This is a genomic window from Pedobacter sp. FW305-3-2-15-E-R2A2, from assembly GCF_038446955.1.
Taxonomy (GTDB): domain Bacteria; phylum Bacteroidota; class Bacteroidia; order Sphingobacteriales; family Sphingobacteriaceae; genus Pedobacter.
The window spans coordinates 6,862,134-6,977,476 of the sequence record NZ_CP151803.1 but is presented as its reverse complement, the minus strand read 5'-3'; the positions used below and the strand labels follow the sequence as shown (position 1 = coordinate 6,977,476).

103 protein-coding genes (2 of these 103 cut by a window edge) are annotated in these 115,343 nt (G+C 40.2%); 49 read left to right on the top strand and 54 right to left on the bottom strand.

From position 1 onward, the window contains the following. From nagA to AAFF35_RS28395, 4 genes are all read left to right on the top strand, one after another. On the top strand, positions 1 to 601 hold the 3' portion of the coding sequence (gene nagA, locus AAFF35_RS28410) for an N-acetylglucosamine-6-phosphate deacetylase (protein WP_342329830.1). The gene continues 506 nt to the left of window position 1, outside the view; the window shows 601 of its 1,107 coding nt (coding positions 507-1,107); its start codon lies off the left edge, out of view; its stop codon occupies positions 599 to 601. Positions 602 to 639: 38 nt separating this feature from the next. After that, positions 640 to 1,347 (top strand): UMP kinase, encoded by a 708-nt coding sequence (gene pyrH, locus AAFF35_RS28405; RefSeq protein WP_073231857.1) that lies wholly within the window; start codon positions 640 to 642, stop codon positions 1,345 to 1,347. A gap of 39 nt (positions 1,348 to 1,386) precedes the next feature. After that, positions 1,387 to 1,950 (top strand): ribosome recycling factor, encoded by a 564-nt coding sequence (gene frr / locus AAFF35_RS28400; protein ID WP_124582033.1) that lies wholly within the window; start codon positions 1,387 to 1,389, stop codon positions 1,948 to 1,950. Positions 1,951 to 2,036: 86 nt separating this feature from the next. Beyond that, a complete protein-coding gene (locus tag AAFF35_RS28395; RefSeq protein WP_342329829.1) occupies positions 2,037 to 3,785 on the top strand; it encodes an ABC transporter ATP-binding protein in 1,749 nt (582 codons plus the stop codon). Between the two features lie 310 nt (positions 3,786 to 4,095). Here the strand turns inward: AAFF35_RS28395 and AAFF35_RS28390 are convergent, their stop codons facing one another. From AAFF35_RS28390 to AAFF35_RS28360, 7 genes are all read right to left on the bottom strand, one after another. Continuing rightward, entirely contained in the window at positions 4,096 to 5,370 is a 1,275-nt protein-coding gene (locus AAFF35_RS28390; protein WP_342329828.1) for an MFS transporter, read from the bottom strand. Positions 5,371 to 5,425: 55 nt separating this feature from the next. Further along, on the bottom strand, positions 5,426 to 6,067 hold the full coding sequence (locus tag AAFF35_RS28385; protein WP_342329827.1) for an alpha/beta hydrolase: 642 nt from the start codon (positions 6,065 to 6,067) through the stop codon (positions 5,426 to 5,428). A 40-nt stretch (positions 6,068 to 6,107) separates the two neighbouring features. After that, positions 6,108 to 6,740, bottom strand: a complete 633-nt coding sequence (locus AAFF35_RS28380; protein WP_342329826.1) for a thiamine phosphate synthase — start codon at positions 6,738 to 6,740, stop codon at positions 6,108 to 6,110. 5 nt (positions 6,741 to 6,745) lie between these two features. After that, positions 6,746 to 9,193: a TonB-dependent receptor gene (locus tag AAFF35_RS28375; RefSeq protein ID WP_342329825.1), complete on the bottom strand. Its 2,448-nt coding sequence runs from the start codon at positions 9,191 to 9,193 to the stop codon at positions 6,746 to 6,748. Between the two features lie 241 nt (positions 9,194 to 9,434). Then, complete coding sequence (locus tag AAFF35_RS28370) at positions 9,435 to 9,965, bottom strand: ATP-binding protein (protein ID WP_342329824.1); 531 nt, start codon at positions 9,963 to 9,965, stop codon at positions 9,435 to 9,437. Further along, a complete protein-coding gene (gene pnuC, locus AAFF35_RS28365) occupies positions 9,949 to 10,566 on the bottom strand; it encodes a nicotinamide riboside transporter PnuC (RefSeq protein WP_342329823.1) in 618 nt (205 codons plus the stop codon). Before pnuC ends, AAFF35_RS28370 begins: the two co-directional genes overlap by 17 nt. A gap of 171 nt (positions 10,567 to 10,737) precedes the next feature. Then, positions 10,738 to 11,262, bottom strand: a complete 525-nt coding sequence (locus AAFF35_RS28360) for a hypothetical protein (protein WP_342329822.1) — start codon at positions 11,260 to 11,262, stop codon at positions 10,738 to 10,740. 265 nt (positions 11,263 to 11,527) lie between these two features. On the opposite strand from AAFF35_RS28360, the gene AAFF35_RS28355 reads away from it, so the two are divergent. Together AAFF35_RS28355 and carB are read left to right on the top strand one after the other, a co-directional pair. After that, positions 11,528 to 11,845 carry a carboxypeptidase-like regulatory domain-containing protein gene (locus AAFF35_RS28355; RefSeq protein WP_342329821.1) on the top strand — a complete coding sequence of 106 codons (318 nt, stop codon included), beginning with the start codon at positions 11,528 to 11,530 and terminating at the stop codon, positions 11,843 to 11,845. A gap of 233 nt (positions 11,846 to 12,078) precedes the next feature. Next, positions 12,079 to 14,895: a carbamoyl-phosphate synthase large subunit gene (gene carB / locus AAFF35_RS28350; RefSeq protein ID WP_342329820.1), complete on the top strand. Its 2,817-nt coding sequence runs from the start codon at positions 12,079 to 12,081 to the stop codon at positions 14,893 to 14,895. Positions 14,896 to 14,972: 77 nt separating this feature from the next. Here carB and AAFF35_RS28345 read toward each other — a convergent pair whose 3' ends face one another. The 7 genes from AAFF35_RS28345 to AAFF35_RS28315 form a co-directional block, all read right to left on the bottom strand. Next, complete coding sequence (locus AAFF35_RS28345) at positions 14,973 to 15,920, bottom strand: DUF3137 domain-containing protein (protein WP_342329819.1); 948 nt, start codon at positions 15,918 to 15,920, stop codon at positions 14,973 to 14,975. Between the two features lie 8 nt (positions 15,921 to 15,928). Continuing rightward, positions 15,929 to 16,486: a LemA family protein gene (locus tag AAFF35_RS28340; protein ID WP_342329818.1), complete on the bottom strand. Its 558-nt coding sequence runs from the start codon at positions 16,484 to 16,486 to the stop codon at positions 15,929 to 15,931. Positions 16,487 to 16,540: 54 nt separating this feature from the next. Beyond that, the gene (locus tag AAFF35_RS28335) at positions 16,541 to 17,041 is read right to left on the bottom strand and encodes a DUF4920 domain-containing protein (protein ID WP_342329817.1); all 501 of its coding nucleotides are present in this window, start codon (positions 17,039 to 17,041) and stop codon (positions 16,541 to 16,543) included. 399 nt (positions 17,042 to 17,440) lie between these two features. After that, complete coding sequence (gene radA, locus AAFF35_RS28330; protein ID WP_342329816.1) at positions 17,441 to 18,817, bottom strand: DNA repair protein RadA; 1,377 nt, start codon at positions 18,815 to 18,817, stop codon at positions 17,441 to 17,443. Between the two features lie 115 nt (positions 18,818 to 18,932). Then, positions 18,933 to 20,483, bottom strand: a complete 1,551-nt coding sequence (locus AAFF35_RS28325; protein WP_074613092.1) for an Rne/Rng family ribonuclease — start codon at positions 20,481 to 20,483, stop codon at positions 18,933 to 18,935. A gap of 248 nt (positions 20,484 to 20,731) precedes the next feature. Then, positions 20,732 to 21,604: a tetratricopeptide repeat protein gene (locus AAFF35_RS28320; protein ID WP_342329815.1), complete on the bottom strand. Its 873-nt coding sequence runs from the start codon at positions 21,602 to 21,604 to the stop codon at positions 20,732 to 20,734. Between the two features lie 8 nt (positions 21,605 to 21,612). Beyond that, a complete protein-coding gene (locus AAFF35_RS28315) occupies positions 21,613 to 21,915 on the bottom strand; it encodes an HU family DNA-binding protein (protein WP_008240139.1) in 303 nt (100 codons plus the stop codon). 172 nt (positions 21,916 to 22,087) lie between these two features. Here AAFF35_RS28315 and mutY point away from each other — a divergent pair, with 172 nt between their 5' ends. The 3 genes from mutY to AAFF35_RS28300 are packed head-to-tail and all read left to right on the top strand — an operon-like array spanning position 22,088 to position 24,071. Then, entirely contained in the window at positions 22,088 to 23,140 is a 1,053-nt protein-coding gene (gene mutY, locus AAFF35_RS28310; RefSeq protein WP_342329814.1) for an A/G-specific adenine glycosylase, read from the top strand. An 11-nt stretch (positions 23,141 to 23,151) separates the two neighbouring features. Beyond that, on the top strand, positions 23,152 to 23,580 hold the full coding sequence (locus tag AAFF35_RS28305; protein WP_069379262.1) for a single-stranded DNA-binding protein: 429 nt from the start codon (positions 23,152 to 23,154) through the stop codon (positions 23,578 to 23,580). 2 nt (positions 23,581 to 23,582) lie between these two features. Next, positions 23,583 to 24,071, top strand: a complete 489-nt coding sequence (locus tag AAFF35_RS28300) for a DinB family protein (RefSeq protein WP_342329813.1) — start codon at positions 23,583 to 23,585, stop codon at positions 24,069 to 24,071. Positions 24,072 to 24,150: 79 nt separating this feature from the next. On the opposite strand, the gene glmS is transcribed toward AAFF35_RS28300, so the two are convergent. The 3 genes from glmS to AAFF35_RS28285 all read right to left on the bottom strand — a co-directional run bounded on the left by glmS (position 24,151) and on the right by AAFF35_RS28285 (position 28,420). Beyond that, positions 24,151 to 25,989 carry a glutamine--fructose-6-phosphate transaminase (isomerizing) gene (gene glmS, locus AAFF35_RS28295; protein WP_342329812.1) on the bottom strand — a complete coding sequence of 613 codons (1,839 nt, stop codon included), beginning with the start codon at positions 25,987 to 25,989 and terminating at the stop codon, positions 24,151 to 24,153. Between the two features lie 74 nt (positions 25,990 to 26,063). After that, positions 26,064 to 27,572, bottom strand: a complete 1,509-nt coding sequence (locus AAFF35_RS28290) for a DUF4270 domain-containing protein (RefSeq protein ID WP_342329811.1) — start codon at positions 27,570 to 27,572, stop codon at positions 26,064 to 26,066. A gap of 23 nt (positions 27,573 to 27,595) precedes the next feature. Continuing rightward, positions 27,596 to 28,420 carry a glycogen/starch synthase gene (locus AAFF35_RS28285; protein ID WP_233602977.1) on the bottom strand — a complete coding sequence of 275 codons (825 nt, stop codon included), beginning with the start codon at positions 28,418 to 28,420 and terminating at the stop codon, positions 27,596 to 27,598. A gap of 208 nt (positions 28,421 to 28,628) precedes the next feature. Between AAFF35_RS28285 and panC the strand changes: the two genes are divergently transcribed. The 3 genes from panC (at position 28,629) to AAFF35_RS28270 (ending at position 31,047) form a co-directional block, all read left to right on the top strand. Then, the gene (gene panC, locus AAFF35_RS28280; protein ID WP_342329810.1) at positions 28,629 to 29,414 is read left to right on the top strand and encodes a pantoate--beta-alanine ligase; all 786 of its coding nucleotides are present in this window, start codon (positions 28,629 to 28,631) and stop codon (positions 29,412 to 29,414) included. A 44-nt stretch (positions 29,415 to 29,458) separates the two neighbouring features. Next, positions 29,459 to 29,809, top strand: a complete 351-nt coding sequence (panD, locus tag AAFF35_RS28275; RefSeq protein ID WP_073231878.1) for an aspartate 1-decarboxylase — start codon at positions 29,459 to 29,461, stop codon at positions 29,807 to 29,809. 98 nt (positions 29,810 to 29,907) lie between these two features. After that, positions 29,908 to 31,047, top strand: a complete 1,140-nt coding sequence (locus AAFF35_RS28270) for an acyl-CoA dehydrogenase (protein ID WP_342329809.1) — start codon at positions 29,908 to 29,910, stop codon at positions 31,045 to 31,047. A gap of 202 nt (positions 31,048 to 31,249) precedes the next feature. Here the strand turns inward: AAFF35_RS28270 and AAFF35_RS28265 are convergent, their stop codons facing one another. After that, positions 31,250 to 31,597: a phage holin family protein gene (locus AAFF35_RS28265; protein WP_073231880.1), complete on the bottom strand. Its 348-nt coding sequence runs from the start codon at positions 31,595 to 31,597 to the stop codon at positions 31,250 to 31,252. An 18-nt stretch (positions 31,598 to 31,615) separates the two neighbouring features. Here AAFF35_RS28265 and AAFF35_RS28260 point away from each other — a divergent pair, with 18 nt between their 5' ends. The 5 genes from AAFF35_RS28260 to AAFF35_RS28240 all read left to right on the top strand — a co-directional run bounded on the left by AAFF35_RS28260 (position 31,616) and on the right by AAFF35_RS28240 (position 38,177). Further along, positions 31,616 to 32,050 (top strand): hypothetical protein, encoded by a 435-nt coding sequence (locus tag AAFF35_RS28260; RefSeq protein WP_342329808.1) that lies wholly within the window; start codon positions 31,616 to 31,618, stop codon positions 32,048 to 32,050. 193 nt (positions 32,051 to 32,243) lie between these two features. Continuing rightward, entirely contained in the window at positions 32,244 to 32,708 is a 465-nt protein-coding gene (rimP, locus tag AAFF35_RS28255) for a ribosome assembly cofactor RimP (RefSeq protein WP_342329807.1), read from the top strand. Between the two features lie 2 nt (positions 32,709 to 32,710). Further along, entirely contained in the window at positions 32,711 to 33,946 is a 1,236-nt protein-coding gene (gene nusA / locus AAFF35_RS28250; protein ID WP_074611552.1) for a transcription termination factor NusA, read from the top strand. Positions 33,947 to 34,062: 116 nt separating this feature from the next. Beyond that, positions 34,063 to 37,137 carry a translation initiation factor IF-2 gene (infB, locus tag AAFF35_RS28245; RefSeq protein WP_342329805.1) on the top strand — a complete coding sequence of 1,025 codons (3,075 nt, stop codon included), beginning with the start codon at positions 34,063 to 34,065 and terminating at the stop codon, positions 37,135 to 37,137. A 161-nt stretch (positions 37,138 to 37,298) separates the two neighbouring features. Continuing rightward, positions 37,299 to 38,177 (top strand): glycosyltransferase, encoded by an 879-nt coding sequence (locus AAFF35_RS28240; RefSeq protein WP_342329804.1) that lies wholly within the window; start codon positions 37,299 to 37,301, stop codon positions 38,175 to 38,177. Between the two features lie 80 nt (positions 38,178 to 38,257). Here AAFF35_RS28240 and AAFF35_RS28235 read toward each other — a convergent pair whose 3' ends face one another. Continuing rightward, positions 38,258 to 39,166 (bottom strand): glycosyltransferase, encoded by a 909-nt coding sequence (locus tag AAFF35_RS28235; protein WP_342329803.1) that lies wholly within the window; start codon positions 39,164 to 39,166, stop codon positions 38,258 to 38,260. Positions 39,167 to 39,291: 125 nt separating this feature from the next. Between AAFF35_RS28235 and AAFF35_RS28230 the strand changes: the two genes are divergently transcribed. Next, positions 39,292 to 40,287: a glycosyltransferase gene (locus AAFF35_RS28230; RefSeq protein WP_342329802.1), complete on the top strand. Its 996-nt coding sequence runs from the start codon at positions 39,292 to 39,294 to the stop codon at positions 40,285 to 40,287. Here the strand turns inward: AAFF35_RS28230 and AAFF35_RS28225 are convergent. Further along, positions 40,284 to 41,114: a nucleotide-diphospho-sugar transferase gene (locus AAFF35_RS28225; protein ID WP_342329800.1), complete on the bottom strand. Its 831-nt coding sequence runs from the start codon at positions 41,112 to 41,114 to the stop codon at positions 40,284 to 40,286. The two genes, AAFF35_RS28230 and AAFF35_RS28225, sit on opposite strands and share 4 nt — an antisense overlap. A 307-nt stretch (positions 41,115 to 41,421) precedes the next feature. On the opposite strand from AAFF35_RS28225, the gene AAFF35_RS28220 reads away from it, so the two are divergent. Next, positions 41,422 to 42,519, top strand: coding sequence for a glycosyltransferase family 1 protein (locus AAFF35_RS28220; RefSeq protein ID WP_342329799.1), 1,098 nt, complete (start codon positions 41,422 to 41,424; stop codon positions 42,517 to 42,519). On the opposite strand, the gene AAFF35_RS28215 is transcribed toward AAFF35_RS28220, so the two are convergent. Genes AAFF35_RS28215 through AAFF35_RS28200 form a run of 4 tightly spaced genes read right to left on the bottom strand, consistent with a single transcriptional unit; the run spans position 42,512 to position 46,663 of the window. Then, positions 42,512 to 43,165: a glycosyltransferase gene (locus AAFF35_RS28215; protein WP_342329798.1), complete on the bottom strand. Its 654-nt coding sequence runs from the start codon at positions 43,163 to 43,165 to the stop codon at positions 42,512 to 42,514. The genes AAFF35_RS28220 and AAFF35_RS28215 overlap by 8 nt on opposite strands. A 58-nt stretch (positions 43,166 to 43,223) precedes the next feature. Beyond that, positions 43,224 to 44,030 (bottom strand): glycosyltransferase family 2 protein, encoded by an 807-nt coding sequence (locus tag AAFF35_RS28210; protein WP_342329797.1) that lies wholly within the window; start codon positions 44,028 to 44,030, stop codon positions 43,224 to 43,226. A 10-nt stretch (positions 44,031 to 44,040) separates the two neighbouring features. Next, positions 44,041 to 44,829, bottom strand: a complete 789-nt coding sequence (locus AAFF35_RS28205) for a glycosyltransferase family 2 protein (protein WP_342329796.1) — start codon at positions 44,827 to 44,829, stop codon at positions 44,041 to 44,043. A gap of 10 nt (positions 44,830 to 44,839) precedes the next feature. Beyond that, complete coding sequence (locus AAFF35_RS28200; protein ID WP_342329795.1) at positions 44,840 to 46,663, bottom strand: ABC transporter ATP-binding protein; 1,824 nt, start codon at positions 46,661 to 46,663, stop codon at positions 44,840 to 44,842. A 332-nt stretch (positions 46,664 to 46,995) separates the two neighbouring features. On the opposite strand from AAFF35_RS28200, the gene meaB reads away from it, so the two are divergent. Next, positions 46,996 to 47,898 carry a methylmalonyl Co-A mutase-associated GTPase MeaB gene (gene meaB / locus AAFF35_RS28195; RefSeq protein WP_342329794.1) on the top strand — a complete coding sequence of 301 codons (903 nt, stop codon included), beginning with the start codon at positions 46,996 to 46,998 and terminating at the stop codon, positions 47,896 to 47,898. Here meaB and AAFF35_RS28190 read toward each other — a convergent pair. Next, entirely contained in the window at positions 47,895 to 48,650 is a 756-nt protein-coding gene (locus AAFF35_RS28190) for a glycosyltransferase (RefSeq protein WP_342329793.1), read from the bottom strand. The two genes, meaB and AAFF35_RS28190, sit on opposite strands and share 4 nt — an antisense overlap. 370 nt (positions 48,651 to 49,020) lie before the next feature. Between AAFF35_RS28190 and AAFF35_RS28185 the strand changes: the two genes are divergently transcribed. From AAFF35_RS28185 to recG, 5 genes are all read left to right on the top strand, one after another. Beyond that, complete coding sequence (locus AAFF35_RS28185) at positions 49,021 to 50,349, top strand: OmpA family protein (protein WP_342329792.1); 1,329 nt, start codon at positions 49,021 to 49,023, stop codon at positions 50,347 to 50,349. 77 nt (positions 50,350 to 50,426) lie between these two features. Continuing rightward, positions 50,427 to 50,567 carry a DUF6728 family protein gene (locus AAFF35_RS28180; protein WP_342329791.1) on the top strand — a complete coding sequence of 47 codons (141 nt, stop codon included), beginning with the start codon at positions 50,427 to 50,429 and terminating at the stop codon, positions 50,565 to 50,567. A 59-nt stretch (positions 50,568 to 50,626) separates the two neighbouring features. Beyond that, on the top strand, positions 50,627 to 51,013 hold the full coding sequence (locus tag AAFF35_RS28175; RefSeq protein WP_074611561.1) for a RidA family protein: 387 nt from the start codon (positions 50,627 to 50,629) through the stop codon (positions 51,011 to 51,013). A gap of 3 nt (positions 51,014 to 51,016) precedes the next feature. Next, positions 51,017 to 51,928 carry an EamA family transporter gene (locus AAFF35_RS28170; protein WP_342329790.1) on the top strand — a complete coding sequence of 304 codons (912 nt, stop codon included), beginning with the start codon at positions 51,017 to 51,019 and terminating at the stop codon, positions 51,926 to 51,928. A gap of 4 nt (positions 51,929 to 51,932) precedes the next feature. Then, entirely contained in the window at positions 51,933 to 54,038 is a 2,106-nt protein-coding gene (gene recG, locus AAFF35_RS28165; protein WP_342329789.1) for an ATP-dependent DNA helicase RecG, read from the top strand. A 6-nt stretch (positions 54,039 to 54,044) separates the two neighbouring features. Here the strand turns inward: recG and AAFF35_RS28160 are convergent, their stop codons facing one another. Continuing rightward, the gene (locus AAFF35_RS28160; RefSeq protein ID WP_342329787.1) at positions 54,045 to 55,262 is read right to left on the bottom strand and encodes a serine hydrolase domain-containing protein; all 1,218 of its coding nucleotides are present in this window, start codon (positions 55,260 to 55,262) and stop codon (positions 54,045 to 54,047) included. A gap of 280 nt (positions 55,263 to 55,542) precedes the next feature. Between AAFF35_RS28160 and fumC the strand changes: the two genes are divergently transcribed. The 5 genes from fumC (at position 55,543) to AAFF35_RS28135 (ending at position 59,312) form a co-directional block, all read left to right on the top strand. Next, complete coding sequence (gene fumC / locus AAFF35_RS28155) at positions 55,543 to 56,940, top strand: class II fumarate hydratase (protein ID WP_342329786.1); 1,398 nt, start codon at positions 55,543 to 55,545, stop codon at positions 56,938 to 56,940. A gap of 19 nt (positions 56,941 to 56,959) precedes the next feature. Then, complete coding sequence (locus AAFF35_RS28150; RefSeq protein ID WP_342329784.1) at positions 56,960 to 57,454, top strand: fumarate hydratase; 495 nt, start codon at positions 56,960 to 56,962, stop codon at positions 57,452 to 57,454. Positions 57,455 to 57,474: 20 nt separating this feature from the next. Continuing rightward, positions 57,475 to 58,281 (top strand): S1/P1 nuclease, encoded by an 807-nt coding sequence (locus tag AAFF35_RS28145; RefSeq protein WP_342329782.1) that lies wholly within the window; start codon positions 57,475 to 57,477, stop codon positions 58,279 to 58,281. A 5-nt stretch (positions 58,282 to 58,286) separates the two neighbouring features. Further along, entirely contained in the window at positions 58,287 to 58,733 is a 447-nt protein-coding gene (locus AAFF35_RS28140; RefSeq protein WP_342329781.1) for a low molecular weight protein-tyrosine-phosphatase, read from the top strand. Positions 58,734 to 58,826: 93 nt separating this feature from the next. After that, positions 58,827 to 59,312, top strand: a complete 486-nt coding sequence (locus AAFF35_RS28135; protein WP_342329780.1) for a DUF1543 domain-containing protein — start codon at positions 58,827 to 58,829, stop codon at positions 59,310 to 59,312. A 364-nt stretch (positions 59,313 to 59,676) separates the two neighbouring features. Here the strand turns inward: AAFF35_RS28135 and cphA are convergent, their stop codons facing one another. Further along, positions 59,677 to 62,292, bottom strand: coding sequence for a cyanophycin synthetase (cphA, locus tag AAFF35_RS28130; protein WP_342329779.1), 2,616 nt, complete (start codon positions 62,290 to 62,292; stop codon positions 59,677 to 59,679). Between the two features lie 271 nt (positions 62,293 to 62,563). Between cphA and AAFF35_RS28125 the strand changes: the two genes are divergently transcribed. From AAFF35_RS28125 to AAFF35_RS28110, 4 genes are all read left to right on the top strand, one after another. Next, positions 62,564 to 63,439, top strand: a complete 876-nt coding sequence (locus AAFF35_RS28125; protein WP_342329778.1) for a cyanophycinase — start codon at positions 62,564 to 62,566, stop codon at positions 63,437 to 63,439. A gap of 4 nt (positions 63,440 to 63,443) precedes the next feature. Next, positions 63,444 to 64,286 carry an isoaspartyl peptidase/L-asparaginase gene (locus AAFF35_RS28120; protein ID WP_342329777.1) on the top strand — a complete coding sequence of 281 codons (843 nt, stop codon included), beginning with the start codon at positions 63,444 to 63,446 and terminating at the stop codon, positions 64,284 to 64,286. A gap of 20 nt (positions 64,287 to 64,306) precedes the next feature. Continuing rightward, positions 64,307 to 64,990, top strand: coding sequence for a hypothetical protein (locus tag AAFF35_RS28115; protein ID WP_342329775.1), 684 nt, complete (start codon positions 64,307 to 64,309; stop codon positions 64,988 to 64,990). A 173-nt stretch (positions 64,991 to 65,163) separates the two neighbouring features. Further along, the gene (locus tag AAFF35_RS28110; protein ID WP_342329774.1) at positions 65,164 to 67,335 is read left to right on the top strand and encodes a carboxy terminal-processing peptidase; all 2,172 of its coding nucleotides are present in this window, start codon (positions 65,164 to 65,166) and stop codon (positions 67,333 to 67,335) included. 85 nt (positions 67,336 to 67,420) lie between these two features. Here the strand turns inward: AAFF35_RS28110 and AAFF35_RS28105 are convergent, their stop codons facing one another. Beyond that, positions 67,421 to 68,359 carry an SPFH domain-containing protein gene (locus AAFF35_RS28105; RefSeq protein ID WP_074611575.1) on the bottom strand — a complete coding sequence of 313 codons (939 nt, stop codon included), beginning with the start codon at positions 68,357 to 68,359 and terminating at the stop codon, positions 67,421 to 67,423. A 154-nt stretch (positions 68,360 to 68,513) separates the two neighbouring features. Between AAFF35_RS28105 and AAFF35_RS28100 the strand changes: the two genes are divergently transcribed. Beyond that, positions 68,514 to 68,699, top strand: a complete 186-nt coding sequence (locus tag AAFF35_RS28100) for a hypothetical protein (protein ID WP_342329773.1) — start codon at positions 68,514 to 68,516, stop codon at positions 68,697 to 68,699. Here AAFF35_RS28100 and AAFF35_RS28095 read toward each other — a convergent pair. Then, positions 68,696 to 69,817: a CapA family protein gene (locus tag AAFF35_RS28095; protein ID WP_342329772.1), complete on the bottom strand. Its 1,122-nt coding sequence runs from the start codon at positions 69,815 to 69,817 to the stop codon at positions 68,696 to 68,698. The genes AAFF35_RS28100 and AAFF35_RS28095 overlap by 4 nt on opposite strands. Positions 69,818 to 69,898: 81 nt before the next feature. Beyond that, positions 69,899 to 70,453 carry an NlpC/P60 family protein gene (locus tag AAFF35_RS28090; RefSeq protein ID WP_073231909.1) on the bottom strand — a complete coding sequence of 185 codons (555 nt, stop codon included), beginning with the start codon at positions 70,451 to 70,453 and terminating at the stop codon, positions 69,899 to 69,901. A 228-nt stretch (positions 70,454 to 70,681) separates the two neighbouring features. Between AAFF35_RS28090 and pdhA the strand changes: the two genes are divergently transcribed. The 3 genes from pdhA (at position 70,682) to hisS (ending at position 74,828) form a co-directional block, all read left to right on the top strand. Further along, a complete protein-coding gene (pdhA, locus tag AAFF35_RS28085) occupies positions 70,682 to 71,677 on the top strand; it encodes a pyruvate dehydrogenase (acetyl-transferring) E1 component subunit alpha (protein WP_124581924.1) in 996 nt (331 codons plus the stop codon). Positions 71,678 to 71,707: 30 nt separating this feature from the next. Next, entirely contained in the window at positions 71,708 to 73,369 is a 1,662-nt protein-coding gene (locus AAFF35_RS28080; RefSeq protein WP_342329771.1) for a 2-oxo acid dehydrogenase subunit E2, read from the top strand. A gap of 73 nt (positions 73,370 to 73,442) precedes the next feature. Then, positions 73,443 to 74,828, top strand: a complete 1,386-nt coding sequence (gene hisS, locus AAFF35_RS28075) for a histidine--tRNA ligase (RefSeq protein WP_342329770.1) — start codon at positions 73,443 to 73,445, stop codon at positions 74,826 to 74,828. Positions 74,829 to 74,836: 8 nt separating this feature from the next. Here the strand turns inward: hisS and AAFF35_RS28070 are convergent, their stop codons facing one another. From AAFF35_RS28070 to hutU, 6 genes are all read right to left on the bottom strand, one after another. After that, on the bottom strand, positions 74,837 to 75,304 hold the full coding sequence (locus AAFF35_RS28070; protein ID WP_342329769.1) for a nuclear transport factor 2 family protein: 468 nt from the start codon (positions 75,302 to 75,304) through the stop codon (positions 74,837 to 74,839). A 56-nt stretch (positions 75,305 to 75,360) separates the two neighbouring features. Next, on the bottom strand, positions 75,361 to 75,753 hold the full coding sequence (locus AAFF35_RS28065) for a response regulator transcription factor (RefSeq protein ID WP_342329767.1): 393 nt from the start codon (positions 75,751 to 75,753) through the stop codon (positions 75,361 to 75,363). A gap of 223 nt (positions 75,754 to 75,976) precedes the next feature. Continuing rightward, positions 75,977 to 77,416 (bottom strand): SDR family oxidoreductase, encoded by a 1,440-nt coding sequence (locus AAFF35_RS28060; protein WP_342329766.1) that lies wholly within the window; start codon positions 77,414 to 77,416, stop codon positions 75,977 to 75,979. Then, the gene (locus tag AAFF35_RS28055) at positions 77,413 to 78,714 is read right to left on the bottom strand and encodes an AarF/ABC1/UbiB kinase family protein (protein ID WP_342329765.1); all 1,302 of its coding nucleotides are present in this window, start codon (positions 78,712 to 78,714) and stop codon (positions 77,413 to 77,415) included. The genes AAFF35_RS28060 and AAFF35_RS28055 overlap by 4 nt, the downstream gene beginning before the upstream one ends. A gap of 4 nt (positions 78,715 to 78,718) precedes the next feature. Beyond that, entirely contained in the window at positions 78,719 to 79,372 is a 654-nt protein-coding gene (locus AAFF35_RS28050) for a TetR family transcriptional regulator C-terminal domain-containing protein (protein ID WP_342329764.1), read from the bottom strand. A 112-nt stretch (positions 79,373 to 79,484) separates the two neighbouring features. Beyond that, entirely contained in the window at positions 79,485 to 81,149 is a 1,665-nt protein-coding gene (hutU, locus tag AAFF35_RS28045) for a urocanate hydratase (RefSeq protein ID WP_342329763.1), read from the bottom strand. A gap of 66 nt (positions 81,150 to 81,215) precedes the next feature. On the opposite strand from hutU, the gene AAFF35_RS28040 reads away from it, so the two are divergent. Both AAFF35_RS28040 and AAFF35_RS28035 read left to right on the top strand, forming a co-directional pair. Then, positions 81,216 to 81,551: a hypothetical protein gene (locus AAFF35_RS28040; protein ID WP_342329762.1), complete on the top strand. Its 336-nt coding sequence runs from the start codon at positions 81,216 to 81,218 to the stop codon at positions 81,549 to 81,551. Between the two features lie 148 nt (positions 81,552 to 81,699). Then, on the top strand, positions 81,700 to 84,000 hold the full coding sequence (locus AAFF35_RS28035; protein WP_342329761.1) for a TonB-dependent receptor: 2,301 nt from the start codon (positions 81,700 to 81,702) through the stop codon (positions 83,998 to 84,000). Positions 84,001 to 84,097: 97 nt separating this feature from the next. On the opposite strand, the gene hutH is transcribed toward AAFF35_RS28035, so the two are convergent. Next, positions 84,098 to 85,585: a histidine ammonia-lyase gene (hutH, locus tag AAFF35_RS28030; protein WP_342329760.1), complete on the bottom strand. Its 1,488-nt coding sequence runs from the start codon at positions 85,583 to 85,585 to the stop codon at positions 84,098 to 84,100. A gap of 86 nt (positions 85,586 to 85,671) precedes the next feature. On the opposite strand from hutH, the gene AAFF35_RS28025 reads away from it, so the two are divergent. Beyond that, positions 85,672 to 86,661: an alpha/beta hydrolase gene (locus AAFF35_RS28025; RefSeq protein WP_342329759.1), complete on the top strand. Its 990-nt coding sequence runs from the start codon at positions 85,672 to 85,674 to the stop codon at positions 86,659 to 86,661. Here the strand turns inward: AAFF35_RS28025 and AAFF35_RS28020 are convergent. Next, the gene (locus tag AAFF35_RS28020; RefSeq protein WP_342329758.1) at positions 86,656 to 87,435 is read right to left on the bottom strand and encodes a M90 family metallopeptidase; all 780 of its coding nucleotides are present in this window, start codon (positions 87,433 to 87,435) and stop codon (positions 86,656 to 86,658) included. The two genes, AAFF35_RS28025 and AAFF35_RS28020, sit on opposite strands and share 6 nt — an antisense overlap. Continuing rightward, complete coding sequence (locus AAFF35_RS28015) at positions 87,435 to 88,448, bottom strand: Gfo/Idh/MocA family oxidoreductase (protein ID WP_342329757.1); 1,014 nt, start codon at positions 88,446 to 88,448, stop codon at positions 87,435 to 87,437. The genes AAFF35_RS28020 and AAFF35_RS28015 overlap by 1 nt, the downstream gene beginning before the upstream one ends. Positions 88,449 to 88,555: 107 nt before the next feature. On the opposite strand from AAFF35_RS28015, the gene AAFF35_RS28010 reads away from it, so the two are divergent. Next, complete coding sequence (locus AAFF35_RS28010; protein ID WP_073231922.1) at positions 88,556 to 88,900, top strand: hypothetical protein; 345 nt, start codon at positions 88,556 to 88,558, stop codon at positions 88,898 to 88,900. A gap of 94 nt (positions 88,901 to 88,994) precedes the next feature. On the opposite strand, the gene AAFF35_RS28005 is transcribed toward AAFF35_RS28010, so the two are convergent. The 7 genes from AAFF35_RS28005 to AAFF35_RS27975 all read right to left on the bottom strand — a co-directional run bounded on the left by AAFF35_RS28005 (position 88,995) and on the right by AAFF35_RS27975 (position 97,412). After that, positions 88,995 to 89,675, bottom strand: coding sequence for an OmpA family protein (locus AAFF35_RS28005; RefSeq protein ID WP_342333385.1), 681 nt, complete (start codon positions 89,673 to 89,675; stop codon positions 88,995 to 88,997). Positions 89,676 to 89,858: 183 nt separating this feature from the next. Beyond that, entirely contained in the window at positions 89,859 to 90,557 is a 699-nt protein-coding gene (locus AAFF35_RS28000) for an ABC transporter ATP-binding protein (RefSeq protein WP_342329756.1), read from the bottom strand. Continuing rightward, positions 90,554 to 92,032, bottom strand: a complete 1,479-nt coding sequence (locus tag AAFF35_RS27995) for a DUF5687 family protein (protein WP_342329755.1) — start codon at positions 92,030 to 92,032, stop codon at positions 90,554 to 90,556. The genes AAFF35_RS28000 and AAFF35_RS27995 overlap by 4 nt, the downstream gene beginning before the upstream one ends. 1 nt (position 92,033) lies before the next feature. Beyond that, positions 92,034 to 93,314: a replication-associated recombination protein A gene (locus AAFF35_RS27990; protein WP_342329754.1), complete on the bottom strand. Its 1,281-nt coding sequence runs from the start codon at positions 93,312 to 93,314 to the stop codon at positions 92,034 to 92,036. A 60-nt stretch (positions 93,315 to 93,374) separates the two neighbouring features. Further along, positions 93,375 to 94,625, bottom strand: a complete 1,251-nt coding sequence (locus AAFF35_RS27985) for a DEAD/DEAH box helicase (RefSeq protein WP_342329753.1) — start codon at positions 94,623 to 94,625, stop codon at positions 93,375 to 93,377. Positions 94,626 to 94,738: 113 nt separating this feature from the next. Then, positions 94,739 to 95,515: a DUF4197 domain-containing protein gene (locus AAFF35_RS27980; RefSeq protein ID WP_342329752.1), complete on the bottom strand. Its 777-nt coding sequence runs from the start codon at positions 95,513 to 95,515 to the stop codon at positions 94,739 to 94,741. Next, the gene (locus tag AAFF35_RS27975; protein WP_342329751.1) at positions 95,502 to 97,412 is read right to left on the bottom strand and encodes a von Willebrand factor type A domain-containing protein; all 1,911 of its coding nucleotides are present in this window, start codon (positions 97,410 to 97,412) and stop codon (positions 95,502 to 95,504) included. Before AAFF35_RS27975 ends, AAFF35_RS27980 begins: the two co-directional genes overlap by 14 nt. Before the next feature lie 98 nt (positions 97,413 to 97,510). Here AAFF35_RS27975 and AAFF35_RS27970 point away from each other — a divergent pair, with 98 nt between their 5' ends. Both AAFF35_RS27970 and AAFF35_RS27965 read left to right on the top strand, forming a co-directional pair. Beyond that, positions 97,511 to 98,089: a sigma-70 family RNA polymerase sigma factor gene (locus AAFF35_RS27970; RefSeq protein WP_342333384.1), complete on the top strand. Its 579-nt coding sequence runs from the start codon at positions 97,511 to 97,513 to the stop codon at positions 98,087 to 98,089. Next, on the top strand, positions 98,082 to 99,461 hold the full coding sequence (locus tag AAFF35_RS27965; protein WP_342329750.1) for a carboxypeptidase-like regulatory domain-containing protein: 1,380 nt from the start codon (positions 98,082 to 98,084) through the stop codon (positions 99,459 to 99,461). Before AAFF35_RS27970 ends, AAFF35_RS27965 begins: the two co-directional genes overlap by 8 nt. A 72-nt stretch (positions 99,462 to 99,533) precedes the next feature. On the opposite strand, the gene AAFF35_RS27960 is transcribed toward AAFF35_RS27965, so the two are convergent. From AAFF35_RS27960 to AAFF35_RS27935, 6 genes are all read right to left on the bottom strand, one after another. Next, positions 99,534 to 100,544, bottom strand: coding sequence for an inorganic phosphate transporter (locus AAFF35_RS27960; RefSeq protein WP_342329749.1), 1,011 nt, complete (start codon positions 100,542 to 100,544; stop codon positions 99,534 to 99,536). A gap of 11 nt (positions 100,545 to 100,555) precedes the next feature. Then, a complete protein-coding gene (locus AAFF35_RS27955; RefSeq protein ID WP_069379321.1) occupies positions 100,556 to 101,197 on the bottom strand; it encodes a DUF47 family protein in 642 nt (213 codons plus the stop codon). 145 nt (positions 101,198 to 101,342) lie between these two features. Then, the gene (locus AAFF35_RS27950; protein WP_342329748.1) at positions 101,343 to 102,368 is read right to left on the bottom strand and encodes an ATP-binding protein; all 1,026 of its coding nucleotides are present in this window, start codon (positions 102,366 to 102,368) and stop codon (positions 101,343 to 101,345) included. Positions 102,369 to 102,402: 34 nt separating this feature from the next. Next, the gene (locus AAFF35_RS27945; protein WP_342329747.1) at positions 102,403 to 103,050 is read right to left on the bottom strand and encodes an HD domain-containing protein; all 648 of its coding nucleotides are present in this window, start codon (positions 103,048 to 103,050) and stop codon (positions 102,403 to 102,405) included. A gap of 62 nt (positions 103,051 to 103,112) precedes the next feature. Then, on the bottom strand, positions 103,113 to 103,376 hold the full coding sequence (locus AAFF35_RS27940; protein ID WP_342329746.1) for a helix-turn-helix transcriptional regulator: 264 nt from the start codon (positions 103,374 to 103,376) through the stop codon (positions 103,113 to 103,115). A 91-nt stretch (positions 103,377 to 103,467) separates the two neighbouring features. Then, on the bottom strand, positions 103,468 to 104,658 hold the full coding sequence (locus AAFF35_RS27935) for a class I SAM-dependent RNA methyltransferase (protein ID WP_342329745.1): 1,191 nt from the start codon (positions 104,656 to 104,658) through the stop codon (positions 103,468 to 103,470). Positions 104,659 to 104,730: 72 nt separating this feature from the next. On the opposite strand from AAFF35_RS27935, the gene AAFF35_RS27930 reads away from it, so the two are divergent. The 3 genes from AAFF35_RS27930 to AAFF35_RS27920 all read left to right on the top strand — a co-directional run bounded on the left by AAFF35_RS27930 (position 104,731) and on the right by AAFF35_RS27920 (position 108,191). Then, on the top strand, positions 104,731 to 105,096 hold the full coding sequence (locus tag AAFF35_RS27930) for a DUF3127 domain-containing protein (protein WP_073231935.1): 366 nt from the start codon (positions 104,731 to 104,733) through the stop codon (positions 105,094 to 105,096). 555 nt (positions 105,097 to 105,651) lie between these two features. After that, positions 105,652 to 107,496 (top strand): HAMP domain-containing sensor histidine kinase, encoded by a 1,845-nt coding sequence (locus AAFF35_RS27925; RefSeq protein WP_342329744.1) that lies wholly within the window; start codon positions 105,652 to 105,654, stop codon positions 107,494 to 107,496. Beyond that, on the top strand, positions 107,496 to 108,191 hold the full coding sequence (locus AAFF35_RS27920; RefSeq protein WP_342329743.1) for a response regulator transcription factor: 696 nt from the start codon (positions 107,496 to 107,498) through the stop codon (positions 108,189 to 108,191). The genes AAFF35_RS27925 and AAFF35_RS27920 overlap by 1 nt, the downstream gene beginning before the upstream one ends. Here the strand turns inward: AAFF35_RS27920 and AAFF35_RS27915 are convergent. Both AAFF35_RS27915 and AAFF35_RS27910 read right to left on the bottom strand, forming a co-directional pair. Continuing rightward, complete coding sequence (locus tag AAFF35_RS27915) at positions 108,188 to 108,961, bottom strand: GLPGLI family protein (RefSeq protein WP_342329742.1); 774 nt, start codon at positions 108,959 to 108,961, stop codon at positions 108,188 to 108,190. The genes AAFF35_RS27920 and AAFF35_RS27915 overlap by 4 nt on opposite strands. A gap of 5 nt (positions 108,962 to 108,966) precedes the next feature. Then, on the bottom strand, positions 108,967 to 111,762 hold the full coding sequence (locus tag AAFF35_RS27910) for an outer membrane beta-barrel family protein (protein ID WP_342329741.1): 2,796 nt from the start codon (positions 111,760 to 111,762) through the stop codon (positions 108,967 to 108,969). Between the two features lie 241 nt (positions 111,763 to 112,003). Here AAFF35_RS27910 and AAFF35_RS27905 point away from each other — a divergent pair, with 241 nt between their 5' ends. Next, positions 112,004 to 113,524: an arylsulfatase gene (locus tag AAFF35_RS27905; RefSeq protein ID WP_342329740.1), complete on the top strand. Its 1,521-nt coding sequence runs from the start codon at positions 112,004 to 112,006 to the stop codon at positions 113,522 to 113,524. Between the two features lie 250 nt (positions 113,525 to 113,774). Next, positions 113,775 to 115,343, top strand: the 5' portion of a protein-coding gene (locus tag AAFF35_RS27900; protein ID WP_342329739.1) for a helix-turn-helix domain-containing protein. The gene runs 711 nt beyond the window's last position; only the first 1,569 of its 2,280 coding nucleotides appear in the window; it begins with the start codon at positions 113,775 to 113,777; its stop codon lies beyond the right edge, outside the window.

The window sequence follows — 115,343 nt, the reverse complement described above, 5'->3', positions numbered from 1 at the left end:
AGAGCTTCAGGATGAAGAGGTAATCCGTTATTTATTAGACCAGGGGATTATATTGTCACTCGGACATAGTGATGCCGATTTTACAGAGGCGACGGCCGCTTATGATGGCGGATTTAAAACAACAACTCATTTGTTCAATGCAATGCCTTCTATTCATCACAGGGCGCCTAATTTACCCGTAGCCGTATTTAGTCATCCGACAGCCATGGCAAGCATCATAGCCGATGGAACACATGTCAATTTTGAAATGGTAAAAATGACTTATAAAGTGATGAAAGATCGCTTGTTTTTAATTACTGATGCAGTGACGGAATGTAACATTGGTCCATATCAGCATCAGCTAAAAGGAAATAAATTTGTTACCCCGGACGGAACACTCTCCGGTTCTAATATTACGCTGTTACAGGCGGTTCAGAACTGTGTTCAGCATTGCGATATCAGCTTGTCACAGGCTTTAAGGCTTGCCTCAGAAAATCCGGCAAGGTTGATGGGATTGTCAGATAAAAAGGGCACTTTAAATGTCGGTAGTGATGCTGATCTGCTGTTTTTATCCCCGGAACTAAAGCTGAATAAAGTTTTTGTAAAGGGTTTACACATTTGAGCCCTGATTAATTAAAACAAATAGTTATTTTTGGAGTCATGAAGTATAAACGGATCCTGCTAAAATTAAGTGGCGAATCGCTAATGGGCGAGAAACAATATGGTATTGATAATGAGCGCGTAAGGCAATATGCTGAAGACATTAAAGCTGTACATAGCGAAGGCCTTGAAATAGCAATAGTTATTGGAGGTGGTAATATTTTTAGAGGCTTGAGTGCTGAGAAGTCTGGCATGGACCGTGCACAAGCTGATTATATGGGAATGTTGGCTACAGTAATCAACAGCATGGCATTGCAGGATGCACTGGAGAAAGTGGGCTTGAAAACCCGTTTATTGACAGCCATTAAAATGGAACAGATCTGTGAACCATTTATTCGCAGAAGAGCAGTGCGTCACCTGGAAAAAGGCCGTGTGGTTATTTTTGGTGCCGGTACTGGAAACCCGTATTTCACGACTGATTCTGCTGCCGCTTTAAGGGCAATTGAAATTAAAGCAGATGTAGTATTGAAAGGTACCCGCGTGGATGGAATTTATACGGCTGATCCCGAAAAAGATCCAACAGCAACAAAATACAACAAAATTTCTTTCAAAGAAGTTTACGATAAAGGATTAAACGTAATGGATATGACAGCCTTCACTTTATGTGAGGAAAATGAGCTTCCTATCATCGTTTTTGATATGAACAAAACGGGTAATTTCATGAAAATTGCTAAAGGGGAAGAGATTGGTACCCTTGTTAAAGGCTGATTCTAATAAATTTTATATTTTTGGTTAAATTTTACAAACATGAATGACCTCATAAAGAAACAATTACAAGATGCTCAGGCAAACATGGACAAAGCAATTGACCATTGTGAAGCTGAATTGACAAAAATCCGCGCAGGAAAAGCTTCTGCCGGGATGTTAGATGGCATCTTTGTAGATTATTATGGTAGTGCTACTGCTTTATCTCAGGTAGCAAGTATCAATACACCAGATGCACGTACTTTACTCGTTCAGCCTTGGGAAAAAAACATGTTGGTGCCTATAGAACGCGCAATCATGGAAGCTAATATCGGAATCAATCCACAGAACGATGGAATTGTGATCCGTTTGGTAGTTCCTCCTTTGACAGAAGAACGTAGAAAGGAGCTGGTTAAAAGAGTAAAAGAGGAAGCAGAACGTGGTAAAATAACTGTTCGTAACATCCGTAAAGATGCCAACGAAAAGATTAAAAAATTAAAAGGCGAAAGCGTTTCCGACGATGAGATCAAAACCGGAGAAGCAGAAGTTCAGAAAATAACAGATGCCTATATCATCAAGGTAGATAAGCATGCAGAGGCAAAAGAAAAAGATGTAATGACGGTTTAAGGCCTGATTTATAATTTACTTGTAATTTAAAGGGAATGAGCGTAATGCTTCATTCCCTTTATTTATTTTTGGCTAGATTTAATTAAATGAAATTACTACTTCAATATCTGCAACAACATAAATGGGTTGTTGCATTAGCACTATTACTAGCAGCTATAAACATTGGTTTTTCCTTATTAGACCCCTACATTACCGGAAGGATCGTGGATGAGTTTATACAAAAGAAAGATATATTAGATAGAAGTGCATTCGTTTGGGGTGTACTAGGACTGATCGGTCTTAGCGTTGGTGCAGCCATGGTTTCCCGAATTGCCAAAAACTTTCAGGATTATTTTACAAGTATTATTGTTCAAAAGGTTGGAGCGAAGATGTATGCTGATGGATTAAAACATTCGCTGGAATTGCCTTATCAGGTCTTTGAAGATCAAAGAAGCGGAGAGACCCTTGGTATTTTGCAAAAAGTACGCTTAGATTCGGAGAAATTTATCACCTCTTTTATCAGTATTCTTTTTGTAAGCTTGATTGGGATGGTTTTTGTAATTGTTTATTCGGTTACAGTGAGTTATAAGGTTACTCTGGTCTATTTTTCCGCCATTCCGATTATCAGTTTTGTGAGCTGGTATCTGAGCAAAAAGATAAAAACAATTCAAAAGACCATTGTTGCAGAAACAACAGCATTGGCAGGTTCTACGACAGAATCGTTAAGAAATATAGAGTTGGTGAAAAGTTTGGGCCTCGCCAATCAGGAAATTGAAAGGTTAAATAAAACCACATATAAAATTTTAGGACTGGAGTTAAGAAAGGTAAAGTATGTGAGAAGCATGAGTTTTGTGCAGGGAACAACGGTTAATTTTGTTAGGAGTACCATGGTCGTGGTTTTATTAATCTTAATTTTTGAGAATACGATCTCCGCAGGTCAGTACTTCTCTTTTCTGTTTTATTCTTTCTTCCTTTTCGGTCCTTTACAGGAATTGGGCAATGTCATCTTATCCTGGCGCGAGGCAGAAGTCTCTTTGGGTAATTTTAAAAAGATCCTAAGTACGCCTATTGATCAGAAACCGTTGAATCCGATAGGGCTGGATAAAATTACCAAACTGGCATTTGCTGATGTAAACTTCAGGCACCTAACCGGTAGGCATAACGCTTTAAATGACATTAACTTTCACACGCATAATGGCGAAACTATTGCTTTTGTCGGGCCCTCGGGTTCTGGCAAAACGACCCTGGTTAAACTGTTGGTCGGTCTTTATCAGCCAATGGAAGGAGATGTGTTGTATAATGACATTTCAAGTAAAGACATTGACCTGGACCTGCTTCGGGAAAAGATCGGCTTTGTGACTCAGGATACGCAATTGTTTTCAGGAACGATCAGAGAGAACTTACAGTTTGTAAGGCCTGATGCAACAGATGACGAGTGTTTAAGGGTAATGAAACAGGCGGCATGTAATAACCTATTGGCAAGGGCAGATAAAGGGCTGGATACCGTAATTGGAGAAGGTGGTGTAAAAGTCTCAGGAGGAGAAAAGCAAAGGCTCTCTATTGCAAGGGCATTGCTCCGGAGACCGGATATTCTTGTCTTTGATGAGGCAACTTCTTCTCTCGATTCTTTGACTGAAGAAGACATTACAGCCACTATTCGTGATATTTCGGTACAGACGAACCACATCACTATATTAATCGCACACAGGCTTTCTACGATTCGTCATGCCGATCGCATTTATGTGCTAGAGAAAGGACATATCATCGAACAAGGAAAACATGAAGATCTATTGGCTGAAAATGGCCTATACTATGCCATGTGGAGACAGCAGGTAGGAGAACGTAAAGATAATTAAAGCTCTCAGTCGGGGAAGGGATAAGAAAAAAGCGATGAAGGGGATGATTGTTAATTTGAGCTTATCTCTGTTGATGCAGTCTTGCTATTCACATACCAAAAAGATAGAGCAAATACCGGCAGCTAGAATAGTTGAGGCAGCGAACCCCTTTGATCTTGCAGATTTAACTTTTAAAGACGACATCAATGACCTTTTAAAACTGAACGGGGTGTCGTTTTCCTGATTCAAATGAGCCGAACAGATATTAAGGATGACCTTTATACGGGGCTTACTGTCTTGAATAAAAAAGATGTGCAAGCTGGCGACTTGATCAGGTTTGTTGGTCGTTGATTTCCTGTAAGGTTAGCTTCATTAAGCCTTTTGTTTTGAGGTAGGTAATCCCTGCAACGAGAATAGTCATACTTCCACCAAAAACAACGGCAGGTACTGTTCTCATCAGCTTTGCTGTAAGTCCGGATTCAAAGGCACCAATCTCGTTAGAAGAGCCGATAAACATGCTGTTTACTGCAGATACTCTACCCCGCATTTCATCAGGTGTGAGTAATTGCATAATGGTGGAACGAATGATGACACTGATGCTGTCAAAAGCCCCTTCCATAAAAAGGAATAGTAAGGTCAGGTAGAAATTTTTAGAAAGACCATAACAGATAATGCTTGTTCCAAATCCTGTAACAGCGATGAGTAAATTTCTCCAGGGCTTGTTCATTGGAGAGAAGCGGGTCATGGCCAACATCGTAATTACCGCTCCACTGGAAGCGGCTGCACGCATAAAGCCAAGGCCCTCAGAGCCAACTTTTAAGATATCATTGGCAAATACAGGAAGTAAAGCTACCGCCCCCCCAAAAAATACGGAGAAGAGGTCCAGGCTCATGGCACCTAGCATCATTTTATTTTTAAAGACAAAATGGACGCCTTCGGTCAGACTTTTTACAATACTTTCCTTGGGAATATAAGTTGGTGGATGAGGCTTTAAGAAGAAGATACAAACCAATGCAATAGCAATAAAAGCAAGAATTACAGAATAGGTCGCTGTAATTCCATAAAATCCATAAATCAGTCCTCCTGTAGCCGGACCAAGAATAGAGGCTGCCTGCCAGCTTGAACTATTCCATGTACTGGAATTAGGGTATAGTTTTTTAGGAACAATCTGTGCCATTAAAGAGAAGGTTGCCGGACTAAAAAAGCCTCTGGCAATACCAATTCCAAAAACCATCAGATACATGATAGGAACAATATAACTGACTGGAACATAGGCGTGCATCCGGTTAGTGGTGATCACCAACATAATGAGTGAACAAAGAAATACGCCGGCAAATACTTTCAGCAACAACCCTCTTTTTTCAGATTTGTCGGCCACGTATCCTCCATATAGAGCAATAGAGATTGCGGGAATGGCTTCGCAAAGCCCAACTAAACCTAATGCTAAAGGATCTTTGGTTAAATGATAGATATGAAAGCCGATGATGACCGCCTGCATTTGATAAGCAAACGTAAAAAAGAAGCGCATTCCAAGGTAAGACCGGAATTCCGGATATCGGAGGGCAGCGTAAGGATCGGGTTTTTCTATGATACCGGGACTATCCAAGAGAAAATTGTTTTGAACAAATGTAGGTTTTAGGAGCTCAATTCTGAAATGTAAATCAGATGTTTTCCATAATTATTTTGCTTAGTTCTGTAGATTTATTGACGACCATAAAATGTCCTCCTCCCTGAACTTTTATACAGCTTTTAATTGAAGAAATCGGAAATATGCGGTCGGCGGTTCCATGAATATGAGTGATGTTTTTTTGAGGATTGATATTTTTCCAGGTCATCAGCCGATTTATGGCCCAAAGCATGAACCTATTGTCCGTTTCTTTAATGATCTGATGTAAAAGTTTGGATTCAGATTTGGATGTTGTACTAAAATAATAGTCCGCTGTAAGTGCGTTACTCCATTTTAAAATTTTAGCAGGAAATAACCGATAAACTTGACTGAATGATACCATAGACAGTTGCCAGCTAAACTCATTTGGAGATTTGATACTGGAAATGAGTATTACTTTTTTACAAGCTTTGATTTTTGCAATTTCCTGGGCAATGATCCCTCCGAATGAAATTCCTACAAGAATAATATCCTGTGTTAAATCAATTTGGGCGGTTAAGCGGTTTGCATAGGAAGCTAAAGATTCCTGGTCTTCAGGATGAATCCATTTGATGTAGATCTTTTCGATTCCGGGTAAATCCAGGAACTGGAAAACCCTTTCATCAGCACCTAATCCACTTATAAAATATGCTTTCATGTTTATCGGATGGAATCGGTACTGATGAAAAGATTAGTTTTTATTTGAGTTGGTCGTAAAAATCCAGATAAGCTTCCCTCATATCTTCTGCCTGATTAATTGAGGCTGACACAGCGATTCCAAAGATACCCGTTGTCATTAAAGGGGCTACATCGCTCAAGGTAATACCTCCTACTGCCAGTACAGGTAAGTCAATTGCCTTTTCTTTGAGCACCTTCATGGCGGTTTGATATCCTTCTATACCAAGAAGAGGGGCATTGTTCGGTTTTGTATTAGTGGTGTAAAAAGGGCCGAATCCGGCATAATCTGCACCTTCTTCAGCAAGCCTGATCAATCCTTCCAATGTATTCGAAGAGCCACCAATGGTAATTGCTTCTCCCAATTGCTCACGGAGTTTCACAAAGTTGGCATCCATATCTTCGATATGAAATCCTTGAATATCGGCTTTGCCATTCAAATGAATATGATCTGTAACGATCAGGGTAGCACCCCAATCGTCGCAGATTTCAGCAATTGCATTGATATCTTCCAGAAGCTCTTCGTCATTTTTAGTCAAACAACGGTATTGCACCCATTTTGCACCTGCTCCACAGGCAATCTGAACCTGTTCAATATGGCTATGTTGATGGATGTCGTGTGTTATAAAATGGAGTTTTTCGATGAACTTCTTCATATATGTTAAAATTTCAAATTTAGCGAAAGTAAAAAATTAGTTCCGGCCTGTGTGAAATAAAAATTTTGTTGGGTTACCTCTCCTTTATATGCATAGCTATAGGTATATCCATTGCTTTCATATTTCTTGTTCAGAATATTGTTGACTAAGAGTCCAAGATTGATGTTTTTAATTCCTTTTATCTTGAAATCATAACCAAGTCTGGCATTGTTTACCCAGTAGGCTTTTAGCATCTTACTTTCATTTTGTGTATTGTCCATGTACTGTTTACTGATGTATTTACTTTGAAGCGCAGCAGCGAAACCTTTAAATGGTTTATAGACCAGTTCTCCCGAGACTACAGCTGCTGGAGAAAAAGAGATGTCAGGATTGGAATAGTTGGTAACAATGATATTGGTACTTTCGTCTTCTTCAGTATTTGCCACGTAATCCACATAGTTTTTGATTTTATTTCTACTGAAAGCGGCATTTGCATTTACCGCAAATTTTGAGCTGATCACATATGATCCATCAAGCTCAATTCCGATTCGGTAGCTCTTGTCTACGTTCTGGCGATAAGCATCAGCATATTCATTGACTTCTCCTGTAAAGATGAGTTGATCTTTATAGAACATTCCATAGACATTTACACCTACATTCAGTGTCCCGTCATTAAAACGATAGCCTGCTTCTACGTTATTTAATCTTTCTGGTTTTGGTGAAGGAATGCCCTTTTTTAGATTGGTAAAATCATCACGGTTAGGTTCTTTATTGGCTACGCTGAATGAGGTGTAAATATTACTTTGTTGATTCAGAAAATAGGTTGCACCAACTTTGGGATTAAAGAAATTGTAGTCGTTACTGAAATTAATTGGCTCCACATTTTTATCCAGGCCACTAATGTCGTAAGTCACTCTTCTATATTGCAGATCGGCAAAAAGGCTCAGCTGATCAATAGGGCTATAGTTTACTTTAATGTAGGTATTGAAGTCATTTTTATTTCCTTTTCCATCATAATAATGATCGGTATTACTTAATCCAATTGGGAACTTAGACCAGATCACTTGTCCAAAATGTTTACCTCTATATTGATTATAAGCTCCACCAAGAGTAAAGTTTAAGTCAGATTGAGCTTGATAATTGAAGGCATAAGTTAGTCCGTAAAAATTATTATCTAACCAACGGCGACGAACAAGGTCTGTCCGGTCTTTTAATTCACCGTCAACAATAATACCGGGCAGTTTGTATTTGTTATACTTGTCTCTTAATTTGAATTCTTCAAAATATCCCTTTCCATCGGTATAATGCAATGCCCCATTAAATGAAAATTGTTCATTAAATTGTTTGGCATAGATGGCCTGGTAGTGATTCTGCGTATAATTGTCCGTCTGATCTTTGTAGGTAAAAGGATTATATGTCCTGTTTCCTGAATTGAGCAGATGCTCCAGTTCTTCCGGTTTAAGGCCCTCGTTCGCTGCATAATCTTTCATTCCCTGCACATCTCCTTTTAATCTTGATTCGGGAATACCGCTCCATGCCTGGTAGGTTTTTTCTGTTCCGGAGAAAACATTCAACCTTAGCAGTTCATTTTTGCCGTGGTAGGCTCCGGAAAGGAAATAAGATTTCAAGGTTGAGGCTGCTCTGTCAATATATCCGTCAGATTTCACTCGTGATAGTCGTCCGTCGAAGCTCCATTTGTTGTCAATCAAGCCTGTTCCTACTTTGAAAGTGTTTTTAAGTGTATTGAAAGAACCGAATGTATTATTGAGTTCTGCATAAGCCTTTTCCGAAGGAGCTAAGGTCTGGATGTTTAAACTTCCGCCAAAAGCACCAGCGCCATTGGTTGAGGTACCAACACCACGCTGGATCTGTACGTTTTCTATGGAAGAGGCGAAATCTGGCATGTTTACCCAAAAAATGCCTTGACTTTCACTATCGTTATAAGGAATACCATTAATGGTCACATTGATCCTGCTGGCATCACTTCCCCTGATTCGTATTCCCGTATAACCCACACCGGCACCGGCATCTGAAGTGACAACCACTCCTGGGGTATTGTTTAAAATGAAAGGTAGGTCCTGTCCGAAATTATTCTGCTGAATCTCCTCCTTACTTAAGTTCTTATAAGTCGTTGCAGATTTTTCATTGGCACGGGTAGCCCTTACAATTACCTCATCCGCTAGAAATGCGGATGGACTTAAGCTGAAATTCAAGACCTGATCGGAATTCAGTTTGAGATTTTTTTCGACAGTTTGATAGCCAATAAAGCTAACTAATAATGTATAATTGCCTGCTTTAAGATTTGTAAGTTGATATTTTCCTTGTGAATCTGTAGTCGTTCCGGAGGATTTCTCTTTGAGGCGTATAGATGCCCCGGGTAATGCCTGATTTGATTTTTCGGATACCAATCCGGAAATACTGAACTGTGCCTTTGCTAAAACAGGCAACAGTAACATAGCTAATGCTATGGTCATTAATCTTTTCAATTTTTTGATTTTTAGTTAAACCACTGTAAGTAAGGGGCACTTACAGCCCAGTTAAACTCCATAACTCCAATCCCTCCGCCGGCATTATCCGGATCAGGTGCATATATCTGTTTGCAGATATATTGGGTATGCTCTCAGCCTGTTTTTGTGTTTTTTACAAAACAAGGCACCCCTTTTTGATGGTGTAAAGGTATTGATAAAAATTGAATAGCAAGGAACGCAGCTTAGATTATGGCTTGTTGAGGAAGGATTCCACTGCTGAAATGGCATTATTTAATCGTTCTTCCTGTCCGTTGATCACTATGTAGTTTGCAGTTAAGTTTTTTAGTTCCTGATGCCATACTTGCATAAAGTGTTCTCTTTTATGTGGAAAATCACGCAATGGATCTTCCTGCCATGGAAGGTCGATGTCCATGAGTAAGTATAAATCGTAGGTGTAGTTAGGCAATGCATCCAGTACAACCTGTGGTGTTTCTCCAAAGACTTCTTCGCTCCAGATTTTTACCGTGATAAAGGTAGTGTCGCAAAAGATCAGGTCTTTTTCTGCGATGGCTAAGATAGATTCTTCCAGTGCTACTTGTCCATGATACATGTTGATTTCGTCCTGCAAGCTGCAGGGTTCAGTTAATGCAGCACAGTAATACCTTGCATACTCAGGTACCCAAAGTGTTTTGTAATGTTTAGCCAGTTGCTGTGTAATCGTCGATTTTCCTGTGCTTTCAGGGCCAACAATGGCAATTTTCTTAATTTGTTTGTTCACGGTAGGTTTTCCTCCAGTCTAAATAACCTTTGATGGCTATGGCCACCAGGAATGCATAGAAAACAGCACTTAAATTTAGATTTTTATAAATATATAATGGGATATAACAAAGGTCTACAATGATCCAAAGGATCCAGTTTTGAAGAATTTTTCTGGTCAGCATTAGTTGTGCTACAAAACTAAGCGCAGTACAAAAACCATCTTCATAAGGAACGTTCGTATCGGTATACTGATCAAGATAGATGCCCAAAACTACCGATAAGACTACAACAGATCCGGAAGCAATCCACCAGCCTTTTGCTGATAAGTTGGTAATGGGCTTATCATCACTTTGTTTATTATTGATCCAAAAGTACCAGCCATAGAAAGCACTGCAAAGGAAATAAAACTGTAAGGCCATGTCGCCATACATTTTTGCATCATAAAATACCCAGGCGTAAGCAATAACACTAATGATAGAGATTGGCCAGCTGAGTACATTTTCCTTTGTGGCCAGATAAATGCAAATGAATCCGGAAATGACGCCAAGCCACTCCTGCCACGAAGTGTGCTTAAACTGGTCGACAATCAACTGAAAAAAGGAAGATTCAAGAAGTAACATGAGCCAAAAGTAGTTATCCTAAAATTATTTGCAACATAAACATTTGTGAAGGGGCATTAACTGGTTAAAGAAAGCGGTATAAAAAATCCGGCAGGGAAATGATTCCTGCCGGATAATAAACCAAACAAACTATTTATGAAGATTACCCTCTTAAAAGAGGATTTTTTTATACTATTTTGCTGTTTTTGGAGAAGTGCTGAAGCTTAATGATACCCTGACACTTACATCTGTAGCGGTATTGTCTCTCAGCACATATTCCATTCTTATGCGCAGGCTGGTACCTTTAACATAGTTATCTAGAAAACGTGAATTATCAATGTCTAGTACTAATCCGGAGCCAATGTTTTCCTGAACGTCGCTTCTTGACGCTACCATGACCTCAGCTCCTTTGTCATTCGTCACAAACAATTTAACGGATTTGAACATCCCTAAACTCTTGTTCGAAGGATTACTCGCATCAAGTTTAGCAGAAGCAATTCTGATTTCTTTTACATAATCTGTTCCGTTTTGATTTCCAAAGACCTGGTCAAAGCTCGTTGCTGCTGAGTTCGCAGAAATGACGGTATTACTTTTCGAAGATGCTGGAATGACTACTATTGCAGTATAAGGAAACGTTGATTTAATTAGAGATTGCACCGTAGCACAACCTGCTAGTAAGATTACTAAGGCAATTAAAGCCGGAAATATTTTTTTCATTTGCGTGTGTGTTGCTTTCATTTGTTATATTGTGTGTTATTTTAAAAGCGGGATAATGAAGCTTATAACGGTACAGAATCTGCAAATGTTGTTCCAATTTGTGAATAGTCTGTATTTTCTATTTATTTTGACATGAAGGAGTAAAACTAAATTAGAGTCAGCTTTTAAAAAAAAGCAAACGATTTTTAAAACATATCAGGTCGCTGTTTGTATTAGTGGGTGGAAACAATTAATAAGCAGTAAGGTTAAACTAAAATTGATCAGGATGAAAAAGGCAAGTTTAAATTTCATAGCAGTATTAGGGCTCTCATTAGGTTTATTAGCATTTACCTCCATTAGAGAGGGCGGAATCCAGGGAAAAGTTACTCCCGCCGAGGGTGCATCTCAGGTATTGGCGGTTGTCGGTACTGATACATTAAGGGCTGCTATAACAAATGGAAGCTTTGTATTTAGCAAGGTTAAACCAGGGACTTATACCGTTTTGGTAAAGGCAAATGCACCCTATAAAGATACTTCGGTAGAGAACGTTGCAGTTACAGATAGTGCTACTACAGATGTTGGAGAGATCAAATTACTTCAATAGATTGATGATGATAAATAAAAGGGCTGTCGGTTAATTCTGATAGCCCTTTTTTATTTGAACGTTTTTTTAAAAAACACCTCATTTTTAATGTTCAAAAACGTAACTTTGCATCCCGACAGAAGAGTCGGGAATTTCCATACTTACCAGCACAGAAAATCTCAAGACTATTCTGGTCTTTTAGAACGCATTTTTTACCAATTTCACTTATATAACTTTAGACTTTTTAAAGCCTTATGCCTAAAGACACCTCCATACGCTCAGTATTAATTATCGGATCGGGACCTATTATCATTGGTCAAGCTTGTGAATTTGATTATTCAGGATCTCAAGCTGCCTTATCTTTAAAGGAAGAGGGGATTGAAGTTTCAATCATCAACTCTAATCCTGCAACCATCATGACCGACAAGGTGATTGGGGATCATGTTTACCTGTGGCCTTTAACGGTAGACTCCATTGAGCAGATTTTAATAGAACGTAAAATCGATGCAGTTTTGCCTACTATGGGCGGACAAACCGCTTTGAATCTTTGTAAAGAAGCAGAAGAACGCGGTGTCTGGGAAAAATACGGAGTAAGGGTAATCGGGGTAGACGTTGCCGCGATTGAGAAAACCGAAAACAGAGAAGCCTTCCGTCAGTTGATGATTGACATAGGTGTAGGTGTAGCGCCATCCAGAATTGCTAATTCCTTCTTAGAAGGTAAAGAAGCTGCTCAGGAAATTGGTTATCCATTGGTTATCCGTCCTTCTTATACATTGGGAGGTTCAGGTGGAGGTTTCGTGCATAAAAAAGAAGAATTTGACCACGCATTACAGCGTGGACTGGAAGCTTCTCCAACGCATGAAGTATTGGTAGAAAAAGCCGTATTGGGATGGAAAGAATACGAATTGGAATTGTTGAGAGATAGCAATGACAACGTAATTATTATCTGCTCAATTGAAAATTTTGATCCAATGGGAATCCATACCGGGGATTCCATTACCGTAGCGCCGGCAATGACCTTATCGGACCGTTGCTACCAGGATATGCGTAATCAGGCCATTAAAATGATGCGCGCCATTGGTAACTTTGCAGGAGGATGTAACGTCCAGTTCTCTGTAAACCCTGACAATGATGATATTATCGCTATCGAGATCAATCCAAGGGTGTCACGCTCTTCGGCACTGGCAAGTAAAGCAACAGGATATCCTATCGCTAAGATTGCTTCTAAGTTAGCCATCGGTTATAACTTGGATGAGATCGAAAATCAAATTACAAAAACAACCTCTGCTTACTTCGAACCTACTTTAGATTATGTAATCGTAAAAGTACCACGCTGGAACTTTGATAAATTCAAGGGTGCCAATATGGAACTTGGATTGCAGATGAAATCTGTAGGTGAAGTGATGTCTATTGGTCGCAGTTTCATAGAAGCATTGCAGAAAGCCTGTCAGAGTTTAGAAATTGGTAGAGCCGGACTGGGTGCAGATGGTAAACATAACAGAAGCATTGAAGAGATCATGCACGGATTGGAGCATCCAAGTTGGAATCGTTTGTTCTTAATCAAAGATGCAATGAGCATGGGTGTGCCTCTGGAGTCTATCCGTAAGGTAACCAAAATTGATAAATGGTTCCTGGCACAGATTCAGGAGCTGGTACATCTGGAAACAGAATTGAAAAGATATTCTTTGAACAATGTTCCTAAGGATTTCTTCTTCACACTAAAACAAAAAGGATTCTCGGATATCCAGATTGCTTACTTGTTGGGCAATGTAACAGAGGATGAGGTTTACGAACGCAGAAAGTCATTAGGCATCAAACGTGTTTATAAAATGGTAGATACTTGTGCTGCTGAATTTGCTGCACAGACCCCATATTACTACTCTACATTTGAAGAAGAGAACGAATCGACTCCATCTGATAGAAAAAAGGTGATCGTACTGGGCTCAGGACCTAACCGTATCGGACAAGGAATTGAGTTTGATTACTCTTGTGTACATGGTTTGCTGGCTGCGAAAGAAAGCGGTTATGAAGCGATCATGATCAACTGTAATCCTGAGACGGTATCTACCGATTTCAATATGGCTGACAAGTTATACTTTGAGCCGGTATTCTGGGAGCATGTTCGTGAGATCATCGAGCTGGAAAAACCAGAAGGTGTAATCGTTCAGTTGGGTGGACAGACTGCTTTGAAAATGGCAGAGAAACTTCATGAAAATGGCATTAAGATTATCGGTACTTCGTACAACGATATGGATGTTGCCGAAGACAGGGGACGTTTCTCAGACCTTCTTAAAGAGTTAGAAATTCCATATCCAAAATATGGTGTTGCAGAAAATGCAGAAGAGGCAATAGTTGTTGCTCATGAAGTTGGATATCCGGTATTGGTAAGACCAAGTTATGTACTGGGTGGACAAGGGATGAGTATCGTAATCAATGATGAAGACCTGGAGAAAGCAGTAGTTAAGCTATTGGGTGATCTTCCGGGAAATCGTGTGCTGATCGATCATTTCTTAGATAGAGCAGAAGAAACAGAATCTGATTCTATCTGTGATGGAGAAGATGTACATATCATCGGGTTAATGGAACACATTGAGCCTGCAGGTATCCATTCCGGAGATTCAAGTGCAGTATTGCCTCCATTCAGTTTATCTGAAAAGGTAATGAACGACATGGAAGCCTACTCTAAGAAAATCGCAAAAGCATTAAATGTAATTGGATTACTGAATATACAATTCGCTGTAAAAGACGAAAAGGTTTATGTGATCGAAGCGAATCCAAGAGCTTCCAGGACAGTTCCTTTCATTGCTAAGGCTTATGATGTTCCTTACATTAATATTGCCGCTAAGGTGATGCTAGGTGCAAATAAACTGAAAGATTTTACGATTGTGAGAAAGCTGGAAGGTTATGCGATTAAAGAGCCTGTGTTCTCCTTTGATAAATTCCCTGAAGTAGCGAAGGAATTAGGTCCGGAGATGAAATCTACAGGAGAGGCCATCAGGTTTATTAAGAATCTGGAAGATCCTTACTTCAGAAAATTATATAAAGACAAGTCGATGTATCTATCGAAATAAAATAAAAAAGTCCCGAAAGGGACTTTTTTATTTTAAATGAATTTTGTTGTTATAATCTCCTGGATTGGAAGAGTATCTTAGTTTTTCCCCCAAATGCGGGTATTCAAATCAAGCTCTTTAACAATGCCATACATGAACTGAATAAGTTCGATATCCTTTTGAAGAAGGTTCTTGTCGAGTAAACTCTTGGAAATGGGAGGTTCGAAGTAGTTTTCGTTTAGTGGAAAGGCAATGAATACAAGACTGCCTGTGAACGACAAGCTAATGGTCTCTTTTGAGCGCTTGTTTAGTTCAGAAATCCGTTCCATCAATGAAGGAGTTAAAATATAGCGGGCCTCTACCTGATCATTCGAATAAGTAATAAATGTCTTATCGAAGTCTGTGTTTTCCAGTTTAACTACCTCTGCGGAAGCAAATATGGGAAGAGTCATTGAAATCCAGGCGCCAAATGCAGCGCTAAAATCCTTAGGTCTGACCATGGTTGTTCCTTTGAAATTTTTGTTAAAATCAGCACAGAACACCACGCCCTTTAAAATATCGTGCCAATCTACGCGCTGGCCATTCTTAGTTTGAGAAACTGTTTTGTATTCTGCATGTACTTCTGAGAAACTGAATTTCGTTTTTCCGGCGAAGCCGTATACCTGATCTTCGCTCTGATATCGGTCTGGTGCTTTGGCAAAAAGTCTGGAGGAAATAAAAGCTTCCACAGATAAAGCTTGAGCACTATCGATCTTAAGACTTTCATCTATGGTCTTCAAGGCATAGGCTACCAGGGAATGCTTATAGGAGTATCGGTATTGTGTTTCTTTTGGACCAGCTTTGCTGAGCATCACAAATCCGTAAATGAGTATTGCAATACCGGGAACTATGGCCGGAATAAGGACTCCGAAAGCAATGCCAGTAACGACGACCAGAGTGCCTATTCCAACGATGGAATAATTTTTGATTTTTATGTTATAAACTTCCTTACGTAAAGCTTCCAGTTCAGTTAAAATTTGCTGTCTGGCATCACCATCTTCAATCACGGATATCACTAATTATTGAAGAGCTCTTTGGCGCTGATGTTCTTCCGTTCTTCTTCTGTATTGGCCAGAACAGCAATCTGTTGGTAGTTTAACATTCCTGCGATAATACTCCCTGGAAACATCATAATTGCGTTGTTATAGTCTGTAACCGATGCATTATAAGCCCTTCTGGAAGCGGCAATCTGCTCCTCGCTTTCCGTCCAGGTGCTTTGTAGGTTTAAAAAGCTCTGATTTGCTTTTAAGTCCGGATAGCTTTCTACATTAACCATGAGCCCTCTGACTGCTGAACTCAGCTGCCTGTCGATATCGAGTTTTTCTTCATTGCTGATATTGGGTGTAAAGGCACGGCTTCTAAGTTCTACGACCTTTGTCAATACGCGCTCTTCATGTTGCATGTACTGTTTTACCGTTTCAATTAAGTTTGGTAATAAATCAAAACGCTTTTTTAACATCACATCTATAGCAGAAAAAGCATTGTTGACCTGGTTTTTCTTTGCAATCAAAGAATTGTAGAAGGAGATTGCCATTAGGGCAAGAACGACAAGTATGACAGCGCCTATGATCATGTTTTTGTTTTTTAAGAAGATTAGATAGTCCCTGTATATAGGTGTCCTGTAAGCTTAGTTTAGGATAAGTACTCCTTTGGCTTCAAATGCCAGTTCTTTTTTAGGCTCAGTAATTTTTGCTACCTCTTCTGCGGATTTATGTGCATCCTCAGCATAGTGTCTTAGGGTTTCCACTGAGATGGTTTGTTTTTTTGCAATACCATCAAGGGCTACTTTTTTCCCTACAATATCCATCGGCATGAAAAATGCATAATCTTTAAAAGTAATGCGGATTGATTCTCCTGAAGGCGTTTTTAAAGTCATCCAACAACCCTTTTTTTTGCAGACATCAACAACCTCTCCGGTAATTTTCATTTCGGCCGTTTTTTTGTCGCCCATTGCAGATTCCATTTTTTCTATAGGGAGCAGATTACCGGCGGCAACCCCTTGTCCAAATGATTTATTATTAACTGCGGGTGTTTCCTGCGCCAGCGCACAAATTGATAGCGCACAAAAGAAGATGCTTAGAAGCGTTTTTTTTATCATGATATTTTTATTTTCACATTTATTTAACATTCCTCATTGGGCTTTTCTGGTCTAACTACCCGGGCAGCTCATCTCGTTCGTCCTTAAAAAAGAGTAACCATGTGAGGTTCTTGTATTTATAAATGTAAAAATATCTAAAATATATTCAGGAAAGGAAAAAAGATTATAAATAAAAAAATCCTCGTTATCTGACGATAACGAGGATAATCATCCCTATTGTTTGTTAATTCATAAATGATTAACACCAAGTATATGGCAACTAATAGGCCAAGTTTATAAAACACCACTCGTGTTTCGTAACTACCTAATATTCAGACGTATTTAAAAATTGTTAATTTTACATGAAAAAATAGTGTGGGGAAAAAAATACTCAATATGTGGAAACAGATCATTTGTTTCCACATATTTCCCGTTTTTGGCACACTTTAATTATCCAAATAATAACGAGAAAACGTCTTCTATTTTGCTCACTGGGCTGAGTTCAATCTTATAACGTTCGGTAATCAGACCTTTCATATTATAATTTGAAATGAAAATTCTTTCAAAGCCGAGTTTTTCTGCTTCTGAGATGCGTTGTTCAATTCTATTTACTGCTCTTATTTCTCCGGAAAGTCCGACCTCGGCAGCAAAACATATTTTAGAGGAAATAAATATATCTTCATGAGAAGAGATGATGGCGACTAAAATCGCCAGGTCAATAGCAGGATCCTCGACTTTAATCCCACCTGCAATATTTAAGAACACATCTCTGGTACTTAACCTGAAGCCACACCTTTTTTCAAGTACGGCGAGGAGCATATTCATTCTTTTTGTATCGAACCCATTAGCTGAACGTTGCGGCGTTCCGTATGCGGCAGTGCTGACCAAGGCTTGTGTCTCTATTAACATTGGTCTTGCGCCTTCTAATGTGGCTGATATGGCAATTCCACTCAATTCTTCATCACGCTGTGAAAGCAGTATTTCTGAAGGGTTGGAAACCTGTCTTAATCCGCTGCTGTGCATGGCGTATATTCCAAGCTCGGCTGCAGCGCCAAATCTATTTTTTATGGAACGTAGAATCCGGTATACATGATGTCTGTCTCCTTCAAATTGTAATACGGTATCCACCATATGTTCCAAAATTTTCGGCCCGGCGATGGTCCCATCCTTGGTGATATGGCCAATTAGAAATACTGGTGTATCGGTTTCTTTGGCAAACCTCAACAGTTCTGCTGTGCATTCTCTTACCTGTGATACGCTTCCGGGGGTAGAATCAATATGAGCTGAATGAAGGGTCTGTATGGAATCGACGATTAGTAAGTCGGGTTCCAGTTCTTCTATCTGTTTAAATATATTTTGTGTGGAGGTTTCGGTGAGGATATAGCAGTCGGCTGTAGGAGCAGAAGTGATGCGTTCTGCTCTCATTTTTATCTGTTGTTCACTCTCTTCACCAGAAATATAAAGGATTTTTTTTCCTGATATGTTTAAAGCTAACTGGAGCATTAAGGTTGACTTCCCGATTCCAGGTTCTCCTCCGATAAGGATGACAGATCCTGCAACCAGGCCGCCACCCAGCACTCTGTCGAGTTCCTGATCGCCGGTTAGAATCCTTTCCTCAGTTATGGACGGGATGTTACCTACTTTATTTGGTTTGTTTACACGCGTGGTTCCTGTGGAGGTTTTCCAGGCCGGAACTTTGGATCCAGCCTTTTCTGTTATTTCTTCTACAAAGGTATTCCAGGAGTTGCATGAAGGGCATTTACCGAGCCATTTAGCCGATTCATATCCGCAACTCTGGCAAAAATACGCTGATTTAGTTTTAGCCAATTGACAGAGATTTTAGTGAGTTACGAATTTAGGCTTAATTCTATAAAAACAGCGCTAAAATAAAACAGGCCTGATCCGATAGGAGCAGGCCTGTTAAAAGAAATTTAAACCGTGATTATAATTTGATCTCTTCGTCTTTAGAAGAAATAAAATGAAATTCTGTTAGGTTATACGATGGAACAGCTTTGATTTTGATTCTTTGACCGAATTTAAAGAACCACTTCCATTGTAAAGATATGAACCCTTTTTTGATGTAAGCCTCAATATAAGGGTGTACACAAAGTGTAATATTTTTTTCGTTTTGCTCCTGCAAAATATAGTTCAGATTGTTTTCGATATCATCCATCAAAACAATGCTGGCCTTAATTTCACCCGTACCATCACAGGTTGGGCATTTTTCACTGGTGACAATGTTCATCTCCGGTCTGACACGCTGACGGGTGATTTGAACAAGGCCAAACTTACTTGGAGGAAGAATGGTATGCTTGGCACGGTCCAAGAGCATTAATTCCTTTAGGTAGTCGAATAACATTTTACGGTTAACAGGTTTGTGCATATCGATAAAATCGATCACTACAATCCCTCCCATATCACGTAGACGCAGTTGTCTTGCAATTTCTTTTGCGGCTTCTTTATTTACCTGAAGCGCATTTTCTTCCTGATTTTCTTTGCTTGCAGTTCTGTTTCCGCTATTTACGTCAACAACATGCAAAGCTTCCGTATGCTCTACCACGAGGTAAGCACCACCGGCCAGGTTTACGGTTTTTCCAAAAGCATTTTTAATTTGCTTCTCTATACCGAAGTGTTCAAAGATGGGTTCTTTGTGCTTATAGATCTTGACGATCTTTTCCATCTCCGGAGAGATTTCATGTACATAAGAACGGATGTCTTCAAACAGGTTACTGTCGTTCACATAAACATTAGTGAAGTCAGTACTTAAAATATCACGGATCAGCGTGGAAGTGCGATCCATCTCTCCCCAAACACGCTTTGAAGGCTCTGCATCGGGTAACTTTTTAATAAAGTTTTCCCATTTAGCAACAGAGTCTAAAAGGTCTTTTTGAAGTTCGGCTACACCCTTGCCTTCAGAAACCGTTCTAATGATGACACCAAAGTTCTTAGGCTTGATACTTTCGATAATCTTTTTTAAACGATTACGTTCGGTATTGCTTTTAATTTTTTTGGAAATCGAAATGACATTAGAGAAGGGAACCAGTACAATATAGCGTCCTGCTATAGATAGGTCAGAACTTAAGCGTGGTCCCTTTGTTGAAATTGGTTCTTTGGCGATTTGAACTGGCAGCACAAGATTCTTGCTGACCACTTCGGAGATCTTCCCGGCTTTGTTAATATCTCCTTCTAGCTTGAAATTATCTAATAAAGTTCCGCTAACAGAGCCGTTACGCTTGATTTTAGTAAGCTTTATCAAAGATTGTACTTGTGGACCAAGGTCGAAATAATGCAAAAAAGCATCTTTTTCGTAACCCACATCAACGAACGCAGCATTTAGGCCGGGCATAATTTTCTTTATGCGGCCTAAATAAATATCGCCTACGGCGTAATTGTTATTGATGTGTTCCTTATGAAGTTCTACAAGTTGTTTGTCTTCAACTAAAGCTATGGTTACTCCCGAGGGAGATGAATCTATAATTAGTTCCTTTACCAAAAGCTACAGATTTTAAGGCTTTTAAGCCTTATTAACACATGGACAATAAAAAACATTGCTACCAACAATTAAGGCTACGATCAAATCCTAGCCTTAATTGTTGAGCAAAACATGAAGAAAACTATTTTTTCTTATGTCTGTTTTTTCTTAAACGTTTTTTACGTTTGTGGGTAGCCATTTTATGTCTTTTTCTTTTTTTACCGCTTGGCATAATCTTAGGTTTTAAATATTTTTATTAAATCTGTTTATTAATTTTTATTCTTTAACGCAATCACTTTATCATCAATAAATTTCGACAATGTAGCGTTTGCTGCTAATTTTTTACTCTTTTCGTAGGCATCGATAGCTTCAGTATTCTTTCCCAGGTTTTCATAAGATGTTCCCAGATAGAAGTAGGCATCAGGAGATGGCTTCATAGCAATAATGCTTTTGAACCTGATAATTGCTTTGTCAAACTGTCCCGACTTCATAGCGAAAGTTCCCAAGCTCATATTTGCTTTTAAGTTCTTTGGATCTTTCTTTACAACGTCCATTAACATGGCTATTCCTGACATTGGAGCTCCCATACCGTTAACGATAGTGATTCCTAAGCCCGTTTTAGCGTCGTTACTGTTTGAGTCTATTTTCATTGCACTGCTATAAGAAGCATTTGCTTTTTGCAAAAGTGCAGGTTGTAATAAACTGTCACGGGTATTGTCAAATGCCTTCATAAATGTATCTCCGGCAGTTAACCAATTGTTTAACGTTTGCTCTTTATTGGCTACGATTTCCAGATACAACGCACTTGGAACCGATTGCTCTAAATCATCCCACTTTTTAGCAAGTAATTTAGCTTCTTTGGCTTTATCGCTTTCAGAAGCAGATTTATATGCAGTTTCAAGTGTGGTGATTTCGGCCGCTAACGGAGCTTTAATCATGTTCTTAGCGGCAGTTGAAACCTCCTCAAGGTTGATTTCAGCTGTTGCCGGAGCCTGTGCTGCCATCTGACCACCTGCAGGTGTGCTGCTGGTTTGTTCTTTTGGCTTCACTAAACCCTTAATATCCCTTGTAAACAAGAACGCAATGAGCAGAACTACTGCTCCTATTAAAATGGCCTGTTTAGATCGGATACTGTTTATCATGATGATAATTAAGCTTCTACGCTAACTTTTTTTGAATTATTCTTTACTTTATCAACAAACACTTTTGCTGGTTTAAAGCTTGGCACAAAGTGCTCCGGGATAATAATTGCAGTGTTTTTAGAAATATTTCTCGCAGTTTTTTGTGCTCTCTTTTTAACAACAAAACTACCAAAACCCCTAACATATACATTTTCGCCACCAATCATGCTGTTTTTGATGACCTTGAAAAATGCCTCAACGGTTTCTTGTACATCTACCTTTTCAATTCCTGTTTTCGTTGATATTTCTGAAATAATATCTGCCTTAGTCATATTCTCTGTTATTAATTTATAGTGTGTTATATACTTTATAAGTGTTTTGGGGTTGCAAAAGTATTGCTTTTTAATGAGATAGGAAAATAAAAGATGATTTATTTGTCGCCGGTTGTATCACCGAATTGCAAGTTTTAGTAAAAATAAATATTTAGCGTGTATTTTTGTGGTTATGAGTTTTCAGACAGAAATCGTAAAATGGTATTTAATCAATAAAAGAACACTTCCCTGGAGGGATACTACTGACGCTTATGTGATTTGGCTTTCGGAAATCATTTTGCAACAGACCAGAGTAGAACAGGGACTGCCCTATTTTAATAACTTTTTACAAAATTATCCCACGGTAACGGATTTCGCCAATGCAACGGAAACGCAAATCCTTAAATTGTGGCAGGGATTAGGTTATTATTCCCGTGGAAGGAATATGCTTTTTACAGCAAGGCAAATCAGGGATTCACATGCAGGTGTTTTTCCCGTGAAGTATGAAGACCTCATTCAGTTAAAAGGGGTGGGGGAGTATACTGCAGCTGCGATTTCTTCTTTTTCTGCTAATGAATCTAAAGCCGTGTTAGATGGAAATGTTTTCCGGGTATTGTCCAGGTATTTTGGAATAGAGACTGCAATTAATAGTACAGAAGGAAAAAAACAATTTAATGAACTTGCGCAAGCATTAATCGAAGATCAGCGGCCTTCTTTGTATAATCAGGCCATTATGGAATTTGGTGCTTTACAATGTAAGCCCAAATCTCCCGACTGTGGCAATTGTCCGGTTCAATCAGGCTGTTATGCCAAAGCAAACGATCGGGTGAACCTATTGCCCCTGAAAATAAAAAAATTAAAAAAGCGCATCAGGTATTTCAATTATTTTGTCTGTTTTGATGGAGAGCTGTTATTGGTGAACAAAAGAACTGCCGGGGATGTCTGGCAGGAGCTTTATGATTTTCCATTGATTGAGACGGAAAATTCCTACCTCGAGGATCATGAGCAATTCCTTGCTAAACTGAAAATGAACTTTGGAGAGGCCTGTATTATAGCACCTTTAGCGCAGCAAAAACATTTGTTGACTCACCAAACTATATATGTTCAATTTTTTGCTTTAGACAATTATATCATTAACTTTAATATGAATGCAGAAATAAAATGGGTTTCTCTTGCAGCGTTTGAGGAGTTGCCCCAACCAAAAGTGATTACAAATTTTATGATCTCCAATTCAATTAAACAGTAAAATTATATTTCATGTCAGGTATTAACAAAGTTATTTTAGTCGGACATTTGGGCAAAGATCCTGAAGTTAGACATTTAGAAGGAGGAGTCACTGTAGCTAGTTTTCCATTGGCAACGTCAGAGACTTATAACAAAGATGGTAAGCGTATTGAGCAGACGGAATGGCATAATATTGTTTTGTGGAGAGGACTTGCAGAGGTCGCATCTAAGTATTTGCAAAAAGGAAAGCTGGTATATATTGAAGGAAAACTACGTACACGCTCTTTTGAGGACCGAGAGAAAGTTAAAAAATACGTGACTGAAGTGGTCGCGGAAAACTTTACCATCTTAGGTAGGAAGAGTGACTTTGAGCATACCCCTGTAAGTAATGAAAATACCACTCCAAAAAGTGAGACAGAGTATCTTGATCCGAACGAGGTGTCAGGAGATCTGCCTTTTTAGAGATGCAAAGACTGACCAGAAAAGGTGCAAAAGGCGCATTGCTGGATGTTTATGAAGACGCTATTGCAGGGCTGCAGAAAAGCATTGAAGATTTGTCTGATGAAGATCTTGTTGCTGTAGTATTGCCTGATGAAGCCGATTGCAAGTCGATACAAACGATTTTGACACATGTAGTTAGCAGTTCCTATAGTTATGCCGTCTATATTCACGAACTCAAGGGGCGAAGGTATACCAGACCCGAAAGAAGACTACGTACCCGGGCTTCGGATTATGTTCAGGACCTTAAGGATGCCTTCACTTTTAATCTGAATGTTTTTGCTGAGGTGGACGATAGTGAATTGGAGCAGTTTGATGCTTCCGGAAAGATCATGACCAGATGGGCGCAGCTTTATGATATAGAGCAACTAACAGAACACGCGATCGTACATGTTCTACGGCATACCAGGCAAATAGAAAAATTTAAACTTTTACTGAATCGTCCGGAGCAGTAATTCCGGAATAAAATAAATGGCCTTCAATACAGGAACAGAGATATTCCCCTATTGAAGGCCATTGCGTACTACTTGTTTATTATTCTACAGTAACTGATTTCGCCAGATTTCTTGGCTGATCTACATTACATCCACGCATCAATGCAATATGATAAGAGAGTAATTGTAATGGTATGGTCGCTAGTAATGGTAAAAATGCCTCACTTGAATCAGGAATTTCGATACAATAATCCGCCATTTTTTTCACTTCTGTATCTCCTTCAGTAACGATGGCAAGAACAATTCCTTTTCTTGCTTTCACCTCTTGAATGTTGCTAATTACTTTTTCGTAAGAAGAGTTTTTAGTTGCGATCACCACTACAGGCATTTCTTCATCAATTAAGGCAATAGGGCCGTGTTTCATCTCTGCTGCAGGATATCCTTCCGCATGGATATAAGAGATCTCCTTGAGCTTTAAAGCGCCCTCCAATGCAACAGGAAAACCGCTACCTCTACCAAGGAACAAACAGTTTCTCGAATCTTTGAATTTTGCTGCTATTTCCTGGATCATATCATTAGATTCCAGTGCTTTTTGAATTTTATCAGGAATACAATCTAATTCCGTAAGTAGTTCCACCAGTTTCGAGTGGCTAACTGTTCCTTTTTGCTGGGCCATATAGAAAGCCATCAGTGTAAGTACAGTTACCTGACCCGTAAAAGCCTTAGTCGAAGCTACGCCAATTTCCGGGCCCACGTGAGTGTAAACGCCTGCATGAGTCAACCTGGGAATTGAAGAGCCTACCACATTACATACACCGAAAATCGTGGCTCCCCGTTCTTTTGCCATCTCAATTGCGGCCATTGTATCTGCTGTTTCTCCGGATTGAGAAATGGCAATCACTACATCTTTTTCCGTAATGATAGGATTTCTGTACCTGAATTCGGAAGCATATTCTACTTCAACAGGTATCCGTGCATATTCTTCAATCAGGTATTCGGCAACTAAGCCTGCATGCCATGACGTTCCGCAGGCAACGATGATGATTCTGTCTACATTCTTTAACTTTTCTGCATATTCTTTGATCCCGCCAAGCTGGACGATTCCTTCATTAGGATAGATTCTTCCACGCATACAATCTCTGATTGAACGTGATTGCTCGAAGATTTCTTTAAGCATGAAATGCTCATAACCACCTTTTTCCAACATCTCCAGCTTTAATTCCAGGGCTTGGATATAAGGTGTCTGTACGACGTTATCGAGGCGTTTGATTAATAATTCATCACGTTTAAGGAATGCAATCTCATTATCATTCAGATAAATTACATTTTTTGTATACTCTACAATTGGCGTTGCATCGGAAGCAATAAAATATTCGCCTGCTCCAACACCAATAACCAAAGGACTTCCTTTTCTTGCTGCAATCAGCTGATCAGGATGATCTTCGTCCATCAATACAATCGCATAAGCTCCGGTAACCTCATTTAACGCAATTCTGACTGCTTCCAAAAGATCTGTACCTTCATTTTTATAGATCTCTTCGATCAGGTGTACAAGCACCTCTGTGTCCGTATCACTTTTAAATTCATGGCCTCTTTGGATCAGTTCTTCTTTTAGGGTAGCATAGTTTTCTATGATCCCATTGTGAATGATCGTTAACTTGCCATTATTTGAAGTATGGGGATGGGAATTCCTATCGGAAGGAGCACCGTGAGTTGCCCAACGCGTGTGTCCGATGCCTATTGTGCCCGACAAATCCTTGCCTTCGGAAAAGTTTTCCAACTCCAGGACTTTCCCTGCTTTTTTATAAATATTCAGACCTGTATCATTGATTAATGCAATTCCAGCACTGTCATAACCACGGTATTCTAATCTTTTTAGTCCTTTAAGGACGATCGGCCAAGCTTCTCTATGGCCAATGTAACCAACTATTCCACACATAAAAATTATGTTTTAAAAAATAAATCCCCCGAAATTAACGAATCTCGGGGGATATGAATATGTCTCTTGTTAAATTATTTCAGTTTGGTATAGAAGATATTTAGTTTCATTCTTTTTGTTGCCGCTGCTGCATCTTTTTTAGGACCGACTAATATCGACCGTTCTGCAGTCGTTACCAATGGATCTAAAGGAGACGCGTTTGTAGGGTATAGAAGCGGGGCAGGCGATAGGAAAGTCCCATAGTCTTTGATTTTGCCACTAACAAGATCCTGAACATAACTCGTCAATGTGAAAATGTACCGGCTATTTACCGAGTCAAAATATCCACCGAATTCAAGGTCACTAACCCCTCTTGGATCACCGTTAGGATTGCTCTGTGAGCCAGGATTATTGTCTGAAACTTTTATACGTTTCCCTGCTACATCATTAATGTATAGTCTTAGTCTTGGTGCCGGTTTGAAATGCGCATCAGCTTCTGGCGTTACGTCCACTACAAGCTCGGCTTTGTTAATGGCTACTTTGGCACCTCCTAGTTTTGCATTAAACTCATCGAAATTAAAACTAATCTTATTCCTAAGCCCTGATAATGCCTGTAGGTAGGTTTTCTCAAACTGTTTACCACTATTATCTTCCAGCTGCGCTTTAATGTCTGGGTTAGTGTAGGTATGCTTCACATAAGACAAGACTCGTCCGAGGTCTTGGGTGATTGGGAAGCTTACAGAAGTCGTATCTCTGGTTCCCACGGTTTTGCCGTCCCTTTTATAATAAAGTTGCAATTTGGAGGTGGTATCCGCAAAGTTGAAAAATATCATCCCGCCTTTTCCACTGGCTTTTGCACTAACATATAGTCCCCGGAATTTATCAGTGAATATATGTCTTTTATCAAGAGCAAGGGTATCCATTTTAACGATCTTGTTTTGGATCAGTGCTTTGTTCAGGCGGATCCTTAGCTGGGGAGCCACAGTTCTTAGGGTGTCGGGCTTACCTGGAACAATGTCTGTAACTTTAAAAGGTGTTAAAGGTTTGATGTAAACTGCACCTTGAGGTTGATTTTTATCGTTAGTTACAAGTGTACCCAGAATTTCAGTTGCATCTTTGCCCCATTCAGTAGAGCTGAGAAAGCTTTGTTCCTGCGTTAAATCTCTGGTCATCTGGCCAACAGTGAAAGTGTAAGTTTGCGTAGAGTCACCATAAAATGGAGTAATAACCGAACTTCCTGATGCGATTTTAGCATAACCTAAAATCAATACTGCTGAATCCAGTTCCGCATTTTTACCAAATCTGTATTTGCTTGTTGTTGTTGAGGTCAAGTTTGCACCAGGGGCATTGACCACCATTGCTGCACCTGCCAAAGTCTCTCCAAAAACAGGATCGGTCATAAACCCTACCGGGTAGCGTTCCAGATTTAGTGTGTTGACTGCGTCATCCAGTTGCGTTTGAGAAGTGACCGTAGTATTGTCATACAGATCGCCTTTAATGGCAGAATCTTCCTCACCCAAACCTATGGTATTGGGATCTTTACAAGAAGAAAAAAGAAAAAGACCTATCAACATGGTTAATAAGTCTTGTTTTGAAAATTTCATATTTAAGTTAATAATACCTGAGTTTATGCTATTGAAACCAATTCTTCATCCGAAATCTCCTCATATAAAGCGTAGAAGTTTTCGAAATCGTCGGTTAAATTATAAGCTAAAGTTGGTTTATTAGAATCTTTAACAAATTTTAACACATTACTATCGATGTTTTCGTTCGCTAATACTACTGCATCAGAGTAAGTTATCGCTCCGATATGTAAGGTGTTACAGTCGGCATTTTCAAATACTTTCGTATCCTCAAGCGTCATGGCGTTCATTACAGCCTTTTTATGAAGATCTGCATGAAGTTTCTCTGTAAAACAATTCTCATAGATCGAATATACTACTTTAGAATTCTTGAAAGTAGGATCATTCTTATAAGAAGTTTTAATGTAAGCCGGGACTAAAGCGGTCATCCATCCGTGACAGTGCACGATGTCTGGTGCCCAGCCTAATTTTTTTACCGTTTCTAATGCGCCTTTGCAAAAGAATATTGTTCTTTCGTCATTGTCAGCATAGAATTTGTCTTCCTTGTCTCTAAAAACGTATTTGCGTTGGAAATAATCTTCATTATCCAGGAAGTATACCTGCATACGGGCAGCCGGGATAGAAGCAACTTTAATAATTAAAGGGTTGTCATTATCATCGATGATAATGTTCATTCCTGAAAGACGTATTACTTCGTGCAATCTGTTCCTTCTTTCATTAATATTCCCGAATCTAGGCATCAAAATGCGGATTTCAAATCCTTTGTCCTGCATTGCCTGAGGTAGTTGACGGGTAATTTCTGAAATTTTTGTGAGTTCAAGGAAAGGCGACATCTCGTGTGTAACAATCAGTAGCTTCGTTTTTGCCATCTCCATATTCTGTAAATAAAAATTTATGTTAAAGAAAAGATTATCAAGGGGCAAAGGTAAGCAAAATAATAACATTTATCAATTATATAGGCAAGATGTTTTGTTTGGAATAGATAAATAACCAACTTTGCCCTTTGAAATTTTATAGGCTAGTTTGAAAGTTATAAACACCATCGCAGCGTTAAAGTCGTTGCTTGAACCAATAAAATTGGGTCAACAGAAAATTGCTTTAGTGCCTACAATGGGTGCATTGCACAAAGGACACGTATCACTCATCAATATTGCCCAGCAATATGCAGATGTGGTGGTTTGCAGTATTTTTGTAAATCCAACACAATTTACCGATCCTAAAGACCTGGAAAAATATCCACGTCCCCTGGAGCATGACATGCAAATGCTTCGGGAAGCAGGGTGTGATGTGGTGTTTATGCCCTCGGTAAAAGAGATGTATCCGGGAACGGAGCACTGGCATATTGATCTTGGACCAGCAGAGTTTCTGTTGGAAGGAGAGTTTAGAAAAGGACACTATCAGGGAGTTACCCAGATTGTAAAAAAACTTTTTGATGCCGTGAATCCAGATGTTGCTTTCTTCGGGCAAAAGGACTTTCAGCAGGTGCTGATGATTGAAAATATGGTGGCTTATTTTAAGCTTCCTGTGCAGATCATTTCCTGTCCTATCATCAGGGAAGAAGATGGCCTGGCTATGAGCTCCAGAAATATCCATTTAAATGAAGCAGACCGTAAAAATGCATTGGTTCTGAGTAAGGCATTGACTTATGTAAAGGATCATTTTGAAGAAAAAACAATTGCAGTGCTCCTTGCAGAAGCGAAGGAGATGATCTCAGCAGTCGCGGGCGTCGAGCTGGATTATTTCACGATTGCAAACGGGAAAACGCTCCTTCCTGAAAATAATAAAAATCAATCTGATCTTGTGGCTTTAGTAGCGGCAAAGGTCGGTCAGACCAGGCTAATAGATAATATGCTCCTCAACTGACAAACCACTATATTATAGTCACCCAAAAGTTTTAACTTTGTATTATGATTATCGAGATATTAAAATCGAAAATACACCGTGTTAAAGTAACACAGGCCGAATTACATTACGTTGGAAGCATTACCATAGATGAAGATCTGATGGATGCTGCCCAGATTATCGCCAATGAAAAGGTGCAGATCGTAAACAATAATAATGGAGAACGCTTTGAGACCTATGTGATCAAAGGGGAACGTGGAACCGGGACGATTTGTTTAAACGGAGCTACTGCCAGAAAAGTTCAGGTTGGTGACATTCTGATCATTATGTCTTACGGATCTCTGCCAATCGAAGAGGCAAAGAAATATCATCCTATTCTTGTTTTTCCTGACGACAATAATCATCTCTTAAAATAGCAACAAGCTATATTGTGTAAAATAATGCTATGCAGCCATAGTAATAATGACGTAGAAATACTAAATTTGGCGGTACGTATTTTTTTATCTATATAATTATGCTATTTCAATTAAGTGAAGAACAATTGATGATCCAGAAGGCTGCAAGGGATTTCGCACAGAATGAACTTAAGCCCGGAGTCATCGAGAGAGATGAGCACCAGAAATTTCCTGCTGAGCAAGTGAAAAAACTTGGCGAGTTGGGCTTTCTGGGAATGATGGTTTCAGAAAAATATAATGGTAGCGGTTTAGACGCGTTATCTTATGTCCTGGTAATGGAAGAACTATCCAAAATAGATGCTTCTGCTTCTGTTGTTGTTTCCGTTAATAATTCATTGGTATGTTATGGCCTGGAGTCATATGGATCAGAATTTCAAAAAGAAAAATATCTGAAACCATTGGCGTCCGGTGAAAAGATCGGTGCTTTCTGTTTATCAGAACCTGAGGCCGGATCAGACGCGACTTCACAGCAGACTACAGCTGAAGATAAAGGCGATTACTACTTGCTGAATGGTACGAAAAACTGGATTACAAACGGAAATACGGCTTCGACTTATTTGGTGATTGCACAGACCGACCGTGCTTTGAAGCACAGAGGTATCAATGCCTTTATTGTGGAAAAAGGAATGGAAGGTTTTACCATTGGGCCGAAGGAGAATAAAATGGGTATTCGTGGTTCTGACACACATTCATTGATGTTTAATGACGTGAAGGTTCCTAAAGAAAACAGAATCGGGGAAGATGGATTCGGTTTTAAGTTTGCAATGAAAACCCTGGAGGGTGGTCGTATTGGTATCGCTGCACAGGCCTTAGGGATTGCTGCAGGGGCCTATGAGCTGGCTTTGGAATATTCCAAACAACGCAAATCTTTTGGTAAAGCAATTTCTGAACATCAGGCGATTGCCTTTAAACTGGCAGATATGGCGACAACCATTGAGGCTGCACGTTTGCTGGTTTATAAAGCAGCCTGGCTGAAAGACCAGGGACTTCCTTATACTTTAGCAGGTTCTATGGCGAAATTGTATGCTTCGAAGGTGGCAATGGATGTTACTGTAGAGGCGGTTCAGATCCATGGTGGTTATGGCTTTGTTAAAGAATACCATGTGGAGCGAATGATGCGTGATGCTAAGATTACGCAGATCTATGAAGGAACTACAGAAATTCAGAAAATGGTGATCTCGAGAGAGATTTTAAAATAGAAATTTAAGCTTAACATCAAAGCGGGCAGTCTTAATTAAGGCTGCCCGCTTTTTTTGTTATTGGATACGTCTGCAGACTGAGATTTGTCTGCCTGCAGATTGGCTCGGAACGAAAAGCGATGAGCCGGGAATCAACCTCAGATCAAGCCCGGATAAAACACGCATTTTGTCCCTGTTCTATCCGGGCTTTATGCGAAGCTGTCTAATCCTTTTCCGTTCCTGCAATTGAGCCAAATATTGCTTTAATTAAAGCGACTACAATGGCAAGAAATGCTGCAGCCCAAAATCCACTGGTATTAAAGCTACTCATCATGTTGTCTACTAATAAAATCATTAGCACGGTAATGATAAAAGATACCAGACCGAGTGTAAGAAAATTGATGGGAAAGGTGAAAATGCGTAAAATTGTTCCAATAGTTGCATTGGCCAATGAAATGAGTACTGCGGCGACAATAGCTGCCCAATAGCTGTCTACATGAACTCCGGGAATGAGTTTTGCGCCCAGAAATACAGCGAGTCCTAATAATAAAATTTCTACAATGAGTCTCATAATGTTTAATTTAGTGGTATGTTAAAGTGTTTTGTAAAGTTGACAGGAGTAATGTGCTCCATGAGTTTGTTTTTTGCCTGTTCCAATGCAAATAATAAGCCACTTTCCATAGATTTTTCTTCGGACAGTACAAAAATTGTAATTAGCCATATTGACCGGACCGGATTGCTGGAGCTTAAAAACAGCAGTAAAGGGAATTCGACCCTGAATGAGATGCTCTCCGTCCTTCAGACTCCTTCAGAAAGGGATTCCGCCATCAGAGAGGAGCCAATCGAAGGAAAGGTGGTGCTGACGGATAGTAATGTCGTGTTTGTTCCTGTGGCGCCTTTTGTAAAAGGTCGTGATTATCTGGTGATTACCCATTTAAACATTCGCTTTGGTGGTGTTGAAGAGATTGTGAAAGGAAAAGTCAGCTATAGCATTAAGCCTCAACAAAAATTCTTAACGAGGTAAACAATAGTTTTGCTGATCCTCAGATGACAGTGCCTTCTGCTCTTCTGGTGTATCTTGTTGAAAAAGTTGCACATACATTGCACATAAGATGATTCTCATTTTTATTTTGAAAAAATATTTCATATCTTTGCATTTGTAATAGAGGGCAAGAGGGGGCAGAAGTCCCCTCTTTTCTTTTATTTGGAAATTGGTTATGCAGGTAGAAAAAAGAGTTACAGCGTTAGTTGAAGAGAAAATTTCGGATAGGCCGGAGTTGTTTTTGGTAGAGGTAAAAATGCTTCCAAACAATAAGCTTATTATTCATGTCGATGGCGATGAGGGAATCAGTATTCAGGATTGTGCCGCAATCAGCAGACATGTAGGTTTCCATCTGGAAGAGGAAAATACGATTGAAAAAGCGTATAATTTGGAAGTTTCTTCTCCTGGTGTAGGTGAACCACTTAAACTTCAAAGACAGTATACAAAAAATATTGGAAGAGAATTAAGTGTCAAACTGAATGGTGGAGAAATTAAGGAAGGGAAGCTGCTTTCTGTAGAAGATCATAGCATAACTATCGAAGCGAAGGTTAAAGAAAAAGGTAAAAAGGCGCAACTGGTTGAAACCAGTATCGACTTTAGTAATATAACAGAAACAAAGGTTTTAATTTCATTTAAATAAAAATGAGCAATATTAATTTAATCGATTCATTTCAGGAATTCAAAGAGTTCAAGAACATCGACCGTCCTACAGTGATTAGTGTGCTGGAAGAGGTATTCCGCAGTATGTTGCGTAAAAAATACGGTACTGATGAGAATTGTGACGTAATCGTTAACCCGGACAACGGAGATTTGGAGATCTGGCGTACAAGAAAAGTGATGGAGGATGGTTTTTCTGAAGATGATGACCTGGAGATCGAACTTGCTGAAGTAAAGCTTTTGGATGCGGATATGGAAGTTGGCGACGATTACATTGAGCAGATCACTTTAGAAAGTTTTGGCCGTAGAGCGATATTAGCTGCACGCCAGACGCTTGTTTCTAAAGTATTAGAATTAGAAAAAGACGAGATCTTTAAAAAATATAAGGATAGGGTTGGAGAGATTGTAACAGGAGAAGTTTACCAGGTTTGGAAAAAAGAGACTTTGGTACTGGATGATGAAGGCAATGAGTTGATGATGCCTAAAACTGAACAGATCCCTGCCGATTACTTCAAAAAAGGCGATACTGTCCGTGCGGTAATTTTAAAAGTAGACATGGTAAATGCTACTCCAAAAATTATCATTTCAAGGATTGCCCCTGAGTTCTTACAACGTTTGTTCGAAATTGAGGTTCCTGAGATTTTTGATGGCTTGATTACCATTAAGAAAATCGTTCGTGAACCAGGAGAAAGAGCAAAAGTTGCTGTGGAGTCTTATGACGACAGAATTGATCCGGTTGGTGCTTGTGTGGGTATGAAAGGTTCTAGGATACATGGTATCGTAAGAGAACTTAAAAATGAAAATATTGATGTGATCAATTTCACCAACAATATTTCACTATACATTACCAGAGCATTAAGCCCGGCTAAAATCACTTCTATTAAGTTAGATGATGAAACAAAACACGCTTCGGTATACCTGAAACCAGACCAGGTTTCATTGGCTATCGGTAGAGGTGGACACAACATTAAACTGGCTGGTAAATTAACCGGTTACGAAATTGATGTGTATCGTGAAGCAGGCGAAGAAGATGAGGATGTGGATATCGAAGAATTCTCGGATGAAATCGATAGCTGGATCATCGATGAGCTGAAAGCGATCGGTTGTGATACCGCAAAAAGTGTACTTGCACTTTCAATTGATGAGTTGGTAAAACGTACCGATCTTGAAGAAGAAACCATCAAAGAAGTGATGAGTATATTAAAATCAGAGTTTGAATAAACGTTATCTTGAATAGGTGCGAACTATGTGGCAATTAAAAACAAATCACATACCCATGAAATAAACAAGAATAAACGTTACTTTTGTATAAGAATTAAAGAAAAAATAGGATATCAATGTCAGACGACAAACCAATAATTTTATTTAAAGCAGTTAAGGAACTTAACGTAGGCATTGCTACGGCCGTTGAGTTTTTAGAAAAGAAAGGCTTTTCTGTTGAGAATAAACCCACTACTAAGCTCTCCCGCGACATGTATAATGCGCTGTTGAAAGAGTTTCAGGGCGATAAGATCGTAAAAGAAGAAGCCAATCAGATTGTTATTGGTAAAATTCGTCGTGATGAGCCGGAAGTGACTGAGAAAGTTGCGGAAGCACCTAGAAAAAATGTAGAATTCGAAAATGAAGGCATTCTTGTTAAGAACCTTCATTCGTATACTCCTCCTGTAGAGAAACCTAAAGAAGAAGCTCCCGCAAAACCGGCAGCTCCAGTGGTGGAAAAAACAGAAGAGAAACCTGAAGAGGGAGCATTGCCGGGTGTGAAAATAGTAGGAAAAATCAATCTTGATGATTTAAACTCTAAAACCCGTCCGGTGAAGAAAGAAGAAACACCTGAAGTACCTCAGCCTGTGGCTGAAGAACCAAAAGTGGTAGAACCAACACCAGCCCCTGCTCCAGTGGAGAAAGCACCTGTAGAAGAGAAACCAGTAGAAAAACCAGTAGAAGCCGTAAAGGAAGAAGTGGTAAAACCTGTAGTAGAACAACCTAAGGTGGAAGAGACTCCAAAGCCTGTTGAGCAACCTGTTGCAAAAACAGAGCCCGAAGTAAAAGAAACTCCTAAACCAGTGGAAGCACCAAAAATAGTTGAAACGCCGAAAGTTGTGGAAACCCCTAAAGTTGAAAAAACAGACGAGGTAGAAGTGATTAAAGCACGTTCTGTAAAACTTTCAGGACCTAATATCATCGGTAAGATCGTTTTACCAACCACACCAGATCGTAAATCATCTCCTGTAGCCTCTTCGGCCGACAGCAATGATGCGAAAAGGAAACGTAAGCGTAAAAAAACTCCAGGGCAACACCCGGGACAGGGAGGTAACACTCCGGCAGGAAATCAGCAGACAGGTGGCCAGGCAGGACAAGGTACTACAGCACCAAAACCAGCTCCGACGTTTACCAACAGACCTGATTTCAGGAACAATACTAACAATACAGCCAACAGGCCTAACTTTAGAAACAGCAAACCGGGAGCTCCTGGAAGCGGCGGTCCTAAAGAAGAACCTACGGAAAAAGAAATACAAGACCAGATCAAAGCAACACTTGCACGTTTAAGTGGCGCTGGTAAGTCGGGTAAATTTGCTCAACGTGCTAAACTACGTCGTCAGAAACGTGATGATGTTGCCCTTTCGGCAGATGAAGCAGCAATGGAGCAGGAATTACAATCCAAAGTGTTAAGGGTGACGGAATTTGTTACGGCAAATGAGTTGGCTACGATGATGGATGAGCCGGTAACTAAAATTATCGGAACTTGTATGAGCCTGGGAATGTTCGTATCCATCAACCAACGTTTGGATGCCGAAACATTAACTATTGTAGCAGATGAGTTTGGTTACGAAATTCAATTCGTTAAACCGGATGATGAAAGTGATATCGTTATCGAGGAAGAAGATAATGACGAAGATTTAGAGCCAAGAGCACCGGTTGTGACCATCATGGGTCACGTCGATCATGGTAAGACTTCATTGCTGGATTATATCCGTAAAGCAAACGTAGTGGCTGGTGAGGCCGGTGGTATTACTCAGCACATTGGTGCTTATATGGTAACCACACCTACAGGTAAGAAAGTTACTTTCTTAGATACTCCGGGTCACGAAGCCTTTACAGCGATGCGTGCACGTGGTGCGAAAGTAGCGGATATTGCCATCATTGTTGTCGCTTCGGATGATGCGGTGATGCCACAAACTAAAGAGGCAATCAACCATGCTCAGGCAGCAGGCGTACCATTGGTATTTGCCTTCACAAAAATTGATAAACCGGGTGCAAACTCAGATAAAATACGTGAGCAATTGTCCATCATGAATATCCTGGTAGAGGATTGGGGAGGTAACTTCCAGTCGCAGGAGATTTCGGGTAAAAGCGGACTAAACGTAGACTTGTTATTAGAAAAAGTTTTATTGGAAGCAGAACTGCTTGACCTTAAAGCGAATCCTAACAAACGCGCTACAGGTAGTGTAATCGAAGCTACCTTAGATAAAGGTCGTGGTATTGTAACTACGGTTCTTGTTCAGGCAGGTACGTTGAAAATCGGAGATCCGATTCTGGCAGGTAGTTATAGCGGACGTGTGAAAGCGTTGTTTAACGAACGTGGACAGAAAGTAGATAAAGCAGGACCTTCAGTACCGGTACAGGTATTGGGTATGCAGGGTGCCCCTACAGCGGGTGATCGATTCAATGCATTGGAAAGTGAAGTTGAGGCAAGAGAAATTGCCAACAAACGTTTACAATTAATGCGTGAGCAAGGTCTTCGTACACAGAAACACATTACACTGGATGAGATCGGTCGTCGTTTGGCAATCGGTAACTTTAAAGAGCTGAACCTGATTGTTAAAGGTGATGTGGATGGTTCAATTGAGGCACTATCTGACTCATTGTTGAAACTGTCTACTGAAGAGATTCAAATCAATATCATTAGCAAAGCGGTAGGTCAGATCTCTGAATCTGATGTGTTGTTAGCTTCTGCTTCTGATGCGATCATCATCGGTTTCCAGGTTCGTCCTTCTTCAGGAGCGCGTAAACTGGCCGAGGCTGAACAAATTGACATCAGACTATATTCTATCATCTACGATGCAATCAATGAGATTAAAGCGGCGATGGAAGGTATGTTGGCTCCGGAGTTTGAAGAGAAGATCACCGCGAACGTGGAGATCAGAGAAACCTTCAAAATCACTAAAGTGGGTACCATTGCAGGATGTATGGTATTGGATGGTACGATCACACGTAACAGCAAAATCCGTATCGTTAGAGATGGTGTGGTAGTTTACACAGGTGAACTTGCTTCATTGAAACGTTATAAAGATGACGTGAAAGAAGTGGCAAGAGGTTACGAGTGTGGATTGAACATTCATAACTTTAACAACATCGAAGTAGGTGACATCGTTGAAGCTTACGAACAAGTAGAAGTAAAAAGAAAGTTGTAAAGCTTTTTTGATAAAATATAAACAAGCCATCTCTTTCTAAGGGATGGCTTGTTTTTTATAATTGAAAGTAGGCGCCGGAAAATATTTTCATAGCATAGTATGTATTAATACTGGAATTAAGGATGCCTTGAGGTTTAGTTTTGACGTACATTTAAATAAAAATGATTTCAATTATTATAGCATCTGTTGATGAGGTCATGTTAGCAGAAGTAACCGAAAATATAACTGAAACTATCGGGCTCCCATTCGAGATACTCAGTTACAGCAACTCAAAAGGGGAGGCTGGTCTTTGTAGTATCTATAATAAAGGAAGTAAAGCTGCAAAGTATAAAATTTTGTGCTTCATGCACGAAGATCTCCATATTAAAACCGATAATTGGGGTAAGGTTGTTGTAGACGCGTTTCAGGATCAAAAATTAGGCATTATTGGGGTTGTAGGCTCTTCTTATAAAACATGTGCTCCTACTGGATGGTATACCATTAGTTATGAAAACAAGGTTTTGCATGGGAACTACATTCAATCTTTTAAATACAGCAATAGACCTTCTGAGCATTTCAATGAAAATCCCTTAAATCAGAAGATGGCTCCTGTCGTTTCCGTTGATGGCATGTGGTTTTGTACTACTAAAGCGCTTAGTGAAGAATTTCCGTTCGATGAGGAGGTCTTTAAGGGCTTCCATTGTTATGACCTCGATTTTTGTTTTCAGGTTGGTCAGGCCTATAAAATCGCGGTTAACTATCAGATCCTGATCGAGCATTATTCTGAAGGAAATTTTAATAAAATCTGGTGGCTGGATACTTTAAAATTGCATCAAAAGTGGCGTAATAAACTTCCCATCTCGGTGACTGATATAACAGCTAAACAACGCTTTCTTATTGAAAAAAGATCCTATAGATGGGTGATTGAAACCCTTAGGAAAATAGGATACTCAGGAGCATATGTGTTTGCTTTTCTAATTAAGCAAAAGATGAATGGGAGTCTGAGTTGGTTACAATATCTCAAAGCGATGAAATATATGCTTAGAACACCTAAAATCTGATCTGCTTAAGAGGAAATGAGTGTGTTTACATTCGCCCTTTAATTGTCGATATAATAGTCCCGGATCGGCAGAACAGCGGTTTAGCTTTTATGTTTCCAAATGGCGCTTAGCAGTAGTTTATAATAATTACTTTTGGAGGATAACGAAGTTTTAAATGTTGCCTCAATCTCTTTTATAAGTAATGGGTCAAGTACTCTTTTTTCTTTCCAATATTTCTTGAAGAGATTTTTAAAGGCCCGGCTATAGGCTTCCTCATGGATTAACCTATCAAGATATATATGATTTAAAAGTTGGATATTTTCTATGAAATTTAAGCCGCTTTTAGTCGCTTTGCCAGTTACATCAGCCCCGTGTTTCCTAAAGTAGTTCATCAGTTTGCCACTAATATGAACATTTCCCTGCTTTGCGAGTTCAATCCAGAATAACCAGTCGCCACAAAACTTATATTTTAAGAATTCTTTTGAAACAGAATTGAAAAGTTCCTTTCTCCATAACACCATGCTTGCATTAAAGATCGTATTGTTATTGACCATGTATTGCTGAATAAAAGAATGTCCGTCCATCCGTTCCATCAGATATGGGTGCTGAGAAAGCCAGCTAATTTTATTTGTTTGTTCGATACAATAGGATTGACAGTAACTGATCGCACAGTTTTTATCACTATTTATTCCAGAGATGAGCTCCTCCAGAAGCGTATTTTCGCACCAGTCATCACTTTCAGCAATCCATATGAATTCCCCTTTGGCTATCGAAATTCCTTTTTCCCACTGAAGGAAGGTGTTTCCTCCATTTTGTTTATTGTAGCTGATTGTTGACACCTGTGGCTCTTTCTTATACAATTCAATCACGTCTCTGCTATCGTCAGTTGAACAATCGTCCAATATGATGATCTCAAAATCCTGGAATGATTGATTAAGGACACTGTCAATACGCTGTTTTAGAAAAATAGCATGGTTATAATTCGGAATAATAATGGAGACTTTGGGCATTGACGAAAGTTAAAATGCTACCTGATGGTATTAATTAAAGTACTATAGATTCTTGCTGTTTTAAGTTATATCAGTGTATCTTCACACTTTAAAACTCAAATATAACATAAATCAATATTATCAAAATGGATTTTTCTATTATTATTTGCACTTATAATCCTGATGAATTGCTCTTAAAGCGTTGTTTAAACGCCGTAACACATCTTAATATTGGTGATTTTACAGCAGAGGTTATTCTTGTGGATAATAATAGCAAAGAGCCCTTGATTGATGTAGATTATGTCCGGGATTTTATAAAGAACACGCCTGATTCTAAGTTGCTTTTAGTGAAGGAACAGGGACTTAGTCATGCCCGGATAGCAGGAATTCAAGAGTCCGAAGGAAAGTGGGTTGTCTTTTTTGATGATGATAATGAACCAGATGCGGCCTATTTAACAGCTTTAGATGGGCTCTGTGAAAAATACCCTAATGTAGTTGCATGGGGGCCTGGAAATGTATTTGTTGATTTTATTGGAGGAATCAGGAGTGATTTGGAAGTTTTTGCAAGGGAGGCTTTTCAGGAACGTTTTGAAAACAATGTTACCTATTCAAATCAGAGAACCTGGCAGAGTTGTTATCCTTTTGGTACCGGACTATGCATTCAAAAATCTTATTTAAATGCGTATATGGCATTGGTAGAACAGGGGCAATTCACTTTGTCCGGTAGAAAAGGGAAACAACTGACCAGTGGTGAAGATACCCAGATGGTTTTATTTTGTGTTAGCAAAGGCGCTGCTGCAGGAGTTTCACATGAAATGAAGATGACTCATATCATTCCTGAGAAGCGGGCTACTCTTGACTATCTTAAAAGGCTTACTTATGGTACAGGTGTTTGTTATAGTACAGTGATGTTAGAAGTATTTCCAGAGTATATAAAAGTACTAGAGAAACAATCTGTAAAAGAAGGAACATTTGTTGCGAGGACGCTAAAAAAATACTTGCTCCTTTCATTATTTTTCAGACCTAAAAAAGCACTTAAGCTGATCTCTTATATTGCCGAGGTATCCGGAATTTATATCGCACTGGGGAAGCCGGTGCCTCCTGCTGTAAATTGGGTGGCGAAAAGGTTAGCAGCAAATTAAAACAGGCGTTTTAACCATCTTTTAAATCGCCGTCTCAAGGAAAAATGTTTTTTTTTGATCTCGTCAAGGCGAAACTCTTTATTAAAAATGAAATTGTCTGCCTCTGCTTCTGGCAGATAATACTGGGGATGTATCATTTCTCCTATCTCCTCCAATGGCAACTGGGCGTAAACAAAACCGGAATCAGGTGTATGGGTTGCATCTGCTCTGAAACCTATATTGGAAATCAGATTTACATTTGGTGTAACAGATAAGCCGTTGTTGAAATAATTAATTAATGCAAGCTGATAGTCCCAGGTATTAATTTCATTTGCCTTTAGCGCCCTGAATATCTTCATCCACTGATATTCCATGAAAGTATCAGCAAATATATTATTTAACTGATGCTGAACCTCTGTTTCATTATGTTGAAGCAAATCCTTATCATATTCTTTCCAGACTCTTCTCCAGGAAGCCCAGCCCCATACCGCTGTAATTCTGGAAAAATAGTAACTTGCCTCGCCCCAGGACTGTCCAAGCTGCAGATTGCTGCCGGTAATATGTCTTATTCGGGAGTCTATGCGATATCTTTCCAGCATTTGGTCACAAAAGGAAAAAAAACTGCTTGAAGGAAGGCAATCATCTTCCAGTATTATACCTTCTTCCTCCTGCTCAAAAAACCAATCAATTGCTGATGATACCGCATTTTTACAGCCAAGGTTTTCTTCTCTGAACAAAGTTTTTACGTCACATTCCCAATCAATTCTTGTCGAGATCTCACGAGCTTTTTCACAAAGAGCGGCATCATTTAACAGATTTTTCCTGGCACCATCAGCAGCAATATACAATCGTTTTGGTTTAGCTATCCGGATTTGATTAAAAACCTGTAAAGTGGTATCAGGTCTATTAAAGATTAAAAATAATATAGGAGATTTAGTCTGGTAATTTATCATGCGAATAAAAAGGATATCTCTTTTAAAGAGAGATAGGAGGGATAAATATACATCGAAAAATTTAAAAATTACCAATGCAGGCTAAATTTGCCGATGCCTGATTTCTGCAGCCTATTCATTGTTCTTTCAATTATTCAGACATTTATAATTGGAAAAAGTATATTATTTGTTTTAATTTTAGCGCATTAGCTATTTAATATACATGAAAATTCTGTTTGACCATCAAATATTCGATGCACAGGTGTTTGGGGGAATATCCAGATATTTCGGAACCTTAATCTCCGGCCTGGATCTGCAAAAAGAAGTCAAGGTGAAGGTATCTGTTCTCTACACGGAAAACTATTATTTAAAAGATAAAAGAGTCTGGAAACTGGGGAACTCGTTTGGAAATCTTGTTTTTAAGCGTAAGAATAGAATTTCAAAATGGAACAAAGTTTATAGTAGGTTTTGTATAAGAAAAGATGATTTTGACATTTTTCATCCGACTTATTATCACCCTTATTTTTTAAAAACATTGAAAAAGCCTTTTGTTTTGACGGTTCATGATATGATACATGAGCTATTTCCAGAATATTTTGGCCCCGAAGATGTTACCGCTGCAAATAAGAAGCTATTGGTCGCAGCTGCAAAGCATATTATTGCTATTTCTGAAACGACCAGAATCGATCTGATGAGGCTGTTGGACGTTCCTTCCGAAAAGATCACTGTAGTTTATCATGGTCATACATTAATAAAAAATGACTACAAACCGAGTAATGAATTGCCAGCGCATTATATCTTGTTTATTGGTGGGAGAGAAGGATATAAAAACTTCGAAAGTTTAGCGATAGCGGTCGCGTTAGTGATGAAGAATGATCCGGAATTGAAAATGGTTTGTGCCGGAGGAGGACATTTCTCAGAAGCGGAGATCACACATTTGTTAAATCTGGATATATTGGATAGAACTGTTCAATATAATGTATCAGATGATATGTTATATACTATGTATAAGAATGCAAAAGCATTTGTTTATCCTTCTTTATATGAAGGTTTTGGTCTGCCTATACTTGAAGCATTTGAGGCTGAATGCCCTGTTATTTTGAGTAAAACACCGTGTTTCATCGAGGTTGCAGGAGAGGCTGCTGTTTACATGAATACTGCAGATAAGAAAGAGATGGCTGCAACAATAGAAATGTTCTTGGCAAATGAAACATTAAGAGCGGATCTGATATCGGAAGGCAAAAAACGACTACAGAATTTTAGCATGGAAAAATGCCTTCAGCAAACAATGGAGGTTTATAGCAAATGTCTTCTCAATTAGGTTTACGGCTTGTTTGAAATAACTTTTGTTTTAACATTCTGAAATTAAAACGCAACCAGGTAACAAGACCAAAATATTTAAATATAATGCTGCTTCTTTGTTGTTCGAAAGCCACATCTGTAACTGTTGATGAAATGCCTTCAATACCAAACTTGCTAACTAAATGGGGTTTATATTCAAATTTAAAACAGGCATCTGTCCAACACTGGATATTTAGTACCCAATCAGCAAATATGGGAAAGTTAAGGTCGTACTTGTACTTGTTAAAAACAGTAATGGGATATAGTATTGTCTGGTGACAGATATTTAGCTTTGAAAGACGATAATCAGAATAAGCATCTTTGTAGATTGTCCCCCCAACATCAACCATGCCGTAATAAATGGTGTTTGGCGATTTAAGTTCTTTCAGCATATGATTAAATCCTTGCTCCAGAAGGTCGTCTGCTCCAAGAAATAACACCCAATCTCCTTTGGCGTATTTAATTCCTTTATTCATGGCATCATATACCCCTTTATCAGGCTCCGATAAGAAGAAATCTATCATTGAGTCATTTTCTCTGATGATTTTCAATGTTTGGTCCTTACTTGCCCCATCAATGATAATTAACTGAATTTGCTCAGTATTTTGTTTCCTGATGTTTTCCAAACATGAGCGCAGATGTTTTTCCGCATTGTAAGTAGCAATAATGATGGATAATAATGGCTTACTCATATTGGCTTAACCCTTTCTCACAATACCTTAATTTATCTTTGGCAGTTTGCTTCAAAATCTCATCATTGATATTTACCTTATTTCTCGGCTTTTCAGGGTGATAAATGTGGAATACAATTCCCGAAAATTTAATTATTCTTTTTTCAATACCAGAATTGATTAACCTGAGCCCAATTTCATTATCTTCTCTTCCCCATCCTGCAAAGGCTTCATTATACCCGTTGACCTTTATCAGGTCATCTCTCCAAAAAGCCATGTTACAGCCTCTCAGATAATAAATGTCGTTTTTTTTATAGCCGTTCATGTAGGCAGCTAAAAAAGAGATCCGTAGTCCATTTAAAACATTAACAAGTCCTTTCGTACTCAGATAAACCTTCGTTCGACCTTCTTTTAGCAGGGCTTCAGACAGTTTTTTATCCATAATTACTCTGCTTCCGCTAACAAAGGTTCCTTTTTCACAGAACTTTAAATGGTCTTTAACAAAATGCCTTTCCAGAATTAAGTCACCATCAATTTGAATTATATAATCTTTTTTTGCTCTTGCTATAGCTTTGTTTCTAATTCTGGAAAGCTGAAATCCATCATCTTCCTGCCATACATGTATTAAAGGAACAGGGAAATTAAGTTGAAATTTTTCAATTAATTTACGCGTTTCCTCTGTTGAACCGTCATCTGCAATAATGACCTCATCGGGTAATACTACCTGTTTACTGATACTGATTAAGCATAAATTTAAAGCTTCCGGCCAGTTATAGGTGGAAACAATTAATGAAACACTTGGATATGTTAAACTACTCATAATTTACTGGTTAGGATTGAGCAACACCATTGGCACAGGTTTCCAGCTTATCCCGAAGCGTTTTTTGTAAAACTTCAGAATGCATGAATTCGCGATCCCTGGATGATGTTTCGTGCGAAATATGGTATTGAACAGCCTTAAATTTAATCGATTTTTTCCAGATCCCATTGTTAATGAATCGGGCAGCTAACTCTTCATCTTCATGGCCCCAGCCCATCAGGTCATTGTTATAGCCATTTACCTGTATGAAGTCTGCTTTCCAATAGGCAAGGTTACTGCCTCTCACACTATTTGAATTGTTCCTTTTCTTTTCTACAAGGAAGGCTAAAAAAGGTGCTCTTATCGCATTGAACCGGTTAATTATGCCAGCAGATAAAAAGTGAAAATCCAACAGCTCTTTTTTATAGATTTCGGGAATTCTTTTTTTGCTGATATGCGCCCGGGTCCCCCGGACAAAAAAGCCTGGTTGTGCGGCAGCGTCATGATCTTCCAGAAAATGAGGGTCTAAAATCACATCACCATCAATCTGAACGATATACGTTCCTGCAGCCTTTTTTATAGCCTTATTTAAGATGATGGATTTTCTGAATCCCAGATTCTCATGCCATATTCGAACTAAAGGAACTGGAAAGTTCTTTTGAATTTCCGATATAAGCGTAGTTGTCCGCATATCTGAACCATCATCTGCGATAATCACTTCTATGGGTAGGGATGTTTGTCTTTTAATGCTTAATAAGCAAAGTTTAAGTGCTTCAGGCCAGTTATATGTAGCAACAATAAGTGAAATCGTAGGCTTCATCTAATTAATATTATTCATCAAAAGTCTGCATATCTATTAATCTTTTGTATAAACCATTTTGATTTATGAGTGTACTATGAGTACCGATTTCTGCTATCCTTCCTTTTTCGATAACTACAATAAGGTTTGCATGTTGTATGGTGCTTAACCTGTGAGCAATGATAATAGATGTACGGTTTTCCATCAATCTATTTAAGGCATCCTGTACAAGCTTTTCAGATTCTGTATCCAGCGCTGAAGTCGCTTCATCTAAAAGCATGATCGGAGGATTAGCCAACACCGCTCTTGCAATGCAGATTCTTTGTTTTTGTCCACCAGATAATTTGTTGCCACTATCGCCTATATTAGTCTCATATCCGTTTGTGGTATTTAATATAAAGTCATGTGCATTGGCAATTTTTGCTGCCTGAATGATTTCATCTCTAGTGGCATTTGGCTTTGCAAAAGCGATATTGTTATGTATGGTGTCGTTAAAAAGGATAGACTGCTGGTTAACTGTGCCCATCTGATTCCTGAGGCTATCAATTGAAACATCTTTAAGATTTATGTCATCAATAAAAATATTTCCTGTGTTGGGGTCATAAAATCTTGGAATAAGGTCAACCAGGGTACTTTTTCCACCCCCGGAAGGGCCAACAAGAGCAATGGTCTGACCTTTATTAATGGTCAGGTTGATGTTACTTAATATCTCTTTTTCACCATAATTAAAATTGACATTTTCAAACCGGATGCTATTCTGAAATCCATTGAGTTCAATTGCACCTTCTTTGTCAGTTAGTTGTGGCTTGGTGTCGATCAAATCCAGTACTCTTACCCCTGCAGCTATTCCAGAATGAATTCCTGAAAAGGAGTCTGCTATGGCTTTAATTGGCTGCATTACTTGTGAGAAGGTAGCGATATAAACAAGAAATTTAGACGGGCTAAGATCTCCTTGATTATTTAAAATCATCGTTCCGCCATATAACACAATACAAACAACAACTAATACCCCCAAAGTCTGGGAAACCGGAGATGCCAATTGCTGTCTTCGTGCCATTTTTCTGTTAAGATTAGAATAAAAGACATTTTCCTCATGAAACTTTTCTTTTATTCTTCTGGTTGCATTAAATGCTTTAATAATTCTAATGCCGCCCAAAGCTTCATCCAGAAAACCAATCATTTTTGCAAAACTTTCATGTGCTTCTTTGGCTTGTTCTTTTAATCTTTTAACAATTTTACTGATGATAAAGCCTGAAACAGGAATAACCAGCAGGGAGAACAATGTTAGCTTTACGGAAATAGAGAGAAGGATAGCGATATAAAAAAGAAGTTGTAAAGGTTCTTTAAATACAACCTGAAGCGTATTCGTAACTGTGCCTTGAACGACTTGAACATCGGATGCAACTTTTGAGATGATGTCACCTTTTTTCTCATTGCTAAAATAACCAATGTGAAGGTCCATAACATTATTAAACACTGTTTTACGTAGGTTTAATAGGGTATGAACCCTTAAATCTTCCATAAAACGCTGTGAAAGGTAACGGAAAAAATTTGCTAGAAATACGGAAGTAACAATAATAGCACACACTATTTTTAAGGTATATAGTTTACCGTAAGTAGTAATGGTATAATTGATATAATCGTTGAATTTTCCTATAAAGTCTAGTGAGGCTGCTTTTGCCATCATTGTTTGCGAAGCCGAGCTTCCTGAAGAAAACAACGTTTCTAGTAAGGGGCCTAATAAAGCGAAAAGAAAAGTATTGAATACAATTGCAAGTAGTGTAGCTATGAAATAAGGAATAGCATACTTCTCTATAGGCTTGGCAAATGATAATAATCTAAAGTAAGTCTTCATTAAAATTTAGAAATTTACCAAAGGTACGGATTTAGTCGCTGTTTTATAACAAGGATGAACCCTGGTCGCTTTTCGGGGATAATAAGTTAAAAATCAAAAGACTTCATTACGATAGGATTATTTGCATTATTTTCTTGTTATCCGCATTAAACACGAAAGTCTTAATGTATGGATGAAAGGCCGAGAAAAGTATATTGGTAAATTCATGATTAAACAGTTAATAGGTAAAGGAAGCGGATTGAAATAAACAATATTTCCTGTTTAACTGGCTGCAAAGAGGATGAATAAGGCTCAAATAAAATACGTTTATTTGTAGAAAATAATATGAAAGAATGAATTCCCATTTATCTCTTCTGGTTAAAATTAAGGAGCAGAACTTTAACGCATTGGCGAGAGTACTCACGCTTGTCGAAAATGATTTAAAAGGAAGTGATGAGCTTTTAAAAGCCCTTCCTATTGATCAGTCTGTTCCGGTGATCGGGATTACCGGCCCTCCCGGAGCGGGGAAAAGTACATTGGTAAATGCAATGATCGAGCAGTTAAGCAAGCAAGGGAAACGAATTGCGGTTATAGCAGTAGATCCGACTTCGCCTTTTAATCTGGGCTCTCTTTTAGGCGATAGAGTTCGGATGTCGGCGCACTTTAATAAACCAAATGTATTTATCCGTTCCATCGCTACCAGGGGCTCAGTAGGGGGCTTGTCTGCAAAAATCATTGAATTAGTAGACGTGTTAAAATCTGCTGGTTTTGATTATGTAATTGTGGAAACTGTTGGGGTAGGCCAGTCGGAAATAGAAATAGCCGGATTGGCTGATATTACGATAGTTGTGCTGGTTCCTGAAGCCGGAGATGAAATTCAGCACATCAAATCCGGACTGATGGAAATTGGAGATGCTTTTGTCGTGAATAAATCAGATAGGGATGGTGCAGATACTTTCGCAAATAATTTAAAAAAAATGGTGCGGGACAGACATGAAAATATCCCTGTTCTAAAAACTGTTGCAGATAAAAATGTTGGAATTGATGAACTGCTGGACTGGATCACTAAAGCAAATTATCGTGATCAGTATCGCCGTTTGTACCTATATACAGAAAAAGCATACCGGCTGATTCAAAACCTGAGAATGAAGGATATAGAAAAACAAGATCTCCGGCAACATATAGCTGAAGCGATGAAGATGACGGATTTTAGTTTATACCGGTTCGTAGATGATTATTTGAACCCGGCAACTTAAGGCCGGCCCGTCTTGAGTACAGTTGAAGTCAATTGCAGCTTTTTCCAGTGCTCTGATTTCTTTTCATAAAGAAAGAACTTGGCTAGTTTATACTTATCTCGAAGGTGATGGTTATATTCCACCCCGAATGATCGGTATGGAATATTTGGGTTTGCTTCCAGGCATTGTCTGATGGCAAGTGAATATACTGTTGGGCCCGTCATTTTGTGGACGTCATTCGGGTATTTGTTTTGACGGATATTCTCTAAAACCATTTCCACGGTCTTGAGGAGAAATGGATGCCCGGCATCATAGAACATCGCCCATTGAACAAAGAAGGTTGGATCTTTTTCAGGAGATAATACGGCAACGTCATCGGCGTTGATAAAGCTTTTTAAGCGACTCTTAAGGTGACAGTCGATGTCCAGATAAACCCCTCCTTTTTTTAGAAGAACAGCATATCGAAAAAAATCTGCTTTTGCAGCCCCTATGTTAATTTTTTGGTACAGTCTGAAGACTTCTTCCCCAAATTCCTTAAGGATAAATTTTTCGACACGTTGATCATCATAAAATTCGTAGGAATATTCAGGATTTCTTTTTTTTAATCTGGATATGTGCCAACGCGTTAAGAAAGGCAATTTTGATGTTTTAAAAGTTTGATGTATAATTTTCGGAATTGCCATATAGCTGATAATTAAAAAAAGAGAACATATTGATTCCCCTGAACTAGCAAAAGTATATAATTGTCTTGAAAAAAGGACTTCTTTGTCCAATCGAATAGGACAACACCTGTCAGATGGTGACATGGTGTGACGGAATATCCGGCTTAAGAATGCTGGGTGTATCTTTTACACCACAATTATAGTATCCTTATGTTAAGGAATTGTAACCTTTCAGAAAAAGTCTTATCGCATTGGTCCTCAGTGTGTTTTGGTTTTTTTAAAACAAATGTTCGTCTTGGTTTGTATGTTCTCCTGTTGGATAATATTCCCCTGATTAAAGGGCATATTTAGGTAATTAGTGACACTTTTCAAGTTTGGAACGGAGTTTGTGTAGCTATTGTGAGAATTTAAAAATTTGTTTAATTTTGCTACACAAAAAAATTATACAATTAAAATTTGTTTAACCTTAAAAAAGAAAATTATGAATTATTCTACTTTAAAAAAGGGTCTTGCAGTCTCTTTCGTAGCATTAATGGGAGCAACGACTCTTGCTAGTGCACAAGATGCTCCAGCGACTTCATCTTCAGCCAAGGTATTTGGTGGAAGAGCACAGTACAGATCATGGTCAATCGGTATCAATGGTGGTGTTTTATCTCCATTTGTTGCAATCGGTGGTACTAATGATTTCACTAATGCAGACGTAAACTTAGGTTATGGTATCTCATTGAGAAAACAACTAGGTCATGCATTCGGTTTAGAAGGTAACATTTTCCGTGGAAAAGTTTCTGGAACTAACAAAGATGGTGGTCCAGGTGCTCTTCCAGGTATCAAAGAATTTGAAACTGAAATGCAATATGCAGTGGATTTAAGAGGTGTTGTTAACGTAGCAACTGTTGACTTCTTACGTCGCGAAAACTCTGTAAACTTCTTCGTAACAGCTGGTTACGGTTTAGTAGCTTACAATCCTAAGCTTAACGGTGTTGACAACAAAGGTAAATATGGCGAAGACGGAGATAAAGACTTCATTAAAGAAGCTTATATCCCAGTTGGAGCTGGTGTTAAATTTAAAGTATCTGACCGTGTGTCATTTAACTTAGGTTACACTATGCACTTCATCGACGGAGATAACTTTGATGGATTGTACGCTAAAGCAACTACTAAAGATAAATTCTCTTACGGATATGCTGGTTTAGAATTCTCTCTAGGTTCTAAATCTAAACCAAACCTTGACTGGGTTAACCCACTTGCTTTAATGTATGATGAATTGAAAGATCCTTCATTACGTCAGGAAGTTGAAGCTTTGAAAACTCGTGTATCTAACGTTGAACAATCTGTTGAAGCTTTGAAAAAAGATTCTGATGGTGACGGTGTTGCTGATCAATTCGATAAATGTCCAGGTACTCCAGCAGGAACAGCAGTTGATGGTTCAGGATGTCCTCTACCTAAAGTAGAGACAGTTGTAGCTCCAAACACTGGTAACGTAACTGGTTTCGAAACTATCCAATTTGAATTCAACAGTTCAGTTTTAAAAACTGAGTCTTACCCTACTTTAGATAAATTATCTTCAGTATTGCGTGAAAACGGTGGTAAAGTAACTGTAAACGGTTATGCTTCAAGCGAAGGTACTGCTGCATACAATGTGAAATTATCTAAAGACAGAGCTAACTCTGTTAAAACTTACTTAGTTAACTCTGGTGTTAACGCTAGTCAAGTTGTAACTAAAGGTCATGGTGAAGCTAATCCAATCGCTTCAAACGATACTGAAGAAGGTCGTATCCAAAACCGTCGCGTTGAATCTGCTAGAAACTAATTATTTCTAAGTAAATATTAAAAAAGAGGGCTTCAATTTTGAAGCCCTCTTTTTTTTATTCCTACATTTGTAATGGTATGTATCTATTCAGAAAAAAAGACCCCAACAGGCCCAGTAATATTAATTTGAAAATCATGCATGTGATTAATGCCATTGCGATTACGGTCTTTGTAGCTGGTGTGCTCTGGAAATTAATAGACTTGATTTTTCTGAAGTAAACAAAACCGAAAGCTACCTGAACCCCTGAATTTTAAGAACGAAATAAAACTATATAAAGATGAAGCAGATATTTAACACTAACAATGCGCCGGCACCAATTGGTCCTTACAGTCAGGCCGTAAAAGCAAATGGTTTCTTGTTCTTATCGGGCCAGGTTGCTATAAATCCGCAAACGGGAGAACTTACTCAGTCATCTATCTCTGAAGAAACCCATCAGGTGATGAGAAATATTAAAGCGGTATTGTTAGAAGCTTCATACAGTTTTAATGATGTTGTAAAGACCACGATTTTTCTAACGGATATGGCTTTATTTTCAGAAGTAAATGAAGTGTATGGTACTTATTTTGAAAGTAGCAGTAACTTTCCTGCACGCGAAACGGTTGCCGTTAAAGGCTTGCCTAAAGGCGTAAATGTAGAGATTTCTATGATCGCTTGTAAAGGCTAAGTTTTGGGGAAATCAAATTTGAGGTACTTCTTTGCAGGGGTCTTATCTTTTGCTATATGGGGGTTTTTCTCTATCCCGCTTAGAAATCTTAAAGCCTTTCCTTCTCAGGAAATTCTTTATTACAGAATCTTTACGTCCATGGTCTTTCTCTGGATCGCGATTCTGGTCTTTAGAAAAAAGCAAATTAGAAAAGATCTTGATTATCTTGCAGGATTAGACAGGAAAGGGAAACGTATGATCGGCTTACAGATCGTTGCCTCTACTGTCTTATTAACCTCAAACTGGTATACTTATATCTATGCCGTAAATAATGTCAGCCTTCAATCAGCAGCTTTTGCTTATATGGTTTGTCCACTGATTACTGCATTCGGTGGGTTTATTCTGCTAAAAGAACATTTATCGCGGTTAAAGCTGATTTCTCTTGCCATCGCATTGCTGAGCATTATCCTACTGGCAACAGGTTCTTTTGTGGAAGTAATGTGGTCGGTCGTCATCGCCTCACTATATGCCTTCTACCTGATCATCCAACGTAAAATGCAACACCTTGATAAACTGAATGTATTGTCGGTACAAATCGGTCTTGCGGTATTGCTAATGCTGCCTTTTTATCTTTTTCAGCATGCAACGATCCCGATGGACTCCTGGTTTTGGGGAAATATTATTGTCGTAGCCGTGTTTTTTACCATCATCCCATTGTTTTTGAGTTTGTATGCCCTGATTGGTATTCCTTCCTCCACACTTGGGATCATCATTTATACCAACCCCATCATTGCTTTTACAGTGGCAATTCTGCACTTCAATGAGCATGTGGATTCAAATAAGCTACTTGCTTACCTTTTGCTGCTGATCTCTATCATTGTATTTAATTGGAGCATACTAAAAGATATACTTACATTTAAGAAAAAAAATATTTAAAGCCTTGTTTGCTGCTACTTTAGATACCACCATAGAATATCTTAAAGGTGTAGGGCCTAAGCGCGCTGAGCTTTTACAGAAAGAATTGCGTATTTTTACCTATGATGACCTGTTGAACTATTTTCCTTTCCGGTATATAGACAGGACAAGATTCTATAAAATTAATGAGCTCGATACCGATCTTCCCTATGTTCAGATTCTTGGACGGATCACTGGGAAGGAACAGATTGGAGAAAAGCATAAAAAGAGAATCGTTGCACGCCTTACGGATGAAACGGGATCTATTGAGCTGGTGTGGTTTCAAAGCTTAAAATGGGTGGATGAAAATGTTTCCCGTGGAAAGGTTTATATTGTCTTTGGTAAGCCTGCAGCCTTCAATGGTTCTTTCAGTATTTCTCATCCCGAATTGGAAAGCTATCCAAGACCAGCCACCATTACAGGGAATCTAAGGCTACAGCCGGTATATAATTCTACAGAAAAACTAAAGAAATTCTTTCTCGATAGTAAGGGCATTCAGAAGTTGCAAACCCTGGTGATCGAACAACTTCTGCCGGAGGTAAGGGAAAGTATGCCTGCCTATATTCTGGATAAATACCAGATGGTAACCAAAAAGGAAGCGCTTTTGAGTATCCATTTCCCCCGGGATGTAAAGGCATTAAAGGGGGCAGAAAGAAGATTGAAATTTGAAGAACTATTCTTTATTCAGCTTCAGCTCCTGCATAATAAGCAAATCAGAGAGTGGAAGTTCAAAGGACATCAGTTTAATGCTGTTGGAGAAGCTGTAAATACATTTTATAAAGAAATACTTCCCTTTGAACTCACCGGTGCCCAGAAGCGGGTAATCAAGGAAATCAGAATGGATACCCAAAGAGGGATTCAAATGAATAGACTCGTACAGGGGGATGTTGGAAGTGGAAAAACGGTAGTAGCACTGATGAGTATGTTGCTGGCGATTGACAACGGTTACCAGGCTTGTATGATGGCGCCGACGGAAATCCTGGCGCGGCAGCATTATGAATCTATTGCATCGCTATTAAATGGACGTTTGGCTAAAGTGGCAATCCTGACAGGTAGTACTACCAAAAAGCAAAGAACGAAACTCCATGAGGAGCTGGAGGCCGGAGAGATTGATATTTTGGTCGGTACTCATGCACTGATTGAAGATAAAGTGGTGTTTAAAAATCTGGCTTTAGTTGTGATTGATGAGCAACATCGTTTTGGAGTAGAACAAAGGGCTAAACTTTGGCGTAAGAATGCAGTGCCTCCACATATTCTGGTGATGACCGCTACGCCAATCCCGAGAACTTTGGCGATGACCTTATATGGAGATCTGGATGTATCGGTGATTGATGAATTGCCAGTTGGCAGAAAACCGATTGAAACCAGACACCTTTACGAAGGACAAAGGTTGAGAATGTTTGGATTCATGAAGGACGAGATTGCGAAAGGACGCCAGGTATATGTCGTTTATCCCTTAATCAAGGAAAGCGAAAAACTGGATCTTTTACACCTGGAAGCAGGAGTAGAGCAAATGAGTTACCAGTTTCCGAGGCCTGATTACCAAATCAGTATTGTGCATGGAAAAATGAGTAATGCCGACAAACAGTTTGAAATGCAGCGCTTCATAGAGGGGAAGAGCCAAATCATGGTTGCCACAACTGTGATCGAGGTTGGGGTGAATGTTCCTAATGCTTCTATCATGATCATTGAGAATGCGGAACGGTTTGGACTGTCCCAGTTGCACCAGTTAAGGGGGCGTGTAGGGCGAGGAGCAGAGCAGTCTTATTGTATCCTGATGTCTGGAAACAAATTGAGTGCGGATGGTCGCCTGAGATTGGATACTATGGTAAAAACAAACAATGGTTTTGAGATTTCTGAAATCGACCTGCAACTGCGGGGCCCTGGGGATATTACCGGGACACAGCAAAGTGGGGTATTGGAATTGAAACTGGCAGATCTGGCTACAGATCAGCTGATCTTGCAGGAAGCAAGAAATACGGTGATCAATATTCTTGAGGGAGATCCAAAGCTGGAACTCCCTGAAAATAGTTTGTTGAAAACATACCTCAACAAAAGAAGCAGAGGTATCGCCTTCGATAAAATTTCTTAATTTGTCTTAATCTTCGTCGCTTCCTGGAAGAGATCCTGAACCGGAATATGCTCCTTTTCTGATAATTGGCATGCCAAGATGTTTATATAAATCATCTAAGTGCATCAGGCTTCCATTGGTTAAATTGCCCAGAAAAATCACAACAATGTTCTTCTGGAAATCGCGTACATAGATATGTCTGAATCCATGCCACCAACCGGTGTGATACACCACTTTTCTGCCGTTTTCACCATCAAACATGCGCCACCCGTAGCCATAATTAAAATGCCCGTTGATGGGTTTATTATGTCCTTTATATGCGGAATCTAAGCTCTCTTTTTTCAAAAGACGGCCATTTTTCAACGCTTTGTCATATAAAACCAAGTCATGCAATGTACTGTAAATTCCTTTATCACCAACAGGACCATCCAGGAAATTTTGTACGACTGAATATCTCCAGGTCCGGTCATGGCCAACTACATCCACAGGGATTTTTGGATAAACAGTTGTTGAATATACGTGCGTATGTTTCATTCCTGATGGTTTGAAGATATTCTCCATCATATAATCTGCATAAGGTTTACCGGTCACCTTTTCAATGATCGCAGCCAACACCATATAATTGGAATTGTTGTAATGGAAACGGGTATCAGGTTTTGCATAGCGGTTTGGCTTATATTCTGCAATGAGGTTCATTACGTCATTATTGCTCATCGGTTTTTTCTTGTCCTTCCAGATGCCATCAGAAAAATAAACATAGTTCATCATGCCACTTCGGTGAGTCAGGAGTAACTTAATATTAATGCCCTCGTAAGGAAAGTTAGGATAGAATTTTTTTACATCATCTGTTAGGTGTAACTTTCCCTGCTCTATTAACTGCATAATTGCAGTGCCTGTAAAAGTTTTGGTTACAGAGGCGAGTTCAAACTCTGAATTTATTTTCAAACTGTCGCGGTGCAGATAATCTGCCCATCCTATAGCTCTTTCGTAAAGAATTTTACCATCTTTTGCGACGAGCATGTTCCCATTGAAGCCATATTTCTTATGTAGGTTCTCTACAAAATCAGCGATGAATTTATCGCCTTTGGCAGGGTTGTAAGCCAGTAAGAGGCTGTCGGCTTTGTCGTCTTCCGCAGTCCGTTCCTTACTAGGTACAGTATGGGCTGCGTTTTTCTTTGAATTGGAGCAGGCAAAAAACAAAAAAGTGGCCATTGAAGCCACGGCTAAAATATTACGATAAGTCATGAATAATAAAATACTTTTAAACGCCCGAAAAATAAGGAATATTAAGGCTTTAAACGCAAAAGAGTTTTAAACATTGTTGATTAGGAGCTTTGTTTTCAGAATGTTTTGTTTTTTAGCTGATGTAATCCTGTAGATCCGTTTTTTGTAGTCCGTTTAGAAACAGAAATGAGAGCTGCAGGATAGATTTATTGCTTTTTTTGAACTGTATTAAACATCTGACAATAATGCCCATTTTAAAAGTATAAAAAGCCTAAATTTGCGAAATAAAATATTTAACACTATGAATTTTAGAACCGAACACGATACCATGGGTGAAGTGCAGGTACCTGCCGATAAATATTGGGGGGCTCAGACTGAACGTTCACGTAATAATTTTAAAATAGGGCCTGAGGCATCTATGCCAAAGGAAATTATACATGCTTTTGGTTACCTTAAAAAAGCAGCGGCCTTAGCCAATACAGAATTAGGGGTATTGACTGCAGAAAAAGCAGATTTAATTGCACAAGCCTGTGACGAGGTGATTGCAGGTGATTTAGATGAGCAATTCCCTTTGGTGATCTGGCAGACGGGCTCAGGAACGCAAAGTAACATGAACGCAAATGAAGTGATTGCTTACCGTGCACATGTTTTAAATGGCGGGGATCTTTCGGATGAAAAAAAGGTCTTACATCCGAATGATGATGTGAATAAATCTCAATCATCCAATGATACATATCCTACTGCAATGCACATTGCGGCTTATAAACAAGCGGTAGAAATTACCATTCCAGGTTTAGAGAAATTACGCAATACTTTAGAAAAGAAAGTAGCAGAATTCAGTACCATTGTTAAAACAGGACGTACCCATTTTATGGATGCAACCCCACTTACTTTAGGTCAGGAATTTTCCGGATATGTTCAGCAAATTGACAATAGCATCAGAGCGATTAAAAATGCACTGGTCATGATCAGTGAACTGGCTCTTGGTGGTACTGCCGTAGGTACAGGTTTAAATACCCCAAAAGGATACGATGTACTCGTGGCTCAGAAAATTGCAGAATTAACAGGTCTTCCTTTTGTAACTGCTCCAAATAAATTTGAGGCCCTTGCAGCCCATGATGCGATGGTGGAATTGTCTGCTGCGTATAAACGCACTGCAGTTTCTCTAATGAAAGTGGCTAATGATGTGAGAATGTTAAGCTCTGGACCGCGTTGTGGAATCGGTGAAATCATCATTCCTGACAATGAACCGGGATCTTCTATTATGCCAGGTAAAGTTAATCCGACACAACCGGAAGCATTGACAATGGTGTGTGCTCAGGTAATGGGTAATGATGTTACTGTTGGAATAGGTGGAAGCAATGGCCATTTTGAGCTGAACGTTTTCAAACCGGTAATCGCAGCAAATGTATTGCAGTCAGGTCGTCTGATTGGAGATGCCTGTGTGTCATTTAATGATAAATGTGCTGAAGGTATCTTGCCTAACCTTCCTGAAATTAAGAAACATTTAGAAAACTCTCTGATGTTAGTAACGGCATTGAATCCTCATGTAGGTTACGAGAACGCAGCGAAAATCGCAAAAAAAGCACATAAAGAAAACAAAACATTACGTGCAGCAGCAGTTGAACTTGGTTTACTGACTGGCGAACAGTTTGATGAATGGGTTCGTCCGGAAGATATGGTCGGAAGTTTAAAATAATTGATAAAAATACCCCGATATGTGGAGATTGATAAGTTCCCTTTTACTCATTTCAGGCCTGTTCGTTTCGTGCAGCAGGCTGCCTAATGTACAGGGTAAAGGTGAGGCTTTTTTACAGGGTGTTTGGAATCAGGATAGTATCCCCAATGCCGGGAAGTTGCTGAATTATACGCAGCATAAATTTAAGTTTACCTGTGATTCATTCTATGTAGACTTAACCACGCATTCTAAAGTAAATTACTATCCTGATTCCTGTTTTAATAACGGCGTTTGGAAAGAGTATGCCAAAGGAGTCTATGAGGTTCGTAATGACAGCCTGATTCTGGAAGGAACTTATACCAAAGCCAACTATAAACAAAAAATTTCCGGTTGTTATCAGATTGGGAGGTATATCAAAAGCTTTTATATTAAGTCCTTTGAGCCCAATAAGCTATTCCTTCAAAGTGCAAGTGACCAAAGAGAATGCAATCTGGTTTTGAAAGAGAAAATTATTTGTAAACCCAAAGCGCTATAAGCCTTTTAAAATACATTCCTATGAAAATCAAATCAATCAATAAATCACTAAAGGTTGCCTTAACTCTTGCGGTAATGGCCTACCTTCCACTAAATGCCAGTGCATGGGGAATGCTTGGCCACAGAATCGTTGGACAGGTTGCCGAGGCACACCTTACAAACAGGGCACTTAAGGGTGTTAAAGGAGTTTTAGGTACGGAAAGTCTGGCCATGGCGAGTACCTGGGGAGATTTCATTAAATCCGATACCGCCTACAATTATCTATACAACTGGCATTTTGTAAACCTTCCCGCTGACCTTGACAAACAAGGAGTTTTCAACTTCCTGGATACCGACCATGGTCCAAATGTTTACAACAAGATTCCTGAAATGGTATCTGTGCTGAAAAATCCTCAAAGTACTGCAGATCAGAAGAGACTGGCTATGCGCATGCTTGTCCATTTGGTTGGCGATTTAAATCAGCCAATGCATACCGCGCGCAAAGAAGACCTGGGTGGAAATAAAGTATATGTAACCTGGTTCGGAGAAAAATCTAATCTGCATAAAGTTTGGGACGAAGGTCTGATTGATTACCAGCAATTAAGTTATACGGAATACACGACTGCCATTAATCATCCTTCTGAAGGTCAACTAACAGAATGGAAAAGCAGTTCGTTAAAAGATTACGTTTATGGTTCTTACGAAGCATGTAATAAAATATATGCGAGTACAAAGCCGGAAGATAAACTTAGCTATAGGTACAATTTTGACTTTCTGGAGCTTTTAAACACCCAGTTGTTAAAAGGTGGAGTATGTCTTGCAAATATCATTAACGACATCTATAAATAGTATACATGAAAATTCTAATGGTTTGTTTGGGCAATATCTGCCGCTCTCCATTGGCAGAAGGGATCATGCGTCATTTAGTTGATGAACAGGAATTGGGTTGGGAGATCGCTTCTGCCGGTACAGGAGACTGGCATGTGAATGAGCCCGCCGACAAAAGAAGTATTTCTGTTGCCCGGAAATTCGGTTATGATATTTCTAAACAAAGAGCCAGACACTTTAACAAAAATTATTTTGATGAATTTGACCTGATTCTGGTGATGGATCAGAATAATTTAAAAGATGTACTTAAACTGGCCGGAGAACAGGAACACCGCGAGAAAGTGTCTCTGTTCCTGCCAGAAGATCTTGAAGTTGCTGACCCTTATTTTGATGAACGACTTTTTGAGCCTGTATTTCTACAAATTGAAGAACGCTGTAAACAACTAATCGAGGAGATCAAAGCCAATCATTAAAGAAGAAAAATGCCTAATTCCATGCAATCACCCAAGTTATTTATGTTGATGCTCGGTTGTACACCGCCACCCCGTCGTATTGAACAACACGATATGTTTTTTTCAATCGCGGATTCATTAAAGGATTTGAAACAGGAGATTCTTGATTTCTGGCCTGAGGCGGGGGAGAAAATCCATGTAGATGCCTGGCGTGAAGTGACCGAAGTAAATGGTTACCAAATACAGGTGGTAGCTAAAGGAAGCATTTCCAATCAAACAAACAACTTATTCTTTATAAATTTAGGAGGGTATAAGCCTGGTGTGTTTGATGAACCACATTATAAGATGCTGATTGTTGCTACAGATAAGGCTTCAGCCATTCAGCAGGCAAAACAAACGGCATTTTATAAACATACTGGTTTTGAAGGCGCAGCTTCTCATATTGATGATAAATATGGAGTAGATGTAGATGATGCTTTTGAAATCGTTGATGTCCTTTCGGAAGAACTTAGACTTCAGTATGACCTGAAGATTGAGCTTCACGAAGGACAACAAAAAGATGAGATCAATCTTGGTTATCTGAAATTTAATAAAATATAAGACTTTAAAAAAGAGAAATCTCTTTTCATCCCCGAATCTTTGCTGAAGGGCAAATATTCGAATGTCTTCAAAGAAATTTCTCTTTTTTTAAAATCCTGCACGTTTGTACCGCTCTTAAAGGGGGTGTAAACCTGCAGGATTTTTAATTTGATCATTGTGGTGATCGGTTTTACGACCAGCTGTGATTTGGCCCTTGATTTCTAAAAAAAAGAAGCCGTTCTAAGAAAAGGCATAGAAATTTTGCCCCCTTCAGGGCAAAGGTTTCAGCCTTTGAATAGTAATGGCCTCTTTTTTAACAGTAACTTTTATAAAATTAAAATACCCCCTTAACTTTATGGGGGCATTTCAAAAGATAAGTGTCTTATTACATTCCGAATTCTTTATCAAGATAATCGGAGACCTTAATGATCGCTTGGTCTATAGTATCACTTAAAATGGTAATAAATGATCCTGAACGAGCAGTCGCAATAATATATTTCAGGCAATCATCTCCGCTATTGTTAATGATAATATCCATATCCGGATTAATCTCACGAATAGCTTCAATCTGTAAGTCAATTAGCTCTTGTTGATTTCGGCCACGAAGGTATTTCTCCTGACAGATAATAATCTTATTGAACATTTGAGCGGCAATTTTTGCAGTTTCTCTGATGTCTGAATCCCTTCTGTCGCCCGTAGCAGAAATGACACCAACATGTTCTGTTGCCTCAATAGTCTTTAAATACGACTTAATGCCACTATACCCATCAGGATTATGTGCAAAGTCGACCATGATTTGAAATTCCTTAAATTTGAACGTATTCATCCTGCCTGGTGTTTGTGCTGCGGAAGGAATGAATGTTTCTAAAGACATGCGGATATCTTCAATCTTATAGCCCCAAAGGAAAGTAGCTAGTGTTGCCGCCAGTACATTCTGAATCATAAAATCAACACTGCCGCCAAAGGTCAATGGAACATGAGTTACTTTCTCTACCCTGATTTTCCAGTCACCTTTTTTGATCGTGATATAGCCGTTTTCATAAATGGCGGCTATTCCTCCTTTTTTACAATGCTCCACAATTACAGGATTGTTTTCATCCATACTGAAGTAGGCAACATTACAATCGGCATTGGCTGCAATTTTAATACAGTATTTATTATCTGCATTTAAAACGCCCCAGCCACTTCTTTTCACCGCCCCAATAACTACTCCTTTTACCCTGGCCAGATCGTCAAGCGTATGGATGTCGGAGATGCCTAGATGGTCGGCCTGAATATTAGTAATAACTCCTATATCGCATCTGTTAAAGCCGAGTCCGGCCCTCAGAATTCCGCCTCTTGCGGTTTCCAGAACGGCAAATTCTACCGTTGGATCTCTTAGTATAAATTCTGAACTCACAGGACCGGTAGTATCCCCTTTCATCAACATGGTATTCTGTACATAGATCCCATCTGATGTGGTAAAACCAACCCTGGTTCCGTTACTTTTAACAATATGGGCGATTAGCCTTGTTGTGGTCGTTTTTCCGTTGGTTCCTGTTACGGCGATAATTGGAATTATCGCAGATTTTCCAGGAGGGTAAAGCATGTCAATTACCGGAGCAGCAACGTTTCTTGGAAGGCCTTCACTTGGGGCCAGGTGCATTCTAAAACCGGGAGCTGCGTTTACTTCGAGTACGACTCCTCCATTTTCGGTTAAGGGCTGCGTCAGATTTTCTGCCATGATATCGATACCACAGATGTCTAGTCCGATGACTCTGGATATCCGCTCACTGATAAAGACATTTTGTGGATGGACAAGATCAGTTACATCAATAGAGGTCCCTCCGGTACTTAAATTTGCCGTAGATTTCAGGTAAACAATCTCCCCTTGCGAAGGGATGGTTTCCAGTGTATATTCTTTTTTTGCCAGAAGATCCAGTGTGTCGCGGTCTACGGTGATTTCCGTTAATACGTTCTCATGGCCATAGCCTCGTCTGGGATCTGTATTTTCTTTGTCAATGAGTTGCTGAATCGTCAGTTGGCCATTTCCGGTCACATGTGCAGGAACACGAAGCGCTGCAGCAACCATTTTATGATCAATTACCAGGATTCTAAAGTCATAGCCGTTAATGAAGCGTTCAATGATGACTTTTCGGGAATAGTTTTGTGCATATTCAAAGGCTTCTTTAGCTGCTTCATCCGTTTTTACATTGATGGTCGCTCCTTTTCCATGATTTCCATCAAGTGGCTTAAATACCAGTGGATACCCTACTTTTTTAATGGCGTCGGAAAGGTCATTAGGATCGGATATGGTTACGCCTTTTGCAACGGGGATGGCAGAGTCCTGCAAAAGTCTCTTTGTTTCATCCTTATTGCAGGCAATGTCCACTGCGATTGAATTTGTTTTCTCAGTCATCGTCGCACGGAAGCGGACTTGATTCTTTCCATATCCCAGTTGTACCAGTGAACTTTTGTTCAACCGGATCCATGGAATGTGTCTCGAAATGGCTTCATTAACGATAGAGCCCGTACTTGGACCAAGGCGCTCCAGTTCTCTTAGCTCGCGCATGCGGTGAATGTCATGTTCCAGATCATAATCCGTTCCATTGATGAGTGCTTCTGCAATCCTTACCGAAGCTTCGGCGGCATAAAGTCCTGCTTTTTCTTCCAGATAGCTGAATACGACATTATAAATGCCGTCAGTTTTCGTTTGCCGTGTCCTGCCAAAGCCGGTATCCATTCCTGCAAGGGTTTGAATTTCTAATGCGATATGTTCGATTACATGTCCCATCCAGGTGCCTTCCTGTATCCTCATCAGAAATCCTCCGGGTGCACCTTTTGAACAACGATGCGTATATAGACTTGGTATTAACTTTTCAATCCTTTCTGCAAATCCATCAATTACATTGGTTGGATTTTGCTCCATCTCCTCCAGGTCAAGGCGCATTTGAATTAACTTTTTTCTGTTGATAGACCATATATTTGGTCCGCGTAGCACCTGTATGCCTAATATTTTCATTCTAGATTGATTATTTTGTGTTGGTAGTGACCATATTACGGGAACTTGTTAGTAGCTAATTTGATAAGGTCAATGGAGAGATTAAAGTATAAATATTTTTCGAAAGTTCCACTATTGGCCCATTAAATGTTAGGAATATATTTTAAGCAAGGAATTGAGGGGGGATAATTCTGCAGAAAATTGTTAATAAGGGTATAATATTGATAAAAAATTCCTTGATATTAGGCTAATGCATATATATTTGGAATTATAGGAAATGTAAAGATTTAAGATGACTCCAAAGGGTAAACTAATAATTATAGGTGGTGCAATTAATACAGGAAGTTTCACAGAGACAACTTTCGGATTGCCCCAGAATATGAACTTTTTTGAAAGAGGTATTTTAAAGAAAATTACGACGGAATCATTAAAGGGAACGGCATCTCGTTTCGAGATCATTACTACAGCCTCCCTGGTTCCGGAAAGGGTTGGAGAAGAGTATATCAAAGCATTCGCCCAGCTGGATGTCCATGATGTAGGAGTTTTAAATATCAATAGCCGTGAGCAGGCGAATTCTGAAGAAAACAGCGATCGTGTAAAGGCGGCAGATGTCATCGTTTTTACCGGTGGTGATCAACTGCGTTTGTCGTCCATATTTGGTGGTACCGCTATTCATCAGATTCTTTTGGATAAATACCAGGATGAACCGGTTGTGATTGCCGGGACTTCTGCCGGGGCTGCTGCCAGTTCTAAAAATATGATCTATCAGGGAAGCAGTAAGGACGCTTTGCTCAAAGGGGAAGTTAAAATTACAGGTGGGCTGGGCTTTATTGATGGCGTGATTGTAGATACCCATTTTGTACAACGCGGTAGGATAGGACGGCTTTTATATGCTACGGCAAGTAATCCTGGAATTCTTGGGATTGGGCTTGGCGAAGATACAGGGTTGTACATTTCGAACGGTAACATTATGGAAGCCATAGGTTCCGGAATGGTGATCCTGGTGGATGGCAGAAATATGGCCGATACGAACCTTACTGATGTAGATATGGGGCAACCCGTTTCTATTAACAATATGACCGTTCATGTGATGTGTGATGGCGATATTTATGACCTTACGGCACATAAACTAACCATTCATCATCCAAAGGTTGTTCCAATAGATTAAACCCATGAAAATAATCATTCACGGTGGATTTTTTAGTGAGTCCGGAACCAATCAGGAGACTAAAAAGGCAAAACAAGATGCCTTATCGGCAATCGTGAGCCAATCTCATGCCTATTTACAGATACATACTGCATTAGAGACTGTTATTTATGCAGTTAGTCTGCTGGAAGATAATGAATTATTTAACGCCGGACTGGGATCTCAGATTCAAAGTGATGGGAAGATACGGCTAAGTGCTTCATTGATGGATGGTAAAAGTCAGAAATTTAGCGGCGTAATCAATATTGAAAATGTCAGAAACCCAATTCAGGTTGCCGGGCAGCTGCTGAGCTATGACGATAAAGTCCTTAGTGGAGAGGGAGCTTTAAAGTTTGCGCGTGACCGTAACTTTAACTTTTTCGACCCGATTATTCCACAGAGACAACAGGAATACGAACAGAAATTGGCTCAGTCCAGCAGGATAGGCACTGTTGGCTGTGTTGCGCTGGATGCGGATGGAAACCTGGCTGCAGCAACTTCCACCGGAGGAAAAGGATTTGAAATTCCTTGTCGCGTGAGCGATTCCGCTACAGTTGCAGGAAATTTTGCAAACGAACATGCAGGTATTTCCTGTACCGGAGTTGGTGAAGATATTGTAAGTACGGCGCTTGCTGCAAAGATTGTAACCCGTGTTACAGATGGATTTACATTAAAAGATGCAAGTGATAAATCCTTCGCGGAATTAAAAACTTTTGATGGTTTTGCAGGGGTAATCGGAATCTCTTCTAAAGGGGAGGTTTATCATACTGACTCCCATCCATATATGGTCTGGGCTTCTTTTGACGGTAGTTTACAGGTGTTTAACTAAATTTGTTATATCTTTATCGGATGAACAAAATTTGTTTAGTAATCATTTGCCTGTTATTTTCAGGGAGGGCGATGACACAAACCAATACTTTTCTACCGCAAGAGCCTCCGGTGACCGGCGGAGCGATAAATATTGTAACTTCCAGTCTGGAAGAAGCAGATGGAAATACCTATTTCGCTGAGGCCGTAAAAAATGAAAAAAGAGGGGATTTGAACGATGCCCTTACTTTATTTGGTAAAGCAGCATTTGAATATAACAGCTCTAAACTTTTTGTCCGCTATGGGGAAGCATTGTTAAGGTTAGGAAATGTTCATTTTCTGATGAGCCATTACGGAGAAGCAGAACAGGTGATCCTGAATGTTGCATTAAAGAACTATTCCCGTATCGGAAGTAAAACGGGGCAAATGGAATCTTACTATCAATTGGGAAGGATTTATTTTGCCGCAAATAAACTGACACAGTCCTTATGGTTTTATACGCAGCAAGGCATTCTTGCGAAGCAGGTAAATAACAATAACGCTTATATTGAATCTGTTCTGGGGATCGCTCAGGTAAAAATCAAGAAAAAGGAATACGCCCTTGCTTTAAGAGATATTAACAGAGCTGAATTATTGGCCAAATCATCAAATACAACTCAATTTAAAAATAAAATTAAGGAAGTAAAATCCTTAATTCCTTCTAAACTAACGGTTAAGAAGTCGTAGGTAGAGGCTGTAAAATTATCCTGGACCTATTGTTTTTTGTATAGAATTTTTAATTACTTTTGATAAGTTTACAGAAAAGAGACGGTAATATTACTGTCTCTTTTCTGTTTATTAGTGATATTGGTATCATATTAGTTGTGCATTACAAAATGGATTTTAAATTATTCAAAGAGATGTTAAAAAGAACGTTACTGGTGGCCTTTACTGCGGCTGTACTTGCGTGCCAGGCTTCCCCAAAGCCACAACAATTAGTGAAGGGGGTAAGCAATATTGTGCCGGACGAAAGACAGGCTCTAGTAGTTAAAGAGGTTGTGGGACTGATCGAAAACTACAATTATAAAAAAATAAAGCTCAATGACTCTATTTCTTCATTGATTCTGGATAAATACATAAAGGACCTTGATCCTTACAAGTACTATTTCCTGGCTTCTGATATTAAAGATTTTGAGCAATTTAGAAATTCATTAGATGATGACTTCAGAAATGGTGATCTAAGTGCACCTTTCTACATTTTTAATGTATATCTAAAACGATATAATGAATGGCTTACTTATACACTTTCACAGGTAAAGACTAAGTATGATTTTACTCAGGATGATGCTTATGTGTTTGACAGGGAGAAAATGCCATGGATCAGCTCTGTTGCAGAACTTAATGATGTTTGGAAAAAGAAGGTGAAATACGACCTTGTTAACCTGAAAATTGCGGGAACAACTCCGGCAAAAAACGTGGAAACGCTAACTAAAAGATACGAGAGCTTAAAATCACAGGCGGCAAAAGTAAATAATCAGGATGTATTTCAGACGATTATGGATGCTTTTACAGAAACCATTGATCCTCATACCAACTACTTTAATCCGGCAAATGCGCAACAGTTTAATGAAGATATGGCCCGTTCATTTGAGGGAATTGGTGCAAGACTGAGACAAGAGAATGATATTCTTAAAATTGAAGAAATCATTCCGGGTGGACCTGCTTTCAAAAGTAAGCTTTTAAGTGCCGGCGACAGGATTGTGGGGGTAGCGCAAGGTGCTGGTGAATTTGAAGACATCATCGGATGGAGAATTGACAATTCCGTTGCTAAGATAAAAGGACCTAAAGGAACTAAAGTAAGATTGAAAATTATCCCGGTAGGGCGTGATCTATCTTCTAAGCCTGTCATCATAGAATTGACAAGGGAACGGATTGTGATGGAAGACCAGTCTGCCAAAAAATCGGTAAAAACAATTCAGTCGGATGGCAAATCTTATAAAATTGGAATTATTAGAGTTCCTGCTTTTTATGCAGATTTTAAAGCAGCCAATGCTGGTGATCCCAACTATAAAAGCACGACCCGTGATGTGAAGCTACTGATTGATACCTTAAAGAATAAAGATAAAGTAGATGCGATTGTAATGGACTTACGTGCCAATGGTGGTGGTTCATTGGTAGAAGCAATCGATCTGACGGGTTTATTTATTGATAAAGGACCGGTAGTACAGGTCAAAGATATTAAGAACAGTGTTGAGGTGAGTGAGGATACCAACGCAGGTGTTGCCTGGAGCGGTCCTTTTGGAGTGATGGTAGATCGTTTGAGTGCTTCTGCTTCTGAGATCTTTGCAGGTGCTATTCAGGATTATGGAAGAGGAATAATCATGGGAACACAGACTTATGGTAAAGGAACTGTGCAATCCTCAATAGACCTAAACAGACTGGTAAACCCTTCTATTTTACAAAGAATTGCTGCTTTAGTCAGCAAGGACGCGAAGACAACAATTAAAACCGTTGACGGCAAAAATGGTGCGCCTGTTCAGTTGGGACAGATCAACTTAACGATGGCTAAATTTTATCGTGTAACCGGAAGCAGTACGCAACATAAAGGGGTAATGCCTGATATTCAGTTCCCTTCGCTTTACCCTTTGAATAAAATTGGAGAAGATACCGAGCCTTCGGCCTTGCCTTGGGATGAAGTACAACGATCTAATTTTAAAGTGGTAGCGGATCTGAATCCATTGAAACCGGAATTGATGAAACTCCATCAGGCAAGAATGGCGAATTCATTAGATTATAAAACATTGGAACAAGATATTGCTGATGTTAAAAAACGTGAAGGAGAAGTATCAGTAACGTTAAATGAAACGAAATTGAAAGCCGAACGTGATAGCCTGGAGATGAAATCTCTTGCCAGAATTAATCAGCTAAGGGTAGCTAAAGGTTTGGCTCCTGTAAAAAAAGGAGATAAGATCAAGAAAGAAGAAAACTTTGATTTCATTGAAGATGAAAGCTTACAGATAATGGCAGATTTAATGAGATTTACCAATCCCAATAAAGCAGAATTGGTGAAAGTGAAAGGCGGATTTAACTAAATAAATTCAAGACTGAGCAGGAGTTCAGACATAAAAAAAGAGTTCATCATCTGATGAACTCTTTTTTTATGTCTTTATTATTTGCTTATTTTGCAGGCTTATCGTCCCGGTTCTTCTGAATTTGCATGGCCATCATTTCTTTCATGGTCTTATTCATTCCCTCTGTAGAACCATCAAGGAATACCACATTGCCATCGCTGTTCTCCGCAAAATGTTTAATAGATTCTGTCCACATCGTGAAGAGGATCACGGAAATATCAAGGTTCGCTTCCTCCATTTCTTGCGCTGCTTTAGTCATGCCGTGTGCAACTTCTGCGCGGAATAAGGCAATCCCCTGGCCGCGCAACTGGGCTGCTTCTCTTTCTGCAGCTGCGGCAATTTTAATGGCATTACCATCAGCTTCCGCTCCCTTTGTTTTAGTGATCAATAAGGCCTGACCTTCATTCTCTGCTGCGGCTTTTAAATTGTTTGAGGCCACCACTCTGCTCATGGAACGCATGATCTCCTCATCAAAGGTGATGTCGTTCAACTGCAAATCCTGAAGGTGATAACCCCAACTTTCCAGTACCTGATCAATCTGATGCTTTACATGGTCAACGATTTCATTTCTTTGCGCCAAAACATTGGCCTGACGCTGAGTCGCTACATAGGCGCGAATCGATCCTTCAATCGTACGGATCAAGGCCTGCATCAGGTTGGTAGAGTCTACAAACTTAAAAGCGACATTCTTAATGGTTTCTTCATCATGGTTAAGTACTGAATAAAGCAGCATGGCCTTGAAATACACGTTTGCCTGATCCTGTGTTACGGCCTGGAAAGAAAGTTCCACAGAGCGATTCTGAATCGAAATTCTGGAATGAATGTTTTCCACCAAGGGAATCTTTAAGCTAAGTCCCGGTCTTAGCAGGCGCCGGTATTTACCAAAGATGGTGATCACGGCGATCGTTCCCTGTTTTACCGTGACAAAAGAACTGACCAGAACAACAAGAACAATGAATACGAAAATGTAAGATGTATAGTCCATAAGTATGAGTTTTTGATTAAAAATAACTTCTTCAAGATACGAAGAATTCCTGCCTTATGATGGAGGCAGAATTATTTTATAAGGAGAATAACGGTGGAGAATAAAGATGGGGCATAGATTTTGTATAGATGAGTTGAACTTAAACTAAAATACAATGAATGTTAAAAGGACTTTTGGAACTATTCTAACTATTTTAGGAATTATAGGCCTAATTTATGCGGGCTATGGATTTGTTAGACATAACCTGCACACCAGAGAGCTGATTGTAGCGGCTATTATTGGTCTTATTTTCTTTGTTTCGGGAATAGGATTAGTAAAAAATACAAAAGACGAGGCTTAATTGTTTTTTAATTCAATATGTCCGTTTTCTGAGAAATCAAGGCGATGACCTGGAAAATCTGTATCTGTAAGGAATTTTATTTTTTTGAATGCACTATAGCTTTCGTCCAGAGTCAGACGCGTTGATTTATCCTGTTTTACAGATACGACATCTGCATATAGAAAATCTCCTTTGCCATTGAGCTTAATCTGCATCAGGGGGGCAATTCCATTGGGGCCTTTTAAGCTGAACATGCCATAAGTGCAGAAATTACCGAGGCTATAGGCAATAAATTTATTTTTATAAACTTCTACGGCTCTCGTCACATGAGGGCCGTGTCCAATCACTATATCTGCTCCGGCATCAATTACGGAATGGGCAAATTGGTAAACGTTTCCTCTGTTTTCTTTATAAAAAATTTCATTCTTTCGGGGTACATGCTCAAATTTTGCACCCTCGCCACCACCATGAAAGGAGACAATGACGATATCTACCTGTTTTTTTAATCTTGCTACCAATTCTTTTGCACTATCGATCTTATTGATGGAAACGGTATTTTCATTCGGTGCAAAAGCACAGAATGCATATTTCACGCTGTCTTTTTCGAAAATTTTAAAAGGATGGGATTGAAGACCTGCGTAATTGATCTGAAGAGAATCCAGGATTTCGGTGGTTCTTGTCCGGCCTTTTTTGCCAAAATCTCCCACATGGTTGTTGGCCACGCTGAAGAGGTTAAAACCTGCTTTTTTGAAGATACCAGCATATCGTTCCGGCATTCTGAAAGCGAAGCAGCTGTTGCTGTTAGGATCGCTGCACTTAGTGGATTTCCCATTGTCGAGTAAACAACCTTCCAGATTTCCGAAAATGATGTCTCCTTTTAGAAAGCTATCTACTTCTTTGAAACTATTGATGGCATCATCGGCCGGAAGGTTCGCTTTGTCGGGGAATGCCGATCCCAACATCATATCGCCGACAGCAGTGATAGAAATGGTGTCAGTAGTGGAAAGCGTATCTCTTTTTATGCTGAGCTGGATACTGTCTTTTTTAATTTGCTGAGGAACGCTTGCGCTGTTTCTCTGACAGCTGAACATAAATATAACCGAGGAAAGTGCAAGGGCAATAGTGTTGGAGAATTTCATTTATTTAGAGGTACTGCGTTGTCATAAAAAAAGTCCTCCCAGAGATTAGGAGGACTCAATATATCTTTAATTTGCTGAGGACTATTCCTCAATCAGGTCATTTTTTACAGGATCAAGAATTCTGCCACCTTTGTAAAAATACCGGGAATAATAAGGTTCGTTTAAATTACTGATCACGACTCCACGACTGGAGGAGGCATGAGCGAAGCGATTGTCTCCAAGGTAAATGCCAATATGTGTAATGCTGCGGCTTTTGATCTTAAAGAATACCAGATCTCCTTCTTTTAGTTCGTCTTTTGGCAGTGGATCTACCATGCTAAAGATGTCACGGGAATTGCGGAGTATGGTGGTGTTGAAAACTTTATCGTAAATCGCTTTTGTGAAAGCGGAACAATCAATGCCTCTCTTGGTATTTCCTCCAAAACGGTAAGGAGTGCCAATCCATTCATAAATGAATTTGTAGAGTTTGATGTTAGAGGTTGCATCTACCGCAACACCCATTACCTGAGAAAAATATTGTGAAGCTAAATTATCAGGATCTTCTAATTTATTGGTTTCTTTTGTTTTTGTCTGTGCGTGAACGGCAGAAAGGCTGCACGAGACAATGAGGGTAGAAAACAAAAATTTTTTTATCATACTATTAAGTTTGGGTAATAGACACTTACACTTAAACGTACACCACTTGGGGCTTATTGTCCGGTGCCAAAACTATGTATTTTACAAATGTTATCCAAATGTAAAATGTTTAAATCTAAAAGTTATCCACATTTTATGTAACCTTAGTGTTCATTTTACATGTATTTCTTCTATATGTTGCAATAAAAAAGTAGATTTGCTCTTGTAAATAAAAACCAATACCCAAAAATGAGTGCAGTAGAAATTAATAAAGATACCTATCTGAAGTGGTTTGAGTCGATGTTGCTGATGCGCAAGTTCGAAGAGAAAACAGGTCAATTGTACGGACAACAGAAAATCCGTGGTTTTTGTCACCTATATATAGGTCAGGAAGCTGTGGTAGCAGGAGCTATTTCGGCACTACAACCAGAGGATTCTATGATCACTGCCTACCGCGATCATGCGCATGCTTTAGCAAAAGGTGTGAGTGCAAATAGCATTATGGCAGAGATGTATGGTAAAGCTACCGGATGTTCTAAAGGAAAAGGTGGTTCTATGCACATGTTTAGCAAAGAGCATAACTTTTATGGTGGACATGGTATCGTTGGTGGACAAATTCCATTAGGAGCAGGTATCGCTTTCGCTGAAAAATATAAAGGCACTAAAAATGTAAATGTTTGTTACATGGGTGATGGAGCAGTTCGTCAGGGTGCTTTAAACGAAGCCTTTAATATGGCGATGTTATGGAAACTACCTGTCATCTTTGTTTGTGAGAATAATGGTTATGCAATGGGAACCTCTGTAGAGCGTACCACCAACATGACTGATATATATAAAATAGGTTTAGGTTTTGATATGCCATGTGCACCGGTAGACGGAATGGATCCTGTAGCAGTTCACACTGCAATGGACGAAGCTGCTCAACGTGCAAGAAATGGTGACGGACCAACCTTCCTGGAGATCAGAACTTACCGTTACCGCGGTCACTCAATGTCTGATCCTGCTAAATATCGTTCTAAAGACGAATTAGAATCTTACAAAACTAAAGATCCTATCGAAGCTGTAAGAGAGACAATCCTTCAGGAAAAATATGCTGATCAGGCATGGATTGAAGAGATTGAAGCTAAAGTGAAACAAATTGTCGATGATGCTGTTAAATTTGCGGAAGAGTCACCTTGGCCGGAAGAATCAGAATTATATCAAGATGTTTATGTACAACAGGATTATCCTTACGTACTAGATTAATTTAGAACGCATTTCATTTAATAATATAGAATGGCTGAAATAGTTAGAATGCCCAAAATGAGCGATACCATGACCGAAGGTGTAATGGCGAAGTGGCATAAAAAAGTTGGCGATAAAGTTAAAAGTGGCGATGTAATGGCCGAAGTGGAAACCGATAAGGCAACCATGGATTTAGAGTCATATTGGGACGGTACCGTATTATACATTGGTGTAGAAGAAGGTCAAGCTGTTCCTGTTGACGCGGTTATTGCGGTCATAGGTAAAGAAGGTGAAGATTATAAAGCAGCATTAGATGCTGAAGGTGCTGCGACGCCATCGGCGGAAGCAAAACCGGCAGCAGAAGCTGCTCTGGCTGAAAAACCTGCTGAAGATAAAAAAGAAGCAACTGCTGCGGCAGGAATCACGGATGCAGATTTAGAGAAAATGGGCGTTACTGTGGTAAGAATGCCTTTGCTAAGTGATACCATGACTGAAGGCGTAATTGCTGAATGGCATAAAAAAGTTGGTGATAAAATTAAAAACGACGATATCCTTGCTGACGTAGAGACCGATAAGGCAACTATGGAAGTAATGGGGTATGCAGACGGAACCTTATTACATATCGGTGTAGAAAAAGGTGCAGCGGCTAAAGTGAATGGTATTATTGCTATTGTTGGTCCTGAAGGAACAGACATCAGTGGAATCCTTGCGCAAGGCGATGCTCCTGCGAAACCTGCAGCAGATAAAAAAGCAGATGCTCCGGTAGCAGAAAGCACTTCATCTGTAGCGGCAGAAACTGCTGCTGAAAGTTCAGATCGCGTAAAAGCATCTCCTTTAGCAAAAAGAATTGCGAAAGACAAAGGTATTGACCTTGCTCAGGTGGCAGGTAGTGCTGATGGCGGACGTATCATCAAAAAAGATATTGAGAACTTCAAGCCTGCAGCAGCAGTGGCCGCCACACCGGCAGCTACAACTTCAGCAGCTCCAGCGGAGAAACAGGCTCAGGTAAGCATTCCTGTATTTGTTGGCGAAGAAAAATATACAGAGAAACCGGTTACTCAGATGCGTAAAGTAATTGCTAAGCGCCTATCTGAAAGCTTATTCACAGCACCGCATTTCTATTTAACGATGTCTATTGATATGGATGGTGCAATTGCTGCCCGTACTAAAATCAATGAATATGCACCTGTTAAAATCTCTTTCAACGATATGGTGTTAAAAGCAGTAGCAATTGCTTTAAAACAACACCCTAATGTAAACTCTTCATGGTTAGGGGATAAGATCCGTTACAATGAGCATGTGAACATTGGCGTAGCCGTAGCGGTAGAAGATGGTTTATTGGTTCCTGTTGTTCGTTTTGCAGATGGTAAATCATTGTCTCATATCTCAGCAGAAGTTAAAGACTTTGCGCAGCGTGCTAAAGCGAAGAAATTACAACCTGCAGATTGGGAAGGTTCAACATTCACCATTTCTAACTTAGGAATGTTCGGAATTGATGAATTTACAGCAATCATTAACCCACCAGATGCCTGTATTCTTGCAATCGGAGGAATCTCTCAGGTTCCTGTGGTTAAAAATGGTGCTGTAGTCCCTGGTAATGTAATGAAGGTAACTTTAAGTTGCGATCACCGTGTAGTGGATGGTGCAACAGGATCTGCTTTCCTACAGACGCTAAAAGCATTGTTAGAAGAACCAGTAAGGTTATTGGTTTAAAAATATTTAAATAATCTAAAAAGCTGCTTCGGCAGCTTTTTTTATGCCTGTTACTTTTTGTACTTTTGTCGCTATGTCGAATATTAAACCTTCTCTAGTTAAAGGAACCCGTGATTTTTCACCTCAGGAAATGGTCAAACGCAATTATATTTTTGATACCATTAAAACGGTATTTAAGAAATACGGATATGCGGAAATACAAACGCCAACCATGGAAAACCTGAGTACTTTAACAGGTAAATACGGAGATGAAGGAGATAAGCTGATCTTTAAGATTTTAAACAGCGGAGATTTTCTCTCTAAAGCGAATCCGGAATTACTGGCTAATGCCAATTCTCAGAAGCTGATTTCATCCATCAGCGAAAAAGCATTGAGATATGATTTAACAGTACCTTTTGCCCGTTACGTGGTGATGCACCAGAACGACATTTCTCTGCCTTTTAAGCGCTTTCAGGTTCAGCCGGTGTGGAGAGCCGACCGGCCACAGAAAGGTCGCTACAGAGAGTTCTATCAGTGTGATGTGGATGTTGTAGGATCGGATAGCTTATTAAATGAAGCAGAATTTGTATTGATCTATCAGGAAGCCCTGAGTAACCTTGGCCTGAAAGACTTTACCATCAAATTAAATAACCGTAAAATATTATCTGGAATTGCTGAAATTATTGGTAAGCCAGAGCTGATTATCGATATGACTGTGGCGATCGATAAACTGGACAAGATCGGTTTGGATGGTGTAAGTAAAGAATTGCTGGAACGTGGATTCACAGAAGCTGATCTGGAGAAATTAAAACCAGTAATTTTACTACAGGGAAGTAATGAAGAGAAACTAAATAGCCTGCGTACCGTACTTGCCGGTTCTGCTACAGGGATGAACGGTATTGCGGAGATAGAGACTGTCTTCAGGTATTTAAAAGGATTGTTACAATCTAACCCTGCACTTAGCCCTGATCTCGAGCTGGACATTACATTGGCACGTGGTTTAAACTATTACACAGGTTGTATTTTTGAAGTAAAAACCAATGAAGCTGCTATGGGAAGCATCGGTGGGGGTGGTCGTTATGATGACCTGACTGGAATGTTTGGCCTGAAAGGATTAACAGGGGTTGGTATCTCTTTTGGTGCAGACCGCATTTATGACGTATTATTGGAACTGAATCTTTTCCCGGAGTCTGTTGCTGCGGGAACAAAAGTCCTGATCAGTAATTTTGATGAAGCAGCCGAATTATATGCACTCCCAATTGTTCAGCAATTGAGAAATGCAAATATCGCTGCAGAATTATATCCAAGTGCTGCAAAGCTTAAAAAACAAATGAGCTATGCAGATGCCAAGAACATCCCTTATGTGATTTTGATCGGTAGCGATGAAATGCAAAGCGGAGCATTAACTTTAAAAGATATGCACAGCGGCCAACAGGATAAACTATCCCTGGAGGCCATCATCGAAAGAATTAAAGATTAATCTTAGGATTATTCTCTTGCCATATAAGCAGCCAGTTTAGCGCTGGCCTGCTTTCTTACCTTGTTTTTCAGAAAAGAGGTCCATCCCAATAAAAGTCCGGGAAGTCCCAGTGCCTGTCTTGACCAGGTATAAAAGTCGAAATGATCGGTATGTTTCACAATCTTGCCGTTTTCAATGACAAAGCGGGCGTCGATTTGATTTAAAACTTTTCTTCCTGTTGCCGAAAAAGTATAGTAAGCATCCCAATGTGCTGTTGCCCCATGCGCATCAGCCCTGACATTGCTGAACTCGACACGCATATCTTTTCCACCTTTAATCAACATTGCCCACATGGCGCGAACTTCTTTGGCGTTGAGGTCTGTAAAGGCTGCATCGCTAAAGGTCGCCTGATCGCTGTAGCATTCCTGCATCGTGGAGACGTCTTTATTTTGAAAAGCAGTATAGAATTTGGTAATGAGCGCTTCGTTGGCATTCATATCGTTTCATTAATTTGAGTTTAAGATACGAATTTAACAGGAAGCGTTGATCCGGATTAATAAATTTTTCCTGCAAGGATGCCTTCAATTCTGTCCAGAAGATCGTCAATATCAAAAGGCTTGGCCAGAAATCCATTCGGTTTGAAAGCGCCATGCTGAATATTCTCCTCGGTATATCTTGCAGAGATCATGAGCACCGGAATGTCTTCAGTGCTAGCCTGAGACCTAAGCTGAGTTAACAATTCCCTGCCGTCTCCATCAGGAAGCATAATATCCAGAATAACCAGGTCAGGTTTAAGTTGTTCGATATGCATCATCATATCTGCGCTTTTATTCAGACCAGTAACCTTGTAAGCCTCGCTTTGAAGAATCAGCGTGATGACATCAAGGATGGCATGATTGTCTTCAATGACAAGTATGTTTTTGTGAATCTTAGAGCTTTTTGCCAAAATCAGGATGTGTTTTATGGAGTACAAATATATTTAACAAGATCGGCTTGTTCATATATTATTTGATTTTTATAAACAAATTTTTGTAAATATCCTGCTATAGCACAAATGAGGGGATTATCTAAAAAAATATAAATTAAAATGAAACCTTTTGTATTTAAGACCGTCTTATATATAAGTTTTAGGTTAGAGAAAAGGTGCAATTGTGGCGATTGTGCCTTTTTTATTGCAATCTAAAAAGTGTAATCTGTCTCGCCATACCTTTAAAAAGAAAAAGATGGAAAGGAAACATTGCATACCAATAAACGCGGCCCCACAATCCTGATGGCCTGAAAGTCGCAATCTGGGAAAGAAATGTCTGACCATGATGTTCAACTATTTTAAATTCCAGCCAGGCTTCTCCGGGTACTTTCATCTCCGCAAATAGCAACAACCGCCTATTGTTTTTGTCGGCCAGCAAAACGCGCCAGAAATCCAGGACATCACCAGCTTGTAAACTAGAATTACCTGTTCTTCCTCTGCGGGTACCTACACCACCAAACAGTTTGTCCAGGAAACCCCTCAGGTTCCATAGCCAGTTCAGGTAATACCAGCCTCTGTCTCCTCCTATACCCCAGATATTTTCAAATACTTCTTTGGGATCTCTCTCAAACGGCATTTTTACCTTATACTCCAGTGTTCCATTTTGTGGGACCTTAACCTGGTCCATGAAACTGGTTTCCAGGTATCCTCTATTCAGGGCATCTTTCCAGCTGGAAACAATAGAATTTTGTTCTATCTTTTCAAATGCAAGCTTTAATGTTTCCCGATAAGGGAGGCAAGGGCCTGGGACAATGGCTGTAATTTTGTTTTCCTTACAAATTACCTCATTCTTCATGCTGTCTACCAGACTTCTGGCGAGGGCATAAGGAACTGAAGTAACGAGGTTGAGCCACAGGGAAGATAAACGCGGCGTCAATAAGGGAAGAGTAATGATGATTCTTCTTAGCTGGCGTACTTCTGCATACTGCATCATCATTTCCCTGTAACTGAGTACATCCGGTCCTCCGATATCGAATATCTGTCCTAAAGCTTTATCATTTGACAATACGCCACTTAAATAACGGAGCACATCCCGGATTCCGATAGGCTGACATTTTGTTTGAACCCATTTCGGGGCAACCATAAGGGGTAATTTCTCGGTCAGATCTCTGATAATTTCAAATGAAGCACTTCCCGATCCAATAATGATGGCTGCTCTCAATATCGTAAAAGCAATACCTGATTTTTTTAGTTCTTCTTCTACTGCCAGCCTTGAGCTTAAGTGTTTGGAAAGTCCTTCATCATTTACAATCCCTGTCAGGTAAATCAATTGACCACAATCTGTCGCTTGAAGTGCATTGACAAAGTTTTGTGCAGAGTGGAGTTCCAGATCTGAGAATCCATTTTCGCTCGCAGACATCGAATGGACCAGGTAATAGGCAGCCTGGATATCTTTAGGGATCTCCTCCAACGGCCTTAGCAGATCTCCTGTAATGATTTTTACCCGGTTTCCAAAGTCAGATTCCAGAGCAAAACGTCTTTTATCCCTGACCATACAAACCACTTCATGCCCCTGTTCTAAAAGGACAGGCAATAGTCTGGTGCCAATATAACCATTGGCACCGGTCAGCAATACTTTCATTGGAGATGTGGCTGGAAGGTGTCTGTGTTGACGATCGATTTTAACTCCTGTAGGATCGTATATAATCCAAAGTTGGTACGATTTACATAGATGAAGTGTTTAACCCCTCTGGCCTGTTTGAATTCAGGCATAGTGGCCACCTTCTCCGCATAAGTATAGAGTTGTTCAAAGAATTCAGGTTTACTGAAATCAAACGTTTTGCTTGTATACGGACGGGCAAACAACTCAATCATTTCCAGATATGCTTTATAATAGAATTCAACCTGGCTTTCCGTATCCTCTTTATGAATCATGTCCAGTTGACGGAAGGCTGCTATGGTTTTTGCCTTATCTTTAATTACATCTGTGGAGATCAGGGAGAAAAACGGATAGTAAAAATCATCAGGCATTTCTTTGATACAGCCAAAATCAATGACCCCTAATTTTTCATCAGGAGTAATCATAAAATTGCCTGGATGGGGGTCCGCATGTACTGCTCTGAGCTCGTGTTGTTGAAAATTATAGAAATCCCATAAAGCCTGACCAATTTTATTGCGGAGTTCCTGAGAAGGATTCGTTTTTAAAAATTCTTTCAGGTGTAAACCTTCGATCCAGTCCATTGTAATGATCCGCTTCCCGGATAGTGCCGGGTAGTAATTTGGAAAAACAACATTGTTCAGGTGTTTACAAGCCTCAGAAAATTCAATTGATCTTCTGACTTCCAGTTCATAATCCGTCTCTTCCAGCAGCCTTTCTTCTACCTCTTTAATATAGATATTGAGGTCTTTTTCACTCATTCCCAATAACCGGAAAGCAAAAGGTTTTACCAGTTTCAGATCTGAAGATATGCTATCACCCACTCCGGGATATTGGATTTTGATGGCCAGTTTTTTGCCATCCAGTTCTGCCTGGTGTACTTGCCCGATAGAAGCTGCATTACTGGAATGGAGGTTAAACTTATCGTAGATCTGATCGGGTGTTTTTCCAAAATTCTTACTAAAAGTCCGGACAATCAGCGGACCTGAAAGGGGAGGTGCATTGTACTGAGACTGGGTAAACTTGTCGACATAAGATTTAGGCAGGATATTTTTATCCATGCTCAGCATTTGCGCAATCTTTAAAGCACTTCCTTTAAGCTCACTGAGTGATTTATAAATGTCGGTTGCATTGTCTTCATTCAGTTCATCCCTGCTCAGGTTAGGGTTGAATAATTTTTTTGAATAATGCTTGATGTAATTGCCGCCAATCTGAATACCTGTTTTTACAAACTTTGCAGATCTTTGTCCTTTCGTTACCGGAATACTTTCTTGTTCCTTCATAAGTTTACAGTCCCATTTTTTCCTTGAAATTGCCATTTCTGGAAAGAAATTTTCCATATTCCAGCAAGTTATCCAGTGGAGAGCGCTCAAAAAGGTCGAAGGTCACATTGATGCCTTTTTCGATGGCCTCATCTGTTTTTTCAAAGCCGGGACTGTTGTCATTGATCCAGAAATTGAGAATAAAGCCAAACTGCAGCCATACTGCATCTTTATATTTTTTACTTAAGAATTTACGGTTGGCCAGTTCTCCACTTTCCAATCCTTCATTAATGATTTCTTCGGCAAAGTTCTCAAATATTGGCTTTACACCCGATAAAGCATCTGGAGTACTGAATTTACTGATGTGAGATTTAAGGGTATAGATGATGAAACTTCTTTGTTTCTTCAAGACTTCCACATAGCTATAGAAGAAGGCAAGGATTCTCTCGCGGGATGAATACTGGCTCCAGACTTCCTGTTCCTCAATCGCATTGATCGTTTCCAGGGTGAGTTCTACCCAGATGTTCTTTTCAATGCTTTCAAAAGAAGCGTAGAATTCATAGAAATCAGCCTCTGTAATCTTTAATTTCTTAACGAAACTGTATACTGATTTTGGTTTTTCATCATTGATGAGTACATAATCGATGTACGCATTCTTAATTTGCTGAGCCGTTGCCATTCCTTTTTATTTTAATAAACGTTAAAGCGGTCTGCTTAGTTTCGCAGACCGCTCAATTTAGTTCATTATTTCATCATGGTTTTGTAATAAAAAACAATGATATAAAAAGGGCTTAAAGACCTAGTCTGTGTTTACGTAAGGTATCTTTTGCGATGTCGTATCCTGCATCGGCATGTCTGATCACGCCCATAGCAGGGTCATTGTGTAAGACACGCTTGATTCTGATGGCTGCATCTTCAGTCCCATCGGCAACGATCACCATTCCTGCATGGATGGAATAACCGATTCCAACGCCTCCTCCATGGTGTAAAGAAACCCAGCTTGCGCCACCGGCAGTATTGATCAAAGCATTTAAAATCGGCCAGTCGGCTACAGCATCAGAGCCATCCAGCATGGCTTCAGTTTCCCGGTTTGGAGAAGCGACAGAACCCGTGTCCAGATGATCTCTACCAATCACCAATGGTGCTTTTACTTTACCATCGGCAACCAGTTTATTGAATGCCAAACCTGCTTTTTCTCTTTCTCCCTGTCCAAGCCAGCAGATGCGTGCCGGCAGTCCCTGGAATGCAATGCGTTCCTGTGCCATGGTAATCCATTGCTTCAGACTTTCGTTTTCAGGGAAAAGTTCCAGAATCAGTTTATCCGTTTCATAAATATCCTGTGGATCTCCACTCAGGGCAGCCCAACGGAAAGGTCCTTTTCCTTCACAAAATAAAGGGCGAATATAAGCAGGTACAAAGCCAGGGAAATCAAATGCATTTTTAACCCCAGCTTCCAATGCCCTTCCACGAAGGTTGTTTCCGTAATCAAAGGTGATGGCACCACGTTTTTGCAGTTCCAGCATTTGCTCCACATGTTTCGCCATTGTGGCATAAGACTGTTTCACATATTCTTCCGCATTTTCAATACGCAATTTATTGGCTTCAGCAACGCTAAGTCCTTCCGGGAAATAACCGATCAGTGGATCATGAGCAGAAGTCTGGTCGGTTAACGTATCCGGCGTAATGTTGCGGTCGATTAATCTTTGCAACAATTCCACCGCATTACATACCACTCCAATGGAGATGGCCTTTCCGTCTTCTTTATATTGTAAGGCTTTATCAATAGCCGTATCGATATCATGTTCTATTTCGTCAATGTAACGGGTCTCCAGGCGTTTCTGGATGCGCCATTCTTCTACATCAGCCGCAAGACAAACACCTTGGTTCATGGTGATGGCAAGCGGTTGTGCACCACCCATTCCACCGAGTCCGGCCGTTACATTTAAGGTGCCTTTCAGGTTGCTGTTGAAATGTTTGCGCGCCAAAGCAGCATACGTTTCATACGTTCCCTGTACAATTCCCTGGGAACCGATATAGATCCATGATCCTGCGGTCATCTGACCATACATCATCAGTCCTTTATCTTCCAGTTCATCAAAATGTTGTTGAGTTGCCCATTTGGGAACCAGTTGAGAATTGGAGATCAATACTCTTGGTGCATCTTTATGTGTTGGCAATACACCCACCGGTTTTCCCGATTGGATAAGTAAGGTCTCTGTATCTTCTAAATTTTGTAGTGCTTTTACGATCAGTGCTAAAGCCTCCTTGTTTCTGGCAGCTTTACCGCGACCGCCATAGACGATCAGGTCTTCCGGACGCTCGGCTACTTCCGGGTCAAGGTTATTCAGGAGCATACGTAACGCCGCTTCCTGTACCCATCCTTTACAGGTTAATGTATTTCCTGTTGGGGTTTGTTTTTTACTTAAATCTAAACTAAAATCCATATTTGAAGTCATATAAGGGCAATGTTGTAAAACAAATGTATGTATTTATACGAAATTGAGTATTTTTAGCCTTTAAATTTGAAAAAGAGTCAGCAACATATCAACCGGTTAATATCTATAGCTTTGCTATGGGTGTTTGCCATTGCTTTGACTCCTTTTGGAGCCTTCCATCACCACGATGAAGCACCTCAGTGTTTAAAAAACGAGAAGACCTGTACCCACAAATTACACGTTAGTAACCATACCGAAACCTGTCTGGTTTGTGCGGCACATTTCGAAAAAAATTACCTTCATGAATACACTCATTTTCAGGTATTCCTCGAAATCAAAACCCTGTCAAAATATTACGCTTTAGTTAGCGGTTCTTATACTGAACTTATTGGCTCCTCACTCCGGGGACCCCCTGTAGCCTAATCAATTTTCTTTTATTGTTATCCGGAGGATATAAATTCGCGTACCCTAATAGGTGCATTTATAGGCCCTGGAGCTAAGTTTATATTTGGCAATTTTCATTCTATATATCTATTGAATCATTGGCTTTAGCTGATAAATAAAAACACACATGAAAAAAATACACTTTGTATTGGTCGTTCTATTATATACCTTTTTTTCTGCAAGCAGCTTTGCGGCAGATCTTTCAGAAGTTAGAGGTAAAATTACCGATGGCAGTACCCAGGAGCCTTTGGTTGGCGCCACGATATATATCAGCGATTTGAAAGCAGTAACGACCACCAACAGTAAGGGGGAGTTTACCTTAAAAAATATTCCTTCAAAGGGACGGTTCCTGATGGAAGTCCGCTTTGTCGGGTATAAAACCCATTCTCAAATGGTCGATCTTGCGACCATCAACACCCTGAGTATTGCTATGGAATCCTCTGTCATAGAAAGTGCCGAAGTGGTGATTACCGGATCTCCTTTCAGTTCCAATAATAAAACCAACAGTTTATCTGTGGTTACTGTTGGAAAAGATAAGCTGGCTCAGGCCGGAGGAACAAATCTGGTAGATGCGATTTCCAGAATTCCAGGCGTTTCACAAGTGAGCACCGGAGGTGCGATTTCGAAGCCGACCATCCGCGGATTAGGCTATAACAGGGTGCTGACGATGGTAGATGGCGCAAGAGAAGAAGCCCAGCAATGGGGTGATGAACATGGAATTGAGGTAGATCAGTTTTCGGCAGCAAGGGTGGAGATTTTAAAAGGACCTGCCAGTTTGCTGTATGGATCTGACGCTTTAGGTGGGGTGATTAATATCATTGATGACCTTGTTCCTCCTCCAGGAGTATTTAATGGAGATTTTACCACTTCTTATGGGACTAATAATGGCCTTAGTGCATCTTCACTGATGTTGCAGGGGAATGACAACGGATTTGTATACCGCGGTCGTGTATCTTATAAAAATGCCTATGGCTTTGCTTATAAAAATACGACGGTTCCGAATTCAGGATTTAACGAGTTTAATCTGAACGGAATGGTGGGCCTAAATAAAAGCTGGGGATACTCTCACCTGACTTTTTCCCGTTTCCATACCAATATAGGTCTGGTTGAAGATGGACCTAACGAGGAAGGGAATTTTGTGAATGAAGATGGAGAAGTAATTACGAAGGCAGAAGCACAGCAAAGAAGATTGGGTTTACCTTTTCAGAACATTAACCATTATCGTGCTGCGTTGAATAGTAATTTCATCCTTGGTAAGGGACAATTGAAAACCACCTTCGCTTTTCAGCGGAATATGAGAAAGGAATTTGAAGAAAGTGCTACTGAGCCTGGTTTGAATTTAAACCTGAACTCTTATACCTACGACGTAAAATATTACTTTCCTAATGCCGGTAAATGGGAACCTGCAATTGGCGTTCAGGGCATGTACCAGAAGAATGTCAATAAGGGTGATGAATTCCTGATCCCGGATTATAACAGCAATAACATTGGTGCTTTTGTGTACCTGAAACGTAATTTTGAAAAGGGAGCGCTCAATATTGGGGCTCGTTATGACTACAAAAAAGTAAATGGTCAGGACCTTTCTGTAGATGGGGAGCAAGTGTTTAATGGTTTTGATAACAAATTCTCTAATGTTTCCGGTTCCATAGGCTTTGCTTATGAGGTGGCTAAAAACCTGGTATTAAAAGGAAATGCAGGATCGGGATTCAGGGCACCAAATATTGCAGAACTTGCCGCAAATGGTCGTCATGAGGGAACATTCAGATATGAAATCGGAAATAACAAGTTAAAACAGGAAACTAGTTTACAGTTTGACCTTGGATTAGAGTATACAGCTAAATATGTCACTTTTGGATTGAATGCTTATGCAAACAGAATCTTTAATTACATCTATCCAGGAAACTTTAATAAAGAAACAAAAGAGTTAACCAACGAATCAGGCGAAATAGAAACGCTGCCTGTTTACCGTTTCGTGCAAACCAAAGCAGACCTGATTGGTGGTGAAGCTTCGATGGACTTTCACCTCGTGAAATCACTGCACTTTGAAAACTCCTTTGCTTATGTAAGGGGAATTAACCGTGCTGATGATTCTCCGCTTCCCTTTATTCCTGCGGCATCCATTAACAATGAATTGCGTTTTGAACCAAGTATTAAAGGTCTTGCCGGTTCCTATGTTAAAGTTGGGGTAAGTAATGTATTAAAACAGGCGCGTTTTGATAGTTTTGAAACACAAACTGATGGTTACACTTTACTGGACGCAGGAATCGGGGCATCTATCAATACTAAAAAAGGTAAACTGAATCTATGGGTGACAGGACAAAACCTGCTTGATAAAAAATATTATAACCATTTAAGCAGGTATAAACCTGCCGGAATTTATAATACAGGACGTAATGTTACTTTCGGAATCAATGTTCCTTTTATGTAAAAGAACCTGGTTTTAAACCAAAAAGAGCCGGTATCACCAAGTATGATACCGGCTCTTTTTTTATAATAAAAGCGGATAAGATCTTCTTAAGGAAAGATTAAATCTTTTCTGTTCTTAGGAACGTTACAGAAGCTGCAATATCTGTGGCCAGCAGGCGATCTGCATCATTGAAAGAAACTACTTTTCTGTAATTGGCAACCAATGCTTCAATCGCTTCAGAAGAAGCCAAAGGTTTTCTTAAATCCAATGCCTGTGCTGCGGTTAACAATTCAATTGCTAAGATTCTTTCCAGGTTGTTCACAACCCTCAAACACTTTGTTGCCGCATTTGCACCCATACTCACATGATCTTCCTGTCCGTTGCTGGAAACAATGCTGTCTACTGATGCCGGTGTACACAGTTGTTTGTTTTCACTGGCAATAGATGCTGCGGTATATTGAGTAATCATCAAGCCTGAGTTTAGTCCTGCATCTTTTACCAGGAATGGAGGTAATCCTCTTTGTCCTGAAATCAGCTGGAAGGTTCTTCTTTCAGAAATAGATCCGAATTCAGCAAGCGCAATACATAGAAAATCCAATGTTAATGCCAATGGCTGACCATGAAAATTACCCGCAGAAATGATGCGGTCTTCATCTGGAAATACATTTGGGTTATCTGTTACAGAATTGATTTCTGTTTCAAAAACAGACTGTATATAATTGATGCTGTCCTTACTTGCGCCATGAACCTGAGGTACACAACGGAAAGAATAGGGATCCTGGGTTTGTTTTCCTTCCCGTTTGATCAGCTTACTTCCGCTCAACCATTTGCTGATATTTTGTGCCGTATGTACCTGTCCCGCATGTGGTCTGATGATATGACTAAAGGTATCAAAAGGATCAATTCTGCAATCAAACCCATCGATAGAAATGGCTGCGATCGCATCTGCCCATTTTGCAAGGCTTTGCGCTTTAAGCAGGCAGAAAACACCATAAGAACTCATAAACTGAGTACCATTGATCAGTGCAAGCCCTTCTTTCGACTGAAGTTTTAAGGCTTCCCATCCTAAAGTCTGATACAGGTCTTTAGTGCTCGTTCTTACCCCTTTATAAAGCACTACACCTTCGCCAATTAATGGCAATGCCAGATGGGCAAGAGGGGCAAGGTCACCGGAAGCACCTAAAGAACCTTGCGTATAGATCACCGGAAGGATATCATTGTTGTAAAAATCTACCAGACGCTGAACAGTCGTCAATGCAATTGCAGAATGTCCATAGCTGAGAGACTGTATTTTCAACAGCAGCATTAAGCGTACGATGTCAGGGGATACTTCTTCTCCTGTTCCACAAGCATGCGATAGCAACAGGTTGTGTTGTAATTGAGAAAGCTTTTCAGATTCGATCTCTACATTCTGTAAATAACCAAATCCGGTATTGATTCCATATATAGGGCCATCATGACGTTTAAGTTTGTCGTCCAGATAGTTTCTGCATTTTTCTATTTTAGCAAGGGCCGCATCGGATAATTGTAGGGTTTGTTTTTCTGCGATGATCTCTGCGATTTGCGACAGCGATAACCTTTCCAAACCTATTTGGTAAGTGCTCATACTTTTTATATTTCTGCAAAATTATAAATAATGCTTAAGTTTAGAACTTTCGATCCCTTTTATTGTTTTTTCCTAAAATCTCATCTATGTTCTACCAGAAAATTTCACTTTACTTCTTATTACTTTTTGCCGCTACCGCTGTCAGAGCGCAGCAAACGGATACTTTATCCATCACTTTAGAAAACGTTAAATACAATTATCCTGTAAAATATTTCCCCATCCATACCGAGGGGCAGGACTTGCGGATGGCCTATATGGATGTTGCACCACTAAATGCACCAAACGGAAGAACGGTTGTACTCTTTCACGGGAAGAACTTTGGCGGGTACTATTGGACAAGCACCATTAAAGCATTAAGAGAAAGAGGATTCAGGGTGATTGTTCCCGATCAGATTGGTTTTGGAAAATCTTCAAAAGCTTTCATTCACTATAGTTTCCACCAGATGGCCCGCTGGAATAAAGCATTGCTTGATACCTTAGGCATTCAAAAGGCAAGTATCCTCGGTCACTCTATGGGAGGAATGCTGGCTACCCGGTTTGCTTTATTATATCCGGAAAATACGGAGAAATTATTATTGGAAAATCCAATCGGACTGGAAGACTACCGGAGTTTTATCCCCTATGTAAGTACAGAAGATCAATATAAAACAGAGTTAAAAGCGACTGCAGAGAGCACTAAAAAATACTACCAGAGTTCTTACTTTACCGTTTGGAAACCAGAATATGATGAATTGGTCCGTATTGCCGGAGGGGTAACCAATAGTGCTGATTTTCCAAGATGGGCTAAAGTTGCTGCGATGACTTTTACCATGATCTATGAGCAACCCGTAGTACATGAGTTTATCAATGTCCGCGTTCCCACCATTTTATTTATCGGTAAGGAAGACAAGACCATCGTTGGGAAGGGGTTACTCAGCCCGGATCAGCAAGCCTTACATGGACAATACCGTTTTCTTGGAAAACAGACTGCTGCGAAAATTCCAGGCGCTAAGATTGTGGAGTTTGAAGGCTGTGGGCACATCCCTCATATAGAAATACCCACAGAATTCAACGTTGCCTTATTGGGCAGTTTATAGGTCTTTTTTCGCCAGATCCTGTAAAAACATCATGGACAAGCTGTCATAAAGTTCCGGATGTTTCGACTTGAACTGGTCTGGCTTCTCAAAGAAATACTCGGATACCACGGCAAAAAACTCTGCCTCGTTGGTAATCGCATAAGGGTTAATGTCTGATTTTCCCTGTTCAATTTTATGCATCTCCTCATGGATCATTTTGATCCATGGGATGGTGTATTCATGTTTCATCAGATTTTCTGGAACCCCATCTGTTGCCCCGTCTGATTTATCCACCAGGTGCACAAATTCATGGATCGCCGTATTCTCTTTGTCAGCCGCATTAGAGAAGCCCTGTAGCAATGCTGATCTGGATAAGATCATTTGCCCGTTCATATAACCAGTGCCTACCATGCCCAGGATATTCCGGTCTCCTCCTTCATATTGAAAATCTTTATTAAACGTATCCGGGTACAACAACACGTTCGTCAGGTTGTCATATCTCCAGTCTTCGAAACCAAAAACCGGGATTACGGCACTTGAAGCAATTAATAGTTTATCCAATACCGTGATGGGGGTACCTACACCTTCCACATGTATCCCACTCAGAAAGGCAGAGATTCTATGCTCAAATCTGATCCGGTCATCAACCGTCAGGTGCTGGTAATAGGTCACGTGCTGGAACAGCAGTTGTTTATCGGCCTCACTAAGGCTTACATAATTTTTATGGTTGTCTTTTCTAAAGATGAAATAGATCACCAGTAAAAGGATCGGAATAAGGATAAAAAAGGGCTGCATTAAGCTTCGAGGATTTCCAGTTGAGTAATCACCTGCTCCTCAGTTACCGGGTAGGGTTTCTGATGGGCCAGACTTTGGTATACGGCTTCAAACAGGGGCAGATAGCTTCCGCTCAAAGACGGAATGTCTTGTTTCGTTTTGTTTCCCTGTTCATCAATTAAGGTCAGTTTTCCTTCGGTTCCTGCGGCTTCAATGCCATAACCAGGATCAGAAACTTTCATCCCTTTCAGCAATTGCTCTTCCTGTGAATCCGCTCTTACCTTTTGCAAAGATCCATTGGTTCCATTGATGACAAAAGCGGGTAGAGGATCTACCACCATCATATTGGAATGAACAAATACATTGACACTATTTGGGTAACTCAGGTGAATAGAAAAATAATCATCCACTTTCGTATCTACACGATTCTTTCCTAAAATTTTATGAAAAGAATCCGGCTTCCCGAAAATGCTCAGGGCCTGGTCCAGCAAATGTGGTCCAAGATCATACATGAGGCCACTCGCGGCAACGGGTTCTTCCTTAAAGCTCTTTACACCGATCGTAGAACGGTATCTGTCGTAGCGGAAATGAACTTCACTTAGTTTCCCTAATTTTCCGCTTTCAATGACCTCGCGTACTGCCCTGAAATCGCTGTCCCATCTTCTGTTTTGATAGAAAAGAACTTTTTTATCCAACTGTTTTGCAAGATTGAAAATTTCTTTTGCTTCCGCAGAGCTGGCAGCGAAAGGTTTTTCAACTAAAATATGTTTGCCTGCAGCCAATGCTTTTTTAGCATAGTCGTAATGCGTATTATTTGGAGTATTGATGATGATCAGCTCAATCTTTTCATCGCCGATTAATTCTTCAATGTTATTATAACTGATAATTCCAGGGTAATCATTTTCTGCATTCTTATGGTTTCTCTCTGTTACTGCATGTAATTTAAAACCAGGATGAGCATGTACAAATGGAGCGTGAAAGACTTTTCCTGACATTCCATAGGCCATCAGCCCTGTTATTATTTCTTTTTCCATAAGTTATCTTTTTGCTGCTTTTTCTAGGCTAAAAATAGCAAAAACGCTTTACTTAATGCTTAATCTTAATGTAATAAAGCACAAAAGCTAATTTGTATCTTTGTCGCATGAAACCTGCAGAAATACACGCAAAATGGAAAATTTTGCAACAAAAGATAGCTCAGGAGTTCGATTCTGATATCCCCGATTTAAAGGTCATGCTATTTTTAATCGGTGTGCAGGAATTGGGCAAAGGACCTGGCAAGTACAGTAAACGTCAAAAGGAGGAGCTGATGCACATCGCTACCTGCCGTTTGTTAAGTGAAATGGGATTCTATGAACTGGAAGGACTGGATCAGGATGGATGGCCACATTGGAAACTGGTAAAACCCGTTCCTTCATTTGCAATGATGGAGCAGGAACTGCTGTTAAAGTCTCTGGCGATCCATTATTTTGAGGACATCTATTCTTAAAATAAGAACCCGCGAAAAATAAGAAGCAATAAAAAACCCGAAGTACTGATGTACGACGGGTTTTCGTTTTTATAGGTAGATGTAAATGTGCTTGTTATTTGCCTTGTTGTTTGGCTTGTTGTTTCAATTGATCGTTCGCAACGATAACTACTTCAACCCTACGGTTAGCAGCTCTTCCTGCGTCAGTAGTATTGTCTGCAATTGGTTCAGAGAAACCTTTTCCTATCGTGATTAAACGTGAAGACGGAACTCCCTGAGAAACTGCATATGCTTTAACCGCAGCAGCTCTTCTTTCAGAAAGGCTCATGTTGTAATTCTCTGTACCTTTATTATCAGTATGACCAATTACTTTAATGTCTGTTCCCGGATATTGATTGATCGAACCAGCTAAAGATTGAATGTTTGTTTTTGCTGCAGCTGTTAAGTCAGATTTATCAAAACCAAATAGGATACCACTATCAAATTTTACAATGATACCTTCTCCTTCACGGATTACTTCAGCATTAGGGATTGCATTTTGAATCTCTGCAGCTTGTTTGTCCATTCTTTTTCCAATAAATCCACCCGCAGTACCACCTACAGCGGCACCAATGATAGCTCCAACGGCAGTATTACCTGCTTTTTTGCCTATAATAGCACCTAGAACACCACCCGCAGCAGCACCGATACCGGCTCCTTTTTGGGTTTTAGTTAAACTATCGCAACCTTGAAATGTCATGGCACCCATGGCTAAAGCGATACTAAATGTTGCTATTTTAAATTTTGAAGTAATCATAATCTTATTATTTATTTTACTCGAAGCTTTAATCAAACCTGATGCCAATCTTATTGTTTTGTAAAATTATTGTGTCATGTGAATATTTTAACACTCAAATGTCGGTCAAAAGGTCACTTTTACTGAAATATCCGGTCAAATACTGACCACAATTCTGTACAACTTAAAATCAGGAGTCCTGTTTTATCCGGAAAAGTAGGCTTCCAATTCTTGTAAAGTATTTTCATTAGTACGGAGATCTTTAATGATCAGCCCTTTTTCCATGAGAATAATCCGGTCGCAAACATCCGTCACATGATTCAGGTCATGACTGGAGATCAGCGTTGTCATGTTTCGTTCCTGTTTCAATGACTTGATCAGGGTCTTTAACCGGATTTGCGTAGTCGGGTCCAGATTGGCGAAAGGTTCATCTAATACCAGTAATTCGGGGCCCTGCATCAATGCTGCGGCAATACCTACTTTATTTTGATTGCCTTTTGAAAAATCCCGGATGTATTTCCCTTTATCCAGAATCTCTCCATTAAAGAATTCCTGAAATTGCTTCAGGTAGTCCATTACATGGGCGACACTCATTTTGTGTAAGCTTCCGATAAATACAAAGTACTCTTCTGAAGTCAGGTAATCGATCAGATAACCTTCATCAAGATAAGAAGCTGTGTAATCTTTCCATTGGCCGTCATGGGCTACCTGTTCTCCTTTGGATAAGATTTCTCCCTGGTCCGGGCGAATCAGGTCGAGTAACATTCTAAACAAAGTTGTCTTTCCCGCACCATTATTACCTACGATCCCAACAGTTTCGCCTGCGTTGATCTGTAAATCGCTAATATTTACAACGGTTCTGTTGCTGTATGTCTTTTGTAGTTTTGAAATTTCTAAAATCATGATTTCTCTCTAAAGCCTTCGGTAATCTTGTGTTTTCTTTTATTGAACTCGTTTACGATAAAACTGACCCAGAATTCCCGGGTTAAGCAGGCCGTTAATCCGCAAGCTCCCAATGCGATGAAACCCCAGTATGGAGCTCCCGATAAGGAGAAAGGAAGAAGGATGGCGTAAGGAGCTAAGAAATAGGGCAGTCCCAGTACCCACTGACTCGCACCCACTCCCTGAAAATTAAACGTTGATCCCTTACTCAGGTCCATTGATCTGTAATTTCTGGTGGCAAAATACAAGACGATCACTGTTCCTATTCCTATATTGTATAAATACGCAGCAAACTGAATCACCAGAATTTTCCAGCTCAGGAATCCATACAAACAGGCGACTAAGGTGGTAAAAGTAGAAAAGAGGGTAAACATCAGGAACTTTGCTTTGATGAAGTTTCTGATGTCTATTTTGTTGGCCATCAGCCCGTCAAAATGGGAAGATTGCCAGCCGAACATAAACTGTCCGTAAATACTGATACAATTTCCGGTCATAAATACCGATGCAAATAACATCAGTTCCAGTTTGTCCTGATCCAGCAGTTCCTTTTTATAAAACAGGAACCCATAGAACAGGAACAATAAGCTCATCGTTACAGCCGAACGGCTTCTTTTATTTCTGAGGATCAGTTTAAGCTCCAGTGCGACCAGGGTGCCTATCTCTCCAAACCGATCCAGAAAAGGGTAATCTGTACTTGTCTTTTTTGCTTCATTTCTACTCAATTCCTCTACATATAGATTCCTTCGGAGATACCTTGCATTAAGCAGATACATCAATATTGCAAAAAACGTGAAGCCAAACCCTGCGAGGGGATAAGTGGTCACAAATCCAAATACCTGGTTAGAGATGGCAGAGATAGAGAAGACTTTAAAATATTCAAGAAGCCCTAAGGCAATGATGAGCAACAATACCAATGGAACGATTTTCAAATTCTGAATGCTTCGTCTTTTAATATATAAAGCTGCATAATTGTTGAAAATCGTTAATGAAAGAATAGAAACCACATACATTAAGGCCGTAAAAGGATCATATACATCCGATATGGCGGTTGCGCAAAAGGGTAGGAATAAAAAGAGCGGTAATATATTAAAAGCAGAAAACAGAGCCCTTGTGTTTAGGAAGTTTACGATTTTCTTCTTTGGGATTTTCAGGTGCAGGTAGGGCACCACAGTTAAGGTGGGTAACTCCTGTAATTGCATGCGCATGAGAAAGTCGACTGCAAAATAATAAAGTATCACCCCATTGAATACCGTAAAAATATCTTTTCCGGGTAAGAACTGCGTGATAAAAGCCTCCATGCCAAAACCCAGGAAAAAGGCTACGCCCAGAAGATAGACCACTACAATCCCTATAAAAATTTGAGTGGCAATGGTTCCTCCTTTATTTTTTGAACGCCAGAAGGCTTTCCATTGATGGTCCAGAAAAGTTCCCAGCATATTAATAATTGTATTTATTTTTCCAGTTCTGTTTCAACTTCTCTCTCAGTTTGTCCTCTGCCGGATTTTTCCCAGGGTCATATAGTTTGGTGCCCGACAGGATTTCCGGGAAATACTCCTGCTCTGAGAAATTACCTTCATAACCATGCGCATATTGATAATCCTTCCCATAGCCGATGTTTTTCATCAGTTTGGTTGGTGCATTCCTGATGTGTAAAGGAACAGGCAGGTTTCCGGTTTGTTTCACCAGTGCCTGTGCTTTATTAATGGCTTCATAAGAAGCGTTACTTTTTACAGAAGAAGCCATATAGGTTACCGCCTGGGAAAGAATGATCCTTGCCTCAGGATAACCAATTACATTCACTGCCTGAAAGCAATTGTTAGCCAGGAGCAAGGCATTGGGATTCGCATTTCCAATATCCTCCGAAGCAAGGATCAACAGGCGGCGGGCGATGAACAGCGGATCTTCTCCTCCTTCAATCATCCTTGCCAGCCAATATACTGCTGCATTGGGATCGCTTCCCCTGATCGACTTAATAAAAGCTGAAATAATGTCGTAATGTTGCTCTCCTGCCTTATCATATAGTGCCAGGTTTTGCTGCGCATGCTCCAATACATTTTCATTTTTGAGCACAATTTTATCTCCGCCAATGCCATTAACGGCGATTTCCAGTACATTTAACAATTTCCTTGCATCTCCACCGGATAAGCGGATCAGCGCTTCATGCTCTTTGATCGTGATTTTCTTTTCCTTCAGGACGACATCCTGTGTAATGGCCGTTTGCAGCAATCCGGAAAGTTCTTCTTCATCCAGAGATTTTAAGATATAGACCTGCGAACGGGAAAGTAATGCGGAGATGACTTCGAAAGAAGGGTTTTCTGTGGTGGCACCGATTAAAGTAACCAGCCCTCTTTCTACAGCTCCCAGTAAACTGTCCTGTTGTGATTTGCTGAAACGGTGAATCTCATCAATAAAAAGAATCGGGAGCCCCATCAGGCTGTCTTTGAGCAATGCGGCTCTGTCGATCACGTCCCTGATGTCTTTAACCCCCGAATTGATGGCACTGAGGTTAAAAAAAGGACGGTCAAGTGTTTGCGATATGATATAGGCCAGTGTGGTTTTACCAACGCCGGGCGGACCCCAAAAGATCATAGAAGGAAGCTGTCCGCTTTGAATTGCTTTACGTAATACGGCATCAGGACCTACTAAGTGCTTCTGACCAACATATTCATCCAAATTTTTTGGACGCATACGTTCTGCTAAAGGAGGTAGGTTTTGCATATAGGTAAAGATAATACCTTAATCGCAAATCCCCTCCCTGAATGCTATTATTTTTAGCGTTTATTCTTTAGCGGGGCCTGTGGCACCTGCAGTTTTTGGCTTTTTCTTCCAGAATTTACGCTGTGGTTTCTTTTTGTCGTATTTCCTTTCTGTTGAGGCACTGGCCGGAGTATCGGCAGGTGCTTCTCCAAGATGTTCGGGAAGCGGCATTCTGTCGATCTTTTTATCGATCAGCTTTTCAATGTTCGCAAATTTACGTTTGTCTTTATCATTCACTAAGGTGATCGCCGTACCCGTGGTTGCTGCTCTGGCGGTTCTTCCAATCCTGTGGATATAATCTTCCGGATCATGAGGCACATCAAAATTGATCACCAGACTGATTCCCTCCACATCAATTCCTCTGGACAGTACATCCGTTCCAATCAGCACAGGAACCCTTTTGTTCTTGAATTCAGACAAAATGGCCTCCCGTTCCTTTTGACCAAGGTCAGAATGGAAAGCCTCCGCTTTAAAACCTAATCCACGGAAAACCTTACCCAGATTTTTCACTTTTTCCTTTGTCGATGCGAAGATCAGGATACTTGGGAAATCTACATTCTTCATCAGCTCCGTCAGCAACTTTACTTTCTGGGCATCATGAACAAGGTAGGCCTGTTGGTTGATTCCTGCTGCAGGTTTAGAAATCGCAATGCTGATTTCTTGAGGCTGCTGAAGTAGCCTGCTGGCAAGGGTTCTTATTTTAGGAGGCATTGTTGCCGAAAACAATACCGTTTGTCTTTTCTCCGGAAGGAAGCTTACAATGCGCATAATATCATCATAAAAGCCCATATCTAACATTCTGTCTGCCTCATCCAATACCAGGTGCTGAAGCTGATCCAGTTTCAGCAAACCCGAAGAAAGGTGTGAGATCAAACGTCCCGGAGTAGCAATAATGATATCTACACCTTCGCGCATAGAGCGTTTTTGCTGCTCATAGGCGATGCCGTCTCCACCACCATAAACCGTTAAAGAGCTGATGTTGGTGAAATAGGAAAGTGCTTCTACCTGCAAATCAATTTGCTGGGCCAATTCCCGGGTTGGCGCTAATATCAGGGTATTGTTATGACGGTCTTCTGTCTGACTGATCATGTTCATGATCGGCAGCAGATAAGCGCCTGTTTTTCCCGTACCTGTTTGTGCACAGGCAATTAAATCTTTTTTATCTAGGATAAGCGGAATAGCTTCTTGCTGGATGGGCGTAGCGTTGCGAAAACCCATCGCTAATAAACCCTCTAGTAAGTCGGGGTTAAAATTAAAATCTTTGAAATCCAATATACTTCTATGTTGTTAGTATTACCCTATAAAAGTAACCTTTTATTTCATTACTTATATAATGTTTTTTACTTGCATGGGCTTGATTATTAAATTATAAGCCCATGCAGGTCTTATTTTTTCTGATCAGCGTAGCCGAATACCTTTTGTAAAAGAGGTGTTGACCTGGCGCCAAGACTTCCCCTGATTTTCAGCTCTTCCTGAGCCACCTGGATAAACATTCCATCGATTGCCTTTTGTGCCACATAGCTGGAAAGGTCTGTTGACACTGGTTTTACCAACGGAATCTTATTGTACTGACCCGCTGCATCACCCCAGTATTTCGCGGCACCTACTTTGTTCAGACTCGTGGTAATTACCGGTTGGAATTTCTCCATCAATTGAGAAGTGGTTACTCTTTTAAAATAGTTGGTTGCTGCATCTTGCTGTCCCAGTAATATGTTGGTCACATCGGTGATGGTCATTTGTTTGATCGCAGAGACAAATATTGGCTTAGCTTCTTTTGCTGCATCTTCAGCAGCTCTGTTCAGGCTCAGGATCACATTATCGGCCAATGAACCCATACCAATGCTGCGCAATGTTCTTTCTACCTTTTGTGCCTCAGGAGGGAACAGGATTTTTACAGCTGCGTTTCCTAAAAAGCCATCTTTTGCAGAAAGCAGGTCTGTACCTCTGGAGATTCCTATTTCCAGTGCTTCTTTAATTCCAAAGCCCATCTCTGAGGTCGTTGGTGTTCCTGTTGCGGTGGTTGTGCCTTTTTTTGTGCTGTTACTTCCGGTCTTGCTGCTTACTTTTTTTAAGATCTTTTCGAACTTCGACTGGCTATGCGCTGTGATGCTGCTAAAACTAACGAAGCAGGTAGCGATCAAATAAATACTAATTTTTTTCATTACGGTCTTTTGTGTCTTCAATAGTAAGCAAATCTTTGGCCAATAACTGAGAAGACTTTACTAATTTCAAAAACTCGGAACGGTAGCCCTCTGTATCTTTTCCCATGGATTGTTCCGTAAGGCTGATTACCTGGGCGAACGAGGCATTCTGTTTAAAGTCCGACTGCCTTAGCAACATGCCAAACTCCGCTACTGCAGCCGCGAACCTGAAGTTGTTGCTGCTTCCCTCAAAGATGTTTGAAGCATCAATGACCGATTTTTGAAGCAGTTTACTGCTGTTGCCATCAGGTTGTTTGTACCGCAACTTCACCGTCAGCATTTCCGGACTGTTGTTCTTGCTGGTGTTTTTTTTGTTTTCCTGGTATTTCAGGGGATCAACGGAAGGGCTAAAGGAGCTTTGAACCCCAACAGGGATGATTTCGTATAATGCAGTAACGGTATGACCTGAGCCCAGATCTCCGGCATCTTTACGGTCGTCATTAAAATCTTTATCCTGTAACAGCCTGTTTTCATATCCGATTAAGCGGTAGGCCTGTACTTTAGCAGGATTAAATTCCACCTGAACTTTAACATCCTTGGCAATGGTAAAGAGGGTTCCGCCAAATTCATTCACCAACACTTTCCTCGCTTCAGTGATGTTGTCGATATACGCATAATTGCCATTGCCTTTGTCGGCTAAGGTTTCCATTTTGCTGTCCTTGGTATTGCCCATTCCATAACCAAGAACGGTCAGGAAAACACCAGATTTTCTTTTTTCTTCTATCAGTTGCTCCATATCTTTATCACTGGATGCACCGACATTAAAGTCCCCATCTGTGGCAAGGATTACCCGGTTATTGCCTCCTTTAATAAAATGCTGACTGGCAATTTTGTAAGCCAGTTCAATTCCTTCTCCACCTGCCGTTGAACCACCTGCACTCAATTTATTGAGCGCTTCTTTAATGGTGTTTTTATGGTCTCCAGTGGTGGATGGCAGTACGAGCCCGGAATTACCTGCATAAACCACGATGGCTACTTTATCTTTTTCGCGAAGCTGATTGGTTAAGAGTTTAAACGAGGAAACAAGAAGGGGTAATTTATTTGGCTGTGCCATGGAACCTGATACATCAATCAGAAAAACCAGGTTGGAGGCAGGAAGCTGCTCTGTTTTTATTTTTCTTCCCTGAAGGCCAATCTGCACAAGTTTATGTTTGTTGTTCCATGGAGCAGTAGAGATTTCGGTGATGATATTTACCGGATCATTTCCTTGTGGCTGAGGATAATCATAATCAAAGTAATTGATCATTTCTTCAATCCTTACCGCATCTTTAGGGGGTAGCCCACCATTGTTCAGGTAACGGCGAACGTTACTGTAGGAAGCGGCATCTACGTCAATAGAGAAGGTGGATAAAGGGGTTTGATCAGGGTTATGAAAAGCATTTTCCTGGATATTAGCGTAGCTTTCTGTATTGGTTGGGGTATAGAGGATTGCGTTTTGGCTATAGATCGGAGCAGCCTCATATTGTATCATACTGGCTGAAGCATCGCCTGTTATTCTTTTTTCCGCTCTGCCTATGCGTAATCCCGCTACCTTTCTAACCACCACCTCATTTAAAGTCTGATTATCTGGGGCTAAAGCAAGGTTAATCTGTGTTTTTGACCCGATTTTAAGGACCTGTGTCTTGTAGCCTACAAATGAAAACTGCAGCGCTTCATCCGTATCATTCACTGAAATGACGTATTTACCTTTGCTATCGGTAACCGTTCCTTTTTTACTTTTGGGAATGCTCACCTGCACTCCTGGCAGTGGCGATCCATCCCTTTTATCGGTCACAATTCCCTGAATTGTTTTTACCGTTGTCGCTTTAAATCCGAATAGAAATAAGACAACGAAGATGGGGAACAATAGCTTTTTCATAATTTCCTTTTTTTAGGAATGATGTAAGCTTTAAAGAATTTCCATACCAGTATCAGAAAATATTTTTATACTTGAGCGAATTATGTCCCGGATACCCATTGAAGTTTATAAAAAATAATACCAGAATCCAGGAGCAGGACGATGCTGCTTTAATTGCCCGATATAAAATCAGTGGCGATCTGGAGGTATTGGGTCAGCTTTACAATAAGTACATGCACCTGGTATTCGGGGTCTGTCTGAACTACCTGAAGGATGAAGAGCAGAGCAAAGATGCCGTTATGCAGATCTTTGAAGAACTGGTGACCAAGCTGAAAATTCATGAAGTTCAGAACTTCAAAAGCTGGCTTCATGTACTGTCGAGAAACCATTGTTTAATGGCCATCCGTAAAAATTCCAAAAATACAACCCTCTCTCTGGAAGATACTTTTGTGGAAAACACGGAATTTGTGCATCTTGATATGGATGATACAAAAGAACAGAAGCTTACCGTTATGGAAAGATGTATGGAAACGCTTCCTGAAGAACAGCGGGTAAGTGTGAATCTGTTCTATTTAGAGGAGAAGTGTTATAAAGAAGTGGCGGATATTACCGGTTATGAAATGGTAAAAGTGAAGAGTTACATCCAGAATGGAAAAAGGAACTTGAAAATTTGTATAGAAAAAAACAGCAGTGAATAACGATTGGTTAGATATAGGAGTTTTAGAAGATTATCTTGACGGTAAGCTGGACGCAAAAACCATGAATAGGGTGGAGCGCGAGGCACTGGAAGATCCTTTTGTGGCCGAAGCATTGGCAGGACTAAGCGCCTCGCCGAAGCGTTCGCTGCAATCTATTTCCCTGCTTCAAAAGCAATTGCAGGAACGGATTGCCGAACAACAGGTTTCTAAAAAAACAAAGGTCATTACCTGGCAAAGGCTAAGCATTGCTGCCACGGCAGCAGTCATGTTTATTGCGGTGAGTATTGTTTTCTGGATGAAGGAAACGGCACATCAGAATCAATTGGCCAAACAGCCGAAATCGGTAGACGTAACGATTGCGCCTGTGGTTCCAGAACCTGTTTCACCGGTGGCAACAGATGGATTGGCTAAACTAAAGACGGATCCTAAAAATGATGTTGATAAAATTGAAACTGCGGATGTGAGTCCGCGGGCGGCAGAGATGGACCGGGCGGTAGCTGCGGCCAAAACCAATGCTTACGCGGCGAACAGGAAAGCAAAAGCTGCTCCTGTGCCTGCTGCTGATGCGGCTCCACAATCGCTCAATGAAGTGGTAGTAACCGGTTATTCTATGGTTCAAAAGAAATCGGTAACGCAGAGTGCTCAAAATATCTCTGCCCAGCAGGAAGTGGCTTCAGGAAACCCAGCGGTTGCTGCCAGAGTAATGGCTGCGCCAGGAATACAGACCAGTCCCTCAGTGTTGACAGGTAAAGTAACCTCAGAAAGCAATGGTGATCCCATGCCAGGTGTATATGTAAAGGTCGAAGGAACAAAATTATCTGCGGTTACTGATGCAGAAGGAAGGTTCAGAATTCCGGCAGACAGCAGTATTAAAGGAGAAAAAATAGTCTTAAATTATATAGGGTTCGACTCAAAGGTGGTTCCTGCGAAATGGAATGAACCAATGAACATCCGTTTGGCGCAAAATAATACCGCATTGTCTGAGGTCGTGGTGACCTTCAATGCTGCTCAACGCAGCAAAAAGGCAAAGGATAGCATCAAAGGAGGAAGTCTTGGAAACGTACTTTCGGGGAAAGTTGCAGGATTAGAAATCTCAGATCATAAAGAAATGGCCGCTATTCCTGATGGAGGTTGGCACAAATGGGACAGATATATCCGCAGGAACAATAAATTCAATAAGGAGCCTTTCCTCAACCGTCAGGTGGAACTTAGTTTTATGATCGGAGCTGATGGAAGGGCAACAGACATTAAGGTCTTAAATGGGATTGATGAAGCGCATGATCTGGAGGCAAAAAGGTTAGTCCTGGAAGGTCCTAAATGGAAGGTCCCTGCTAACCGAACCGATCGGGTCAATCTTAATATTGCTTTTTAGAAAATCTTTCACATAAAAAAACGGGATCAGCTGATCCCGTTTTTTTATGTTATATTCTTGTTCGTGTCTTGTCTAAAAGAACAAGTGAATCACGGCATAAACAAGCGCAGCAAGGGTTGCTGAAACAGGAATGGTCAATACCCATGCCCATAGCAAACTTACCGTTACTCCCCAGCGTACCGCCGATACTCTTTTCAATAAACCTACGCCAACAATTGATCCTGTGATCGTATGGGTGGTAGAAACCGGAATACCAAAATGTTCTGTGATTCCTAAGGTTACCGCACCTGCAGTTTCTGCAGCTACACCTTCGAAAGCATTCACTTTAGTGATTTTTGAACCCATAGTTTTAACGATTTTCCAACCGCCACTCATCGTTCCTAATGCAATCGCTGCATAACAGGAGATTGGAATCCACTCCGGCATGGCATCGCCTGTATGAAGGACGTTTGCCGCCACCATAGATACATAGATGATCCCCATTACTTTCTGGGCATCATTACCACCATGTGTAAAACTTAAGGCCGCAGAAGAGATCAGTTGCAGTCTTTTGAACCACTTCTCCGCAACCGAAGGCCTTGCATTTTTAGAAATATGAAGGATAATAATAGATATGATCACGGAAATTACCATCCCAATCACCGGGGCAAGCACAATAAAGGCCACCACCTTAAGGATCGGGGCAAGGTTAATCGCCGACATTACTCCTGCACCAACCGTTGCGGCCTTAGCCATACCTGCACCCGCAAAACCACCGATAAGGGTGTGCGATGAGCTGGAAGGAATACCAAACCACCAGGTAAATAAGTTCCAGGTGATGGCGGCTAAAAGACCGGCAAGAATCACTTCAAGGGTAATGAAGTTCTCCACAACCGTTTTAGCAATTGTATTGGCTACTTTATGATCCGTAAAATAAAAATATGCAGCAAAATTGAAGAGCGCTGCCCATAACACTGCCTGGAATGGGGATAATACTTTCGTTGATACAATTGTTGCAATAGAGTTTGCGGCATCATGAAAGCCATTAATATAATCGAAGGCAATTGCCAGGACAATTACAACAACCAATAAGGTAGTTACCATTTTTTGAAGGTTTAAGCGTTCTTTACCAAAATAGATTCCAACACATTTGCTGCATCTTCACATTTGTCTGTAGCCATTTCTAAGGTCTGCAGCACTTCTTTTTGTTTAATTAGTTCAATGGCGTTGGTTTCGAATTCAAACAAACGGGCGATGGCCAGGTTTGTTACATAATCCGCCTGATTTTCACCGCTGTTGATTCTTACACAAGCATCAGCGATAACGCGGATATTTTTGAAGCTTCTTAATTCTTTGATCGCTTTATCCAAATCGGTACACATCTCTACCAAAAGTTCTGCAAGTTTGATCATTGCATCACCAATGTTAACAATGTTGTACAGTTCGATGTTACTCGCAGAAGCATGAATGTAATCTGCAATATCATCAACAGCACTTGCCAATGCATGGATGTCTTCCCTGTCAAAAGGAGTAATAAAATTCTTACTTAATTCTAAGAAAATTGAATGGGTAATGTCGTCACCAACGTGCTCAAGACGCTCCACTTCTTTGATGTATTCTTTTCTTTTTTCCAGGTCAGTTGCACTTAGGGCAAGCAATAAGGCTTCAGAAATTTTCAATACATTGCTGCCTGCCTGTTCGAACAAGGGCTGGAATTTTTTGTCTCTTGGAGTGAAGAACTTAAAAATGCTATTCATCTGTTATATTATATTTTGTTTTAATTGTCAGATGAAACCCGCATGGCGCCTAGCCCATCCTACTTATAAAATATGCTACAAAAGTATGAGTGTAATGTTAAGTTAATGTTAAGTGTTAAGTTATTTTGAAAAAGCTTTGTTTCTGTTAACCAATCTTTTCGAGTGTAAAAGCAAAAGTGGTTCCGATCTGCAGGGTGCTCCTTACCGAGATGATCTGCTGATGGGCTTCCAGGATGTGTTTTACGATCGCCAAGCCTAATCCGGTGCCACCTTCCTGTCTCGAGCGATGAGAGTCTATTCTGTAAAAACGCTCAAATAAGCGGGGTAAATGTTTTTCTTCAATTCCAATCCCGTCATCCGTCACCTCTACCAGGTACTGGTCGTGCAATTCAAAGATTTTTATCGCCGTAGAACCATGTTCCCTGCCATATTTTATGGAATTTTGAATCAGATTGATCATCACCTGCCTGATCTTCTCCCGATCGGCTTTCACATAAGCAGGGTGGGTATACTTATCCTTGAAGGAGATCTTGATCTCCTTGGTTTTAGCTTTATCTTCCAGCCCTTCCATCACCTCTTTAGCCAGAAGGACAAAGTCGAACTTCTCATAATTGATCGGAATTTCCCCGGTTTCCAATTTGGAAATCGAATCCAGGTCATTGATCAGATAACTCAGGCGTTCTACATTGTTCTCTGCCTTTTTAAGGAACTTAGTCGCCATTTCAGGGTCGTCAATTAAACAATCCTGTAAGGTTTCTATATATCCCTGTATGGCAAACAGCGGAGTTTTAAATTCATGGGAAACATTGGATAGAAATTCTCTTCTGAATTGTTCCTGCTTTTTCAGGATGTCAATCTCCCGTTTTTTTGCGCCTGCCCATTCTTTTACTTCGTGTTCTACGTCATTGATCGGATCGGAGCTCACATATTCTCCTAAAGCATCCTTCAGGTCTTTTCCCAGTTTTAAATTATGGATGAGCTTATAGATCAGTACAATCTTGGAATAGATATACTTCTCCAGCAGGTAATAAAAAACAATAAAACTGGTAATGAAGGACACCGCAAAAGAAACCAGCATAAAATACCAGCTCTGCTGAAAATAGAAATTCACCAGGCCAATGGAAAGGCCGACTGCAAAAGCAGCTATGAGGACGAGGACGCTTAACTTCATGCAGGCAATTTACAATTTAGATTTAAATTCAAGGTTAAATTTCTCCCTGCCATTCTTTATAAAAATGATCCAGGTAAAGCAGCATAAAGTCGTGGCGCTCAGTGGCAATTTTTTTTCCGCTCTCTGTTTTCATTAAGTCTTTCAGCTTTAACAGCTTTTCATAAAAATGATTGATCGTCGGAGTGGCCGAATTTTTATATTCTTCCTTATTCATATGCAGGTTAGGCGCAATTTCAGGATCATATAATACCCGGTTTTTATAACCTCCATAAGTAAATGCCCTCGCAATACCGATCGCACCGATCGCATCCAGACGGTCTGCATCCTGTACAATGTCCAGTTCTTTGGAATGGAAATTGATTTCCCCCAGGCTGGCCTTGTAGCTCAGGTTTTTAATGATCTGCTGTACATGAGTGATGATTGCAGGCGCTAGTCCAAGGCTGTTTAAAAAGTCTCCGGCGATTCTGGGACCGATTTCTTCATCCCCATTGTTGAATTTTGAATCGGCAATGTCGTGTAACAGAGCGGCGAGGGCGACTACAAGTTCATCGCCTTTTTCGGTTTCATTCAGGTGTTGGGCGTTGCGAAAAACACGCTCAATATGAAACCAGTCGTGCCCGGCTTCTGCGCCCGACAAGGTTTCTTTAACAAACAATATGGTTTGGTCAATAATGGAGTTCATCAGATTTTGCATTTGAAGCAAATGTATCTGAATTGATCCTAAAAAAAAGATGATGTGGAGAATTATCCCGTGACGAGCTGTATCCTGCCGTTGAAATCTGCTGCTCTAAAATTGATGAGCTGGTTCATTTGTACATCCAGAATGACGGAAATCTGATATAGACGCTCTACGGTTAATTTGCTATGCCCCAGTTCGATCTTACTATAGGCGTTTTGTGAAATGTGGAGCTTGGCAGCAAGGAAATCCTGGGTGAGGGCTTTGATCTTTCTTACTTTTTTAATATTGCCGGGAATGTCCCTGACGTTAATTTCGAGGCGCTCTTTCATAGGTTGGGAAGTTTAGTTTTCATTTATACTGAGGTATAAACGAAAACTAAACACGAACGGATTTCAAAAAAGAAAAAAAACTTTTTTTATTTTAAATCCCTTCTTCTGGTACTTTGGGCTCCGGTCTTCTTGTTCCATCGTACAACTCATATTCGAGCATACGGCAGTCCAGCTTTCCGTTATAGAATTCTAATTTTCTGGTGGCTTTAAGGCCGATTTTTTTCGCAAGATCAGGGTTTCCGGTAAAGATATAACCGAAATAACCTTTGCATTCCTGTTTCATGAAATCGCCCATTCGTTTATAAGTGGCTTCCAGTTTGGAGTGTACGCCTAAACGCTCTCCGTATTCCGGGTTAAAAAGGACCACACCTTTACCACCTTCAGGAACTTGTGTATCTGCAAAATCGCAAACTTCAAAAGTAATCAGTGTATCTACACCAGCTGTTTTTGCATTTTTACGGCTCACATCAACAGCATCTTCCGAAAGATCGGTTGCAATGATCTGAAGGTCTACGTTTTTAATGACCTGCTCTTTCAGGATTCTGCGTTCTGCGAAAAATACTTCTTCATCATATCCAAGGATATGCATAAAGCCGTAATTCATACGGAACAGTCCAGGTCTGCGGTTGGTGGCAATTAATGCCGCCTCAATGGCTAAGGTTCCGGAACCGCACATCGGATTCACAAAAGGAGATTTCTGGTCCCACTGACTGCTCATGATCACACCGGAAGCCAGGGCTTCCAGCATTGGTGCTTTTCCCGGAATTTTACGGTAGCCATGTTTTGCCAGCGTTTCTCCGGAAGTATCGATAAATATATCTGCTTCACTGTCTTTCCAGTACAGATGGACCACCGCTTTGTTGGCATCAGAGCCTGAATTCGGACGAATCCCTTTCTTCTCTTTGATCCGGTCAACAATGGCATCTTTTACTTTTAAATTGGCAAAAAGCGGAGTCGTGATCGTTGGGTTATCCACATTTGAAGTCACCGAGAAATATCCCGAGAAATCAATCAGCTCTTCCCATTCCATATCCAGGAGCTCCCGGTACAGTTCTTCCGGATTATTGGCCTTAAAGCTCTTTAAACAATATAAAATCTGACTGGCACACCTTAAGTTCAAATTTAACTTAATGCATTCAGTGAGGGTAATGTTCAGCTCTACCCCTGTAGGAAAATCCCTAACAATAGTGTAGCCCAGGGATTTAACCTCTTCCTGTAGATATGGCGATAGTCGCTTGTTGCAGGTTAAGATAACCTTGCTTTTTGTGTGGAAAACTTGCATAATTTATTGTGCGAAGTTATCAATAAAAATATAGAGATTTGAACTTCGTACGAGAATAAAACAGTAATTGTTATGGAAATAAAAGGAAAAGTGCATGAAATTGGTGCATTACAACAGGTGAGTGAGACTTTTAAGAAACGTGACCTGATTATAGAATATGCAGAAAACCCTACTTATCCTGAATACATCAGGTTTGAGGCTTTACAAGATAAAACCGCTTTATTTGATAGCCTAAAAACTGGTGATGATGTAGAAGTTTCATTTAACTTACGCGGTCGTCCATGGACGGACAAAGCCGGAAAAACATCTTATTTTAACAGTTTAGTGGTATGGCGTATCAACGCACTTACTCCGGGAGCTGCAGCAGCAACTCCGGCATATGCGCCACCAGCTGATTTAAATAGTGCTCCGGGCGAGGAAGATGATCTTCCTTTCTAAAGATCTTTTTTAAATAAACAAATTGACCAAACGAGGCTGTCCGATCATTTCGGACAGCCTTTATTTTTAACAAATATTTTCTCCAAAGCAGCCTTTTTTACAGCGCTGCTTTTTTTGTTAAATACCCTGCCGGAGAGGAGCTGGAAAAGCTTCGGAAAAGCCAGGAATCAAAGGAGAATCAAACCCGGATATCACGCGGATGAAACACGCATTTTGTCCCTGTTCTATCCGTGTTCTATCCCTGTTTGATCCCTGTTCTATCCGAGGTTCATTAGAAGCAGTTTCCAGTCTGCTTCTAACCCCGCGCTCACCTTGCTTTATAGGTCTTTAATTCCCTAAAAAATGGGACGGGAATTTAGGGGTTGACTTTACACTTTGTCAGATCCCGAAAATTTTTACGCTTGCACTGAATAGATTAGTAAAATCGAATTACTTCAATGTCGTTTTTCCGGGTATTTGTATTAAATTGTAACGGTCTCTCCGTCAAATCCGGTGTTAAAAAGTGTTAAATAAGCGCTTTTCTGTTAATCCTTATTTATTTTTGAATATCCTGTAATGAAGAAAAGAAGCCTTTGGTTAATAACCGCCTTAATGACCATAGCCTTGCTTGGTGTCTTTGTAATGCAATTGTATTACATAAGGGAGGCCTATAACCTTAAATCGCAGCTTTTTGAACAGGATGTTACCCAGGCTTTAAATGCGGTTGTCAATAAAGTTCAGAAAAGGTATGCGGCGAGTCATCTCAATAAAAAGGACGATCAGCTAAGAGAAGAAAGGGAAACCGAGCTGAGGGATAAAGCTCAGTTATTGGTCGATTTTAAAGAACAGCATAAAGCGAAAGAGGAACTTCGAAAATTAGAACAGCAGAAAAAGATCATCGCAGATTTAAATATGCAGGATAGTGTGATCAGGAACAACTATCTCCGGCCAATGATCATCACTGAAAAAGAGTTCACATCACTGTCCACACTGGATGACGACAAAAAATCACCGCTACAGGTGGATATGAATTTTGGTGTGGATAAAGCTGGCAATGTCATCACCGCAAATATCAATCAGACTTATATTCCTATTCCCGAAAAGGTGGTCACCTTCAAAGTCACCACAGACCGCCTGCCCGACAGCATTCGCTATCTGGCTTTTAACCCTTTTAGCAAAAAGCCGCTATTGATTACCTTACCAAGGGTATCTCCTGAAATGGCCGCTAAATTTAAAAGTGAAGATGAAATTGAAGCCCAGAAGTTTCAAAAGGCCTTCAAGGAATTGCTTACCGATACCGTTATTATTAAAACCAATAGCCTGAATTATCTGGAGGATGTGGCCAAAGAAATGAGGCAGGAGAACATCCCGATTAATGAAAGGGTATCAAGGGATGTACTGGATACGCTGATCAGAAATGAATTGTTGAACCGGAATATTAAGCTGGATTATAATTTTTGGGTAAAACTGGCCAATAAAGATTCTGTTTTATATCAGCGGGTTTCCAATTCTTATGTGGAGCCGGTTCCTGCAGATGTTCATAAAGTGGCGCTGTTTAGTAATGATATTTTTCGCGATCCGGGAATGTTATATGTAAACTTCCCAAATGAAAATTCCCTGATTCTTGGGAATTTAAGTGCCACAATGGGCTCTTCTGCGGGTTTATTACTGGTCCTGATCTTTATTTTTGCCTATACCATTTATGCCATCTTAAAACAAAAGAAGATCTCGGAGATGAAAACCGATTTCATCAACAATATGACCCATGAGTTTAAAACACCTGTGGCCACCATTATGATTGCGAGTGAAGCACTGAAAGATCCGGAGATTACTGCAGATAAGAACCGGGTGAAACGGCTGGCTGGAATCATTTATGATGAAAATGTACGCCTTGGAAATCATATCGAACGCGTCCTGAGTATAGCACGGCTGGAAAAGAAAGAATTGAAACTGGAGCAGACCGAGTTAAACGTTAACGACCTGATCCTGGTTGTCGTAGACAGCATGAACCTGCAATTACAAAAGAACAACGCGGAGATCAAATTGCATCTGGATGCGACACAAGACCTCATTTATGCCGATGAGCTGCACCTTTCTAATGTGATCTATAACTTGATTGATAATGCCAATAAATATAGTGCGAATGCACCTAAAATTACCTTAAGTACAAAAAACACCGGCAAATGCCTGGTCATTGAAGTTGCCGATGAAGGTATCGGAATGACCAAGGAACAGACAAAACGTGTTTTTGATCAGTTCTATAGAGTGCCGACAGGAAACTTACATGACGTAAAAGGATTCGGACTGGGGCTGAACTATGTACAGGACATTGTAGAACAAATGAACGGGGTAATTAAGGTCCATAGCGAAAAAGATAAAGGCACTGTATTTGAAATAATATTACCGCTAAACCATAACTAATGAAAAGAATTCTATTGGTAGAAGATGATCCGAATCTGGGTTTGCTTTTGCAAGATTACCTGCAACTGAAAGGTAAATTTGACGTCATCCTCTGTGTGGATGGTGAGGAGGGATTGAAGGCTTTTGGAAAGCAGGACTTTGACATGTGTATTCTGGATGTCATGATGCCTAAGAAAGATGGATTTACCCTGGGTAAAGAGATCAGGAAAATCAACCAACACATTCCAATCATTTTTGCCACAGCCAAAGCAATGATGGAAGACAAAGCCTCTGCCTACGATCTTGGTGGTGACGATTACATTACCAAACCTTTCCGGATCGAAGAGCTGCTTTTAAGAATCAATGCCTTATTGAAAAGGGTTTCTGTAAAAGAAGGAGCCGAAGTTAGCCCGGTGGAAACACATTTTCAGATTGGTGATTATACTTTTGATTATACCACCCAGCTGATTCATTTTAAAGGACAGCAACAAAAACTCAGTACCAAAGAAGCGGAGTTATTACAGTTGCTGTGTTTAAAGAAGAATGCAGTCCTTACCCGTGAAGAAGCATTACTCAGCATCTGGCATGATGATAATTACTTTAACGGGCGCAGTATGGATGTATTTTTAAGTAAACTAAGGAAGTACCTTAGGGAAGACCCTAAGGTAGAAATCCTGAATGTTCATGGAAAAGGATATAAATTATTGGTAAACTAAAGGCTGAAAGCCTTTAGTGCAACCTGAGCGTATGATCCCCAGCTTTTTAATGCGGATTGAATGGTTTCCATCAAGCCTTTGTTGTTCATCTGCTTTCCTTTTACCGGTGCTTTTAGCTCCGTTTCCGTTACCGGCCGGTCTTTGATACTGGTGGCAAACCAGGATACATTCTCATGTGGCAGGGCGACACCCAAAATCATTCCCGGTAATCCTGAAAATGATTCCGGACCACCGGAAACCGGAATTTTATCAGTATAAAAGGCGACAACATAAATAGAATCGAGTACAATTGCATTGGCCCTCCGGCATTCATATCCGGCAATTTCTCTGGTCTCTTCTGTCACTTTCCAGTTGATCTTTCTGGTGCTGTCCTTTACCAGGTAAGTTTCTTCATAGACCTTTTTCTGAGCAATAAAGCTGGAAGTACCCAGGTCTGTGAAAATGGTGTTGTTCTGTGTAGAGATAGGATCGTCGCCGAAAAATCCCTTTGAATTGCTATTCTCCTCTTTAATGGGGGTAAACAGGGTCTTGTCTTTTGAAAAGGCAAGCGTGCTTTTTAAAACTTTGAACTGAGGCTGGGTTTTTTTATAGACATCAAAGGCCGATTGCATAAAGGAACTGTTTTCCTTGTTAATGCTCTTTTTAATGACTGCATACATATTGGTTTTCTTTTCAAATTCGATGATGCCGTCAGTCGTAAACCGCACATTCTGTGCTTGTGAAAGGGAATATCCGAATAGGAAGAAAATTAAAATTAGGGGCTGTTTCATGGTGCTTATGGTTTAGGGGCTGATCCACCCATTTTATTGAAATCCCAGATCAGGGATAACATGAAATATCTTTTTATAGTCGTATAGTTGCTTTGTGTGATCCTGTTATTATTGGAACTCCGGTCAAAGCCAACATTTTGATTGAGTAAGTCATTTGCAGATGCTGTCAGTTTTAGGTTCTCTTCTTTGAAGAATTTTTTGCTGATCGATGCATTCCAGATGAAACGCTCAAACTCCTGACTGAAGGTTTGGGTTTTAGCCCTGTATTCGTAATCTCCATCGGTGCCAATCTCCAATTTCCCGGGAAGATGGATATTGAAGTTTACTTCGGCTCTGGTACCCCATCCATTGTTGCTTCTCTGTTTTTGCAAAGAAGCTTCGCTGGTGTTATAAGTCGGACCCGCGGATACCGCAAGGGAGTATCCTTTCTCTTTATACTTTGATAAACTCATTTGCCCGCTGTAAGAATTGGACTTCGTGGTATTCAATTCCTTATTAACTAAACTGTAGTTCGTACTTCCATTGGTATTTCCATTCAACCCAATATTCATGTCAAAGAGTTTTATTTTTCGGCCCACGTAGATATACAAACCATAATTCGTCGGGGTCTTTCCGGGCAAATTGATCGATTGGGAGGTGCTTTTACCTGTTGCGTCTGTGACGATACTGTTGGTGATTGCATTGGAGTTAAAGCCGTAATTTGCGCCAATATAGATCGACTGCCCAGTCATCACTTTATAGGAGTTGTAGCCGATATTGATACCATTATTGAAGGAGGGCTTTAAGTCTGGATTTCCCTCCACAATATTCAAAGGGTCTGTATTTACCTTTAATGGCTGAAGTTGTTCTATGCCTGGTTGTCTGGTGTTTCCATTGTAATTGATCCGGAAAGAAGTCATCTGTGAGAAATTATATCTAAAACTTGCCTGAGGGTTCCAGTTGGTGAAATTTCTCTTGTAAGTGATGTTGGTATACTTGTTGAATTGTTCAAATTTTACATCACTGATTTTAGTTCCAAAGGTGAGGACCGATTTGTCTTTTTTGAAATTGAAGATCGCCCCTCCCTGATTGGAAAGCTGATTGAGTTCAAAACTGTTGCTAAAATCCCGGTCCAGCGTGCTGTAACTGCCATCGGCAGATTTGTTAAAGGACTTTCTGTCTGAAACGCCATTGTTGATGCCCAATCCATAATTCAGGATCAGGGAAAGTGTTTTACTGAATGGTTCGGTATAAGTCAAATTACTGTTGAAGGCATTGCTGGTGCTGTTGTTTGTTTTGTATTGATCGACGGTTTCCCGGTTCGATGGGTTTCCCTCTTCATCAAAGAACTGGTTGTGGGAATATAAATAGCCGGTGCTTTTATTGTCATTAAATGCCTGACTCAGTCTCAAAGAGAAGGTCCGTCCTTTTTTCTTAAGTTTATGGGTATAGAATGCACTGGCATTTAGAACCCTTTCGTTTCCGTCATTACTGGAATTGTTCTTGCTCGTGTTTAATTTGGTCTGATCATCTCTAATGCTGGAAGAATTCGATTCATCTTCTTTGTTGCTGTCTTTTAAGGTCCCATCAATAGCGATTTTCAGGGTAGAATTGGAATCCAGGTTAATCGAATAGGTTCCGTCCAGCTTTTGCCGGAACATCCTGTTGTTGAAGCTCCCCTCGGTTGTGGTGTTATAGGTCTGCCCGGGTATATTGTTCTGGGTTAAAGTCGTGTTGGTTCCATCCACGTTAATTGAACCGATTTTATAATTGGTGTTAATCGTTTCTTTGTCCTTATTCCATTTATTGTCGAAATGAAGGCCGCCACTTTTTGTCAAAGGAATTCCCCGCCCATTATATCTGCCATCGAAAGAATCCAGACCATCATCACCTCCACCGGTATAAAACATGATACCACCGTCTTCAGTCGCTTCCATTTGAGAGCTACCATATTTTTCGCTGTCTCGCCATCCCAATCCGGTCTTTCCTGTATTTCCAATCGTCCCATAAGCAGAGAACTTCTTCTTGCCTTTAAAGGCATTGAACATGGCTTGGCTCTGGTAGAATTTTTCTGTTCCGACCCCTGCGTCTACCTTGCCGAAATAGCCATTCTTTTTATCTTCCTTGAGTTGAATGTTAATTGTTTTTGTTTTTTCCCCATCGTCAATACCGGTAAAGGCCGCCTGATCGCTCTTTTTATCGTACAACTGAACCTTATCCACCATATCGCCGCGTAGGTTCTTAGTGACCAGGGTAGGGTCATCGCCAAAAAACTCTTCGCCATCAACCAGGACTTTATTTACGGCCTGTCCCTGGGCGGTAATTTTTCCTTCTTTATCCACCGTGATCCCGGGAAGCTGCTTCAACAGGTCCTCTACTTTTGAATTGGGCTGAATCTTATAGGCTGCGGCATTGAACTCTGTCGTATCTCCTTTTATTTTTATGGCAGCGATGTTTCCTTTGATGATCACTCCCTTCAGAATGGTCGCTTTCAGAGTCATGTTCATCTGGCCAAAATCCCGTGTCTTTTTTGTCGAATCCAGCTGGAAATCTTCTACATAATCTGCATAGCCGGGATAACTGAGCAGCAGGATGAATTTCCCCGGAGAGAGGTTCCCGAGTGTAAAAGACCCATCGGCAGTAGCCCTGGTAAATTTAACAAGCGTAGAATCTTTGGCCTTTAGGAGGGTGATGGTAGAATTGACCATCTTATAACTTGCGGCAGTGTCTGTTACTAAACCTTTGATTTCGTAAGAATTCTGAGCAAATACAGAGACTGAACTTATACAGAACAGGATCAGGGCTAAAATTTTATGTTTCATTCGGGGGGAAATGTTTGGTTAATCTAAGATATAACTAAAGATTTAGTAATAATGTTAAAGTGTGTTAAATTATGTTAAAGAATATTTTTTGTCGATCCGATAATAGGACAGTCGTTAGAGGGATTGGTCTTAAGCTTTAGACGTAATTGAGCGGAAATTCAGTATCTGTTTGAATTTGAAATAAATTTAATGCAAAGCCCTGAGGTGTTTTTTATCTTTAGCGCTGCTTAAACACACAAATATGAAGAAGAACCTGTTCATTTTTTTTTCTGTAGCGATGGCATTTACTGCCGGAGCTCAATCGAAGAAGACAAAAGTTAAACCGCCAAACGTCATTTATATCATTGCGGATGACCTGGGCTATGGCGACCTGAGTTGCTATGGTGCCACGAAAATCCAAACGCCTAACTTAGACCGCCTTGCTGCAAATGGAATTCGCTTCACAAACGGACACGCGACTTCTGCGACCTGTACACCTTCACGTTATGCATTAATGACGGGCGAATATCCATGGCGTAAAAAAGGAACGGGTATTTTGCCTGGTGATGCAGCACTCATCATTCCTACAGCTAAAACGACCTTGCCAAACCTGTTTCAAAAAGCAGGATACCAAACTGGAATTGTCGGAAAATGGCACCTGGGTATTGGAGAAAGCGTAGCGAAAGACTGGAATGGAGAACTGAAACCGGGGCCAAACGAAGTTGGCTTTAATTATTCCTTTATTTTTCCTGCAACAGCGGATCGGGTGCCTACTGTATTTTTGGAAAACCATAAAGTGGTCGCCCTGGAAGCCAATGATCCTATTGAGGTAGACTACGCAAAAAAAGTGGGTGATGATCCAACGGGAAAAGACCATCCTGAATTGTTGAAAATGCAGTCTTCGCCAGGGCAGGGACACAACCAGACGATTGTGAACGGCATCGGCCGGATCGGTTATATGAGTGGTGGTAAAATGGCGCGTTGGGTAGATGAAGAGGTCTCGACCACTTTCCTGACCACAGCGCAAAGCTTTATCGAGAAAAATCATCAGCAACCTTTCTTCCTGTATTTTGCCTTAACGGAGCCACATGTGCCAAGGATGCCGGCAACGAGGTTTAAAGGAAAAAGTGGCTTGGGATTGCGGGGCGATGCGATCTTACAGTTGGATTGGACCGTAGGAGAGATCATGAAACAATTGAAACTCCTGGGAATTGATAAAAATACAATGATCGTCTTTACCAGTGATAATGGTCCGGTGCTGGATGATGGTTATCAGGATGAAGCAGTAACCAAACAGAATGGTCACCAGCCTGCAGGTGTGCTGCGTGGTGGTAAATATAGTGCATTGGAAGGCGGTACAAGGGTGCCTTTTATTGTCAGCTGGCCGGGACAAATCAAACCTCAGGTATCACCGGCATTGGTGAGTCAGATGGATTTTATTGCCTCATTCTCCAGTTTGATCGGCAGGGCTGTGCCTCAGGGAGATGCCCCGGATAGCGAAAATCTGATGCCCGCCTTTTTGGGCAAATCTGTAAAAGGAAGAACTTCATTTGTAGAACAGGGAGGCCCGCTTTCTATCCTGAAAAATGGTTGGAAATATATTAGCCCAAGCGAGGGTGCTCCTTTTATGAAAGATGTAGGCATCGAATCAGGAAATCTGCCGACCGCACAATTGTATCAGCTGACAGAAGATCTTGGCGAGAAGAACAACCTTGCCGGAAAATACCCCGAGCGGGTAAAAGAACTGTCCGAACTACTGGAACAGATCAAACGGAAAAAATAAACAATTTTATCCTCCGGATTTGCAAAGGGCTGATTTTCTCTTTTAACAGCAGAAATCAGCCCTTTGAAGGATTAAAGAGATCGTTCTTCAGAAGTCAAATGAAAAGGTCAATTTCGTTAATTTTAATGACCTGACATTTCTTTTTGCGATTGTTTTTTAATTAGGATTAGGGTTTATTAATTAGCAGCATTCTTAGTATCTTTGTAAACACCAATTTGAAGATGGTTTATTTTTAATTGATGCTTACAATATGTCTGAACAAAACCCTGCCGAGCTCGCTGCCAAATTCGTAAATTATACTTCTAAGCATATCTTTCTGACGGGAAAGGCCGGAACAGGAAAGACGACTTTTCTGCGGAATTTAATTGAACTGACGCATAAAAAGGCGGTCATCGCAGCACCTACAGGCATTGCCGCGATCAACGCAGCAGGAGTGACCATCCATTCTCTTTTCCAGCTTCCTTTTGGAACTTATCTGCCTAAAGCTCCTGCCGCAGATGGAGACCACTATAACCAGCAATACAATACTCCGAAATCTATTGCCCGCCATTTAAACATGACAGCAACCAAAAGAAAGGTGCTGACAGATATGGAATTGCTGATCATTGATGAGGTGAGTATGCTTCGCGCAGACCTTCTGGATGCCATTGATATGGTGTTGCGCTATATCCGGAGAAACAATACCGCAAGCTTTGGAGGGGTACAGGTGCTGTTTATCGGCGATTTACATCAGCTGCCTCCGGTAGTAAAATCTACGGAATGGAATTTGTTGGGTCAGTTTTATAACAGTGCTTATTTCTTTGATGCGCTTGCGCTTCAGAACAATCCGCCAATTTATATTGAACTGGAAAAGATCTACAGACAGGCCGATGAAGTGTTCATCAACCTGCTGAATAACCTGAGAAATAATGAGGTGACGGCGCAGGATGTTGCACTGCTGGATAAATATTATAAGGCGGATTTTAAACCCTCCATTAATGATAAATACATTACCCTTACCACACACAATAATAAAGCAGATACCTTAAACAGGCAGAGTCTGGAGGAATTGAAGTCTCCTTCTTTTTTGTATGTGGCTAAAATTGAAGATGATTTCAGTGAATATGCTTATCCTGCTGAACAGATTCTGGAGCTTAAAGTTGGGGCGCAGGTGATGTTTATAAAAAATGACCCTACAGGTGAACAGCGCTTTTTTAATGGAAAGATTGCAGTGGTTACCTCACTGAGAACCGATACCATTGAGGTAGAGACCGAAGGGACGAGAGAAAAGATTGTACTTGAAAAGTATACCTGGAAAAACATTAAGTATACTACAGATAAGGTAACCGGCGAAATTGAAGAGGAACTGGTAGGAACTTTTACCCAATATCCTTTAAAACTGGCTTGGGCAATTACGGTGCATAAAAGCCAGGGGCTGACCTTTGACCGCGCAATCATTGATATTGGAAGTGCTTTTGCACCGGGACAGATTTATGTAGCCCTTTCCCGTTTGCGTTCCCTGGATGGACTGATTTTAACTTCCCAGATCTCAGGATCTGGCATCCGGCAGGATCAAAATGTTTCTTTCTTCTCTAAAACGAAAGAAAGCCAGGAGAATCTGGCGACACAAATCAGAACAGAAAGCGATGTCTTTCTGAGGTCTTACCTGTTGCAATGTTTTGACCTTGCTCCACTGGATAATTATGTATACGAACATGTGCATTCGTATACCAAAGACATCAATAAATCCGCAAAACAGAAACACGTAAAATGGGCCGGGCAGTTGCTCAAAGACCTGACAGAGGTGAAAGTAAATGCAAGTAAGTTTTTAACTCAGATA

Excerpts from the sequence above, each read along its gene's own strand:
- AAFF35_RS28270 (WP_342329809.1), top strand. The coding sequence starts at position 29,908 with ATGCTATTTCAATTAAGTGAAGAACAATTGATGATCCAGAAGGCTGCA.
- hisS (WP_342329770.1), top strand. The coding sequence starts at position 73,443 with ATGTCGAATATTAAACCTTCTCTAGTTAAAGGAACCCGTGATTTTTCA.
- AAFF35_RS28185 (WP_342329792.1), top strand. The coding sequence starts at position 49,021 with ATGAATTATTCTACTTTAAAAAAGGGTCTTGCAGTCTCTTTCGTAGCA.
- AAFF35_RS28235 (WP_342329803.1), bottom strand. The coding sequence starts at position 39,166 with ATGCCCAAAGTCTCCATTATTATTCCGAATTATAACCATGCTATTTTT.
- AAFF35_RS28035 (WP_342329761.1), top strand. The coding sequence starts at position 81,700 with ATGAAAAAAATACACTTTGTATTGGTCGTTCTATTATATACCTTTTTT.
- AAFF35_RS28315 (WP_008240139.1), bottom strand. The coding sequence starts at position 21,915 with ATGACTAAGGCAGATATTATTTCAGAAATATCAACGAAAACAGGAATT.
- hutU (WP_342329763.1), bottom strand. The coding sequence starts at position 81,149 with ATGACTTCAAATATGGATTTTAGTTTAGATTTAAGTAAAAAACAAACC.
- AAFF35_RS28265 (WP_073231880.1), bottom strand. The coding sequence starts at position 31,597 with ATGAGACTCATTGTAGAAATTTTATTATTAGGACTCGCTGTATTTCTG.
- pnuC (WP_342329823.1), bottom strand. The coding sequence starts at position 10,566 with ATGTTACTTCTTGAATCTTCCTTTTTTCAGTTGATTGTCGACCAGTTT.
- carB (WP_342329820.1), top strand. The coding sequence starts at position 12,079 with ATGCCTAAAGACACCTCCATACGCTCAGTATTAATTATCGGATCGGGA.
- AAFF35_RS27925 (WP_342329744.1), top strand. The coding sequence starts at position 105,652 with ATGAAGAAAAGAAGCCTTTGGTTAATAACCGCCTTAATGACCATAGCC.
- fumC (WP_342329786.1), top strand. The coding sequence starts at position 55,543 with ATGAATTTTAGAACCGAACACGATACCATGGGTGAAGTGCAGGTACCT.
- AAFF35_RS28145 (WP_342329782.1), top strand. The coding sequence starts at position 57,475 with ATGAAAATCAAATCAATCAATAAATCACTAAAGGTTGCCTTAACTCTT.
- AAFF35_RS27980 (WP_342329752.1), bottom strand. The coding sequence starts at position 95,515 with ATGAAAAAAATTAGTATTTATTTGATCGCTACCTGCTTCGTTAGTTTT.
- AAFF35_RS27945 (WP_342329747.1), bottom strand. The coding sequence starts at position 103,050 with ATGAACTCCATTATTGACCAAACCATATTGTTTGTTAAAGAAACCTTG.
- AAFF35_RS27950 (WP_342329748.1), bottom strand. The coding sequence starts at position 102,368 with ATGAAGTTAAGCGTCCTCGTCCTCATAGCTGCTTTTGCAGTCGGCCTT.
- AAFF35_RS28005 (WP_342333385.1), bottom strand. The coding sequence starts at position 89,675 with ATGATTACTTCAAAATTTAAAATAGCAACATTTAGTATCGCTTTAGCC.
- AAFF35_RS28120 (WP_342329777.1), top strand. The coding sequence starts at position 63,444 with ATGAAAATAATCATTCACGGTGGATTTTTTAGTGAGTCCGGAACCAAT.
- AAFF35_RS28340 (WP_342329818.1), bottom strand. The coding sequence starts at position 16,486 with ATGATCATAGGCGCTGTCATACTTGTCGTTCTTGCCCTAATGGCAATC.
- AAFF35_RS28135 (WP_342329780.1), top strand. The coding sequence starts at position 58,827 with ATGTTTTTTTCAATCGCGGATTCATTAAAGGATTTGAAACAGGAGATT.
- AAFF35_RS28230 (WP_342329802.1), top strand. The coding sequence starts at position 39,292 with ATGGATTTTTCTATTATTATTTGCACTTATAATCCTGATGAATTGCTC.
- glmS (WP_342329812.1), bottom strand. The coding sequence starts at position 25,989 with ATGTGTGGAATAGTTGGTTACATTGGCCATAGAGAAGCTTGGCCGATC.
- AAFF35_RS28060 (WP_342329766.1), bottom strand. The coding sequence starts at position 77,416 with ATGAAAGTATTGCTGACCGGTGCCAATGGTTATATTGGCACCAGACTA.
- AAFF35_RS28360 (WP_342329822.1), bottom strand. The coding sequence starts at position 11,262 with ATGAAAAAAATATTTCCGGCTTTAATTGCCTTAGTAATCTTACTAGCA.
- AAFF35_RS27915 (WP_342329742.1), bottom strand. The coding sequence starts at position 108,961 with ATGAAACAGCCCCTAATTTTAATTTTCTTCCTATTCGGATATTCCCTT.
- AAFF35_RS28055 (WP_342329765.1), bottom strand. The coding sequence starts at position 78,714 with ATGAAGGAACAAGAAAGTATTCCGGTAACGAAAGGACAAAGATCTGCA.
- AAFF35_RS28335 (WP_342329817.1), bottom strand. The coding sequence starts at position 17,041 with ATGTTAAATAAATGTGAAAATAAAAATATCATGATAAAAAAAACGCTT.
- AAFF35_RS27960 (WP_342329749.1), bottom strand. The coding sequence starts at position 100,544 with ATGGTAACTACCTTATTGGTTGTTGTAATTGTCCTGGCAATTGCCTTC.
- AAFF35_RS27920 (WP_342329743.1), top strand. The coding sequence starts at position 107,496 with ATGAAAAGAATTCTATTGGTAGAAGATGATCCGAATCTGGGTTTGCTT.
- AAFF35_RS28020 (WP_342329758.1), bottom strand. The coding sequence starts at position 87,435 with ATGCAGCCCTTTTTTATCCTTATTCCGATCCTTTTACTGGTGATCTAT.
- AAFF35_RS28110 (WP_342329774.1), top strand. The coding sequence starts at position 65,164 with ATGTTAAAAAGAACGTTACTGGTGGCCTTTACTGCGGCTGTACTTGCG.
- AAFF35_RS27930 (WP_073231935.1), top strand. The coding sequence starts at position 104,731 with ATGGAAATAAAAGGAAAAGTGCATGAAATTGGTGCATTACAACAGGTG.
- AAFF35_RS28160 (WP_342329787.1), bottom strand. The coding sequence starts at position 55,262 with ATGACTTATCGTAATATTTTAGCCGTGGCTTCAATGGCCACTTTTTTG.
- AAFF35_RS28100 (WP_342329773.1), top strand. The coding sequence starts at position 68,514 with ATGAATGTTAAAAGGACTTTTGGAACTATTCTAACTATTTTAGGAATT.
- infB (WP_342329805.1), top strand. The coding sequence starts at position 34,063 with ATGTCAGACGACAAACCAATAATTTTATTTAAAGCAGTTAAGGAACTT.
- meaB (WP_342329794.1), top strand. The coding sequence starts at position 46,996 with ATGAATTCCCATTTATCTCTTCTGGTTAAAATTAAGGAGCAGAACTTT.
- AAFF35_RS28140 (WP_342329781.1), top strand. The coding sequence starts at position 58,287 with ATGAAAATTCTAATGGTTTGTTTGGGCAATATCTGCCGCTCTCCATTG.
- AAFF35_RS28220 (WP_342329799.1), top strand. The coding sequence starts at position 41,422 with ATGAAAATTCTGTTTGACCATCAAATATTCGATGCACAGGTGTTTGGG.
- AAFF35_RS28210 (WP_342329797.1), bottom strand. The coding sequence starts at position 44,030 with ATGAGTAGTTTAACATATCCAAGTGTTTCATTAATTGTTTCCACCTAT.
- AAFF35_RS28380 (WP_342329826.1), bottom strand. The coding sequence starts at position 6,740 with ATGAAGAAGTTCATCGAAAAACTCCATTTTATAACACACGACATCCAT.
- AAFF35_RS28025 (WP_342329759.1), top strand. The coding sequence starts at position 85,672 with ATGTTCTACCAGAAAATTTCACTTTACTTCTTATTACTTTTTGCCGCT.
- cphA (WP_342329779.1), bottom strand. The coding sequence starts at position 62,292 with ATGAAAATATTAGGCATACAGGTGCTACGCGGACCAAATATATGGTCT.
- AAFF35_RS28240 (WP_342329804.1), top strand. The coding sequence starts at position 37,299 with ATGATTTCAATTATTATAGCATCTGTTGATGAGGTCATGTTAGCAGAA.
- AAFF35_RS28115 (WP_342329775.1), top strand. The coding sequence starts at position 64,307 with ATGAACAAAATTTGTTTAGTAATCATTTGCCTGTTATTTTCAGGGAGG.
- AAFF35_RS28015 (WP_342329757.1), bottom strand. The coding sequence starts at position 88,448 with ATGGAAAAAGAAATAATAACAGGGCTGATGGCCTATGGAATGTCAGGA.
- AAFF35_RS28175 (WP_074611561.1), top strand. The coding sequence starts at position 50,627 with ATGAAGCAGATATTTAACACTAACAATGCGCCGGCACCAATTGGTCCT.
- AAFF35_RS28000 (WP_342329756.1), bottom strand. The coding sequence starts at position 90,557 with ATGATTTTAGAAATTTCAAAACTACAAAAGACATACAGCAACAGAACC.
- AAFF35_RS28320 (WP_342329815.1), bottom strand. The coding sequence starts at position 21,604 with ATGATAAACAGTATCCGATCTAAACAGGCCATTTTAATAGGAGCAGTA.
- AAFF35_RS28080 (WP_342329771.1), top strand. The coding sequence starts at position 71,708 with ATGGCTGAAATAGTTAGAATGCCCAAAATGAGCGATACCATGACCGAA.
- AAFF35_RS28260 (WP_342329808.1), top strand. The coding sequence starts at position 31,616 with ATGTTAAAGTGTTTTGTAAAGTTGACAGGAGTAATGTGCTCCATGAGT.
- hutH (WP_342329760.1), bottom strand. The coding sequence starts at position 85,585 with ATGAGCACTTACCAAATAGGTTTGGAAAGGTTATCGCTGTCGCAAATC.
- AAFF35_RS28125 (WP_342329778.1), top strand. The coding sequence starts at position 62,564 with ATGACTCCAAAGGGTAAACTAATAATTATAGGTGGTGCAATTAATACA.
- AAFF35_RS28300 (WP_342329813.1), top strand. The coding sequence starts at position 23,583 with ATGCAAAGACTGACCAGAAAAGGTGCAAAAGGCGCATTGCTGGATGTT.
- AAFF35_RS28150 (WP_342329784.1), top strand. The coding sequence starts at position 56,960 with ATGTGGAGATTGATAAGTTCCCTTTTACTCATTTCAGGCCTGTTCGTT.
- nusA (WP_074611552.1), top strand. The coding sequence starts at position 32,711 with ATGAGCAATATTAATTTAATCGATTCATTTCAGGAATTCAAAGAGTTC.
- AAFF35_RS27940 (WP_342329746.1), bottom strand. The coding sequence starts at position 103,376 with ATGAAAGAGCGCCTCGAAATTAACGTCAGGGACATTCCCGGCAATATT.
- AAFF35_RS27955 (WP_069379321.1), bottom strand. The coding sequence starts at position 101,197 with ATGAATAGCATTTTTAAGTTCTTCACTCCAAGAGACAAAAAATTCCAG.
- AAFF35_RS28205 (WP_342329796.1), bottom strand. The coding sequence starts at position 44,829 with ATGAAGCCTACGATTTCACTTATTGTTGCTACATATAACTGGCCTGAA.
- AAFF35_RS27995 (WP_342329755.1), bottom strand. The coding sequence starts at position 92,032 with ATGCTGGGAACTTTTCTGGACCATCAATGGAAAGCCTTCTGGCGTTCA.
- AAFF35_RS27935 (WP_342329745.1), bottom strand. The coding sequence starts at position 104,658 with ATGCAAGTTTTCCACACAAAAAGCAAGGTTATCTTAACCTGCAACAAG.
- AAFF35_RS28290 (WP_342329811.1), bottom strand. The coding sequence starts at position 27,572 with ATGAAATTTTCAAAACAAGACTTATTAACCATGTTGATAGGTCTTTTT.
- AAFF35_RS28105 (WP_074611575.1), bottom strand. The coding sequence starts at position 68,359 with ATGGACTATACATCTTACATTTTCGTATTCATTGTTCTTGTTGTTCTG.
- AAFF35_RS28070 (WP_342329769.1), bottom strand. The coding sequence starts at position 75,304 with ATGAATGCCAACGAAGCGCTCATTACCAAATTCTATACTGCTTTTCAA.
- AAFF35_RS28395 (WP_342329829.1), top strand. The coding sequence starts at position 2,037 with ATGAAATTACTACTTCAATATCTGCAACAACATAAATGGGTTGTTGCA.
- AAFF35_RS27910 (WP_342329741.1), bottom strand. The coding sequence starts at position 111,762 with ATGAAACATAAAATTTTAGCCCTGATCCTGTTCTGTATAAGTTCAGTC.
- pdhA (WP_124581924.1), top strand. The coding sequence starts at position 70,682 with ATGAGTGCAGTAGAAATTAATAAAGATACCTATCTGAAGTGGTTTGAG.
- AAFF35_RS28305 (WP_069379262.1), top strand. The coding sequence starts at position 23,152 with ATGTCAGGTATTAACAAAGTTATTTTAGTCGGACATTTGGGCAAAGAT.
- AAFF35_RS27905 (WP_342329740.1), top strand. The coding sequence starts at position 112,004 with ATGAAGAAGAACCTGTTCATTTTTTTTTCTGTAGCGATGGCATTTACT.
- rimP (WP_342329807.1), top strand. The coding sequence starts at position 32,244 with ATGCAGGTAGAAAAAAGAGTTACAGCGTTAGTTGAAGAGAAAATTTCG.
- AAFF35_RS28285 (WP_233602977.1), bottom strand. The coding sequence starts at position 28,420 with ATGGCAAAAACGAAGCTACTGATTGTTACACACGAGATGTCGCCTTTC.
- AAFF35_RS28180 (WP_342329791.1), top strand. The coding sequence starts at position 50,427 with ATGTATCTATTCAGAAAAAAAGACCCCAACAGGCCCAGTAATATTAAT.
- frr (WP_124582033.1), top strand. The coding sequence starts at position 1,387 with ATGAATGACCTCATAAAGAAACAATTACAAGATGCTCAGGCAAACATG.
- panD (WP_073231878.1), top strand. The coding sequence starts at position 29,459 with ATGATTATCGAGATATTAAAATCGAAAATACACCGTGTTAAAGTAACA.
- AAFF35_RS28200 (WP_342329795.1), bottom strand. The coding sequence starts at position 46,663 with ATGAAGACTTACTTTAGATTATTATCATTTGCCAAGCCTATAGAGAAG.
- AAFF35_RS28385 (WP_342329827.1), bottom strand. The coding sequence starts at position 6,067 with ATGAAAGCATATTTTATAAGTGGATTAGGTGCTGATGAAAGGGTTTTC.
- AAFF35_RS28010 (WP_073231922.1), top strand. The coding sequence starts at position 88,556 with ATGAAACCTGCAGAAATACACGCAAAATGGAAAATTTTGCAACAAAAG.
- AAFF35_RS27990 (WP_342329754.1), bottom strand. The coding sequence starts at position 93,314 with ATGCAAAACCTACCTCCTTTAGCAGAACGTATGCGTCCAAAAAATTTG.
- pyrH (WP_073231857.1), top strand. The coding sequence starts at position 640 with ATGAAGTATAAACGGATCCTGCTAAAATTAAGTGGCGAATCGCTAATG.
- mutY (WP_342329814.1), top strand. The coding sequence starts at position 22,088 with ATGAGTTTTCAGACAGAAATCGTAAAATGGTATTTAATCAATAAAAGA.
- AAFF35_RS27975 (WP_342329751.1), bottom strand. The coding sequence starts at position 97,412 with ATGAAAAAGCTATTGTTCCCCATCTTCGTTGTCTTATTTCTATTCGGA.
- AAFF35_RS28090 (WP_073231909.1), bottom strand. The coding sequence starts at position 70,453 with ATGATAAAAAAATTTTTGTTTTCTACCCTCATTGTCTCGTGCAGCCTT.
- AAFF35_RS28375 (WP_342329825.1), bottom strand. The coding sequence starts at position 9,193 with ATGACCATAGCATTAGCTATGTTACTGTTGCCTGTTTTAGCAAAGGCA.
- AAFF35_RS28355 (WP_342329821.1), top strand. The coding sequence starts at position 11,528 with ATGAAAAAGGCAAGTTTAAATTTCATAGCAGTATTAGGGCTCTCATTA.
- AAFF35_RS28095 (WP_342329772.1), bottom strand. The coding sequence starts at position 69,817 with ATGAAATTCTCCAACACTATTGCCCTTGCACTTTCCTCGGTTATATTT.
- AAFF35_RS28050 (WP_342329764.1), bottom strand. The coding sequence starts at position 79,372 with ATGGCAACGGCTCAGCAAATTAAGAATGCGTACATCGATTATGTACTC.